This window comes from Actinomycetota bacterium, from assembly GCA_030684515.1.
GTDB lineage: Bacteria > Actinomycetota > Actinomycetes > S36-B12 > S36-B12 > UBA11398.
The window spans coordinates 115,344-230,686 of sequence record JAUXVJ010000009.1 but is presented as its reverse complement, the minus strand read 5'-3'; the positions used below and the strand labels follow the sequence as shown (position 1 = coordinate 230,686).

General features: G+C 60.7%; 98 protein-coding genes (2 of these 98 cut by a window edge). 49 read left to right on the top strand and 49 right to left on the bottom strand.

Features of this window, described 5'->3' with window-relative positions; genetic code table 11:
- Positions 1-242: the beginning of a DUF4446 family protein gene (locus Q8M73_02835; GenBank protein MDP2287487.1), read on the bottom strand. 250 nt of this gene lie to the left of the window's left edge; only the first 242 of its 492 coding nucleotides appear in the window; the start codon lies at positions 240-242; its stop codon lies beyond the left edge, outside the window.
- A gap of 72 nt (positions 243-314) precedes the next feature.
- On the opposite strand from Q8M73_02835, the gene Q8M73_02830 reads away from it, so the two are divergent.
- On the top strand, positions 315-1,616 hold the full coding sequence (locus Q8M73_02830; protein MDP2287486.1) for a hypothetical protein: 1,302 nt from the start codon (positions 315-317) through the stop codon (positions 1,614-1,616).
- Here Q8M73_02830 and Q8M73_02825 read toward each other — a convergent pair whose 3' ends face one another.
- The 3 genes from Q8M73_02825 to Q8M73_02815 are packed head-to-tail and all read right to left on the bottom strand — an operon-like array spanning position 1,617 to position 4,777.
- Complete coding sequence (locus Q8M73_02825) at positions 1,617-2,561, bottom strand: DUF5926 family protein (GenBank protein ID MDP2287485.1); 945 nt, start codon at positions 2,559-2,561, stop codon at positions 1,617-1,619. It abuts the gene before it with no gap.
- A 10-nt stretch (positions 2,562-2,571) separates the two neighbouring features.
- Positions 2,572-3,381 (bottom strand): glycerophosphodiester phosphodiesterase family protein, encoded by an 810-nt coding sequence (locus tag Q8M73_02820; protein ID MDP2287484.1) that lies wholly within the window; start codon positions 3,379-3,381, stop codon positions 2,572-2,574.
- Between the two features lie 16 nt (positions 3,382-3,397).
- On the bottom strand, positions 3,398-4,777 hold the full coding sequence (locus tag Q8M73_02815; protein MDP2287483.1) for an FAD-binding oxidoreductase: 1,380 nt from the start codon (positions 4,775-4,777) through the stop codon (positions 3,398-3,400).
- A gap of 18 nt (positions 4,778-4,795) precedes the next feature.
- Between Q8M73_02815 and Q8M73_02810 the strand changes: the two genes are divergently transcribed.
- Genes Q8M73_02810 through Q8M73_02800 form a run of 3 tightly spaced genes read left to right on the top strand, consistent with a single transcriptional unit; the run spans position 4,796 to position 8,877 of the window.
- Positions 4,796-5,395 (top strand): hypothetical protein, encoded by a 600-nt coding sequence (locus Q8M73_02810; protein MDP2287482.1) that lies wholly within the window; start codon positions 4,796-4,798, stop codon positions 5,393-5,395.
- A gap of 12 nt (positions 5,396-5,407) precedes the next feature.
- A complete protein-coding gene (locus Q8M73_02805) occupies positions 5,408-7,102 on the top strand; it encodes a hypothetical protein (GenBank protein ID MDP2287481.1) in 1,695 nt (564 codons plus the stop codon).
- Positions 7,099-8,877, top strand: a complete 1,779-nt coding sequence (locus tag Q8M73_02800; protein ID MDP2287480.1) for a hypothetical protein — start codon at positions 7,099-7,101, stop codon at positions 8,875-8,877. The genes Q8M73_02805 and Q8M73_02800 overlap by 4 nt, the downstream gene beginning before the upstream one ends.
- Here Q8M73_02800 and Q8M73_02795 read toward each other — a convergent pair.
- On the bottom strand, positions 8,862-10,100 hold the full coding sequence (locus Q8M73_02795) for a glycosyltransferase (GenBank protein MDP2287479.1): 1,239 nt from the start codon (positions 10,098-10,100) through the stop codon (positions 8,862-8,864). The genes Q8M73_02800 and Q8M73_02795 overlap by 16 nt on opposite strands.
- Positions 10,101-10,141: 41 nt before the next feature.
- Here Q8M73_02795 and Q8M73_02790 point away from each other — a divergent pair, with 41 nt between their 5' ends.
- Positions 10,142-11,923, top strand: a complete 1,782-nt coding sequence (locus tag Q8M73_02790; protein ID MDP2287478.1) for a hypothetical protein — start codon at positions 10,142-10,144, stop codon at positions 11,921-11,923.
- Here Q8M73_02790 and Q8M73_02785 read toward each other — a convergent pair.
- Positions 11,910-13,370 carry a hypothetical protein gene (locus Q8M73_02785; protein MDP2287477.1) on the bottom strand — a complete coding sequence of 487 codons (1,461 nt, stop codon included), beginning with the start codon at positions 13,368-13,370 and terminating at the stop codon, positions 11,910-11,912. The genes Q8M73_02790 and Q8M73_02785 overlap by 14 nt on opposite strands.
- A 19-nt stretch (positions 13,371-13,389) precedes the next feature.
- Between Q8M73_02785 and Q8M73_02780 the strand changes: the two genes are divergently transcribed.
- From Q8M73_02780 to Q8M73_02770, 3 genes are read left to right on the top strand one after another with little or no spacing between them, the layout of a single operon-like run.
- Entirely contained in the window at positions 13,390-14,232 is an 843-nt protein-coding gene (locus Q8M73_02780; protein MDP2287476.1) for a glycosyltransferase, read from the top strand.
- 47 nt (positions 14,233-14,279) lie between these two features.
- Entirely contained in the window at positions 14,280-15,302 is a 1,023-nt protein-coding gene (locus Q8M73_02775) for a glycosyltransferase (GenBank protein ID MDP2287475.1), read from the top strand.
- A complete protein-coding gene (locus Q8M73_02770) occupies positions 15,299-16,222 on the top strand; it encodes an NAD-dependent epimerase/dehydratase family protein (protein ID MDP2287474.1) in 924 nt (307 codons plus the stop codon). Before Q8M73_02775 ends, Q8M73_02770 begins: the two co-directional genes overlap by 4 nt.
- 34 nt (positions 16,223-16,256) lie before the next feature.
- On the opposite strand, the gene Q8M73_02765 is transcribed toward Q8M73_02770, so the two are convergent.
- Positions 16,257-18,209, bottom strand: a complete 1,953-nt coding sequence (locus Q8M73_02765; GenBank protein ID MDP2287473.1) for a hypothetical protein — start codon at positions 18,207-18,209, stop codon at positions 16,257-16,259.
- A 59-nt stretch (positions 18,210-18,268) separates the two neighbouring features.
- On the opposite strand from Q8M73_02765, the gene Q8M73_02760 reads away from it, so the two are divergent.
- Positions 18,269-19,504, top strand: coding sequence for a glycosyltransferase (locus Q8M73_02760; GenBank protein MDP2287472.1), 1,236 nt, complete (start codon positions 18,269-18,271; stop codon positions 19,502-19,504).
- Here Q8M73_02760 and Q8M73_02755 read toward each other — a convergent pair.
- Positions 19,483-20,595 (bottom strand): glycosyltransferase family 4 protein, encoded by a 1,113-nt coding sequence (locus tag Q8M73_02755; protein ID MDP2287471.1) that lies wholly within the window; start codon positions 20,593-20,595, stop codon positions 19,483-19,485. The genes Q8M73_02760 and Q8M73_02755 overlap by 22 nt on opposite strands.
- A 107-nt stretch (positions 20,596-20,702) precedes the next feature.
- Between Q8M73_02755 and Q8M73_02750 the strand changes: the two genes are divergently transcribed.
- Genes Q8M73_02750 through Q8M73_02730 form a run of 5 tightly spaced genes read left to right on the top strand, consistent with a single transcriptional unit; the run spans position 20,703 to position 25,615 of the window.
- A complete protein-coding gene (locus Q8M73_02750; GenBank protein ID MDP2287470.1) occupies positions 20,703-21,833 on the top strand; it encodes an aminotransferase class I/II-fold pyridoxal phosphate-dependent enzyme in 1,131 nt (376 codons plus the stop codon).
- Positions 21,830-22,450, top strand: a complete 621-nt coding sequence (locus Q8M73_02745; GenBank protein MDP2287469.1) for a sugar transferase — start codon at positions 21,830-21,832, stop codon at positions 22,448-22,450. The genes Q8M73_02750 and Q8M73_02745 overlap by 4 nt, the downstream gene beginning before the upstream one ends.
- 27 nt (positions 22,451-22,477) lie before the next feature.
- Positions 22,478-23,098, top strand: coding sequence for a hypothetical protein (locus Q8M73_02740; protein ID MDP2287468.1), 621 nt, complete (start codon positions 22,478-22,480; stop codon positions 23,096-23,098).
- Between the two features lie 19 nt (positions 23,099-23,117).
- Positions 23,118-23,786 carry an acetyltransferase gene (locus tag Q8M73_02735; GenBank protein MDP2287467.1) on the top strand — a complete coding sequence of 223 codons (669 nt, stop codon included), beginning with the start codon at positions 23,118-23,120 and terminating at the stop codon, positions 23,784-23,786.
- A gap of 44 nt (positions 23,787-23,830) precedes the next feature.
- A complete protein-coding gene (locus Q8M73_02730; GenBank protein ID MDP2287466.1) occupies positions 23,831-25,615 on the top strand; it encodes a nucleoside-diphosphate sugar epimerase/dehydratase in 1,785 nt (594 codons plus the stop codon).
- Here Q8M73_02730 and Q8M73_02725 read toward each other — a convergent pair.
- Positions 25,612-26,385 (bottom strand): FkbM family methyltransferase, encoded by a 774-nt coding sequence (locus tag Q8M73_02725; protein ID MDP2287465.1) that lies wholly within the window; start codon positions 26,383-26,385, stop codon positions 25,612-25,614. The two genes, Q8M73_02730 and Q8M73_02725, sit on opposite strands and share 4 nt — an antisense overlap.
- 95 nt (positions 26,386-26,480) lie before the next feature.
- Here Q8M73_02725 and Q8M73_02720 point away from each other — a divergent pair, with 95 nt between their 5' ends.
- From Q8M73_02720 to Q8M73_02705, 4 genes are all read left to right on the top strand, one after another.
- Positions 26,481-27,314, top strand: coding sequence for a hypothetical protein (locus Q8M73_02720; GenBank protein MDP2287464.1), 834 nt, complete (start codon positions 26,481-26,483; stop codon positions 27,312-27,314).
- Positions 27,298-28,215, top strand: coding sequence for an alpha-1,2-fucosyltransferase (locus Q8M73_02715; GenBank protein MDP2287463.1), 918 nt, complete (start codon positions 27,298-27,300; stop codon positions 28,213-28,215). Before Q8M73_02720 ends, Q8M73_02715 begins: the two co-directional genes overlap by 17 nt.
- A 79-nt stretch (positions 28,216-28,294) precedes the next feature.
- A complete protein-coding gene (gene rffA, locus Q8M73_02710; protein MDP2287462.1) occupies positions 28,295-29,422 on the top strand; it encodes a dTDP-4-amino-4,6-dideoxygalactose transaminase in 1,128 nt (375 codons plus the stop codon).
- Complete coding sequence (locus tag Q8M73_02705; GenBank protein MDP2287461.1) at positions 29,419-30,228, top strand: glycosyltransferase; 810 nt, start codon at positions 29,419-29,421, stop codon at positions 30,226-30,228. Before rffA ends, Q8M73_02705 begins: the two co-directional genes overlap by 4 nt.
- Positions 30,229-30,238: 10 nt before the next feature.
- On the opposite strand, the gene Q8M73_02700 is transcribed toward Q8M73_02705, so the two are convergent.
- The 3 genes from Q8M73_02700 to Q8M73_02690 are packed head-to-tail and all read right to left on the bottom strand — an operon-like array spanning position 30,239 to position 34,006.
- A complete protein-coding gene (locus Q8M73_02700) occupies positions 30,239-31,123 on the bottom strand; it encodes a glycosyltransferase family A protein (protein ID MDP2287460.1) in 885 nt (294 codons plus the stop codon).
- A gap of 27 nt (positions 31,124-31,150) precedes the next feature.
- A complete protein-coding gene (locus Q8M73_02695; GenBank protein ID MDP2287459.1) occupies positions 31,151-33,007 on the bottom strand; it encodes an ABC transporter ATP-binding protein in 1,857 nt (618 codons plus the stop codon).
- A 42-nt stretch (positions 33,008-33,049) separates the two neighbouring features.
- Positions 33,050-34,006 (bottom strand): glycosyltransferase, encoded by a 957-nt coding sequence (locus Q8M73_02690; GenBank protein MDP2287458.1) that lies wholly within the window; start codon positions 34,004-34,006, stop codon positions 33,050-33,052.
- Between the two features lie 84 nt (positions 34,007-34,090).
- Here Q8M73_02690 and Q8M73_02685 point away from each other — a divergent pair, with 84 nt between their 5' ends.
- From Q8M73_02685 to Q8M73_02665, 5 genes are read left to right on the top strand one after another with little or no spacing between them, the layout of a single operon-like run.
- Positions 34,091-35,998 carry a hypothetical protein gene (locus tag Q8M73_02685; protein ID MDP2287457.1) on the top strand — a complete coding sequence of 636 codons (1,908 nt, stop codon included), beginning with the start codon at positions 34,091-34,093 and terminating at the stop codon, positions 35,996-35,998.
- Positions 35,991-36,893: a class I SAM-dependent methyltransferase gene (locus tag Q8M73_02680; protein ID MDP2287456.1), complete on the top strand. Its 903-nt coding sequence runs from the start codon at positions 35,991-35,993 to the stop codon at positions 36,891-36,893. Before Q8M73_02685 ends, Q8M73_02680 begins: the two co-directional genes overlap by 8 nt.
- On the top strand, positions 36,894-37,865 hold the full coding sequence (locus tag Q8M73_02675; protein MDP2287455.1) for a glycosyltransferase family 2 protein: 972 nt from the start codon (positions 36,894-36,896) through the stop codon (positions 37,863-37,865).
- Positions 37,862-39,049: an ATP-grasp domain-containing protein gene (locus tag Q8M73_02670; GenBank protein MDP2287454.1), complete on the top strand. Its 1,188-nt coding sequence runs from the start codon at positions 37,862-37,864 to the stop codon at positions 39,047-39,049. Before Q8M73_02675 ends, Q8M73_02670 begins: the two co-directional genes overlap by 4 nt.
- 3 nt (positions 39,050-39,052) lie before the next feature.
- Positions 39,053-39,841 (top strand): amidohydrolase family protein, encoded by a 789-nt coding sequence (locus Q8M73_02665; GenBank protein ID MDP2287453.1) that lies wholly within the window; start codon positions 39,053-39,055, stop codon positions 39,839-39,841.
- Here Q8M73_02665 and Q8M73_02660 read toward each other — a convergent pair.
- Positions 39,838-40,908: a 4-hydroxy-2-oxovalerate aldolase gene (locus Q8M73_02660; GenBank protein MDP2287452.1), complete on the bottom strand. Its 1,071-nt coding sequence runs from the start codon at positions 40,906-40,908 to the stop codon at positions 39,838-39,840. The genes Q8M73_02665 and Q8M73_02660 overlap by 4 nt on opposite strands.
- Positions 40,909-41,137: 229 nt before the next feature.
- Between Q8M73_02660 and Q8M73_02655 the strand changes: the two genes are divergently transcribed.
- From Q8M73_02655 to Q8M73_02645, 3 genes are read left to right on the top strand one after another with little or no spacing between them, the layout of a single operon-like run.
- Entirely contained in the window at positions 41,138-42,544 is a 1,407-nt protein-coding gene (locus Q8M73_02655) for a glycosyltransferase (GenBank protein ID MDP2287451.1), read from the top strand.
- Between the two features lie 2 nt (positions 42,545-42,546).
- A complete protein-coding gene (locus Q8M73_02650; GenBank protein MDP2287450.1) occupies positions 42,547-43,236 on the top strand; it encodes a class I SAM-dependent methyltransferase in 690 nt (229 codons plus the stop codon).
- Positions 43,233-43,994 carry a class I SAM-dependent methyltransferase gene (locus Q8M73_02645; protein MDP2287449.1) on the top strand — a complete coding sequence of 254 codons (762 nt, stop codon included), beginning with the start codon at positions 43,233-43,235 and terminating at the stop codon, positions 43,992-43,994. Before Q8M73_02650 ends, Q8M73_02645 begins: the two co-directional genes overlap by 4 nt.
- A gap of 1 nt (position 43,995) precedes the next feature.
- On the opposite strand, the gene Q8M73_02640 is transcribed toward Q8M73_02645, so the two are convergent.
- Complete coding sequence (locus Q8M73_02640; protein ID MDP2287448.1) at positions 43,996-45,903, bottom strand: hypothetical protein; 1,908 nt, start codon at positions 45,901-45,903, stop codon at positions 43,996-43,998.
- Positions 45,900-47,474, bottom strand: coding sequence for a hypothetical protein (locus Q8M73_02635; GenBank protein MDP2287447.1), 1,575 nt, complete (start codon positions 47,472-47,474; stop codon positions 45,900-45,902). The genes Q8M73_02640 and Q8M73_02635 overlap by 4 nt, the downstream gene beginning before the upstream one ends.
- 164 nt (positions 47,475-47,638) lie before the next feature.
- Here Q8M73_02635 and Q8M73_02630 point away from each other — a divergent pair, with 164 nt between their 5' ends.
- The 3 genes from Q8M73_02630 to Q8M73_02620 are packed head-to-tail and all read left to right on the top strand — an operon-like array spanning position 47,639 to position 50,732.
- Entirely contained in the window at positions 47,639-48,469 is an 831-nt protein-coding gene (locus tag Q8M73_02630; GenBank protein ID MDP2287446.1) for a methyltransferase domain-containing protein, read from the top strand.
- A gap of 21 nt (positions 48,470-48,490) precedes the next feature.
- Entirely contained in the window at positions 48,491-49,477 is a 987-nt protein-coding gene (pseB, locus tag Q8M73_02625) for a UDP-N-acetylglucosamine 4,6-dehydratase (inverting) (GenBank protein ID MDP2287445.1), read from the top strand.
- Positions 49,478-49,499: 22 nt separating this feature from the next.
- A complete protein-coding gene (locus tag Q8M73_02620) occupies positions 49,500-50,732 on the top strand; it encodes a hypothetical protein (protein ID MDP2287444.1) in 1,233 nt (410 codons plus the stop codon).
- On the opposite strand, the gene Q8M73_02615 is transcribed toward Q8M73_02620, so the two are convergent.
- From Q8M73_02615 to Q8M73_02605, 3 genes are read right to left on the bottom strand one after another with little or no spacing between them, the layout of a single operon-like run.
- Positions 50,716-52,014, bottom strand: a complete 1,299-nt coding sequence (locus Q8M73_02615) for an aminotransferase class III-fold pyridoxal phosphate-dependent enzyme (protein MDP2287443.1) — start codon at positions 52,012-52,014, stop codon at positions 50,716-50,718. The two genes, Q8M73_02620 and Q8M73_02615, sit on opposite strands and share 17 nt — an antisense overlap.
- A complete protein-coding gene (locus Q8M73_02610; GenBank protein ID MDP2287442.1) occupies positions 52,007-52,765 on the bottom strand; it encodes a glycosyltransferase family protein in 759 nt (252 codons plus the stop codon). The genes Q8M73_02615 and Q8M73_02610 overlap by 8 nt, the downstream gene beginning before the upstream one ends.
- 19 nt (positions 52,766-52,784) lie before the next feature.
- Positions 52,785-53,648, bottom strand: a complete 864-nt coding sequence (locus tag Q8M73_02605) for an aldo/keto reductase (protein ID MDP2287441.1) — start codon at positions 53,646-53,648, stop codon at positions 52,785-52,787.
- A 65-nt stretch (positions 53,649-53,713) separates the two neighbouring features.
- Between Q8M73_02605 and Q8M73_02600 the strand changes: the two genes are divergently transcribed.
- Positions 53,714-54,619 carry an SDR family oxidoreductase gene (locus Q8M73_02600; GenBank protein ID MDP2287440.1) on the top strand — a complete coding sequence of 302 codons (906 nt, stop codon included), beginning with the start codon at positions 53,714-53,716 and terminating at the stop codon, positions 54,617-54,619.
- A gap of 18 nt (positions 54,620-54,637) precedes the next feature.
- On the opposite strand, the gene Q8M73_02595 is transcribed toward Q8M73_02600, so the two are convergent.
- On the bottom strand, positions 54,638-55,312 hold the full coding sequence (locus Q8M73_02595) for a TetR/AcrR family transcriptional regulator (protein MDP2287439.1): 675 nt from the start codon (positions 55,310-55,312) through the stop codon (positions 54,638-54,640).
- 175 nt (positions 55,313-55,487) lie between these two features.
- Here Q8M73_02595 and Q8M73_02590 point away from each other — a divergent pair, with 175 nt between their 5' ends.
- The gene (locus Q8M73_02590; protein ID MDP2287438.1) at positions 55,488-56,456 is read left to right on the top strand and encodes an NAD(P)-dependent alcohol dehydrogenase; all 969 of its coding nucleotides are present in this window, start codon (positions 55,488-55,490) and stop codon (positions 56,454-56,456) included.
- A 96-nt stretch (positions 56,457-56,552) separates the two neighbouring features.
- The gene (locus tag Q8M73_02585; GenBank protein ID MDP2287437.1) at positions 56,553-57,011 is read left to right on the top strand and encodes a DUF6326 family protein; all 459 of its coding nucleotides are present in this window, start codon (positions 56,553-56,555) and stop codon (positions 57,009-57,011) included.
- On the opposite strand, the gene Q8M73_02580 is transcribed toward Q8M73_02585, so the two are convergent.
- Positions 56,998-57,840, bottom strand: coding sequence for a glycosyltransferase family 2 protein (locus Q8M73_02580; GenBank protein MDP2287436.1), 843 nt, complete (start codon positions 57,838-57,840; stop codon positions 56,998-57,000). The genes Q8M73_02585 and Q8M73_02580 overlap by 14 nt on opposite strands.
- Before the next feature lie 2 nt (positions 57,841-57,842).
- Positions 57,843-59,768, bottom strand: a complete 1,926-nt coding sequence (locus tag Q8M73_02575) for an ABC transporter ATP-binding protein (protein MDP2287435.1) — start codon at positions 59,766-59,768, stop codon at positions 57,843-57,845.
- A 50-nt stretch (positions 59,769-59,818) separates the two neighbouring features.
- On the opposite strand from Q8M73_02575, the gene Q8M73_02570 reads away from it, so the two are divergent.
- Genes Q8M73_02570 through Q8M73_02555 form a run of 4 tightly spaced genes read left to right on the top strand, consistent with a single transcriptional unit; the run spans position 59,819 to position 64,422 of the window.
- On the top strand, positions 59,819-60,700 hold the full coding sequence (locus tag Q8M73_02570; protein MDP2287434.1) for a hypothetical protein: 882 nt from the start codon (positions 59,819-59,821) through the stop codon (positions 60,698-60,700).
- 7 nt (positions 60,701-60,707) lie between these two features.
- Positions 60,708-61,478, top strand: coding sequence for a TylF/MycF/NovP-related O-methyltransferase (locus Q8M73_02565; protein MDP2287433.1), 771 nt, complete (start codon positions 60,708-60,710; stop codon positions 61,476-61,478).
- Between the two features lie 3 nt (positions 61,479-61,481).
- A complete protein-coding gene (locus Q8M73_02560) occupies positions 61,482-62,267 on the top strand; it encodes a glycosyltransferase (protein MDP2287432.1) in 786 nt (261 codons plus the stop codon).
- Positions 62,257-64,422, top strand: coding sequence for a hypothetical protein (locus Q8M73_02555; protein MDP2287431.1), 2,166 nt, complete (start codon positions 62,257-62,259; stop codon positions 64,420-64,422). The genes Q8M73_02560 and Q8M73_02555 overlap by 11 nt, the downstream gene beginning before the upstream one ends.
- On the opposite strand, the gene Q8M73_02550 is transcribed toward Q8M73_02555, so the two are convergent.
- Positions 64,411-65,193: a glycosyltransferase gene (locus Q8M73_02550; GenBank protein MDP2287430.1), complete on the bottom strand. Its 783-nt coding sequence runs from the start codon at positions 65,191-65,193 to the stop codon at positions 64,411-64,413. The genes Q8M73_02555 and Q8M73_02550 overlap by 12 nt on opposite strands.
- A gap of 46 nt (positions 65,194-65,239) precedes the next feature.
- Between Q8M73_02550 and Q8M73_02545 the strand changes: the two genes are divergently transcribed.
- From Q8M73_02545 to Q8M73_02530, 4 genes are read left to right on the top strand one after another with little or no spacing between them, the layout of a single operon-like run.
- A complete protein-coding gene (locus Q8M73_02545) occupies positions 65,240-66,550 on the top strand; it encodes a DUF4910 domain-containing protein (protein MDP2287429.1) in 1,311 nt (436 codons plus the stop codon).
- Positions 66,550-67,434: a methyltransferase domain-containing protein gene (locus tag Q8M73_02540; GenBank protein ID MDP2287428.1), complete on the top strand. Its 885-nt coding sequence runs from the start codon at positions 66,550-66,552 to the stop codon at positions 67,432-67,434. Before Q8M73_02545 ends, Q8M73_02540 begins: the two co-directional genes overlap by 1 nt.
- Positions 67,431-68,363 (top strand): DUF6492 family protein, encoded by a 933-nt coding sequence (locus Q8M73_02535; GenBank protein ID MDP2287427.1) that lies wholly within the window; start codon positions 67,431-67,433, stop codon positions 68,361-68,363. The genes Q8M73_02540 and Q8M73_02535 overlap by 4 nt, the downstream gene beginning before the upstream one ends.
- 33 nt (positions 68,364-68,396) lie before the next feature.
- Positions 68,397-69,419: a phytanoyl-CoA dioxygenase family protein gene (locus Q8M73_02530; GenBank protein MDP2287426.1), complete on the top strand. Its 1,023-nt coding sequence runs from the start codon at positions 68,397-68,399 to the stop codon at positions 69,417-69,419.
- Here the strand turns inward: Q8M73_02530 and Q8M73_02525 are convergent.
- Positions 69,416-70,939 (bottom strand): hypothetical protein, encoded by a 1,524-nt coding sequence (locus Q8M73_02525; protein MDP2287425.1) that lies wholly within the window; start codon positions 70,937-70,939, stop codon positions 69,416-69,418. The two genes, Q8M73_02530 and Q8M73_02525, sit on opposite strands and share 4 nt — an antisense overlap.
- 7 nt (positions 70,940-70,946) lie before the next feature.
- A complete protein-coding gene (locus tag Q8M73_02520) occupies positions 70,947-72,044 on the bottom strand; it encodes a glycosyltransferase family 1 protein (GenBank protein MDP2287424.1) in 1,098 nt (365 codons plus the stop codon).
- Between the two features lie 106 nt (positions 72,045-72,150).
- On the opposite strand from Q8M73_02520, the gene Q8M73_02515 reads away from it, so the two are divergent.
- Positions 72,151-73,113, top strand: a complete 963-nt coding sequence (locus Q8M73_02515; GenBank protein MDP2287423.1) for a hypothetical protein — start codon at positions 72,151-72,153, stop codon at positions 73,111-73,113.
- On the opposite strand, the gene Q8M73_02510 is transcribed toward Q8M73_02515, so the two are convergent.
- From Q8M73_02510 to Q8M73_02485, 6 genes are read right to left on the bottom strand one after another with little or no spacing between them, the layout of a single operon-like run.
- Positions 73,110-73,931 carry an alpha-1,2-fucosyltransferase gene (locus tag Q8M73_02510; GenBank protein ID MDP2287422.1) on the bottom strand — a complete coding sequence of 274 codons (822 nt, stop codon included), beginning with the start codon at positions 73,929-73,931 and terminating at the stop codon, positions 73,110-73,112. The two genes, Q8M73_02515 and Q8M73_02510, sit on opposite strands and share 4 nt — an antisense overlap.
- A gap of 29 nt (positions 73,932-73,960) precedes the next feature.
- On the bottom strand, positions 73,961-74,908 hold the full coding sequence (locus tag Q8M73_02505; GenBank protein ID MDP2287421.1) for an SDR family oxidoreductase: 948 nt from the start codon (positions 74,906-74,908) through the stop codon (positions 73,961-73,963).
- Positions 74,905-75,828, bottom strand: a complete 924-nt coding sequence (locus Q8M73_02500) for a hypothetical protein (protein MDP2287420.1) — start codon at positions 75,826-75,828, stop codon at positions 74,905-74,907. The genes Q8M73_02505 and Q8M73_02500 overlap by 4 nt, the downstream gene beginning before the upstream one ends.
- On the bottom strand, positions 75,818-76,171 hold the full coding sequence (locus Q8M73_02495; GenBank protein MDP2287419.1) for a DUF2304 domain-containing protein: 354 nt from the start codon (positions 76,169-76,171) through the stop codon (positions 75,818-75,820). Before Q8M73_02495 ends, Q8M73_02500 begins: the two co-directional genes overlap by 11 nt.
- Positions 76,168-76,893 (bottom strand): glycosyltransferase family 2 protein, encoded by a 726-nt coding sequence (locus Q8M73_02490; protein ID MDP2287418.1) that lies wholly within the window; start codon positions 76,891-76,893, stop codon positions 76,168-76,170. The genes Q8M73_02495 and Q8M73_02490 overlap by 4 nt, the downstream gene beginning before the upstream one ends.
- Positions 76,894-76,953: 60 nt before the next feature.
- Entirely contained in the window at positions 76,954-78,465 is a 1,512-nt protein-coding gene (locus Q8M73_02485; protein MDP2287417.1) for a DUF2142 domain-containing protein, read from the bottom strand.
- Between the two features lie 103 nt (positions 78,466-78,568).
- Between Q8M73_02485 and Q8M73_02480 the strand changes: the two genes are divergently transcribed.
- Both Q8M73_02480 and Q8M73_02475 read left to right on the top strand, forming a co-directional pair.
- The gene (locus tag Q8M73_02480) at positions 78,569-79,639 is read left to right on the top strand and encodes an N-acetylneuraminate synthase family protein (GenBank protein ID MDP2287416.1); all 1,071 of its coding nucleotides are present in this window, start codon (positions 78,569-78,571) and stop codon (positions 79,637-79,639) included.
- 13 nt (positions 79,640-79,652) lie between these two features.
- Positions 79,653-80,645 carry a glycosyltransferase gene (locus tag Q8M73_02475; GenBank protein ID MDP2287415.1) on the top strand — a complete coding sequence of 331 codons (993 nt, stop codon included), beginning with the start codon at positions 79,653-79,655 and terminating at the stop codon, positions 80,643-80,645.
- 9 nt (positions 80,646-80,654) lie between these two features.
- On the opposite strand, the gene Q8M73_02470 is transcribed toward Q8M73_02475, so the two are convergent.
- From Q8M73_02470 to gmd, 4 genes are read right to left on the bottom strand one after another with little or no spacing between them, the layout of a single operon-like run.
- A complete protein-coding gene (locus tag Q8M73_02470) occupies positions 80,655-81,818 on the bottom strand; it encodes a glycosyltransferase (GenBank protein ID MDP2287414.1) in 1,164 nt (387 codons plus the stop codon).
- A complete protein-coding gene (locus tag Q8M73_02465; GenBank protein ID MDP2287413.1) occupies positions 81,815-85,399 on the bottom strand; it encodes an FkbM family methyltransferase in 3,585 nt (1,194 codons plus the stop codon). The genes Q8M73_02470 and Q8M73_02465 overlap by 4 nt, the downstream gene beginning before the upstream one ends.
- A gap of 29 nt (positions 85,400-85,428) precedes the next feature.
- Positions 85,429-86,412 carry a GDP-mannose 4,6-dehydratase gene (locus Q8M73_02460; GenBank protein MDP2287412.1) on the bottom strand — a complete coding sequence of 328 codons (984 nt, stop codon included), beginning with the start codon at positions 86,410-86,412 and terminating at the stop codon, positions 85,429-85,431.
- A gap of 32 nt (positions 86,413-86,444) precedes the next feature.
- On the bottom strand, positions 86,445-87,476 hold the full coding sequence (gmd, locus tag Q8M73_02455; protein ID MDP2287411.1) for a GDP-mannose 4,6-dehydratase: 1,032 nt from the start codon (positions 87,474-87,476) through the stop codon (positions 86,445-86,447).
- 65 nt (positions 87,477-87,541) lie between these two features.
- Here gmd and Q8M73_02450 point away from each other — a divergent pair, with 65 nt between their 5' ends.
- Genes Q8M73_02450 through Q8M73_02440 form a run of 3 tightly spaced genes read left to right on the top strand, consistent with a single transcriptional unit; the run spans position 87,542 to position 89,980 of the window.
- Positions 87,542-88,375, top strand: coding sequence for a glycosyltransferase (locus Q8M73_02450; GenBank protein ID MDP2287410.1), 834 nt, complete (start codon positions 87,542-87,544; stop codon positions 88,373-88,375).
- Between the two features lie 28 nt (positions 88,376-88,403).
- Positions 88,404-89,273, top strand: coding sequence for a glucose-1-phosphate thymidylyltransferase RfbA (gene rfbA / locus Q8M73_02445; protein ID MDP2287409.1), 870 nt, complete (start codon positions 88,404-88,406; stop codon positions 89,271-89,273).
- Between the two features lie 8 nt (positions 89,274-89,281).
- Entirely contained in the window at positions 89,282-89,980 is a 699-nt protein-coding gene (locus tag Q8M73_02440; GenBank protein ID MDP2287408.1) for a class I SAM-dependent methyltransferase, read from the top strand.
- Here Q8M73_02440 and Q8M73_02435 read toward each other — a convergent pair.
- The 4 genes from Q8M73_02435 to Q8M73_02420 all read right to left on the bottom strand — a co-directional run bounded on the left by Q8M73_02435 (position 89,977) and on the right by Q8M73_02420 (position 95,412).
- Positions 89,977-91,581, bottom strand: a complete 1,605-nt coding sequence (locus Q8M73_02435; protein ID MDP2287407.1) for a glycosyltransferase — start codon at positions 91,579-91,581, stop codon at positions 89,977-89,979. The two genes, Q8M73_02440 and Q8M73_02435, sit on opposite strands and share 4 nt — an antisense overlap.
- A gap of 80 nt (positions 91,582-91,661) precedes the next feature.
- A complete protein-coding gene (locus Q8M73_02430; protein MDP2287406.1) occupies positions 91,662-93,404 on the bottom strand; it encodes a glycosyltransferase in 1,743 nt (580 codons plus the stop codon).
- 2 nt (positions 93,405-93,406) lie between these two features.
- A complete protein-coding gene (locus tag Q8M73_02425) occupies positions 93,407-94,621 on the bottom strand; it encodes an ABC transporter ATP-binding protein (GenBank protein MDP2287405.1) in 1,215 nt (404 codons plus the stop codon).
- The gene (locus Q8M73_02420; GenBank protein ID MDP2287404.1) at positions 94,618-95,412 is read right to left on the bottom strand and encodes an ABC transporter permease; all 795 of its coding nucleotides are present in this window, start codon (positions 95,410-95,412) and stop codon (positions 94,618-94,620) included. The genes Q8M73_02425 and Q8M73_02420 overlap by 4 nt, the downstream gene beginning before the upstream one ends.
- Positions 95,413-95,583: 171 nt before the next feature.
- Here Q8M73_02420 and Q8M73_02415 point away from each other — a divergent pair, with 171 nt between their 5' ends.
- Entirely contained in the window at positions 95,584-96,837 is a 1,254-nt protein-coding gene (locus Q8M73_02415) for a hypothetical protein (GenBank protein MDP2287403.1), read from the top strand.
- On the opposite strand, the gene Q8M73_02410 is transcribed toward Q8M73_02415, so the two are convergent.
- Complete coding sequence (locus tag Q8M73_02410) at positions 96,815-98,668, bottom strand: glycosyltransferase (protein ID MDP2287402.1); 1,854 nt, start codon at positions 98,666-98,668, stop codon at positions 96,815-96,817. The genes Q8M73_02415 and Q8M73_02410 overlap by 23 nt on opposite strands.
- A 77-nt stretch (positions 98,669-98,745) precedes the next feature.
- Between Q8M73_02410 and Q8M73_02405 the strand changes: the two genes are divergently transcribed.
- The gene (locus tag Q8M73_02405) at positions 98,746-100,476 is read left to right on the top strand and encodes a hypothetical protein (GenBank protein ID MDP2287401.1); all 1,731 of its coding nucleotides are present in this window, start codon (positions 98,746-98,748) and stop codon (positions 100,474-100,476) included.
- A 4-nt stretch (positions 100,477-100,480) separates the two neighbouring features.
- Here the strand turns inward: Q8M73_02405 and Q8M73_02400 are convergent, their stop codons facing one another.
- Both Q8M73_02400 and Q8M73_02395 read right to left on the bottom strand, forming a co-directional pair.
- Positions 100,481-101,263: a glycosyltransferase gene (locus tag Q8M73_02400; GenBank protein ID MDP2287400.1), complete on the bottom strand. Its 783-nt coding sequence runs from the start codon at positions 101,261-101,263 to the stop codon at positions 100,481-100,483.
- A complete protein-coding gene (locus tag Q8M73_02395; protein MDP2287399.1) occupies positions 101,260-102,366 on the bottom strand; it encodes a DUF1972 domain-containing protein in 1,107 nt (368 codons plus the stop codon). The genes Q8M73_02400 and Q8M73_02395 overlap by 4 nt, the downstream gene beginning before the upstream one ends.
- Positions 102,367-102,437: 71 nt before the next feature.
- On the opposite strand from Q8M73_02395, the gene Q8M73_02390 reads away from it, so the two are divergent.
- Complete coding sequence (locus Q8M73_02390; GenBank protein MDP2287398.1) at positions 102,438-103,034, top strand: dTDP-4-dehydrorhamnose 3,5-epimerase family protein; 597 nt, start codon at positions 102,438-102,440, stop codon at positions 103,032-103,034.
- A gap of 8 nt (positions 103,035-103,042) precedes the next feature.
- Here the strand turns inward: Q8M73_02390 and Q8M73_02385 are convergent, their stop codons facing one another.
- From Q8M73_02385 to Q8M73_02350, 8 genes are all read right to left on the bottom strand, one after another.
- Positions 103,043-105,328 carry a hypothetical protein gene (locus Q8M73_02385; GenBank protein ID MDP2287397.1) on the bottom strand — a complete coding sequence of 762 codons (2,286 nt, stop codon included), beginning with the start codon at positions 105,326-105,328 and terminating at the stop codon, positions 103,043-103,045.
- Positions 105,325-107,295: a hypothetical protein gene (locus tag Q8M73_02380; GenBank protein MDP2287396.1), complete on the bottom strand. Its 1,971-nt coding sequence runs from the start codon at positions 107,293-107,295 to the stop codon at positions 105,325-105,327. Before Q8M73_02380 ends, Q8M73_02385 begins: the two co-directional genes overlap by 4 nt.
- The gene (locus Q8M73_02375) at positions 107,295-109,226 is read right to left on the bottom strand and encodes a DUF4012 domain-containing protein (protein MDP2287395.1); all 1,932 of its coding nucleotides are present in this window, start codon (positions 109,224-109,226) and stop codon (positions 107,295-107,297) included. The genes Q8M73_02380 and Q8M73_02375 overlap by 1 nt, the downstream gene beginning before the upstream one ends.
- Before the next feature lie 273 nt (positions 109,227-109,499).
- Positions 109,500-111,008 carry a sugar transferase gene (locus tag Q8M73_02370; protein MDP2287394.1) on the bottom strand — a complete coding sequence of 503 codons (1,509 nt, stop codon included), beginning with the start codon at positions 111,006-111,008 and terminating at the stop codon, positions 109,500-109,502.
- Between the two features lie 62 nt (positions 111,009-111,070).
- Entirely contained in the window at positions 111,071-112,369 is a 1,299-nt protein-coding gene (locus tag Q8M73_02365) for an endo-1,4-beta-xylanase (GenBank protein MDP2287393.1), read from the bottom strand.
- On the bottom strand, positions 112,315-113,574 hold the full coding sequence (locus Q8M73_02360) for an endo-1,4-beta-xylanase (protein ID MDP2287392.1): 1,260 nt from the start codon (positions 113,572-113,574) through the stop codon (positions 112,315-112,317). The genes Q8M73_02365 and Q8M73_02360 overlap by 55 nt, the downstream gene beginning before the upstream one ends.
- Before the next feature lie 66 nt (positions 113,575-113,640).
- On the bottom strand, positions 113,641-114,333 hold the full coding sequence (locus Q8M73_02355) for a class I SAM-dependent methyltransferase (protein ID MDP2287391.1): 693 nt from the start codon (positions 114,331-114,333) through the stop codon (positions 113,641-113,643).
- A 16-nt stretch (positions 114,334-114,349) separates the two neighbouring features.
- On the bottom strand, positions 114,350-115,343 hold the 3' portion of the coding sequence (locus Q8M73_02350; protein MDP2287390.1) for an acetyl-CoA hydrolase/transferase C-terminal domain-containing protein. It continues 233 nt past the right edge of the window; only the last 994 of its 1,227 coding nucleotides appear in the window; its start codon lies off the right edge, out of view; its stop codon occupies positions 114,350-114,352.

The following is a 115,343-nucleotide window of genomic DNA, read 5'->3' as shown; positions in this document are numbered from 1 at the left end:
CGGGTCTGCGCCAGACTCAGATCCAGATCGCCGACCTCGTCCCGCAGCACGTGAAATTCCTCGATGGTGCGCGCGACAACGTCGACAAAATTCTCACGGCCTTCCGCAGCTTCCAACAGCGCATATGACCGATGCAGGTGCGAGAGGCGCACCATGGCAAAGACGCCGACAGCGACCCCGCTCATGCCGATTAACAGGGAAACAATCACGAGAACGCTGAGCGCACTCGTGTCGATGATCACCGCAAGAGCCTACGGCCTGAACAAGCCTCGTAGACCGGCAGTATCGCAGCGCTTCGCCCTAGACTCGCATTCGTGCTCACCGTGCTGGCCAACGAGCCACTGCCGTTCTCTGACCTGGCCTCACGCACCGGAATCTTCATCCTCGGGCTGTTCGTCGTGGTCATCACAATGGTCAGCCTGTTGCGCACGGTCATCGTGCCTCGACCCTTGCGCTCATCTCTCAGCGGCTTCGTGATGTGGGTGGTCTGGTGGACCACTCGGGGTATTTCAGCGTTGCGACGTACCTATCGGGGCCGTGATCAAGTGCTGGCGTGGACAGGGCCGGTCATGATTCTGATGATGCTGCTGACCTGGCTGATCGGATTCCTCTTCGGTTACGCGATGCTCATATACGGCGTCAGCGGCATGGATTTCTCCCAAGCCATACGCCAATCCGGCTCCAGTCTGCTCACCCTTGGTTTTGCCGGCGGAACAACAGAAGACCAGACGATCATCGACTTCGTCGCGGCAACAACTGGCCCGGTCATCATTGCGATGCTGATCGGCTATCTCCCCACAATCTTTCAGACCTACCTTGAGCGCGAAGTACTCGTCACCACCATCAGCACCATTGGGGGCGAGCCAACGTGGGGTCCGGAGTTCCTGGCCCGGACAGCTCTGGCCGGTACGGCCGACGAGTCCTCCCGACATTTCTCCGAATGGGCGGAGTGGGCAGCGCGCCTGCGACTCACCCATATGACCTACCCAACCCTGATGTACGTGCGTGGCTCGCGAGCCAATCGGCACTACGTCGTGGCACTGCTTGCGATGCTCGATGCAGCTGCATTGAAGGTCTCACTGACGAAGTCCGATGCTCGGCACGATGCCTATCGCCTGCTATTGCAAGGCTCTCAGGCATTCGAGACTCTTTACCTCGTGCTCGGCGCACCGAAAAAGGGCCGCCACCGCATCCCGATCGTCGGCAACTACATCGCTCCCAAGAATCCGATGCCGCGCATACACTCACATCTACCGGCATGGAACGACAACTTGCGTGCGGTGCACGCGGCTTCTGCTGCGGACAGCAGTTTTGCCATCTCTCGTGTGCATGCTTTGCAGCTTGGGCTGGATCGGCAACGCAGTTCAACGTTGACTCGCGATCAGTTCGACAAGGCCGTGGCGATGATGCGCGAGGCGGGCATGCAGATTGATCGCGACATGGATGAGGCCTGGGCGATGTTTCGCGATATTCGCAAGGAGTACGAGTTCCCGGCGTACGGCATGGCGCGCAAACTCGATGTCGCGCCCGCCCCATGGAGCGGGCCACGGTGGCGCAGAACCGAGATCATCTATCCGGCCTCAGCAGTTGAGATGCGCTCGCGACTGTCTGACTGACTAATCCCGCAGTGTGACCTGCTTGGTGATCAACAAGGCGCGTGCCCGGCGCTCAGTGTCCGTCAGCGGCGCATTGGAGTCCAGGGCAGAGTTCAGCCGCGCCAGGAATGCTGCCGCTGGCGCCTCAGTTGCCGCAGCGCCAAACCCCAGCGGCAGATCCCAGACCGGAATGATGATCCCCTGAGCTCGAAACATGCCCACCAGCGTTGTTCCCTCGCCAAGTGAGCTCTCACCAGCGGCCTGGAGCCGAGCAAGGGCATTGAGCAGGGGCTCTTCTGCGACGAGCATGCCCCAGCGCAAGTGCTCCTTCTCGCCCATCTGCGTCCAGTATGCAGATTCGACAGAGGTCAGGCGTTGCGTGGGATTGGCATGCGCACTTGCCGCCTCCAATGACGCCTTGACCTCATCAGTGATTTCCTCGGCGTCGACCCAGTAGTCGAAATTCGAGTGGACGTCGATTTCAAGCGCTTGGTCTGTCTCCACGAGTTGCTGCAAGCGAAGCGGGCTGGCGGCATCACGTGATGGACCCACCGTCGAGCTGGGCTCGGCATCCAGCGCAGTGTGCAGGGCCAGGGCCAAGTCACGGCTGGCATTGCCGGTGCTCGTATTGACCTGCAAGCCCAGCAGGATCTCGCCATCGGCTCGCACCAGGCCCGGATGTGCCATCGGCAGCACCGTTGCAAGAGTGACCTTGCGGTCCGAATCGCGAAGTGTCAGCGCAACGGTGGCCGAGGGCACGAGTTCGCGCAGCACCACGATGTCGGCCTCTGAGGCGAATCCTTCAAATGGTCGAGTCGAATCAACCGAGGCAACAGTACGACCATGGCAGGCCTTGTAGCGCCTGCCGGAACCACACGGGCAGGGCTCACGCATTCCGACTACCGGAATTGCTCCGTCTTCATCGAGTGTCGCTGAGGTAGGGACCGGAGCCTTCTTCTTTGCCATGGTGCGAACCTTAGGGATGCTGGCCCATCTGCTCACGCACCATCCCAGGTCGATCGCTGATGATCGCGTCGACTCCGAGTTCCAGACACTGCACTACTTGCTCGGGGTCGTTGACTGTCCAGACGTGCACTTGTCCATGCGATGCATGCACCGCAGACACGAATTCAGGCCGTTTCAGGAGGGCATCCACCGAGATGCCAGCAATGCGAGCGGACCCGGCCAAGGCACCAGCCCGGCGCCAGGGAGGAATGCTGCGCATCAAATGGACCGTGGGAACGCTCGGCTCCAGTGCGGCCACTCTCTGGATCGCCGAGGCGCTGAAGGACATCACCCGCACTCGCGCGTCTTTCTCCGCTGATCGAATCAGGCCGAAGTAGCGGAGCTCTTCGACCAACTCTAGTTCAACGTATCTGCCAAACCTTGTCGGATGCTTGGTCTCAATCGAGAAGCTCATGGTCGAAGACGAATCCAGCATCGCGGCAAGCAGAACGCGAAGTGTGAGCACAGTTCGGCGCTCATCAAGAGCCGGCGTGACCGATGCCAAATCCAGTCCGGGCTCGCTGAAGTCGTACTTCAATAGATCATGCAGGCGCATCGCAGAAACTGTTCCGTCACCATTGCTCGTGCGATCGATTCGGCGGTCGTGCATACAGACCAATGTGCCGTCGGTGGTGAGGCGAACATCGCATTCAATGCCATCGGCCTTCTCATCGACGGCACGCAAATAGGCGGCAAGGCTGTGCTCAGGTTCGAATTCATGCGAGCCACGATGGGCGATGACAAGGGGCCGATTCCGCGATTGCGAATCCGAGCCCACCATCTCAGCCTTTCATGAGTCAGGCGGGATCGCTGAACAGGACACCGGGGTTGAGCAGTCCCTGAGGATCCCACGCATCCTTGATCGCCCTCATCACGTGGATCTCCGGCGCCGATCTCGACAGGTGCAGGTACTGCGTCTTCAGACGCCCAATGCCGTGCTCCGCGGAGATTGATCCTCCGTAGGCAGCCACTCGTTCGAGGATGGAATCCTGCAGACTCAGATCTGCATTGCCGGGCCCGATGAATTCAACGTGAACATTGCCATCGGCAAGGTGGCCAAAGAAACCAAAACAGGTCACCTTCGGCTCGGCCGCCATGAGATCACCGAGTTCGGCCAGCACTGTCTGCATGAGACCCAGTGGCACCGAGATGTCGAGTTTGTGCACCAAACCCAAGCTCGCGTAGGCCTCGGCCTGCCGCTCTCGATAGGCCCACAGTCGTGCCTGGTCGGCGGGGTTCATAGCAATGGCCGCATCATGATCAGCGGTGAGCGGGAGCCCCGATGCGTCACCGCCATCTGCCACCTCAATCACGGCCACAACTGGCCACTGCCGGGCCAAGGGCGAAGCCAGTCCCAGTGCGCTAGCTGCGAGGTCCATCCCCGTCGAATCAATCGACTCCGCAGCGATGAGCTCGCTGGACTGTCGAGCCTTCGACATCAATGCCAGGGCAGAGTCGTACGAACTGCACCCCACCATTGCCAACGAGGTACGCCGATGCGGTCGGTGCAGACGCAGTCGCACAGCCGTGATGACCGCCAAGGTGCCTTCTGATCCACACAGCAGCGCGCCCAGATCAAAGCCGGTATTGTCCTTCAGAAGTCCGGTCAGGTGGGTGATCACCGTGCCATCGGCGAGCACCGCCTGGATACCCAGAATCTGTGATCGAGTCATCCCATAGGCCACAACCTGGGTACCACCTGCATTCGTAGCTATCGTCCCACCGATAGTTGCAGAGTCGCGGGCCGCCAAGTCCACGCCATACATCCATCCGGCTGCCCGAGCCGCTTGCTGCACCGAACTCAACAGGGCACCGGACTGGGCCGTCAGCTGCCCCGTGAGCTGATCGACTGGATCGACCTGACGCAAGCGCAGGGTCGACAAGATGACCGGTGGCTTGGCTTGGGACTCCCCTGGGACAGCCCCACCCACCAGACTGGTATTGCCGCCCTGCACGAGCACCGGCTGTTGGAATTCGTGCAACAGCGACAGCAAAGAGGAGACCTCACTGACGGAAGCCGGGCGCACCACGGCCAAGCATTCGCCCGAATAGAGCCTGGTCCAGTCGGTGCAGTACGAAGCGCGCTGATCAGACTCAACGAGCAGGTGCTCAGCGCCCACGATCGCGCGCATCCCCGTGAGCAGCCCAGCAGCGACAGGACGTGAAGTTTGGTTCACAGGGTTATCCTTGCCGACATGGGAATCAAAGCAATCTTCAGCACGGCCGTCGCACTGTCGGCTGTGCTGGGAACCGCCCTGATCCTGCCCCCTGCTTTCGCTGCTGACACCACGAGCTCTGCCTCACCTGCCACTGGCGCCTTCACCTTCACCACGGGTCCAGGCATCCTGACCACGTGGGCGTACAACAACATCAAGGTCTCAGGGGCCGCACCCGCTACCTACGTCACCAAGATCAATGGGACTCAGGCAATAGCAGACTTCCCAGTCGTTGCGCGTGAGAAAACGGCCATCTTCACTGGTGGCTCGATTCGGATCACGAACACCAAGACCGGTGACTTCATCAACTGCCTGAACCCAGCCGTCGACACGCTTGTACGTGTGGTGGATTGCGTCATGCCCGACAAGACAAACAAGCGGCTCTTTACAATCTCCAACATTGCAAGCGTGCGATCCCTGCCCACGATCTACAGCGTCAATTCAAGTTTCACTGGGATGGATCTGAAGATCGCAAGCCAAGAGGTAGCCGACTACATGAACCTCAAACTTCACACGAACACCTTCAGTCCGTCTGTGGTGTTCGCTACCGGTGAGCTCACTGTCAGTTACGCCCGCTAAGCAGCATTCGGCGTGCTGCTTGCTTCTGGCCGAAGATGGCTGGTCGCGTACTGGGCTGACCTCGCCTGCGCCGGGGCCATCTGGCTGACTCTCGTCCTCACCGCCCAACGTTGGGCCGGGCTGGACACGCCCGACTCCTCCTTCTACGCATCACTGGGAATCTTCGGCAGTGAGGTCAGCGACCGGGCCTACGACAACTCCTACTTCTGGACTCGCCTAGGCCAGATTGCGCCCACTCATGCGCTGACAACAGTGTTCGGGATCTGGCCGGGCATGGCCTTGTGGCATTGGTTCCTGCTCGCCATATTCGTCGCGGGCGCCTACGTCGCCGTCAGAAAGTTCACCAGCACGCTGACCGCGACAGTCTTGACCGCCGCTATCAGCCTGAGCACGGTCCCGCTGAGCTATCTCGCCAATCCATACGTGACTGGGGCCGTACTGGCCGGCACGAGCGCACTGATTGCCGCTGCGATGTTTGACAGCAGAAGGTCCGCAATTCTCGCCGGAGCGCTCATGGGTTGGCTCGTGATGGTGAACCCCCCTGGAGTACTCCTCGCCGGGGTGGTGTGGCTGGTCATTCGCATTCAACGTCGCGCGGTGCGCATGCGCGATCTGCTCTTCACCGCCATCGCGACCCTCGTGACCTTTGTCTTCTTCCTCGGTATCGGAAAAGTCCTGTATCCCGAGCTGAACTGGTTCTCGGCCTACCTGGACGCCCAGGGAATCAAACTCAGCGACTTTGCCAGCAAGGAACCCATCTGGCTTCAAGACATCTCCATGCTCGTTCCGTTTGCGATTGTGATCCTCACTTTCGCCATCTGGTTGATGAGGCGTCAATCTCCCGCTGCGCAACTTGGATTTGCGATCAGCGCCAGCAGCGCGGCCTTCATGTTTGTCTTCTCGCCGCTCATGGGCGGGATAGCACTGGAAGCTCCGCTCTACCAAGCCATGCTCTGGCCCCCGGCCCTCATCGCACTTGCGCTGGGCATCGCGGCTGTCACAACCCCAGCTGCCAGCCAGGAGCCAGCCCGATGGTCAATCTCGGCGATGGTGCTTGCCGGCATTTCGGTTGCTGCGATATTCGCCGTCGGCCACTGGCCCGGAGCCATCGGCCTCCACAAGGGACAACTGCTGGCTGTGCTGCTGGTGGCCGCAGCCATTGCCCTCATCGCGCTGAGCCCGCAGAGATTCGCCGTGCACTCGGCTGTGCTTGCACTTGCCATTGTGCTGATCGGCGGTCAGATCCTGCAGAATTCACGCCCCTCACTCGGCCTGTACTACCTCAGCCCTTATAGCTGGGCTTTCAATGACAATTCGATCGCAGACAAGATGCACAACGCCGTTCACGCACAGGAGTGGGTGCTAGCCAGCACAAGCCGCGATGACACCATCCTCACGTGGGTAGATGGCGATTGGGTCAATGGCGATCGCGAGCTCTATGTTGTCGCAGGTATGCAACTGTGGGGCCCCAATCGCATCGGATTGTTCGCTGAGCTCAATGCAGATGATCTGGCCCGACTCAACTCAATTCGACCAAGCGTGATCGCAATGTACGGAAACTCAATGGACGGGATTTCAACTTTCATGCGGGGAATACCCACAGATGCACAGGCGTCATCGCCCACCTGCAGCCAATTCTCCTGGCCGGTTGAGCAGATCGCGTACTTCAATGTCTGTCTGACTCGACTCAACTGGACACAAGCATGAATCGACTCACCAGTGTGAGTTCCCGCGCTCAGACGACCATCGAAGTCACCGCGACGGCAGTGATCAGCTTCCTGTGCTCGCTGATCGTCTTCGGGCCAAACCTGAAGGACATCAACGTTCCTTGGAGCGGTGGCGATATGACCGCTACCTACATCAATGCCGAGACCTGGAACTGGTGGCATTACGCAGTAGACACTCACTACGGCTTCCCCTACGGCATGAACTTGAACTACTTCCCCGGCCTGGACATCACCCAGAACACCTTCGCGCAGATCGTCACCATGATCACTGGCCAGCCGTTCATTGGCATCAACCTGCTGCTGATTCTGACTTTCCCGATCGTGGCAGTCATGGCGTACTGCGCGATTCGTCTCATGGGCTTGCGTGGCCCGCTGGCCATCGCACTCGGCGTCGCTTTCACCTTCATCCCCTGGCACTGGGGACGCGCCCTTGGCCACCTGTACCTGGCCACTTTGTATGGTGCCGTCGCTGGCGTGATCCTGGCGCTGCTCGTTGGATCTGGGCGCTTGCAATTGTGGCTCACCTGCGAGGACAAACGACGACGCCGCTGGTATTTCGCACTCATCGCACTGCTTGTCGTACTCGCCGCGTGGAGCGCGGTCTACTTCTCCTTCTTCACCGGAATGATGCTGGTCGCAGCACTTCTGTGGCGGGTGGCCCAGGGCGATCGAATGAAGAAACTGGTGCTGGGTGCGGTGCCACTCATCTCGCTGGTATTAGTCGCGATCATCGGGCTGTTGCCGTCGATCTTGGCCCGTGCATCCAATCCCGAAGTCGTCAATCTGGGGCAGCGCGATCCGATGGACACGGTGAAGTACGGCGGCGATCTGGCGATCAGCGTTCTGCCGGCTCCGTACAACCCACTCCTTGGTGGGTACAACAACCTCATCGGAACGATGTTCGCCGAGGCTCCAACCGAAGAACAGAACCTCCTGACGAACTACGGGACCTGGATCACCAGTGCCTGTCTGCTCGTGTTCATCTTTGGACTCGTGAGGTACTTCCGTCGCCGAGCATTGAACACTTGGACGCCTGTCGATGACGCTGTGCGCCCGAGCATTTCCTTCGTTGGCTACCTGTTGATGCTGATGGTGCTGGTCTTTGGACCTTGGAGTCTGAACTTTCTCATCGCAAACTTCCTGATCACCCAGATTCGGGATTGGAACCGGCTGCTCCCGCTGATGCTGCTGTTGTTCATCCTGGGTGCAGCGGCTGCGATCGCCGGTGCCAATTGGACCCGCAAGTCCCTGGTGACATTCAGCATTGCGGCCGTGATCGTCATGATCACGATTGTTGACAGCATCGTTCCCTGGAAGGGCCTCTACGACGATGTCGCACGCGGCGGGCGCTCCATCGTTGACCACGGGGTCAAGTACGCCGCGGCCGTGAACAAGGCAATTCCTGAACGTTGCGGCGTCTTCCAATTGCCGATCATGATCTATCCAGAGAACGGGATAGCCGAGCCAAATCTGAATGACTACGACCACTTCCTCGTCGGACTCACCAACAAGGACAAGGACTTCTCATACGGCGCGATGCGCGATACCTCAGCGAGCAATTGGCAACTGGACTTCACGGCCGGCGTCAGTGGCTTCCAGGTTCAAGAGCTCAAGGAGAAGGGCTTCTGCGCAGTGCACGTGGACACCCGGGGCTTCAACCAGCCTGAAGTGATCACAGACGAACTGAAGACCTTGTTCGGCAAACCGGTGGCAACCGGCCTCGACGAGCGATGGCAGCTCTACCGCATCAAGTAGTGCGCCCGCTCTAGAGGTGGCAGGCCGCGCGCTGCCAGGCCGGCCTGAATTCCTCCCCAGAAGCTGGAGTCGTTGATCTCACGTGCTCGAGCCTTGCTCCTGGACGCTGCTGCTTCAAGAGCTGGACGATCATTGAGGAGGGCGGCAATCAGAGCCGGCAGTTCCTGGGCATTCTTGAAGTAGCCGTAGTCAGTGGTTTCCCAGAAGCGCGCTGTGCGATCGACATCGTCAGTCAGCACGAAGCAGCCCATCGCGGTTGCCTCCAAGATCCGGGTTTTCAACTGCTGCGCGTCGCCTGCACTTGATTCGGAGAAGTTGATCGTCATTCGGCTTTGCGCCAATGCCTGCATGTAGTCGGCATATGTCGGTTGATTGCTTCGGCTCGCGGCGAAGTCTGCAGCCTGGTCGGATCGGTGCGGATTGACTGCAATATTCACGCCGAACTCTCGAATCCGCTCGATCAACGCCACCCGATTGGGATACAGCGCTCCTATGAAGGAGACGTCGTAGATCTTCGGCAGGGCAGCCGTGCGCTCATCGATCACCGCCAGCGATTCATTTGAGACGGGCATGTTCACGGGTCCGACCTCAACGCGCCCACGCTGCAGCACGCCGTCCATCGGCATGCAGATATCGACAAGAAGGAAGCGGGAGGAGATCCGCGCAAGCTCCCTGCTCTGCAGGGTGATCATCCGGAAGGCTGAGTCAAAGACCAGTCCGAGCAGGACCCCGTCCCAATGAGCGGACAGATCCGCCCACAGCACATCCCATGTCCACGCACTGGCTCGTTCAGGATCCGCCTCGACCTGGGCGATCAGGTGCGTTGCATCAACTTCCACGAGGAACTTGGCCAGCCGCGGGTGCCATGAGGATGCCGGCTCGCCGACCTCGATGGCAAAGATCGTGACTGGGGTCTCCGGCAGGAATTCGCGAGCGGCCTGCTGAATCTCATAGAAGAAGTTGCCACCTGCAGGACGCCAGGTTTCACGTGACGGCCCATCATTTGGCACCACGACCAGATGTGGTGGCAATGCGGCCGCAGGGCGCTGAACAGAGTCCAGTTCCCGCCATAGCGCTTCGGGAATGCCAGCCCCGGCACTGCGAAGCTGCGCCACTTGCTGGCGACGGGCGCGACGCCAAGCCCGCTCATCAAGGTTCGGCAACACGTGCGAGGCAAGCGAACCCAGCCGCCCCCGAAGGGTGGTCGGGCCCACAGAATTCATGGTGCAACGCTAGCGAGAGCTGAACTTAGAATTGCCGCAGCATGAGCACTGAGGCGACCACACAACACCCGCTGCAACGCAGGCCAGCCTTCATCATCTCTCTCGTCGCTGCCGAACTCCTGACTCTGGCCATGGCAATTGGGCCCTTGATCGGCTCTCAGTGGTGGTCTGGGATGCGAAACTACTTCGCGACTGACCAACTCTCCTACGCCGCCATCGCCACAAATGTCTCGCAAGGAGACCTTTCCTTCGTCGAGCCATTGACCCAGACGGGCGTCTCGCACTACCCAAGCCTTTGGTACTACGTCATCGGCCTGGCGTCCTGGGCAACTCATCTGCCCGTGTGGTTGGTGTGGACTGTGCTGGGTCTGGCAATACTCAGCGGGGCAGTCCTCACCGTGGGCATCGTTGCTGCGCGCATCAGCCAGCGAGCCTGGGTGCCGATCCTCCCGGCTCTTGCGTTGCTCACGGGCACGCTGGCAATCCAGACAACCGACTACTGGTACACCGCGCTGCAACACCACGCAGTTCTGTGGGCCCCCTACGCCTCGATCTTCACACTCAACGGTGAGGTCGCCGGGATCTGCATCGGTGCCATCACATTGGCGCTACTCGTCGATGCTTTGTACAAGCAGGATCAATCGCATCCGCACAGGACACCACGGGCGGAGATACTGACTGCAGCACTCCTTGTAGGGCTGCTCGCGAATATCCAGACGTACACGTTCTTTTCGATCACCTTGGTGATTGCCATTTTCGTGACCGCGCGGGATCTGACTCGACACCCTTCGCACGCGCGCGCCTACCTGACGATCGCTCTCGGTATGACCGTCCTTGTCTTCGGCAAGGCGATCGCAAGCATTACTGGACCACTGCCACTGCTCGTACTGCTGCTCCTTGCAATGTCACCCGTGCTGATCCCGGCAGCACTGCGAGCCAAAGCCGTCGCGATTCCGGCGCTCGTCATCATGGCTCTGGCTGCCAGCCCCGAAGTCGTTCACACCGCACTGGGAGTGCTCAACAAGGATCCCTTCCTGTCCTATCGGGAGGCATCCAGCCAGGGGCTTGGCATAGTTGAGCCAGCCACGCTTGTTGCCTCAACTGCCTGGATCCTGCTGTTCATCACCGTCTCGCTTGGCCTATGGCGCAGTCGCCAGGCCACCTTGAGCGCCATGACCATCGCACTGGGTCTGGGCTTTGTGATCATGCCTGCCAATGACCTCTGGGGCTTCAATCAGGAGCCGTACAGGTCGTGGGTGCAGTTCGCCATCCTCAGCTCCCTAATCCTGATGATCCCGCTCGCATGGAGCCTGACCCAACTACGCAGATGGAACAAGGAGCATCGCGTCGTGTTCGCTGTCGCTGCCACCTTGACGATCCTTGTCTGGGCGATCGGCCTGCAGGACTTTCGTGGCTTCTGGAAGTTCGCGCATGACCAGGGAATCACCGAACTCGATGGTGCCCGCGCACAGGCCTTGGCCGCACTCACCAGCACAACCGACGGCATCATGCTGAGCAGTCGATGCATTGATCCACAGATCTTCAAACTGGTCACCAAGAAGCCAGTGGCCTACTACAACCTCGGCTTGGCCTGGCCAGCAAACGAGAAGCTGTACATCACCTTCCGTGATCTCGCCGGTCGACACCAAGAGGATCCGGAAGCCTTGCGTGATGCCAAGGTGCGCTGGGCCGTCACAGATTCGGCATGCGAGGAAGACTGGAACTTCCCCAAGGACAATCGGATCACCCTCGCCGGTGCACGCAATTACGAATCAGCTTCGGGCCCGCAGAACTTGCTGCTGTGGCAGGTCAATCCGCGGTAGTCGCGCCAAGCGGCACTGGAGTCATTGGCCGCAGATCGGTGTCATCGCTGGACCGCCACAACATGAGCAAGAGGCTCAGCCCCAGCGCAAAGGACGCCGCGGTGATGCCGGCAAGGCTGGCCAGCAGCGTGTTCCATACGACGATTGAACACACGCCAACGAGCGCGAGCATCGCGATTCCAGCAAAGACGTACTGGCGCCCAAGCTTGTTGACCAGGCTCGCAAGGAGCGGGACGCACAACAACAAGAAGGCGGCTTTGTAGGCATAGCCAAAACCTGCGACAAGCACACTTGCCAGGAACACTGCACTGCCTGCCGCAGCGAGCATTGGCAGGTGGACACCCACGCTGCCGGATCGGCGTACCAGGCCCAGGCCGATCACCGCCCCCCAAGCCAGCGCTGCGAGCGCCAACAGCACGATCAATACATCCCCCGTTTGCGCGCCGTGGGTGGGAAATTCCGCATGCAGCATGCGCGCCACGACAGGCACCCGACCTAGGACGACGAAGTCGCCGACATCAGTCATGTTGGCATTGGACTGGGTGCTGAATCTGAAATTCGTCCACGTGAGCAGCACGAATCCACCTGCCGCGATCACCCAGGCAGCCAAGACAATCCAGCCCCGCCGAATCCAGAGCAGCGGCACCAGCATCAGACCCATGGCGAAGGGGTAGTACTTCCAAGTTCCCATGAGCCAGATCAGCGCGGCCAGCACCGACCAGCTGATCAAGGAAGGCCATCGCCGCACGATGATCACGCCCAGCACTGCGACCCAGATGAGCACGACATCGACATTGCCGCGCTCAAGCAGCAACAGCCAAGGCGCCCCCAAGGCTGCAAGCAGCAACACCACCTGTCCGATGCCACCCGAATGGCGAGCCAGCCAGAGCAAGGCCGCCGAGGAGATGACCATCATCAGAACGCCGAGCACCAGAACGTGACTGAAGGAGAAGATGCCGAACGGCACATGCTGCAGCCACAGCATTCCCGGGCCGTAGATTGCCGGATCCTGCAGACAGCCGTTGTTCTCAGCGAAGACGTCGACCCCGACCGCACTGCAGTCAATGCTGCGCATTACCAAGGCCAGATCCCAGAACCGTTCTGTTCCCTGCGGGATGCGCAAGCCGCGATACAAGAGCCCAGCTGTGTCGGGGTTGCCGAAGGTCAGGAAAAGCCACGGAACCAAGGCAAATCCGAGTGACACCGCGCCCACCAGCCATGCCAATGCCTTGCTGACCTCGAGATCAAATCTCTTGATGAGCGCTGCGCTGCCGAAGATCGCAATGAATACCGCTAAGGCAGTCAGAGCAGTAGGCACATAGTTCGGTGCAGAAGTGTTCGAGGGATCAGAAGCTGTACGGAGGACTTGGACAATTGCCAGCACATTGAGTGCGAACACCAGGCCTGCCAGCCACCAGATCACCCTGATTGCCGATGTCCTGCTCATAGCCCGCGATACTAACCGCGTGCCTGCTCTTGTCTCGGTCGTCGTTCCCGTCTATAACGGAATGCCGCATCTGGCGGCACTGACCCAATCATTGCTCGCGCAGACCTACCCGAATCTGGAGTTCGTCTTCAGCGAGGGGGGCGGCAGCGATGGATCCTTGGACTTTCTTCGCTCGCTGACTGATCCACGCATACGCATCATCGAACAGCAGGGTCGTCCAAGCGCCGGCGACAATTGGACTCTGGCCACCCAAGCGGGCACCGGCGCATACATCAAACTGGTCTGCCAGGACGATCTCCTGGCTCCGGACGCTGTGGCCAAGCAGGTGACCGATCTTGACAACCATCCTTCAGCAGTCATGGCGATCGCGCAGCGTGACATCGTCGACGCGAAAGGCGCACTGCTGTATCCCAAACGCGGTTGTTCCGGGCTGCCTGCCGGGCTGCACCCCGGTGAGCACGTCATTCGCACCTGCTTTCGGCAGGGAACAAACGTGATTGGCGAGCCGCTCGCTGTGCTCTTTCGGCGTGAGGCAGTCCTTGCGGCCATGCCGTGGAGTGACGCGAACCCTCTTGTGCTCGACCTTGACTGCTATCAGCGGGTGGCTCCCCAGGGCGATGTCCTGGTGCGGCTGGAGTCAATCGGATCCTTCCGGGTCAGCACCAGCTCCTGGTCGACCCGATTGGCCAAGCAGCAACTTGCGCAATTCCACCAGTGGCAGTCGCAATACGCGGCCCAGGCTCACCCGAGTCCAAACCAGCGCGAGATGCGCAAAGCCCGTCGAAGCGCGCGCGCGCAGACCGCCCTGCGTCGGGCTGCCTATGGCTGGCTGCGCTTGAAGGGCGGCTTGAAATCAACGTGAGCATGCAGGTCAGGCTCGCTGGGCGTGTGTTCGCCTAGACTCACCGCGTGAGCCAAGGGATACAGGATGCGCAAGCCCTGCACCTAAACGTCAGCGTGGTCATTCCGGTCTACCGCGGCGAGGACACACTGCCGGCACTCATCGCCGAATTCGCTCCGCTCATGTCAGAGCAGCGCACCAAAGCCGGACGAAGCTTCCGCATCAGCGAGGTACTGCTCGTCTGGGACCGAGGCCCAGGTCGAAGCGATGCTGTCATCCGTGAACTGGCGAATACCTACGACTGGATCAAGCCCATCTGGCTGTCCCGCAACTTCGGACAACACGCGGCAACTCTTGCGGGCATGACCTCTTCTGGCGGCGACTGGATCGTCACCCTTGATGAAGATGGCCAGCACGATCCTGCATACATTGCCGACCTGCTGGATTCGGCTTACACCCATGGCGCGCAATTGGTCTATGGCTCCCCCATTAATCCGCCGCCACACAGTGCTCTGCGCAACCTGGGCTCCAAGACGGCCAAGCGGCTGTTCACCAATGTGCTCGCGGATTCCAAGTTCGCTGATTTCAGCAGCTACCGACTGGTGCTTGGCGAAATCGGTCGCTCCGTTGCCGCGTACACCGGCAATGGCGTCTATCTGGATGTCGCGCTGAGCTGGGTGGTCGCCGATGTCACCACCTGCCCGGTCACGGCCAGGCAAGAGGGTCGAACTGCCGAGAACTACAACTACCGGCGGCTGTTCTCACACTTCGGACGCCTCGTGATCTCCAGCGGCACCAAGCCTTTGGTCTTCGTCAGTTGGCTCGGGATCTTCTTTGTGCTGGTGGGCGGACTGGTGAGCGTGTACGTGCTCGTCCAGCGCTTCTCCGGCGCGGTCCCAGTCACGGGCTGGGCAAGCGTGTTCGTCGGGTTGATGGTGATTGGCGGTGCGATCCTGCTGAGCCTTGGCATCGTCGCGCAATACGTCGGCGCCGCCACGAACATGAGCCTGGGAAAGCCTCTGTATGTGGTCGTCCGCGATCCGGCCGAAACTTTTGATCCGGCCGTCGACAGGTCGCGCGACGCGACGTGATCACCTGGGTACTCGGTGCCGGCGGCCTGCTCGGCAGCGCCCTTGTGCGCACACTTGGCTCAAGCTACCGACCGGCATCTGTGCCATGGCAGGACCCTGCTGAAGCGATCACGACTCTTCAAGGACAGGTCAGTGACTTCGCCCGCGAGGTAGGCGACTCACCGTGGGCGATTGTGTGGGCGGCCGGGCAGGCCACGACATCGAGCTCCGCTGAGCAAACCGCGAGCGAACTGAGAGTCTTCACCGCATTCGTCCAGGCAGTGCAAGCCGAACTTCCAGCCGACCGCGGCACCTTCTTCCTCACCTCGTCAGCAGGCGGGGTCTACGGCGGCTCTGCTGCCCCGCCATTTGATGACCGCACCGATCCGATTCCCTTGGGCACCTACGGCACACTCAAACTCGATCAAGAACACACGGCCATCGACACTCTGGGCGACATGTGTCAGGTCATCATCGGTCGCGTCTCGAATCTCTATGGCCCAGGGCAGGACCTCACCAAACTGCAGGGACTGATCTCCCGCCTGGCATTGGCATCAGTCACCCGAGTTCCCATCACGATGTTCGTCTCACTGGACACCTTGCGTGACTACCTCTACGTCGATGATGCCGCGGCCATGATCTGCATGTGGTTGGCACGCTCCTCCGAAATGGATGGAACGCCAGTGAAGGTGGTGATCGCTGCCGGCCAGTCCGTCTCATTGGGGCACGTCATCTCAACGATGCAGGACGTCACTCGCACCCGCATTCCCGTTGCCTACGGCGCACATGCGAGTGCATCAGCACAATCACGCGATTTGCGACTCATTCCGACGGATGCCGCAAGCACTCGCGCACTCGTACGAACGCCACTGGTCGCAGGCGCGAAGCGAGTGCATCTGGACGTGCTCGAGCGACACCAGCGCGACGCCAGTTCGCTTTAGCCTTGGTAGCAGTTGTGGCCAGCAGGTACTGCGGCTACTGGCCCGTGTTGATCGAAGCAGTCCGCGGGTAACGCGCGAGCAGCGCACTCATGCTGTCCAGGCCGATCACGTTGGATCCCTCGTCAAGCAGGATCACCGGCTTGGCGAGCACAGACGCGGGCATGCCGGCGAGCGAGTCATAGACGTCACTCCATGCCTCAGTGTTCGTGAACCACTCCCGCCGAAGCCAGTCGACAATGGGCTGGGCGCCGGCATCGCTCGCTGCCAGACCAGCCAGCAGTCGCGAGCAGGAGTAGACGCGTTGCGGATCAGAGATGCGCGTGGGCGTGAGCGCAGAGGGCGCGCCTGCCCCCTGTGGCAGGTACACACAGGCGACTGGATTGGTGGCGATCGGCTGGGTACCGGTGCCGTTCACTTCGGCCGGGTACCAGTACGAGCTCGCGTTGTCGAATGGAATTGCTGGCGACCACGCCTGCGGACGGGCCTCGGCGAGCGCGCGCGGCAGCAAGGTGTCAATCGAGAGCAGGAAGAAGACGACGACCAGCGCAACCCATTGCAATGGCGCGATGCCGCGATAACCCTTTGGTGCCAATACAAGCAGCGCGACAGGAAGGCAAGTGGCAGCAACGACAAGTGACGCCATGAAGGTGAACTTCATTGCGCCGTAGTGCGGTCCACCTCCAGTTGCCCACGCATCCAGGAAGGTGATGGCAAGCGCCATGCCGATGAGGAGCGCAAGCGGAGCCAGACGCAGGTAGACCGAGCGGGCAGCATTGAGCGTCCATCCGCCGATGTATGCAACAGCGCCGATAAGAGCGGTGACAGCGACGATTGCGAGGATCGGACCAGTCTGGTCTGTGCCACCGCCGGCGGCGAAGAGAGTTGAGTCGGACAGTCCGGCAAACACCACTCCGGCAACCACGCCAAGCGCGCCACCGCCGGCCGGTCCTGATGCCGTGGGCGTTGAAGCAAGCACATATGAGATGGAGCTCCAGATCGGCTCCCACACGCAGATCGCGGTGACGACGACCAGAGCAATTGCTACCCAGTCGAACTCACGACGTCGCACAAGTCGGTCACCAACGACGCCAACACATGCGATCAGCACCAAGGCCGACAAGGCGTTGAGGGGGAACCACACGGTGACGGCAATGACGATTGCGATCGAGGTGAGCAAGCGAGCCCGGCGCAAGTCGATGTCTGCAAGGAAGGCTGCTGCCCACAGGACTGCCACGAGTACGACGAACTGGAATGTCAGGTGGCCATAGCCGATGGCAACGAGATTGCCTGCCGCGACGATGATTGCAGAGAGCCAGATGAATGGCGCCGGGATACGTCGATCATCACCCCTGCGACGCAAGCGGGCTTCGACCAAGGGCGCCAGGGCGAGCGGCGCGATGATCACGAGGAAGTACTGACCCATCACTACCGTGTTTGCCGCTACCGCAACTTCGTTGTATCCGCCCAGCAGAATCCACGACACGACACCCATGAGGGTGGCCACGAACACCATGACCAGCGCCAGCGGGCCACCCATCGGGATGGCCTGCACGATTTCATGGCCACTGGCCAGTTGCGATGTGAAGTCCAGCCATTTCGCGTTGTCCTCGGCGACGGAGTGACCGATGAGGAAACTGACTGGACGCTCGAAAGCCGCACCTGCTGTCCAGCGAGTCGTCAAGATGACGACAAAGACGAGCAGAACCGCCGTTGGAGCAAACACCGCAAGTGCCTGCCGCTTCAGGTCCCACGACGACGATCCGCGTCGAAGCCAAGCCAGGCCTGCGGGCACGGCCAGCGCCACGAGCAGCAGCAACTGCAGCGAGATTCGCGTCCAGTGGACGTCGAAGCTGATGACCAGATTCTCGATTCCCCCGGCCACCGAGATGCTCGCCACAATGGAGATGACCCACCACGCGGTGCTACGCCCCCAATAGAACGCGAGACCTGCGAGCAGCAGATATCCAAGGAGAAAGGCGAGGTCCACTGAACGATCCTCTCCTATGACGATGCTTGAGGCACGGATGCTCGGGGTACCTTGGCCCAATGTCGCCCAGCGTCCTCCATCTAAGCACGTATGACGCGAATGGCGGGGCGGGCAGAGCGGCCTTCGCGCTGCATTCGTCGATGATTGATCGCGGAGTTGACTCTCGACTCTGGGTGGGTCGCAATCAGCACAATGCGCCGGGCGAGACTCCTGTGCACCCATTGAGATTTCGCATCAGCAGCAGCCTGGATCAACGTCTGTGGCGCCTGCAGCGCTCACCCGCCCAGTCTTGGCGGTCACCTGCGTACTTCAGTTCGATCAGCGCCCGGGCGATCAACGCCAGCGACGCCGACATCGTGCACCTGCACTGGGTGACCGATGGGCTGCTCTCGATTCGCCAGATCGGGCTCATCACCAAGCCCATCGTCTGGTCGCTTGTCGACATGTGGCCCTTTTCGGGCACCGAGCACTACGGGAGCACTGCGCCGAACGCGCGCTGGGTTCAGGGCTACACGAGGGCCAATCGGCCAACAGATGACAGCGGCTTGGATTTGGACCGCAGGGCATGGGAGCGCAAGCGCCGTGATTGGCGACGACCGATCACATTTGCTGCTGCCAGTTCTTGGATGGCGGACTGCCTGCACCGCAGCGCGCTACTGCACCAAGCTCCGGTGATACACGTCCCACATGTACTTGGAAGCGCGTTCAAGCCGAATGCCGATCAGGCCGCCGCCCGCGCTCGCCTGCAACTCCCAGCAGACGTGCCCCTGATCCTGTTCATCAGCTCAGGTGGGATATCCGATGCCCGCAAGGGCTGGGATCTCCTTGAGTCCGCGCTGCCGGCAGTCCGCGCTGAATTCCCTGAACTCCAAGTCGTGGTGCTTGGACCAGCAAGTCCGGACCATCAATCGCCCTCTGGAGTTCCCCTGCATTGGGTCGGTTCTGTCGATAACGACGTGCGCCTGGCTGACTATTACGCCGCCACCGACATGACAGTTGTGCCCAGCAGAGAGGACAACATGCCGCTTTCTGCGATGGAGGCCCAGACGATGGGCCGCGCAGTTGCCGCTTTCGCTATCGGCGGCCTTCCGGACATCGTGGCCCACAACCGCACTGGCTACCTGGCCCAGCCATTCGACGTCGCCGACCTGGCTGCCGGCATCGTCGCCTGCTTGAACGATCGCCAACACGGTGGAGCCATGGGCAACGAAGCAGCCGCACGGGCGCAGCGCAGCTGGTCTGCAGATGTTGTGGTTCCGCAGTTGCTAGACGCCTACGCCGCACTTACGCCTTGATCACCGAGTAGATGCTGGACGAATGCTGCCTGCACGAGGCCAGCTTCAAATCGCTGGGCCATCAAGGCACGCGCGGCACGACCCTGCTCGGCCCGAAATTGCGGATCACTCATCAGTGCACAGATGCGATCGGCCAGCTGAGCGATGTCGCCAAGTGGCACCAGTGACCCGGTTTGCCCGTCGATGATCGCATCGCGAGTACCCGTGACGTCCCAGCCAACGACTGGCACTTCTGATGCCGAGGCTTCAATCACGGCGTTTGGCAAGCCTTCACGCCGACTCGGAAAGCACAGCACACTGAGGCTGCGCAGGAACTGCGGAACATCCGCGACGTGACCGATCAGCGTCACGCGCGGGTCAGTCTCCAGCCACTCTCGAGTGTGCACATCGATCGGATCAGCGCTGTCAAAATCCCCAGCGATGCGAAGCTGCACTTCCGGCAGGCGCTGGTGCACAAGAGCCATGACGGCACGCAGATCCTCAATGCCCTTATCCGCTGCGATGCGCCCAAGAAAACCAACACTGGACTCTGCGGGAACTTCAGCGACATGAAAGCGATGCAGATCCACTCCCTGAGTTGCGCCATAGCCAAGCACGATGGGCCGGTGCTTGCTCAGTCCGGCACTCACAACCAGATCCGCAAGAGAATCCGATACCGCGATGACCTCCGTGGCAGCCGCCATCGCCATCTTGTCGGTGATTCGCAGGAGCCAAGCACGGCTTCCCTGGAAGCCATCCCACCTGCCACCCCACACCTCCATGATCCGATTCGGAACCTTGGCGCCTCGGGCTGCAAGCATCGAAAGGAAAGCGGCCTTCGGTGTTGCACCAATCACATGGCTTGGACCAAGGCCTTTGAGGAATCTGCGCCAGGCCAGCAGGCTCTTGATGTCGGATACTGGTGAGATCGAGCGGGTCATCTCGATCACGTGCACCTGAACTCGTGCGTCCACAACGGAGTTCTCCGCCAACGGCTCACCAAGTACCACATGCACCTCACAGCCTGCGTCTGCGAGCATGGCGAAACGATTGCCCTGGAGAGTCAGACTCATCGGAACAGTGAGGCCAAAGACGATCACACGCGCAGCCATAGAGCGACACTAGTGCGCTTGCGGGAGCCCTTCCTCACGCTACGCACCGCGTAGTCTTGTGCCTGCGTCGGACCGCGGCGCACGACGCGAGGGATGACATGAGCAGCATGCGTGAGCGCATCTACCTCTCATCGCCGCAGGTCACCGAGACTGAGATCGAGTACGTCACCGCTGCCCTGCGCAGCGGCTGGGTCGCTCCGCTGGGCCCAGATGTTGACGCCTTTGAGGCGGAGATGTGTGCCTTCGCAAACATCGGCCACGCCGTCGCCCTGTCTTCAGGGACAGCAGCACTTCATCTGGGCCTGCTGGCCCTCGGTGTCAACCCCGGTGATGACGTCATCGTGCCGACCCTTACCTTCGCCGCCACGGCATTCGCGGTGCATCACGCCGGCGCACGTCCGGTCTTCCTGGACTCCGAGGAGCAGAGCTGGAATCTGGATCCGCAACTGCTGGATGAAGTCCTGAGTGCGCGGGCAGCTTCTGGGAATCTGCCGGCGGCAATCATCACCGTGGATCTGTTTGGGCGCACATGCGATTACGCCGCCATCACCCAGATCGCGGCAAAGTTTGAGGTACCCATTCTTGAAGATGCAGCCGAAGCCCTGGGCTCATCGTGCAATGGCGTCCATGCCGGTGCGTTCGGAAGGGCGGGGATCTTCTCCTTCAACGGCAACAAGGTGATGACCACCAGTGGTGGCGGAATGTTCGTGACGGACGACCCTGCACTGGCGAGCAGGGTGCGCTACTTGTCCACTCAGGCGCGCGAGCCGCTGCCTTGGTATGAGCACAAGGAGATTGGCTACAACTACCGACTCAGCAACGTGCTTGCCGCCCTTGGTCGCGGTCAGCTCTCCCGCCTGGACGAAATGATCACACGCCGCGTTGCCAACCGCGCGCAGTACGCCCTCTCCCTTGGCGGTATCGATGGCGTTGCAGTGGTCATGGATCCACCTTGGGGCCCAGGAAACGCCTGGCTGACCAATATTCGATTTGACTCGGCACTGCATCCGGGAGCTCCTGAGGCCATTCGATTGGCTCTGGAAACCCTGAACATCGAGTCGCGTCCGGTGTGGAAGCCGATGCACCAGCAGCCAGTCTTCGCAGCTGCGGAGTCACATCTCACTGGTGCGGCAGATCGGATCTTCGCTGATGGCCTGTGCCTGCCAAGTGGGCCCAATGTGACCCAGGCCGACATCGAGCTCGTCTGCGAAAGCATCATCGGAGTGCTGCACCCATGAAAGGCTGGTACTCAGCATTCGGCAAACGCCTCTTTGACCTGATCGCCGGGCTCATCCTGTTCGTGCTGACCCTCCCCCTTCTGGCCATCACGGGCTTGCTCGTGCGCCTGAAGCTGGGCCGTCCAGTGCTGTTCAGGCAGGAACGACCAGGCAAGGGCGGGCGCAGCTTCACCTTGGCGAAATTCCGCACCATGCTGCCTGCCACTTCCCACAGCGTCACAAGTCAGGACGATGCCGAACGCATGACCGGATTCGGCCGCGTCCTGCGCTCGACCAGCCTTGACGAACTTCCCGAGCTCTACTCGGTCATCAAGGGGGACATGAGTCTGGTGGGACCACGCCCGCTGCTCACTGAATACCTCCCCCGCTATTCACAAGAACAGGCCCGAAGGCATGACGTGCGTCCCGGACTCACCGGACTGGCCCAGGTCAGCGGCCGCAACGCGGTGAACTGGCCCGAACGGCTGGCGATGGACGTCTGGTACGTCGACAACCTCTCGCTCAAGCTTGATCTGTCAATCCTGTGGCGCACTGTGCGGGCGGTCGTGAGGCGCGAGGGCACCTCTGCTGAAGGGCAGGCCACTATGGCGCCCTTCCAAGGCAATGAGCAGGAGTAATCGCGCTGCCTCGTTAGTCTTAGTTCGATGACCACCGCAGCTCGTTTCCTTCCTTTGTCGCTGCGCGCAGGCGTGGGCCGAGTCAAGTCCAGAGCACTCTGGCCGATCTCCGGATTCGGCGTTCCCGCACCCCAACATGTCAAGCTCAATGTGCTGCGCCGCTATGGCTACGAGCACGGGACCTGGGTGGAGACCGGCACCTACCTGGGCGACACCACGCATGTGCTCGCCCGTCAGGCATCGCAGGTCTACACAATCGAGCCCAGCTCCTTCTTGGCCGCCCGCGCCCGCGAGCGCTTCAAGAACGCGGCCAATGTCGAGGTCTGCGAAGGACTGTCCGAACAGCTGCTCCCTGCCATCCTGGCCAAGCTCAGTGGCCCGGTCTCGTTCTGGTTGGACGGTCACGCCTCCGGTGGAGTGACGCATTCAGGTCCGCAGGTCACGCCCATCCGCGAAGAACTCACCAACATTGCCAAGCATCTGCCGACGATGCCTCAGGTTGCGGTGTTCGTGGACGACTTCCGCGGCTTCGGCGAACGCAACGAGCTCGACGGCGCCTATCCATCGCGCTCCTCTCTGGTGCACTGGGCTGATACCAATGGTCTGAACTGGACCGTGGAGCACGACATCTTCGTCGCATACCGCTAGCGGCTACCCTCTGGCGAGGATGGAAGGACTGAAGATGGGCTCCATGCATGCCGTGATCATCGGTGCCGGCGGACACGCTGTGAGCGTCGCCGAGACAGTCCGCTCTGCAGGCTATGAATTGCGTGGCTTCACCAGCACAGATGACTTCGGCTCTACTCTGCTTGGGCTGCCCGTCACGGCCGACCTTCCCGCTGATCACTTGGAGTCGGGTGGGTCAGTGATCATTGCCATTGGTGACAACGCCACGCGCGAAGCGGTATGGACGCGGCTGTCTTCCATTGTCTCGATTGATCAGCTGCCTGCCGTGTGCCACAAGTCGGCAGTCATCGCGCCAAGCGCGCAGCTGTCGCCAGGAGCCGTAGTCATGCAAGGCGTGATCGTGGCCAATCAGGCCCGCATTGGCGTGGGCGCCCTGCTGAACACCGGATCGATACTTGAGCACGAGTCCAGTCTGGGCGACTTTGCATCCCTTGCCCCTCGTGCCGTCACCGGCGGCCGCGTCATCGTCGGTGCCCGCTCGGCGATCTCAATCGGAGCAGTGCTCAAGCATGGCCTCACCATTGGAGAGGACACAGTGGTCGGTGGATCCAGCTATCTGGACCGCGATCTGCCTTCTGGTGTCGTCGCATATGGAGTTCCTGCGCGCGTGGTCCGGTCGCGCGAACGAGGGGATGCGTATCTTGGGTAGCCACGCACGCCGCACGCGCGCCAGGTATCGCCAAGGAGAGTTCCGTGAGAAGTAGCAAGTGGCTGCAGCATCGTCTGCTGCAAGCTGGTTGGGATGCCTTCTCCTGGATCATCGGTGTGCCAATCGCTCTGGTGCTTCGCTACGACTTCGAGCCGCCGCGCAATGCGATCATCATCGGCCTGATTGCTGGCGCCCTCGCTGCAATTCTTCATGTGGTGACGGGATCGATCTTCCATCTCTATCGCGGTCGCTATGTAGTCGGCTCGTTCGATGAAGTACTGGGCGTCACTCTCGTCACGATCTTTGTTGGTGTTGTCGGTAGCGCACTGGCCTTCATCCTGCCAGCGACGGAATTTCCGCGTTCAACATTCATCCTGGCCACCGGTATCGCGGGCGCAAGCATGCTGGGAGCGCGGTTCATCTGGCGAAGCGCAAGGCAGCAAACGGCCTTGCGGCGCGAGGGTTCTCGCACGCTGATCTATGGCGCGGGCGATGCCGGATCTCAGATTGCCACCTTGATGCTTGCTGACCGTGGCGGCGCGTTTCAACCAGTCGGCTTCCTGGATGATGACCCAAACAAGCAGCACCTGCGCAGAGCAGGCTTGCGCACCCTTGGCAGCATTGATGATCTCGAGAAGATCGTTGCAACACATGACATTGACGTAGTACTCGTTGCTATTGCGCAAGTGACTGCGCCTCGGCTTCAGGAACTTGACCGTAGATGCACCACTCTCGGCGTTCGAGTGCAGGTGATTCCGACAGCCTCCGAGATTGTCGGCGGCGCGGTGAAGCTCGGCGATATCTCCGATGTGACTGAGGAAGACCTCATGGGCAGACGGCCGATCCGCACCGATGAAGGTCAGATCACTGACTTCATTCGCGGACGCCGAGTGCTGGTCACCGGTGCCGGCGGATCGATCGGTTCAGAGCTTGCTCGCCAGTTAATGCGCTACTCACCCGGACGACTGCTGCTGCTGGATCGCGATGAATCCGGGCTGCACGCTCTGCAACTGACTCTTGATGGCAGCGGCACACTCACCTCGCCCGATCTGATCCTGGCCGACATCCGTGACGAGCAGCGCCTGCTGGAGATCTTCCAGGAGGTGCGACCTGAAATGGTCTTTCATGCCGCCGCTCTCAAGCACCTGCCACTGCTCGAACGCTTCCCGCATGAGGCCATTCAGACCAATGTGCTCGGCACGCGCAATGTGCTGGCAGCAGCTGTTGCTACCGGCGTGCAGGTATTCGCCAACATCTCCACGGACAAAGCGGCCGATCCGACCAGCGTGCTCGGCTACAGCAAGCTCATAACCGAACGGCTCACGTCAGGCATGCCAGCCAAACAGGACACGAAGTACGTCTCTGTCCGATTCGGAAATGTGCTCGGCTCACGCGGATCAGTCATCGAGACCTTCCGCTATCAGATTGAGCACGGGGGCCCAGTCACGGTCACCGATGAACGTGTCACGCGCTACTTCATGACCGTCAGCGAGGCAGTTCACTTGGTCCTGCAGGCATCGGTGCTCGGGGGGCACGGCGAGACACTCATCTTGGATATGGGAACACCAGTGCGCATCGCTGATGTTGCGCGACAGATGATCCATCGATCAGGTCGCGATGTCGGCATCAAATTCACTGGTTTGCGTCCGGGCGAGAAGCTGGACGAAGTGCTCGTTGCATCCCACGAGAGTGCCGAGCGACCATTGCATCCCCTCATTTCGCATACGACAGTGGCCGCAACCAGCTTCGCTGCGATCGCCCAGATCAGTGCGGCCTCCGATGCCTACACAATTCTCAAAGAGCTGGCCACTGACGCCAGTGATGGCTAGCTGAAGAGCTGACGCCAGATCTCTTCACGCACCAGAACCGTGTTGACGTGATCCTTGAACACGATGCGATAGCCCTTCGCGAGAAACATCTCGCCCAGTTGAGCGTCCTTTGCCGCGGTAAGTGACAGGTCCGGGTGCATGTCAGCCAGTTCCACGATCAGTAGCTTTGGCTTCCACGCGTCAAGATCCACACCGGAGAAGACCTCAGTCTCAAATCCTTCGACGTCGACAACCAATACGTCAAAGCCCACGGGAACATCGAATTCCACGAGGACCTCGTCCAAAGTGCTGCAGGGCACGACGATCTGCTCGGTCGTCAGTGAGCCTTGGGCCCAGTCGAGATCCTCGTACTCGTGCAGAGCCTCGGCATTGGCAGTGGTCAACGTGCCGGCGATGTGCAATCGGACTTCGTCCACTCCAGCAAGGCCGATGGCTCGCTCGACCACTTGCACACGGGGATGTCCCCCATGGTTGGCACGGCATTGCGCGGCCATCGCTGGGACTGGCTCAAGCATCAGCCCCTGCCATCCTCGAACTGCCAGACCCCAGGTGTTGCTGACGAAGACCCCGTCATAGGCACCGACCTCGACGAAATAGCCGGTCTCCCGACGACCAAGCAGTCGCTCGAGGATGAACCAGAGTTCTGGTATCTGGCAACTGGGCTGCTGAGGGTAATAGGCAGTCTCAGCGGGCGATGGCGGCGGCGCCGGCTGGAGCCAGCGCGCAGCGCGCACACGCAGTCCTCGCTGTATGCGCGTGAACGTGACCATCGCTCCTCCAGATTGTCGATCGAATGGTCAGACTATTGCGGAGTTGGCGCCGTCGCGAGATTGCCGGGCCCTGCCCCCATGCAACACTGTCCGTTGTGAGTGGGCGGCCCAATTTGGAGAGCAGGGCCTGCCAGATCAGATCAGTCGGCGTCGTCACAGTCGCGACGAACCGCTACCTGGAATACTGGCGCGAAATGGCGCTCAGCGCCGACCAACACCTGTTCACCGAACACGACGTCGTCATGCATGTCTTCACCGACCGTGCCGGTGAGGCAAAGGAGATGTCCGGAGATTTCCAGCGGATCACCGTGAACCCCATACCTATCGATGCCTTGGGGTGGCCCGGCGCCACCTTGCTCCGCTATTCACTCTTCGACCAGCATCAGGACGCCCTGCAACAGGATCTGCTCATGCATCTGGACGCCGACATGCAGGTGGTGGGAGAAGTCGGACCAGAACTCAGGCCGCAGGATTGGCCCAATGGCATTGCCCTTGTCCGGCATCCCGGGTACCGACGGCCGCGCTGGCCGCAGCGACTGCCCCTGTACGCAAAGCACCCGCGCATGGCCGCGCGCGACGCGACGTTGAAATTGCACTCAGGCGGGGTAGGCAGCTGGGAGTCTCGCGAGATCTCACGTGCCTATGTGCCAAGAGAGCGTCGCAAGACGTATGTGTGCGGCGGTACATGGATGGGCCTTCGTGAGCCATTTCAAGCGATGGTCCATAAGCTGGCCGAGCACACAGATGCTGACACCGACGAGGGCACGATGGCGATTTGGCACGATGAAAGCCACCTCAACTGGTACGCCTCTCATCACGACACAGCACTGCTCAGCAGCGAATACTGCTACGCCCTTGGCTTCGCCAATCTCGCTGATCTCCAGCCGCGAATCGTCGCGGTGGACAAGGGCAGTGCGCGCACCCGCTGATCCCACGACCATGGGCATCACGTCCCGGCTGGTCGGCGGATTGGGCAATCAGCTGTTTCAGTACGCAGCCGGTCGTGGAGTAGCCGCGCGGCTGGGCTGTCCGCTGTTTCTGGATCGATCGCCACTTGGACACATTGGTGAACAGGACACTGCCCGCGAGTTTGCACTTGATTGGCTGGTCGAGCCGAGTCAGCTCATCGACTCCGGAGCAGCACCAGAAGGCCGCCTTGTCTCAGCGCTGCGACGCAGAATTCCTTCACTTGCCAAGCGAAGAGTCTTTCAGCAACGGGGCTTCGCCTTCGACCCGAGCATTGGCCAAGTCTCAATAGGCGCGATCCTGTCGGGCTACTTTCAATCGTGGCGATATTTCGCCGAGATCGACAACGAACTGCGTCGGGACCTCCTCGATCACATTCCGCACTCGGCTTGGCAGGACGAGACAGCCGCACGGCTGAACTCACTTGGACCGTGGATCGCACTGCATGTTCGCCGGGGCGACTACCTGCTCGCGCGCAATTCCGCATTCCACGGACTCCTGGGTCGCGCGTACTACGAGCGGGCGCTGGCGCTGCTCAACAGCAAGGGGGTATCCGGGCCGCTCGTGCTGTTCTCCGACGACCCTCAATCTGCCAAGGCCATGCTCGGCGAGCTTGCCTCCGACGCGGTGCTCATCGAGCCGAGCCCCCACGTGCACGCAATGGAAAGCATCGGGCTCATTTCACAGGCGTCAGCGATCATCACAGCCAACAGCTCATTCAGCTGGTGGGGCGGATGGCTGGCAGATCCGCAGAACTCAACGGTCGTGTGCCCACGGCCGTGGCTGAATGAGGGAGCCATGGACGAGCGCGATCTTCGGCCACCCCAGTGGCTGACAGTCGATGCAGGCTTCGGCGAGGCATGAGCAGGCTCCTGATCGTTGACGGCGGGCTACTCGGATCTGCCTATGCTGTGAGGCTTCACCGAAGTGCATCGGAGAGCACGTGATTCCGTTCAACCGTCCCTCGTTCCATGGCAATGAACGCCTGTACATGGAACAGGCCATCACCAATGGGTCGATCTCTGGCAATGGCGAGTTCACCCGCAGGGCGGAGTCCGCGCTCTCGGAACTGCACGATGGTGCGGCCGTACTGCTGACCACCAGTTGCACCCACGCTCTGGAAATGAGCGCGCGCCTGCTCAATCTCCAGCCTGGCGACGAGGTGATCGTGCCTTCCTACACATTCGTCTCAAGCGCGAGCGCCTTCATGTGGAATGGCACGCGACCGGTGTTCGCCGACAGTCGCGCCGACACCCTCAACATCGACCCGGCAGATGTTGCGCGTCTGATCACACCTCGCACCAAGGCGATCTGCGTCGTTCACTACGCGGGAGTCGGGGCTGATCCTCGAGAGTTCGCTGAACTGGCGCAACGCCATGGCATCTCGCTCATCGAAGACAACGCACACGGTCTGGGCGGAACCTTCGATGGCCAGCGGCTTGGCACCTTCGGGGCAATGTCAACGCTCAGCTTCCATGAGACCAAGAACATCACGTGTGGTGAGGGTGGCGCGCTTGTCATCAACGACCCTGCACTCGTGGAAAGAGCTGAGATCCTGCGCGAGAAGGGCACCAACCGCGCACGCTTCCTGCGCGGCCAGGTGGACAAGTACACCTGGGTCGACAATGGATCCAGTTGGGTGATGTCCGACATGCTGGCCGCAATTCTCGCCGCCCAACTCGAGGGTTTCGACGAGATTCAGGAACGTCGCCTGCTGTTGTGGAACCGATACCAAGACGGACTTGCCAACTGGGCCAGTCGAGCAAATGTGTTGCTGCCCACCATTCCTGTGGAGTCCGCACACACTGCACACATGTTTCATCTGCGTTTGGAATCCTTGGAACGACGTGATGCTTTCATCCATCACATGCGTGAACGAGGCGTCCAGACTGTCTTCCACTACCAGGCGCTGCACGAATCGCCAGTCGGATTGAGCTTGCAAGAAGATCATGCCTGTCTCGTCGCGAGCCAAGCCTCCCAGACTCTTGTGCGCCTGCCGCTGTTCTATGACCTCAGCGAGGTTGATCAGACCATCGTCATTGATGCGGCGACTGCGTTCAAGCCATCATGACTGAGGATTCCCTGATCTCCGAAGCAGCGAGCGATGCTTGGGTCGATGTGCTGCTGCCGACAAGGGCACCCGCTCCCTGGTTGGGCGAAACACTCGATGGACTTCTCGTTCAGACTCATCACAACTGGCGCTTGGTAGCCGTGGTCCACGGCGATCCGAGCGAACTGACCCGATTGATTCTTGACCGTGTCCCCAATGCCGTCATCGTGCCGATGACCCAGGACGCCAAGCTGCAGGACCTGCTCAATGCCGGCCTGAAATCCTGCACTGCTGATTACGTTGCTCGCCAGGACCACGATGACGTTCCAGAGCCGACACGCCTTGCCGAGCAGGTGGCCTTCCTGCAGGAGCACCCCAAGGTCCTTGCCGTGGGAAGCGCAGCGACGGAGATCGATGAGCACGGAAACGAGATCGGTCTGCGCGAGATTCCCAGCGGACCAGGGGTGCTCAAGGGACTGCGTTGGCGGAGCATGCTGATCCATCCCAGTGTCATGTTCAGACGAGCCGCAGTGCTCGAGGTGGGCGGCTATGACGTTGGCGCAAGCAATGCCGAGGACTACGAACTCTGGCTGCGGTTGGCCGCCGTGGGTGAACTCGACAATGTGTCAGAGCCGCTGCTGCGCTATCGCGTGCACGCGCAGCAGATGTCGCAGGCCCGCGCGATCCCCCGTGCCACGCGAGCACTTGTTGGCAAGTCCCGCCGCGCGCTTGCTCACAGTCGGCGAGAGTCAGTGATCATGGCGCAACTACGACAGATCGCCTGGTCGGCACCGCAGATCGTGCGCAGCATCCGTCGACCGACCTAGACCGTTCCGGTTACGGGACTGGCCGGGCCGGAAGGCTCGCCGGGGGCCGAAGGGGCGCAGACACCATTGCCCAACGGCTGACAGCAAGGTTGCGATAGGCGCTACCGGCTTGAGGTCGTCGCAGGACAAAGCGCACTACAGCGTGTGCAGACGCCGAGGCCGACTCCAGTAGTGCCTTCAGACGAAATCCGAGAGTGCTCGTGCCTCGACGGGACATTGCAATGGTTGCCAGTCGGCCATTCCAACGGGCGAGCTCTCGCTGCTGCGCCTGCGTCAGGACCTGCACCCGGTCTTCTTCGATGACCACGGCATCCGCGAGCACCTGGACATAGCCTCGCGCCGCCAGGCGTGCGAGCAGATCCATATCCTCCGCGCCGGAGCGGTCGAAGTAAGGATCGAAGCGAAACTCCTCCACGGCCGAAGCCGGCAGAAGGAGACCACTGGTGCCGGCCGGGAGCAGGTCAGAAATGCGCACACTGTCGACCAGTTTCGTCAATGCCTCACTCGCGGTCGGCAACTGCGCGACGTGCAGGTATCTGGATCGAATGACTGCTGTCGGTTGCCGGAATTGCTCGTCACGCATCGACGCCACCCAACCTGGCGGCAGCATTGCATCGTCATCAACGAAGCAGACCGCGGTATTGGCACTCACGCGATCAAGTGCCGTATTGCGCACCGTGGCGTGACCTGGGATGTCTTGAGTGACGTAGTCCAATTCGACAGGGAATGCACCGGCAACTGCATCAACGACTGCTCGTGCAGAATGCGCGAAATCGTTATCGACCACCAGGACGCTGACTGCCGGCGGCCAACTCTGTGCAGCCAGACAGTCAAGAAGCCTGCCCAGACTCTCCGGTCGAGCACGGGTGCAAATCGCAATGACGAGTGAGTCCATCAGCAGTCGGCTCGCATCACAGACGATTTACGAGAGTCCGAGCAGGTGTGCCTGCTGAGCGAAATTCGGCACGGCCGCGATGACTTCATCAAAGCTGCCTCGCGCGACGACAGATCCCGACTCCAGATAGACGACGAGATCACAGTGCCGCACAGTTGCAAGTCGGTGGGCCACCGTCACGATCGTGACCTCGCCTTCGAGCTCCTGCAAGGTGTCGACAATTGCGCGCTCAGTTTCGGCATCGAGGGCACTTGTTGCTTCGTCCAGCACCATCAATCGAGGTCGGGTGTACAGGGCACGCGCAATCCCCAGGCGTTGACGCTGACCGCCGCTGAGCCGCACACCCGATTCGCCAACGACGGTGTCCAGACCTTCACGAGAATCCTTCAAGAAGGCATCGAGCCGAGCTGATTTCAACGCTTCCCAGACTCGATCGTCATCGATCGCATGCAGCGGCAATCCAAGCGCCACATTCTCGCGAATTGTTCCGGTGGCAATGGCCACCGTCTGCGGCACATAGGCAAGAGCGCCAGGCCAGCGCGTCACAGCCTCCAAGGGAGGCAGCCCTCCGATCAGGACCGTTCCGATCACTGGCTGTACGACACCGAGAATTGCATCGGCCAGTGTTGATTTGCCTGCCCCCGTAGGGCCAACAAGGGCAACAGAGGATCCCGGAACGACCTCAAGGCTGACTTCGCGCAGGGAAGGCTCAGCACCGGTTTCATAGGTGAAGGTGACGTCCTTGACGTGGATCGTGGCTTGGAAATCCGGGTAGCCCTCATTGATCCTTCGGGACAGCTCATCGACGCTGACCGCCTCGTCTGCGTCGAGGCTTGCCTGCAAGTTCGAGGTCTCGGCAAGTTCATTCGCCAACTCAATTGTCGGGCGCGCCATGCCACTGGTGACGCGGATGCCCAGGGTTGCGCCCTGCAGTCGAAGCATGGAGGGCACCACGCGAGACCCCGCGGCCAGGAAGATCGCGATGGTGCCCATGGCTGCCGATGCGTCCTTCATCAGGAACTGAGACCAGGCCAACAAGCCAGCGCCAACGATCAGCGCCACCTCGAACACATACTTGGGAACCAGCGACATCAAGTTGAGATCTGCTTGCACTTGAGCCGCGGTCCACCGAAGTGCCTGGAAGCGGTCGACATATACGTGCCGACGATTCGAGACGAGTACTTCGCGGTACGTCGAAACTGACTCCTGCACAAGTGCCGTACTCGCGACTTCGGCTGCGGAGTTCGTCTGCCCGAGTCGATGTGCCCTGCTGGACATGATGCGCTGCAAGATCAGCGCGATGCCTGCAAAGAAGGCCACGGCAAATATCGCGACTACGGGATCAAGTGCCAGCAGGCCAAGGGCCAACACAGCAAGCAGGCTCAGTTCAGCACAGACGGTGACTGCCTGGCCAAGTACACCCAACATCGCCGCATTCACGCCAGTGGTCAGAGCAAAGGCAGTCTCCTGACTCTGACGGCGCTGCACCTGAATCAACGGTCGAGCGAGCAGTGTTGCTGCGAGCTGGCCCGACACGACTGCCTGGCGATATGCAAGAAAGCGAAGAACGCGCCGGGTCAGGATGACATTGACCACGCTTTTCGCGATGAGCAGGACGCCAGCGATGACAGCGAGCTGAATCGCCCTGGTCATGAGTTCGTCTGCGCTGGCGTCGGTCGCGCCGAGCACTCCGGTCACCATGCTTGGCAACGGTGTTCCTGAGACAGATGAAGTCGCCATTGCAGCGACGATGCCGAACAGCGCCACGCCTGCGGCGTCAAGCAGAGACGACAGCATCTGGATGAGCGTGACGATGCCGAGCTTGCGGCGATCAGGCTTTGTCAGCAGCGCCAAGCTGTCAGAAACTGATGACCACTGACTCAACGACTCACATCCTCAGGGTTGCGCCGTCGCGAACAGGCGATTTCAGGCTGCATCGAGGCTACCCCACCTTGGATCAAGGGATCGGAGCATGATCTTGCTGGCCCAACGTGCCCGCACTGCGAGCAGATGGGGGCTCTTGTGCGGCGCCACCGCATTGCAGGCACGCAGAAAGATTCCCACGCGCTCCCATGCCAGCGCGGGTGAGGCAGTTTTCGTTGGCACGCTGTTCAGCACCTTTGCAAGCCCGAGCAGACGAGGATCGGTCATGGCGACTCCGCTCGCCGAGGCAAGATTCGCTGCGGCAATGCGGATCACGCCATCGCGAATGCGATCACGATGCGCCTGCGACATCCCGCCAGCAGTCTGCCGATAGGTCAACAGCTCCTCTGGAACGTTCGCAAGGTCGCCGTGCGCCGACATTCGCGACCACAAGTCGTAGTCCTCTGGCCAACTGAGTTCAGGATCGGTGCCGTATCCGCCGGCACGAATGAAAGCCTCGCGGCGAAACACAACTGAGCTGTGGACGAAAGGGTTGTTCCACAGCAGGCGCAGCCGCAATTCCTCGTCGCTCACTGGGTGCTTGTGACTTCCGGTGACCTGCCATGCGCCCTGCTCATTCATGGTGATGATCGCCGCGAAGCTGCCGATCAGCACAGTGCGTGGCTCGCGCTCCAAGAGCGCCAACTGGCGTTCCAGTCGGCGTGGATCAGAAACATCATCTTGGTCCTGACGGGCGATGATCGGGGCGAGCGCGTACTCGATACCTGCATTGAGTGCCGCCGCCAGGCCGACATTGTGATCCAGAGCCAGGATGCGGATTCTGGAATCCTCATAGCCCTGCGCGATCGCCAGACTGTCATCGCTTGAGCAGTCATCAACGATCACCAACTCGTAGTCGGTAAGCGTTTGGTGGAGGATCGAGTTGATCGATTCGCGCAGGTGCTCAGCGCCGTTATAGACCGGCAGCACCACAGAGACCCCAGGCCCGTCGCCGACCATCGCTGCAGCCTAGCCGCAGGAGTGCGATGACGCGGTTCGCGCGCCGTAAGGGACGTCATCGACTGCACTTGGCATGATTCGGCAGTGACCTCTGTGCCCGGACCGCCCCCGCCGGCGCGCAACAGCCGGCCCATATGGGTCCGCCGGACGGTGATCGCCAGTGCTGCGCTCATCGGTGTGATCGCACTCTGGTTGGTTCTGGGGCGCATTCTGGGCAGCTCTCGCGGCCTGGACCTCAGCGACGAGGGCCTCTACCTGCTCGCTGCGGACCCTCCGAACCTGCAGGCCGCATGGGGCTTCCCCTTCGGCTGGCATACCAAGCCGCTGTTCTGGCTGCTCGGCAACGACATCGCTGCCTTCCGCACCTTCGGCGCGGTGGTCCTTGTCGTGTGTACTGGGTGGCTGGGCTGGGTTGCCGCGCGCACGATTGTCCGCGGCACCTTGAAATCCTGGCGTGATACCTCATTGTGGTTCGCGGCTATTACGGCCGCAGTAGGCAGCATCGGCTCGCTTGTCTACTACTCGTCGATGCTGCGCACGCCCAGTTACAACTGGTTGAACATCGTGGGGATTGCCATCGCGTCCGCGACGACTCTGGCTCTCGTTGGTCGCGAACTCGATGCGCGAACCGGTCGCCTGGTGCCGTTCCTGCTTGCCGCGGTCTCCTCCCTTGCGCTTTTTGCGACCTTCCCGGCAAAGCCCACGACACTGCCGCTGATGCTCGCACTCAGCACATTGCTGCTGCTCTTGGTGATCGGCTGGCGCGCAGCTGCGCGCTGGGCAGTGTGGAACGTGGTGCTCATGCCGGTGTGGTTGGTGCTTGCCGTGGTGCTGCGCGTTTGGCCAACTGACTTCCTGCACGTGTTCAAGCTCGCACTGCAGATGCCCGCACCCGATCCATTGCAGACCAGCAGTTACGCAGTACGGGCCAGCCTCATGCTGCCAAAGGATGTGCTTGCTGGCTTCGGTGACATTGCCGAACGACCTGCGCTGCTGCTGATGCTCGCTTTGGCGCTGTTGGCCGTCCCAGCTTTCGCCCGGCGCAGGTTGCTGCCTGTTCGCCTGTTGGGCTTTGCTCTTGCAACACTCGCTGCGCTTGCTATTGCAGGCATCCCAATCCCAGTGCTGAGTCCAACTGGCCAGGCCATCGGTCTGGCTCATGCGCCGCTGACCACGGCGAGCATCGTCGTGCTTATCGCAGCCCTGATGATGTCGGCTCGGCTGGGAGAAGTCACTGAATACCGCGTTGATCGGCGGATGCGGTGGGCTGTGATCACCTTCCTTGTCTTGCTGACCTTCGTGTTCTCCTTCGGCTCGGGCAATGGCATCTATCCGCAGGCTGCTGTAGCCAGCGGCTTCATCCTGCTGGCGGCCGCCTTCTGCCTTGCGGCTCCTCGCATTGGGCGGGACCGACTCGTGCTGGTGACGGCCGTGCTGCTTGGGACGCTGCTGCTCGCAGGCGCGGCGATCGCCAGCGGCTGGCGCTATCCCTATCGCTCAGCACCACTTGCTGACCAGCAGGTGCCCACGCTCATCGGGACGCATGGTTCACAGTTGCAGCTGGATCCCAGACTTGCCGACACCATCAACGGACTGCGCGAACAGGGCCTGGCCGCAGGCTGGCGGGAAGGCACTCCGCTAGTCGATGTTTCCTACACCTGGAACCCATCAGTCGGCTACGCACTTGGCGCCAAGGTTCCCGACTTCCTGCAGTTGACGATCTTTGGCTACTCCGCGGCGCATGACATCACCGACTTTCATCTGAGTGAGCCGTATCGCGACTTCCCGTTCCATGACTCATGGTTGCTGACGACTCGCAATTCGGTGCTCGATCCTGGGGCGCAAAGCGCAGTGGCATTCACGATGGAGAAGATCTCTGCCGTGACCGAGCGATCCTTCCCCTCCTCCTATGCTTGCGTGGCTGCAGGGGACTTCGTGCTGTGGCGACCAGTTGAAACACCTGAACAGGCGAGGCAGGACTGCGATGGCTGATGCAGCATCCACCTCCCCGGGCACGCTCCTGGACCTGCCACTGACCTGCCCTGATTGCCGCACGCTGCTCGATGGCGGTGGCACGGATCACCGGCGCTGCAGCATTTGCGATCGCAACTGGGAACTGGTCGGATCCAAGTGGTGGTTCGGCGGCGAGAACGTCGTTGTCACGGGCGACGCGACCGATTCGCTCAAGTCCCGCCTCAAGGTGCACGACAAGCTCTACGGCGTGCTGATCGACATCTTCAGCCCGGTCTTCCCGCACTTCATTTCTGAACGACGTCGCCTTCGCAAGCAGATGACGCCTTCGATGCTCGCGATCGACGTGGGCTCTGGCAACACCAGGCTGATGGAGGGCGTGGTCAATGTCGACCTCATGCCCTACCCGAATGTCGACGTGGTGACATCAGCGGACGGACTGCCCTTCGCCGATGACAGCGTGGATCTCGTCTTCAGCATTGCGGTGCTGGAGCACGTGCCTGATCCGCATGCGGCCATCGCCGAGCTGGTCCGGGTGCTGAAGCCAGGTGGGCAGGCCTATGTGTTCGTGCCGTTCATCCAGGGCTTCCATGCCGCGCCCTACGACTTCCAGAGATTCACAAGGCCAGGGCTTGAACAAGCCCTGAGCGATCTGACCATTCAGCGCACTGAGAGCTTCGGCCCGACCAGTGGTCTGGTCTGGGTACTGGGCGAATGGCTCTCGATTCCCTTCAGCCTTGGCATTGCTCCATTGCAGCGCTGGCTGGCACTGATCTTCATGACTCTGCTCTCGCCATTGAAGTTCCTGGACGTGCTGTTGCGCCGCATGCCCGGCGGGGAGAACATCTCAACTGGCTTCCTCGTCGTCGCGACCAAGAGTCCGGCCACCTTGACAGCGCAGCCTGAGGCCGTCTAGATGAGCACCGTGAACCAGAACCCAGGCGCCGCTTCGGTGCCAGAGATCGGCGTGGTCATTCCGCTGTATTGGTCAGCGGCCACGATCGGCACCCTTGTTGATCGCATCGATGCAGTGCTTCAGGAGCAGCAACTGACCTACGAGATCGTCGTCGTTGATGACGGCAGTGGAGATGACACGTGGGCAGTCGTGGAGTCATTGCTGCCTCGTTTTCCCGGATTGCGCGGCCTTCGCCTGACGCGGAACTTCGGACAACAGGCAGCGCTCGCGGTCGGCTTGGAAGCAAGCACGGCCAACTGGGTGTTCACGATGGATGCTGACCTACAAGACGATCCCGTGCACTTTCCTCGCATGCTTGACGCTGCCCACGCCGGCGCCGACGTTGTGCTTGCGCAATGGACCGATGCAGTTGGCTTGCGCAGTGCTCGATGGTCGTCAAAGCTGTTCTACCGAGTCTTCAATCGACTGACCGGAGTCGGCCTGCCACCTGGTACCGGCACCTATCGCGTGATGTCGCGACGCGTAGTCGATCACTTTCTCGCGCTGCCGGATCGCACCGAATTCTTTGGCGGCATGATCGCCTGGTTCGGATTTCCGATGACGACGGTGCCGGTGGTGCGTCATGAGCGCACTCACGGCAAGACTGGCTACTCACTGCGCCGGAGATACGCACTGGCCACCAGCGCCCTCGTCTCCTTCTCGACCATTCCCTTGAAGATCGCGGCCTACTTCGGACTCATCGTGTGCGCGGGCTCTGCACTGCTTGGCCTGGCGATTGTCGTCCTTCGATTCGCCGGAGTCATTGAGCAGGCCGGCTTCGCTGGAATCATGGTGGCGGTGCTGTTCATGTCCGGAACGATCATGCTCAGTACCGGCATCCTGGGCTTCTACCTGGGCTCACTGATCAAAACCACGAGTCAGCGGCCAGTCGGCGTCATCGGGCAGGACACCGGCAACCGGCGCGAGCAGTGACCGCACGTCCTCGCGTGCTCGTGCTCGGTGGCGCCGAAGGCCAACTCGCATGTATTGCCGCCTGCCGCCGGATTGATGCAGACGTAGTGCTCGTGGATCCGCGTGCAGGCGTGCCCGGCATTGCACTGGCAGATCAGTGGATCGCACTCGATGTGATGCAGACCGAGGAAATCGTGCAAGAGCTCGTGGGCCAAGCGGTGGACGCAGTGCTCACAGATCAATCCGACTACGCAGCACGAGCGGCCGCCGCCCTCGCCGTTGCACTCGGACTTCCCGGTCAGGACCTCGACGTGGTGGAAGCCTGCTCCAACAAGTTGGTGATGCGCCAGCGCCTCACCGACACCGTGCCAGATCTCGTCCCATGGTTCAGGCACGAGAGCGATATTGAAGCGGCACGCGAGTTCATCGCCGAGCAGAATGCGCCTGTCATCGTCAAACCCCTGCAGTCACAGGGAAGTCGCGGTGTCAGTTTCGTCAACACGACAGCAGACCTGCCCCTTGTGGACGAAGCGTTTGCCGAGTCAGATGGCAAGGGCGTACTCATCGAACAGGCCGTTTCTGGAACGGAGTACTCCGTTGATGGCTTCGTACGCAGTGGCGTGCTCACTCCCTTGGCCATCTCTGCCAAAACCCACTATGACGCCAACCCCTGTCTTGATGAGCGTTGCGATTTCCTGCCTTCGATGTTTGCCGATGTCGAGGATTCACTGCTGCATGCGATGCATCGCATCGTCGCAGCGCTCCGCATCGACACCGGCATCGTGCATGCCGAACTCATCGCCGGCGATCACGGAGTCACCCTCGTGGAGATCGCGCTGCGCGGTGGCGGCGGAGGTATCAGCGGATTGATCGTTCCTTTCCTCACCGGCTTCGAACCGGCCGAGGCGCTTCTGCGGTACTGGCTTCAACTGCCCGACCTTCCCGATCCACGCGACTTCCACGACCGGGCAGCCAGTCTTCGCTTCCTGCCGCACACCCCACCCGCAGACATCACAGAACCGGCCACCGACATTCCCGGCTGGCTCTCACTCGTGCGATCCGAGCAGTTCTTCGCGCCCGGACACGCTCCCCGATCAGGTGCGCAGCGTGCGGGAGCGATCATTGTCGTCGGCGATACTGAAGCTGAGGTACGAGCAGCTGAGGACGAAGCGATGCGGCGACTTGGCTACACCTTGGGAGCGTGAGTGATGCTGCTGGACTCCTGTGCGCACCCCACGTGTGATGGCCAATGGACTCAGGGCCGCACTGGCGTCACACATGCTGAGTTGGCTGCCGATCTGGAGGCCCACAACTGGCAAGGTGCTCTTGCCATTGGTCTTCCTGAAGTGGGTGGCTACGACCACCGCGTCTTCATGGATCTCTGTGCCCCGCACCGCTCGCTCATCCCGGTGGCAGCCTTGACCACCCACCACTTTGGCCCAGCGCTGGACGCGGATCTCGATGAGATCCAGGAGCGCGGCTACCGCATCGTGAAGATCCACCCACGACTGCTGGGCTACGAGCACACCCTCGCTGCGCTGCCGATGCTCATTGGTGAATGCGTTGCACGCGGACTTGCCGTCGCACTGTGCACCTATCCGGAGTACAAGTCCGAGATCGATCCCGATGAAGCGCGCGGACAAATGGCAGCAGCCATTGCCGCGCATCCTGAAGGCCACTTCATCACGATGCACTCAGGCATGCTGGACCCCGCACCCTTTGCTGCTCTTGCAGTCGACAACCCACGGATCCTGCTGGACTTCAGCATGTCGTTGACCAAATACCCCGATGAGATGCGAGCAAGGCTCATCGAGATCGCCGGCCAGACCCCAAGCGCGATCAGCCTCGGCTCAGACGGACCCGAGTGGACCTATGCGCAGGTCCGAACAGCACTCGATGATGTTGCCAGCCAACTGGAACCCACTGCTGCTGAAGGCTTTGCGGGCGAGAACCTGCGGGCTTGGCTTGCGCGCATCGATGCAGGCCTGCTGCCCTAGGGACTGCCGGTCTCCGGCACGCCGAAGTAACGCTCAGCAGAGTACAGCTCACCGAGTTCGCGTTCCTGCCCACCCAGTGCCACCGCTGCTTGATCAAGTGACACCTCAGGAGTGGTCTGGCGCATTTCGTAATGCCCTTGCATGAGCAAGTGCGGATCAACGCCATAGCGCTCGCCGACTTCAACCAATTGCGGCAGGAAACTGGTGTGGAAGAAGTAGACGCCCGACAAGGTGTCCAGTCCGGAATAGCCAGCCTGCGGAATCTGCGGACGCACCAGTTCCTGCCCCGCTTTGAGCACCGAGATCAGGTCGTAGTCGTGCTGCCAGCCCAGGCGCGTCATGAGGCCGATGAAGCGCTCACTGCTGGTATTGCCCGCGCTGCGTCCCAAGCCCTGCAGGGTTGCATCGATGATGTCGAAGCCACAGTCAGCGACGCTGAGCGCATGGGCGGTCGCCAAGCCGAGATTGTCATGGCCGTGAAAGCCCAGCAGGAAATCAGAGGCCGACCTCATGGCATCCGCGCGATCACGGATCTCAATTGGCAGCATGCCGCCACTGCTGTCCACCAGATAGGCACCATCGACACCCGCAGCCTCGAGCAGCCGAACGCGGGCACCCATCTCATCTGGGCTGAGCGCATGCGACTTCATGAAGTTCACGAAGACCTTCGTGTCGCCCCAGTTGACCTTCTCTATGAATCGCAGGCCCTCGTCAAAACGATCGGGATCCAGGCCAACCCGCATGAATCCGGCGCCCTCGGCGAGAACCGCCTCGACCTCGTGGACGTCGGCCATGCCCGGAATGGCAAACATCCCCCATAGTTGCTCGCCCGCATTCGAGGCAGCTGCGCGGGCGTATTCAAGGTCACTTGCGGCCGCTTCGATGCCCCGGGTATGGGCACCGATGCCCACGCCGTGCCCGACCTCGATGTAGGGGAAGCCCAGCTCAGCCAGAGCTTTGACCACAGTGGCGGTGTACTCGGCAGTGAAGGCGAAATCGACCGCGTAGGAGCCATCCCGCAGCGTGCATTCGAAGATCTGAGGGGCAGATTCACCAGTACTGATCACTTGTCGATCCCAAAGATCTGACACCCGTAGGTGCGTTGCTTTGGGGCACGTGGCATGGCATCAACACTACCGTTCGAGACCTTCACACCAGCCTGCCAACACCAGCGCAGCGGCAGCCATCTTGACCCTGTAACAAGTAGGGTGTCGCCGTGCGTTCATGCTTCGTTCCCAACTCCCAGACCCGAGCGGCCCTGTGACCACTCAAGGCTCTGAGCACCTGTCTCGCCGCATGAGTTGGGCCGGTGCCAATGGCTCCGCAGTAGCCACCCGACGCAGTCGCAGTCGCTTCTTCCACAAGCTGGTCGACCGGCTGGTCGCCTCTCAGGTGGTCACCGGCTCACGCGTCGTTGACCTGGGCTGCGCAGACGGATCGACCCTGCGAGCTGTGAAGCCCAAGGTCGGCGTCGGCGTCGATCTGGACTCAATCGCCCTTGAATCCGCACGAGCAGCCAGCCCTGAATTGTCGTTCCTGGAGATCCCGATTGAGGAGCTCGAGTCATCGCCTATCGACTCACCTGACTACGTACTGATGAGCATGCTCCTTGACGAGGTCTATGACATTCAGCCGATCCTGGCCACTGTGCACGATTGGTGTGGACGACAGTCACGCGTGGTGATCGTGTCATACAACCGGCTGTGGCGCCCCATCATCAAGTTGGCCGAGATCGCCCACTTGAAGACCAAGGCCGAGGGTGAGAACTACATTCCCTGGGTCGAAGTAGAGAACATGCTCGCGATCGAGGGCTTTGAGGTCATCAAGCGCCTGGACGGCATCCTGTTCCCCGTCCATATCCCTTTGGTTGCAACGGTGTTCAATCGCTGGTTGGCCCCGCTGCCGGTGCTGCGCTGGTTCTCGCTCACCCGCGTCACTGTTGCTCGACCTTTACAGGAGAAGAAGGACGAACTCAATTCCGTCAGTGTCATCGTGGCCGCCCGCAATGAGTCCGGCCACATTCACGAGTTGATTGATCGAGTACCGATCATGGCTGACCGGCAAGAACTGATCTTTGTCGAAGGCAACTCCACGGATGACACGTGGGAGGTCATCCAGCAGGCAGTCGCTGAATACTCCGGTGACCCCCGCATGACCGTGATTGCACTGCAGCAGACTGGTAAGGGCAAGGGCGATGCGGTGCGAGCCGGCTTCGACGCGGCCACCGGCGACATCCTGATGATTCTGGATGCCGACATCTCAGTTCCGCCCGAAGAGCTCCCTCGCTTCGTGGAGGCACTGCGTGAGGACACGTGCGAATTCGCCAATGGATCGCGGTTGGTCTACCCAATGGACGCCAAGGCCATGCGCTTCCTGAACCTGCTCGGCAACAAGTTCTTCGGCTATCTGTTCAGCTATCTGTTGAGCCAGCCGGTGCGCGACACCCTGTGCGGCACAAAGGTGCTGCGGCGCCAGGATTACGAGCGCATTGCTGCCAATCGCGAAGTCTTCGGCGACTTCGACCCCTTCGGTGACTTTGATCTGCTCTTCGGTGCTTCCTACCTTGGTCTGCGGATCCGCGATATTCCTGTGCACTACAAGGAGCGTCGCTATGGCGAAACGAACATCTCCCGCTTCAGCCACGGTGCTGTGCTGCTTCGCATGTCGGCCTTCGCGGCCTCCAAACTGAAGTTCGTGGGCTAGTCGTGGAGTCCGAGAACGACCTCGTCGGGCGCTTCTACCGTGACTACTACAAGCAGGTCTTCAACACCGAGGGCTTCGTGGGCTGGTCCTACCGCAAGACTCATCGCGCAGTTGAGTCCGGGCATCCAGGTCGCCCAGGTATGCAGATACTTGAGATCGGCGCAGGCACCGGAGAGCACCTGAGCTTCGTCGATCCCAGTTTTGCGCGCTACGTGATGGCAGATCTCTTCCCCGAGCCAGCAGATGTGCCGTGGCAGGGCGACTCGCGCATCGAGTGGCTCGTCGGCGATGTCTGTTCACCGATACTGGAAGGTCAAGAATTCGATCGCGTGGTCTCGATGTGCGTGCTGCACCATCTCAATGACCCATCAGCGGCGATGGACAACATCAAGCGATGGCTGAAGCCCGGCGGCACCTTCACTGTGTTCCTGCCTTCTGACCCTGGCCTGCTCAATCGGGTGAACCGCGCGATGTTCGTGACGCCACGGGCACGCAAACTCGGCTTCGATGACTACGAGGTCGTCAATGCCCGCGAGCATCACAATCACTACTGGGGCCTGCGACGCGAGATGCTCTTTCAGTTCCAGGGCTATCGCATTAAGCGTCGATACTTTCCCTTTGGCCTGCCATTTGCCGACGCCAGCGTCTACTCCGTCTGGAACATCACCAAGCCCCTCAACGGCTCTGCATGAGACTGCTCGAGCATCCGCTCACTCGCGGGATCGACATCGACGATCCGCGCAATACCCTGCTGCGTCGCGAGATCATCCGCGACAAGCGCTTCCTGCGGCTGCTCTACACCGAGTGGTACGAGCGCATCTGCTCGCGAATCCCGTCCAATTCGCAGTCACTGCTCGAAATCGGCTCAGGTGCTGGCTTCCTACGTGAGTTCTTGCCGCAGCTCACCACCAGTGAGGTCTTTCCACTGGAAGGCATCGATCGCGTAGTCGATGCAACAGCACTGGACTTCGCGGATGAGTCGCTCGACGCAATCATTATGACCAACGTCATGCATCACATCCCTGATCTCGATGCCTTCTTCGCCGAGGCCAAGCGCACACTGCGTGATGACGGGCGAATCGTGATGATCGAGCCCTGGCGCACTCGATGGTCAGATTTCGTCTACAAGCATCTGCATCACGAGCCATTCGAGCCCAACGCAACGGAGTGGCGGCTGCCACCTGGCGGACCTTTGAGTTCGGCAAATGACGCGCTGCCTTGGATTGTATTTGCGCGTGACCGGGCGCGTTTCGAGCAGCGCTATCCAGATCTTCAGATCGTGTCCATCGAGCCGATGATGCCTGTCTCCTACTTGGCATCCGGCGGTGTCTCAATGCGTGCACTGCTCCCAGGCATCACCTACCGGACGTTCCGCGCTGTTGAGCGCAAGTTGCTGCGCGAGCGCGGTGCGATGTTCGCGCTTATCGAAGTGCATCGCCGCAAGCGCTGAGCTAACTCAGGGGCACGAGATCGTGCACCAGCATCACGTCGTACTGCGATGGCGTGCGTGTGCACCAGCCCTTGTCGCTCCCAAGCGGATGGACACTCAGCACCTCGTCAGCGACGAAAACTGGGATGACTTCACCGGTGGCCTGGGAGCGAAGATCAAGCACGATGCCCGGCGGAAGGCGATTGAGGTTCTGCTGCACGTAATAGGACTGTCCACTGAACAGCAGCGAGATCTGCGGGCTGCCGATCTTGCGCCAGTCGTCTGGACTGCCGACTGCGAGTTCGGAGCCGACGGAAGCCGTGCCGACCACGTCATAGCCCTGAAGCACCGGGACATCGCACGAACGCGCCACCTGGATGCTTGGAGACGGCAATCGACCTTCAACGCCGGCTCCGATCACCAACGCAGCCACCACACAGGCAATCGCGATCACTGCCCACTTTGGTGCCCGGCGCCAAGGAGCCGAGACCGGCATTTGTGTCGCCTCTCGGCGCCATGGCACGCAGGCAAGGGCGGCGATTGCCGCAAGGATGAACGGCACGTTCTGAACCAGATGGCGCTGCGGTTCGGTGTGACCGACCAGCGCGAACGTTGCGGCAGCGCCGAGGATGGTGACCAGGCCGAGCCCGAGCACAAAGGCGACGGTCCGTGACTCCTCGTTCTCGTTGCCGCCATCAGTGAGACCCACGCCTGGAGGCGCGCGCAGGCGCCTCATGCGAAAGAGTCCGATGCACAGCATCGCGAGCAGCACCCAGGAAGCGGCCCAGACCAAGGTGGCGCCGGCGGCTAGGAGTCCGGTCGAACCGTTGAACAGGGCGGCCCGTGAGTCGGCGTTCCAGATCTGCCACGCGGGCGCAATTGGGGTGGCCCACATCTGATTGAGATAGCCGTCGCTTGCAAGGACGCGGGAATTCACCAGCAGTTGGCGCACCGCAGCCTTGGGATTGGCCTTCATCAACTCAACGGCCTGATCGCGCATCAGCTGGCCGAACTCCTCGGACTCCAGCGCAAGACAGGGATCCGCCGTCCACTGCGCTGGCACGGGACAGTCAACTTCGGGCGCAAAGAGCTCGTAGGCAACCTCCCAGCTGTCATCCTCAGGCGTGGCCGCGGAGTAGGCCGCGGACCAGAAGTTGGCCGCATGCCCGGCTTGCGCCCAGCCGCCAGTCAAAGCCAGCAGGCGCGGCGGCAGCAGCCACATGCCAAGGAACACAACGGCGATAGCAAGGGCGGCGAGCACTCGTCGGTCGCGACGCCACGTCAGCAGGATCACTCCGATGGCGAGCGCGGCAGTGAGCACGGCATTGCCCGGCCTGATCTGAAAGGCCAGGATCGCCGCGCAGCCACTCAGGATTCCCCAGCCGATCGCGCGCGTACGCAGATAGGTCACGATCGCTGCGGCGGAGATGAAGGAGAGCCAAAGGGTCTGCACTTCAGGGCCTACGTACGTCCCATACGAAAGCACCGGCCACAGGCTCAGCGCATAGACGATGAGCAGACCAATGCGCCCGACCGGCATGGCGCGAGCCAGGGCGACGAGAAACCACCACAGCGCAAGACACACCACGAGCAACTGGACAAGCACGACAGCAGCCATACTCCTCGGTGCAAGCAGGAACAGCGGGGACTGCGCAACGATGGTCAGTGGCCGTCGCAGACACCAGGCCAGGTTGTATGACTCATCGCCCGCGGCCAATGCACTCGCACATGAGGCCCAGATATTGCTGTCTGACAATGGCACTGTGCTGCCAAGGGTCATCGAATAGCCGAGCCCGACTGCCTGGGCAATGATCACCAGGAACACCGGCGCCAGACACAGCCAGCCAAGAGTGACGGCACTGAAACTCGCGCGAAGCTTGCGCTTAATCACCGGTGCGTGTCCTGCAACTGGCTCACTGGTAGTGCTCACTTGTTGAACACCAGTGCCTGAGGTGGGCATGAGAACAGTTGATATGCACCAATGGTTTTGGCTGGCAGTCGCTTGCATTCAGCCTTCACATGCGCAAGGGATTCAATCGCCCATGGATCTGTGCCGTCGGTCTTGGTCGCCACGATCAGATCGGGACCTGCGAGCTCGGCCGATGTCAGTGGGAATCGGTTGTAGCGGTTGGTGATCGTGCGCAAGCGCATCCCAGACGCGTATCCCACGGGGATGACGTCGTAATAGGAGCCAAAGACATAGCCAACGCCCGCCTCCACCATCGCATCTGCCAGTTGCTGCTGGGCAGTCATCGCATCGACCTTCGCCTGGAAGCGCTCAGGGATGTTCGAGTAGAAGCTCAGGTTGTGCGTGATGGTCGAAAAGGCCATCACTGCAATCGCAGCAGCGGCCAAGGCGTTTCCGATCCACCTCTTGCCGAACATTGCCGGCAGTGCGCCCACTGACAGCCACAGCAGGATGCCAAGACCCGAACTGTAGATCCACACCGGATCGATGAAGGTGATGAAGCCGAACATCGTGATGATGGCCACCGTCCAGGCCATCGCAACTGCAACTGCGATGCTCGGTCTTGTCCGCGACCGCACTGCCCGCACAAGTCCGGCAATCGTCGTGATCACGATTGCCAGCACCAGCACCCACATGAGCACTGACTGCCAGTGCCCAACGTCTGCATCAGTCGAAGGGGGAAGCCCAAGGCCGTATGGCAGCAGAGCGGTCATGTAGTCCGGGATGCCATCGAGCCCCAGGATCGAAGCACCCATCGATCGGTAGTAGCTCGTGGAGATGAAGGCCCCATGCGATGGATCCCAGGTATTGATCCCGGCATTGACGACATAGCTGATCGCGGCCGGCAATACCCCGACCACTCCGCCGACAGCAGTCAGCAGCAAGGTCGAAAGTGACCAGCGAGCGCGCAGCAGGACCAGAGCAACGATCGGCACCAGCAGCAGGATGATCGCCGGGTGGGCGTAGAAGCCCAGCCCGAGCAGGAGCCCGGCGAGCAGCGGCCATCCAAACCAGCGACTCTTCGCGGCCTGGCTCCCGGGTGCTTGGAGCACGGATGCCAGCACCAGCGCCCCAGCTGTGACCAGGAGCCAAGCCATGTCCCAGTTCGGCTGCAGCCACCACACGCCGACGGTGTTCCCATCTGCGCCAAGTAGGCCATGCAGGATGGTGGGGCCCACGGCCACTGCAGTCAGGAAGGCCCAGCGAGCAGCTTTGGGGAACAAGGCCAGAAAGAGCCTGGCAACGAGAAAGCCTGTGATGAATGCCAGTACTGGGCGAATTGCGGCATTGGCGAAGTAGTTGCCGGGCGAGAGCCATTCGGCCAGCAAAGTCGCCGGATACTCCAGGGGCCCGCCGTGCTTCTGGCCTGGGAAGGCGAGCACGACTCTTGGGTCGGCCAGCACTGATTGGGCTTGAATTCCGTCAGCGAGGATGTCCTGGTTCGGGATGACCGTGAGCCAGCCAAGCAGGGCCCAGGCAAAGCAGAACAGACCTGCGGTGAGTTCGAACCACTGCCGGCGGATCCAGCTCACGTGGGATCCTGAATCTGCACCGACGCAGTCTCACAGACCAAAGCGCCGATATCGCCATGCACGCCCAAGAATCCTTGCCATTGCCCGACCAACGTTAGGGCGCCATCCCCCTCGTTCCGGCGATATGCTCCGCTGCCAATTCACTCTCCAGATCGGGATCCGTCATGACAGCTGCGGACACGGAAACAGAAGCGCAAGCGGTGCTCCACCAGGCACTCGAATGCCTGATCAAGGGCTCGGCCAACCCGATCGTGGGACCGCACACAGCCACGTGGTCAGAGCGCTGCGTGGAGGTTCCCTGGGTTGCTGGGCATCTGACAGATGCCCAGCGGCTGCTGGATGTGGGCTACGCGATGGCCCCACCAGAGTGGATGGGTGTGCTGCTGGCGACCCAAGACCGCGGAACAGCGCTGACGGGCATCGACATCGTGGATCCCCAGCGAGTGCGCAGCCGCTATCCGGCCGAGCTGGTCGATCAGGTGCTCACCACACCAGTTCGCGTGGAGAGCATCCTTGATGCGCAGCCAATCGAAGGCACGTACGACACCATCACCTGCGTGTCCACGCTGGAGCACATCGGTTTCGACATTGCCACCCCACCGGAGACAACTGACACGGCATATGTACGAGCCGAGCGCGCCGAAGATGCACAGGCAACACGTGACCCGCAGACCGATCGCAACTTTCTGGACGCCGTCGCTCGACTGCTGGAGCCCGGAGGTTCGCTGCTGCTGTCGGTGCCTGCCGGTCGCGGCGGCGCGATCTTGCATCAGGATTCGCTTGGCCTGTTCACCTACCAATTCGAGTACGGACCGGCGGATTGGAATGCGGTGACTTCGGATTCCCGCTTCGATCTGGTCCAGGAGGCCTTCTTCCGGCATGACGAGGCAGCGGGCTGGCAAGAGGTCGGCTCCTTCGATCAGATGACGGGCCAATCCAGCGCCATGAGACCCTTTGCCACGGCCTGCGCCATGGCGCGCATGACCCTCCGCTAGTCGCCTAATCAGGGAGCACGCATGTCCAGCAGTCTCGAGAATGCCTCGATCCTCATCACTGGGGGAACTGGCTCCTTCGGGCGTGCCTTCCTGGACACCGTGCTCAGTGAGCACTCGCCACGCAGAGTGGCCATCTTCTCTCGCGACGAGCTCAAGCAGTATGAGATGCGCCAGATCTGGGGCGATGACCCGCGCGTGCGGTTCTTCATCGGCGATATTCGCGATCGGGAGCGCCTCACTGTGGCGCTGCACGGGGTGGACATCGTCATCCACGCGGCCGCGCTCAAGCAGGTCGACACCGCCGAATACAACCCGATGGAATACGTCAAGACCAACATCCTGGGGTCTGAGAATGTGATTCAGGCGTCGATGGCCGCGGGCGTGAAGAAGGTCGTGGCACTGTCCACCGACAAGGCCTCATCGCCGGTCAATCTCTATGGAGCCACCAAGCTCACTGCCGACAAGCTCTTCATCTCCAGCAACCACTACGCCGCCGCATGGGGCACGGTCTGCTCAGTTGTCAGATACGGCAATGTCATGGGCAGCCGCGGTTCAGTGATCCCGCTGTTTCGCAGATTGGCCGCCGCCGGCATGCCCTTGCCGGTCACCGACACCCGCATGACTCGTTTCTGGATCACCCTTCCGCAGGCCGTGCAGTTCGTGCTCGACTGCCTGGATGACATGCAAGGCGGTGAGCTGTACGTGCCGCGCATCCCCAGCATGCATGTGGTGGACCTCGCCGAGGCGATTGCACCCGGCACTGACCTGGTTGAGGTCGGCATCCGTCCCGGCGAGAAGCTGCACGAGGAGATGATCTCCACCGAGGACTCCCGCCGAACACTTCTGCAGGATGGCCGCTACGTCGTGCTGCCGACTCTGGCCGGCTGGGGATTCACCGCACCTGAGGGACAGCCGGTAGCGGACGGTTTCAGTTATACGTCGGAGTCCAACGACCTGTGGTTGAGTGCGGCTCAGCTTCGCGAACTCATCGGGGAACTCCACGACTGAGACCGCAGATATGGTGCATGGCATGCCGGGCATCTTTCGCTTCATACAGCAAAGAGCCGTCTATGCGTGGCTGGCATTCGTCATTGCGCCCGCCGCACTATTCGGCCACGCGCTGGCGCCCGGGACCGCAGTCTTCAAGGGGCAGGATCTTGGCGTCGTTCTGGCACTCGGGCTGACGCTGGTCTGCTTTGTGGCCTGGCTGCCATACCGGGCACAGGGTCGCCTGCCCCGAATTGTGCTGTGGACGATGCTCGCGATCATCGCGGCCTGGCTCATTGAGATCCTGCGGACTCAAGCAGATGGGGCACTGTTCAACATCAGCAGTTTCGCTCTGCCCACGCTGCTGATCCTGCTGTTGCTCAAACCACCGTCGTCAGCAGACATCCGGCTCGCGGGCATGGGCTTGTTCTATGCGGTGGCGATCATCGCGCTGGTGAGCCTGCCATTGGGCTTCTTCGGACTCATGCCCAGTGGCTTTGAGGGAGCCGATAACGGGGTCTGTCGACTCTCGGTGCTGTGCGACCTCGTGAACAACCTGAATCGCTGGTCTGGTCCATTCGGCAGCGTGAACTACGCAGCGCCCATGGGAGCAGTCCTCATCGTCTACGGGGCTGTCCAACGACGCCACCATGCCTGGTTTCTGATCAGCACAGGCGTGCTCGTGATGGTCCTGAGCCAAGGGCGCACGGCGCTGTTCGCCGCTGTTGCCGGCCTGGCTGTGGTCTTCCTTTTCAGCGCCCGTGTTTCACAGTCGCCCAATCGACGCGTGATTCGGGTCGGCAGCGTGCTTGCGCTGCTGTTCGCCGGAATGCTCTACCTGCTCCTGTTTGACCCCTCACTGAACGGACGAGTGGGGATCTGGGAAAACCTCCTGAGGCTGTGGCGCACAGATCCGTGGACCGGCTTGGGGACTTCGGGCATCACGGCAAACGTTGAACGGGCTGACGGGGTCGGCATGGCCCTGCATGGCCACAGCGTCATCCTGGATCAGTTGATTCGATGGGGCCCAGGTCAGGCATTGCTGACAATCGCCATCTTCGTGCTGATTCTGATCGCTGCAGCACGGGCACTGCCTGCCGCTGGGCGCGGGCCATTGGCCGTAGCGGTGACCGTGGTCGTCTCAGGGCTCGTGGAGACGATGCACGACTGGACCTACTGGTCGATCATCATGGCAATGCTGGTGTGGTCACTTGTGTCGTACATGCACGAGCGAACGCGAACAGCCCAAGCTGAAGTGGTCAGCTCCGCAGCTTGAACAACGGCACGAGAGGTTCGCATTCAAGACGCGAAGCCACATCACCATCAACCAGCGCAGTCTCGATCAGGTCAATGGCATCGGCATAGGCGCGTGCAACGTGCGCAATGTCATCATCAGTGAAGGCCGTTGTCACATCGTGGGTGTTCAGCACTAACACTCCGCGACGCAGCACCTCCTGCATGAACAGGGTCTTGACCTCGTTCAAGGTGTTGGCGTCATCGATGGACCATTGCATGAATGTCCATGCCGGATGGCCGCTGAACTGCAGAAACTCGTGCGACTGAGGTGAGCGCTCATGATCAATCGCCGCAACCAGCCGCTCACCGATATCAGCCATCTGCTTGGTGGGTTCACCGGTGGCCATGCGCTTGAGCACCACGCTTGCAGCAGTCAACGACAGCGTCTCTCCACCGTAGGTCCCTGAGAAGAAGATGTCCTCCATCAGCATCATCAAGTCGCGCCGACCGGTCACAGCTGACAGCGGAAAGCCATTGGCTATGCCCTTGCCGAAGGCGGCAAGGTCTGGAGTCACGCCGAAGTACTCCTGCGCTCCGCCTGGTGCGAAACGAAATCCCGTGAGCATCTCGTCGAAGACCAGCACGATGCCGTGTCGACGCGTGAGCTCGCGCACGCCTTCCAGGTAGCCGAGGTCGGGGAAGGTGGAGGTCATCGGCTCCATGATGAGCGCCGCGATCGCATCAGGATGCTCGGCGATGATGCGTTCCAGCGCTTCGATGTCGTTGTAGGGCACCGCATGCGTGAGTGCGATCGTTGCCTGCGGAACTCCCAGGTTGCGCGTGGTGCTGCCGATGTACCAGTCCTGCCAGCCGTGATATCCGCAGGCAATGACATGGTCGCGACCGGTGGCCGCTCGCGCCAGGCGAATGGCAGCGGACGTGGCATCGGTGCCGTTCTTGGCGAAGCGCACCATCTCTGCACAGGGCACGATGTCGACCAACTGCGAGGCCACCTGCTCCTCGATCGGATGCGACAAGGACAACGTCACACCTGACTCCAGTTGACGCACCACGGCCTCAGTGATCTCGGCGTCGCCATAGCCGAGCACGACAGCACCCAGGGAACTGACGAGGTCGACGTACTCATGTCCGTCAACGTCCCAGGTATGACTGCCGTGGGATCGCACGGCGAACAGTGGTGCTGCCCCTACTGGATACTGAGTTCGAGATTTGCTGAAGGTCTGCGCACCCAGCGGGATCACCTGCTCGGCACGGGCCAACTGCTCAAGGGATCGTGCATATCGCTGTACGAGATCACGCATGCATTGCTCCAGTGTCCAGGCCGATCAGCGCCGCGTTGCGGACTTCGTCAGCGCTCGTGCGCACGAGGGCGGGGCGCGCCTCGAGCAGTTGCAGAACGTCGTTCATGTCAAAGTGTGCATCCGAGGGGTACAAAGCTGCGTAGATCTCCTCGACAAATGCGAAATCTTCAGCAGTGTCAACAGTCCAGCGCAGATGCGAAAGGTCCATATTGCCTTTCACGTTCGCCAAGGAGAACTCATTGGGTCGGCGATAGATGCCAAGTGTCACGTGCTCATGCTCAGCTGCATCAGCACTGCTTGACGCCACCGCCAGCAGGGCAGCGGGACGAACAACCTCAACATCGAGTCCATCGGGAAAGGTCGCCTGCAAGGTGTTGGAGCAGTAGTCGACGTCGGACTCAAGGAAGCGCTCTATCACCAGATCAATGACCGTCGGTGAAGTCAGCGGGCAGTCAGCAGTCAGTCGCACGATGGCGTCGGGTTGAAACTGCTCAATGACGGATGTGAATCGAGCAAGCACGTCGTCAAGTGGCCCGCGAACAACGGGCACGCCCAATGTGGCTGCGTATTCCACGAGCACATCGTCCGCTGGATCAGTGGAGGTGGCGATGACAAGTGAATCGATGAGCTGCGCTCGACGGATCCGCTGGATCTGTCGGCCGATCATCGGCTCGCCGAGCAGCGGACGCATCACCTTTCCGGGCAGGCGCGTGGACGACATCCGCGCCTGGAGCACTGCAAGGGTTGGCACCCAATGATTCTGGCAGCAATCACCGATTCCAGCGACGCGGGTCAATGAGGTCGGTGTCGTCTGATGCCAGATCTCCCCAATGGCCAGGGTCCACTTCGCCTTCCCAGGCCTGTCCGATGTCAGCGAGTTCAGCTGCACTGGTCACGCCCACGATGACCTCATCAGCCCATGGGATCTGCCGAATGAAGGCCAAGGCCGCCTGCAATGGCGCAAGTCCAGCTCCTTCACACCAGCGATGGAAGCTCTGCACATCGGGATGCCGAGCCAGCGGCGAATCCAGATCAGGTGCGAGCAGCAATCCCTGCAGAAAGACACTGCGTACGTGCACCTGCGTGCCGGCAAAGTGCAGGTCTCGAATGAGATTCAGGCGCAGGAAGCGCTGATCCAGCACGCTGATCGGCACCTGCACCACATCAAGGGAGTCAAAATGCAGTTGTGCGCGAAGCACATCCTCTGCGTCATAGGCAGAGATCCCGATACGGCGGATCAAGCCTGCTTCCTTGAGCGCATGGAGTTCACGCGCGGCTGATGCGGCGTGCGATTCGTCAATGGCTGCCCAGTCATGAACCAAGACCGCTGCGACCGAATCCAAGCCCAATTCCGCAAGCGAGGCCTCTACCTGCCCGCGGATCGGCAGGTCAGCACTCGGACCGGCGATGATCTTGGTGGTGACGGCGAAGTCACGGGCCCACGGCTGCAATCGACTCTGCGCGGCGCCATAGCCCTGAGCCGGGTTGCTGGTGCGGTGGGTGTCAACCGACCTGATCCCTAGGGCGAGCGCTACATCCACAATTTCAGCGACAACCCGATCATCAAGGAAGCCCACTGCGTTGGTCACGCCATAGCCAGCACCCCACTGCGCCGTCCCCAGCGAGAGCCCCATTCCGGCACTCTAGGACGAAGCGGGTTCAACATCGATCAATGCCTTCTTCTCTACACTCGCTGACCATGCAGACCTGGCTTGTCACGGGAGCCCATGGCTTCCTTGGCAGAAATGCCGGCGCGTTTCTGCGCACACGTGTGCATGCCCTGGGACAGGTACGCAGCCCCGCGACTTCCAGCCTCTACGAGCAACTCCTGCCCGGGGACCTTCGCGACACCGAAGCCACCGGAGCACTTATCCGCTCGACCGCACCCGACGTGGTCCTGCATGCCGCCGCAATCTCTGGCCACGAGCAAGCCGACGCTGATCGTGATCAAGCCGAGGCCGTCAATGTGCACGCCACTGCCGAGATCGCCCGGGCCTGTGCTGACATTGGTGCGCGCCTTGTCTACATCTCAACTGACTCGGTCTTCAGCGGATCAACAGGCAACTACAGCGAGGGGGACGAGCCAGAGCCCTTCTCCTGGTATGGGGAATCCAAGTTGCTCGGCGAGGCCCATGCGCGCAATCTCGTCGCCGATCACCTGATCGTGCGCACCAACTTCTTCGGCTGGAGCGAGACCGGCCGCAAGTCGGTCTTGGAGTTCTTCGTGAACTCGCTTCGCGCGCAGCAGCACGTGCGCGGCTATCCAGATTTCGTGGTGACCTCGATCTACGCGCAACAGCTCATCGATGCGATCTGGCGGCTCAGTGAACTTGGCGCAACAGGCACCTTCCATGTTGCATCGAGCGATGCACTCTCCAAATACGAGTTCGGCATGTCCGTGGCCGAACAGTTTGGCCTTGACAGTTCCCTCATCGCTCGCGAAGGTCCACCAGCCGACGCTCATACAACGTCGCGCGCCCGCAATCTGTCACTCAACACGTCAAAGGCAGCAGCAGTGCTCGGCTCCCCACTGGCGACTCAAGCTGAGGGCATCAGGCAGGCAGGGTCTGACGAGCCGGTACTCGCCCCACTCATCCGCGCTTGAGTTCGGCAGCGAGCGTCGCTATGCGGACGCTCTCAGGGGCTCGAGGGCGGCTAGGACGAGGTCGAGGCCGAAGATGAACTCCTGCGCCGGGTCATAGCCGATAGCCACGAGTGCCGCGGCGGACTCGTTGAGGTAGGGGAACTCGTCAGGAGGAATCTGGGGCAGGAAGACGTCCTTGGCCATGTCTGCGAGCTCATCGGCGGTGTCGAAGGGCAGGCTGGCCTCCTGCAGGGCGAAACCGTAGACATAGCTGTCGAGCAACCAGTTGGCGTGCGTCGCCATCAAGACCGAGAAGCCAGCCCTGCGCAGGCAGGCGGTGACCGCTTCGCGGTGACGCAGGTTCGCAGGTCCCGGCGATGTCCGCGACTCCATCAGGCTGATCGCCCACGGGTGGCGTGCGAGAACCTGTCGGGCCGATACCGAACGCCGGCGCATCGCCGACTGCCAGTCAGTTCCTTCGGGCGCAAGCTCGATCTCCTCGAACACGATGTCGATCATGGCGTCCAGCAACTCCTCCTTGCTGGCCACGTAGTGATAGAGCGACATTGCACCCGCGCCGAGCGCGCCAGCCAGCCGGCGCATGCTCAGCCCGTGGACCCCCTCGCGGTCGGCTAGCCGGATCGCCTCGACCACCACCCGCTGCTTGCTCAGCCCCGCGTCTGACGCGACCTGGCCTTGTTCCCTCGCAGACACCGGTCTCCTCGCTCGCTCGAACGGCTTGACAATCGTACAGCGTACGCGGATAGTACGTTGCGTCATCTTAGTACAGTGTACGAAGTACGGTGTACTAAGCCAGCGAATGTCGCAGCTCGGACGTGAGGAGTATCCGGTGGGAATCGAACAGCGATCCAGTTCCGGGGCGGCCACGATGCGGGCCGTCGTCCAGCACCGCTATGGCCCGCCCTCAGTGCTCGAGTCGTCCGAGGTCGAGCTACCGCTACCGGGCCCAGGCGATGTGCTCGTCCAAGTGGGCGCGGCCTCGATACATCCAGGTGACTACTTCGTCATGACCGGTGAGCCATACGTGGTGCGCCTGGCGTTCGGGCTCCGCCGGCCGCGCCACGGCATCCCTGGCCGGGACCTCGCTGGCGTGGTGGCGGCCGTCGGGAAGGATGTCACCGCTCTTCGCCCCGGCGACAAGGTGTTCGGCTGGAGCACCGCTGGAACGCTCGCGGAGTATGCCTGCGTGCCGGCGGGCAACCTGATGTCCGTGCCTGCCAACCTGTCGATCGTGGACGCGGCAGCCGTGCCCACGTCGGGCATGACGGCGTTGCAGGCATTGCGAAAGATTGCCAACGTTCAACCGGGCCAGACCGTGCTGGTCACAGGCGCGTCGGGCGGCGTGGGCTCCTTCGCCGTGCAGATCGCCAAGGCGTCTGGCGCCGAGGTGACAGGCGTGTGCAGCACCGGCAACGTCGACTTGGTCCGGTCGCTGGGAGCCGACCACGTCGTTGACTACACAGTGACCGACTTCACCCGCACCGGGAAGCGCTACGACGTCATCCTGGACAACGTGGAAGCCCAGCCCCTGGCGGCTGTGCGCAGAGCGCTGACGCCGACCGGCACCCTCATCCCCAACAGCGGACGCGGCGGACGCTGGCTGGGCCCCCTCGGTCGCATTACCAAAGCCCGCGTGCTGTCCGGGTTCACCCGTCAGCAACTGAGGCCCTTCCTGTCGGTCGAGAAGCGCCAGGACCTGCTCACCCTGGCCGAGCTGCTCACGACCGGGCAGGTCAGGACCGTCATCGACCGCACCTACCCCCTGGAGGAAGCAGCCGACGCCCTCCGATACATCGCGGCCGGCCACACCCGAGGCAAAGTCGTCGTCACCGTCTGACGACGAGAACCAAGAGCACGACTCAAGCCGTGCGTATGCCCGCCCAGACCTGCCGCCACTTCGGCGGACGGACCGCTCCTGTCGAAAGAAGAACCGATGACCATCCGAACGAAAACCCCGGACCTGCTCGACAACCCGCCAATCCCCGTGCAGGCCAAACTCGCCGCCGCCTGGACCAGCTTCATGTTCCTCTACATCTACGTCGACTACTACCACCTGTACAAGCCCGGCATCATCGACAACATCCAGGCCGGCGTCGTCTTCGAGTTCGACATCAGCCCGATGCTGTTGACCGCTTTCCTCGCGCTGATAGCGATCCCGGCCCTGATGGTGATGCTCTCCATGACGCTGCCCGCCCGGGTGAACCGCGCCACCAACCTCGTCGTGGCATCGCTGTACATCCCAGTCACGGTGTTCAACGCTGCAGGGGAGTCCTGGGACTGGGCCTGGTTCTACGGCCTGTCCATCGGACTGGAGGTACTGCTCCTGGCTTTCGTCCTGCGCTCCGCCTGGACATGGCCTCGCACCCACACTGCCGAACTCATCCCCGCTTGAGCGCCTCCTTTGCCCAGGCGAAGTAGCGCATCCCAGTAAAGGAAGCCAGGAACGGCGCCGCGTAGAGCGCCTCGGCCGGACTCAATCGCGTCAGCGGCTCCACGAGATCAACCTTCAGCGGATGCGCGGCCGATTGCAGCCTGCGGGTCAGTGGCCAGCCACCTTGGACTCCTCGCGAATACACCTCGTGATCGGAGATGCCGTACATGCGACAGCGCACAGCGATCTCCTCCCAGGAAGTCTTACCGAGCTCCTGCACGCAAGCCGAGGAGATCGCGAAGCGGGCGCCGAACTGTGCAGCCCAACGCTCACACAACTCTGAGTCATCCGAGAATCGCGCTGTGCCGTCGTAGGGATTGGCGCGCAGGAGGTCGCCGAGAAACAGCGTGGGAGTGCCGATGATCAATGCTGGACCAGGGACGAAACGACCCTTGCGCCAAGCGTTGAGTCCGCGTGCTGAATAGCTCTCGCCAGCAATCTCAGTGCGAGCGCTGACTCCCTGAACGTCGAACTTCACGAGGTCTTCGATCATCAAGTGAAGCTGGTCGACCGCGATGACGTTGTCTGAACCCATATTGAGCACCAGGGCTCGAGTGGATATTGCGATGCCGACATTGCGCGCATTGCCAAGCCCGGTTCCGGGATCGCTCAACACCACATCTGCAAGCGACTCAGCGATCTCGCGGGTGCCGTCTGTGGAATCCGCATCAACGACGATGAGCTCGCCTACTCCAGCAGCACGAAGGGATTGCAGGCACTCAGTGATCGAGCTGATGGAGTTCATCGTGCACACGACCGCCGAGACATCGCCCGGAGCGAAGACCGACATGGCTACAGGCCCAGAAGTCGCGCTTGACGATCAAAGTCGGAGATGCTCGCGCGCACCTCATCGAAAGTGCCGCGGGCCACGATGCGTCCGCTTTCGAGATAGATCACCTGATCGGCGTGCCGCACTGTTGCCAGACGATGCGCCACCGTGATTGTGGTGACTTCACCCTCAAGCTCCTCCATCGTCTGCATGATCGACTGCTCAGTCTCAGCGTCCAGGGCACTGGTGGCTTCATCCAGCACCAGCAACTTCGGTCTCGTGTAGAGGGCGCGCGCAATGCCCAGCCTCTGACGTTGGCCTCCGCTGAGTCGAAAGCCGCGCTCACCGATCATGGTGTCCAGGCCTTCGCGATTGTGCACAAGAAAGGCGTCCAAATGGGCGCGTTTCAAGGCCTCCCAGACCAGCTCGTCATCAATGGCCTCAGAGGGCAGGCCCAGCGCCACGTTCTCGCGAACCGAGCCGGCGACAAGAGCAACGGCCTGCGGGACATATGAGATTGCCCCCGGCCAACGATCAATGGCCTGGCGCGGTGTCAGTCCGCTGATCGTGACTTTGCCGGAGTTGGGCTGCATGACTCCGAGTACGACGTCAGCAAGTGTCGACTTGCCTGCTCCTGTGGAGCCGACGAATGCCACCGAAGTGCCCGACGGCACCTCGCAGCTCACCTCGACAAGTGCCGGCTCCAGTGAGTCGTTGTAGGTCAAAGTGGCGGAGTCGACGACAACATGACCATCGAAGTCTGGATAGCCACCCCGCACATGCTCGTGAATTTCAACAGCGGAGATGCGCGCACCCGAACCCGCATTCACCTTGGGAGTTCGTTTCAGGAAGTCGACCATGAAGAACGTGGGCTGAGCCTGAACCGCCGCATTGCGAATCGTGATGCCGGCACCTTGCACTCGCAGCAGCGAGGGCACGATGCGTGAGCCCGCTGCCAGGAAAAGCGCGACGGTGGCAGCAGCAGCGCTCCAATCCTTGGTGACAAACTGCACGACGGCGAGAATCAGCACGCCGATGTACAGCGATGCTTCAAGCACGTACTTGGGAATCTCAAGAATGAACGAGGACGTGGAACTGGCCATCGCGTACCGACCAACGAGCGACTCATACCGATCGACATAGAACTCACGACGATTGAGCACTGTGGATTCGCGGTAGGTAGCCAATGCCTCGGACACAGCAGTCAAGGTGTCGATCGATGCATCGGTCATGATCTGCGCATTGCGCGATGTCCACTTGCCAAGGAGGCGATGCATCAGCAGTACCACGCCTCCGAACATGCCGACGCTGATGAGCGTGAGCACTGGGTCATAGAACAGCAAGGTGATACCAACGATGGAGAAGAGGAAGACCTCTGACGCAATCATGATTGCCGAGCCGAGCAGGGAGACGGTGGCGGCTCCCACCCCACTTCCGAGGCCGTACATCGCCTCCGGCGTCGTCCAACGCTGCACATCTGCCAATGGTCGGCTGAGAAAGTCACGGGCCAGGCGAGCGGAGACTTCAGCTTGTTGATGGGCAAGGAAGCGAATGATCCGACGGGACAGCAAGGCAGACAGCACCGTCTTCAGGACCAGGATGAACACCGCGCTCAGGGCAATGAACACCGAGACCTGAGAGACCGTCGGGTTCTCCACGCCAAACAAGCCAAGGAAATCAGCAAGCCAGTCCGGAATGTTCGCGACGGTGATGCCGGACACGGCTACTGCCGCAAGCAGTCCGATGAGTGCGATGCCAAGCAGATCCAGCAGTCCAAGTGAGATCTGGATCGCTGCGGCCACATAGAGCAGGCGGCGCTTGCCCGGTGGCAGCAGCCGCACGGCTCGCCTGACGGAGGGAACCACCCCTGGGCTTTTGAAGTCCACTACATTCAGGCCTTTGTGGGGGACATCCGGCGCCTGCGTCGACAAGGCATCCGGATCACTCACGACCGCTAACCTACCTTCACAAGCCTCAATCACCCGTTTGGAGTGGACGCATGACGGCCCTGTTCATCGGCGTGGTGAGCCATCCGGCGTCGAGCTTTGCCGTGAGCAAAGGGCCCAAGGGACTCGGACGCTCACTGGCGTCTCGCCTGACCTCACAGGGCGTTCAGACCAAAGTTGAAGTGAACACTCGCAATGCCTACGAGCCCTCGATGCTGAAGCTGGATGGCCCGGCTGTGGCGCGTTCGCTGCATGCCCAGCTGCGGGTGGAGCGTTACTGGCACGCCTTCCTGCGTGATGGTCCAGATCTTGGCCAACGCGTACGGGCAACCGGAGCACGCGCACAACGTCGAGTGCAGGAGTCGATCCGCTTCCTTCGCCCCTGGCACGGCCCGAACAAGGACTCTCCCGGAGCAAAGCGAATCCGTCGGCTGATCAACATCGAGCTGTCACATTTCGCCCTCATGCGGGCTTCAGTTGCCAGCGGATCTGAATGGACATTGATCATTGAGGATGATGCTTCAGCCGCGGATCTTGACGACTGCGTGAGCGGCCTCATCGGTCTCATGAAACAGGGCCCGCGTCAGCCTGCCTACGTCAATGTCTCCCAGTCCTTCAGTGCCTCGGATCTGAACATCGGCCATCTGCTGTCTCCGGTGGACGGTGTCGATTGGCAAGGCGACACCGCTCGGCAGTTGCTTGCATCCAGCAAGCCGGTCACCAACACGGTCTGCGCGATCTTGTACCGCACCTCCTTTGTCAAGGAGCTGCTCAAGTTCAACGATGCGATGCCACTGGATCCGGTGATCCCGATCGACTGGAAGCTCAATCTGGCACTCATGGTCATGTTCGAGCAGGGACTGCTCGATGCTGGCGATTGCTGGACTGTGGTGCCCGCCCCCATAGACCAGCTTTCGATGAGCCCTCAGCGATAATGACCAGGTGAAGCGGTACGAGCAGGTCGTCAATGGGCTCGCCCGCAAGGTAGGGCTACAGATCTCAAGAGTCGGCAGTGAGCACAACCGACTGCCAGTTGAGGCAACAGCTGCCGACACAGCGCTCATTGCTCAAGTCCGCCCCTACTCGATGACCAGCGCAGAACGGCTGTGGAGCCTGATCAACGCTGTGCGATACGTGACTGATCAGGAAATCGCCGGCGACTTCGTCGAATGCGGAGTCTGGCGCGGCGGCAGCGTGATGGCGATGGCCCTGGAACTCAACAACCTCCGCGTGAGCGATCGAAAGTTCTGGCTCTATGACACCTTCGCCGGCATGACGCCACCCACAGCGGCTGACGTCGAAGCAGGCACAGGTGTGTCGGCTGCCGACATGCTGGCCACAACGCCGATCGATGACGGCAACAATGTGTGGTGCGTTGCTAATCGCGTGGACGTCGAAGCCAATCTGCGCACCACTGGCTACCCGATGCAGCAGTTCACACTGTGCGAAGGCGATGTACGCGACACTCTGCAGGATCAGATTCCTGATCAGATTGCTCTCTTGCGGCTGGACACCGATTGGTATGAATCCACCAAGCTCGGACTCGAAGTGCTCTATCCCAAACTCGCCGTCGGTGGTGTCTGCATTCTTGACGACTACGGCCATTGGCAAGGTGCACGGACAGCGGTTGACGAATACTTCACCGCACTCGGGCATCGGCCGTTCATGCACCCAATCGACTACTCAGGTCGTGTCTTCATCAAGAGCAGCTGACACGTGACTGACCAACCATGGCTCAGCATCGTCACTGTCGTGAAGGATGCTCCAGCCGAGTTGGCTCGCAGTCTTCATTCCCTGTCGAATCAGGATCTCAGCAATGTCGAGTACATCGTCATTGACAGTTCCGAGGACGCCGACCAGGTGCCCACGCTGCTGGCTCAGACCGAACCAAGAGTTGACTTTCAGTGGACTCCACCCGCTGGCATCTACTCAGCCATGAATCTGGGGCTGGAGAAAGCTCATGGTCGATACATCTACTTTCTCAACGCCGGCGATGAATTGCTTCCCGAAGTCCTCGGCAGAGTTCGGGCCATCGCCGAGTCAACTGATGCCAGCTGGCTGATCGGAACTGTCGAAGTCATCGCGGCAAACGGCTCTTCGGTCACCACACCCGTATGGGATTTCCAGGCCGAACAGCGAGCACTGTTTGCCCGCGGCCATTTCGCCCCGCATCAGGGAACCTTCGCTTCAGTCCACGACTTGCGCTCCGCTGGTGGGTTCGATCCCAGCTTTCACATTGCTGCTGACTACGCCGCATTTCTGCAACTGAGCAAACTGAGCACTCCTGTGATGGTGCACTTCCCCATTGCCCGATTCCATGAAGGAGGCCTTTCAACACAGCGCTGGCAGGCATCCTTTCGAGAATTCCACCGGGCCCGACGCACGATCTTGCGGCCTCGCGGATCGGCAGCTGCACGCGAACTCCTTTCAAGCGGCAGACACTTTCTTGCGGTAGGCATCTACCGAGGCATCTGGTCAAAGGTGGTGCGCCATGGTCAGTGAGTTCTTCTTCGCACTTGCCGTCGTACTGCTGCAGACCCTTACAGGTGCCTACTTCTGGCAGCTGGTGCGTCGCGGACGCGCACACATTGTTGAAGTCCTGGGCATTGGTCTGGCACTTGGCACCGCCGCCGCCGCACTGAGCGGGGTACTGCTGTGGCAATGGCTTCCGCTGTGGGGCTGGGCGCTGCCCAGCGTCATTGCATTCGTGCTTGCCTTCATCCTGCAATGGCGATTCGACAGCATTCTGGGCAGATCGGGCTCCTCTTCTTCGACTCCGACAGGCCGGCGATGGTTCGCCATCGATCGACCATCATTAGTCGCGCTGCTCATCGCCCTGGCTCTGGGGGCGATCGCACTTGCCTCGAGCATTGGGTCCTATCCACTCACCTGGTCCGGAACGCTTTCGAGCTATCACCCGGACATGCTCTTCTTCGAAGCACTGTCCACTTCGCTCGCACATTTCGGCCCGTCAGACAGCATCTTCTCGAACAACATCTTCGCGGGCGGAAACGAGCTTCGCTATCACTGGCTGACCTACGCCTGGTCGGGGCAGATCTCTCAAGTTGTCGATGCGCAGCCATTCCTGGTGCTCACACGAGTACTCCCGGTGACGGCGCTTGTCGGCTCGGTGTTGATTGCCGTGGCCTGGACTCGTCGACTCACCGCAATGCGCTGGGCTCCCACTATCGCCGCTGTCCTGATCGTTACTGGCGGATATGTCGGGGCGACCTACGGAACCATCCTCAATTTCGATTCCCCCTCACAGCAACTTGCGACGGTCTGGGTGCTGGCCCTATGCCTGGCCCTGTGGCAGGTGGTCGCACACAGTCAGGCAACGCGCCTGCTCCCCCTGCTTGCGGTGATTGTGCTGCTCTCAGCAGCGGCCACTTTGGGCAAGGTGAGCACTGGGATCGTGGCGCTGGCTGCTTGGGGATTCGTCAGTGTTGTGGCATTGCTCCGCCGGGAGCTATGGGCCGCTCGAGCCTGGGCGGCGCTGACCTGTGCCGGCATTGGCGCTGCCACGGTGTACTTCGCCTACCTCTCCGGTTCAGCCGAGGGTGGCGGACTTGGGCTCGGGAGTCTGCTGAACAAGGCTTCCTCCGTACAGGGTCTCAATCCCACTGACGCCCGATGGGGGATCCTGCTGGGCACCGGCTTCCTGCTGCTGGCGATGGCAGCACGCTGGATCGGGCTTGTCTGGCTGGTCGGCAGTCGATCAACTCGTTGGCAGCCGGTCACCATCTTCGGGCTGGGTCTGGTCGTTGCCAGCGTGGCATCGGTGCTTTTGATCAGCGGTGGACTCAACGACACCTGGTTTGCGCTGGCGGCTTCGGCACCACTGTCGATCATCTCGGCAGTCGGTATCGCTCATGCTCTGCAAGCCATTGCCCCGCGCATGCGCTGGGCGCCGACCGGGCCAGTTGTCGCAGCCGTCGTGGTGGGAATCTTCGCGTCAGTGCTGATCGCCGTGATCTGGACCTTTGGTCCCGGGCATTCGCCATTCCTGCGTTGGGCAGGCCCGATGCTTGCCTACGTGCTGGCATTCGTTGGCGCCCTGGCAATCGCCGCAATCTGGCGTTCGCAGGCCGGCAGTCACTTCCTTCGCTTTGCCCTGGCCCTCACCTTGGTCGCGCTCACCGTGATGGCTGCTGGCGCAAGGGTTCTAGGCGTTTCCTCGTCATCATTTGGACTCCAGGCCGAAGGTGGTATCAAGACCTCTGAGTTTGTACCGATCACGCCCTTCATCATCGCCAAGGATCTGGTTCCGGTGAACTCATGGACCGACAACGAGCGCGAGGCGGGGCGGTACCTCGCCGAGCATGCGCACGATGACGACATCATCGCAAGCAACAGCACGTACAGCCCCTTGGTCGCGGCCTTGGGCCGCCAGCGGACGTTGATCTCCGGCATTCAGTACCAAGCTCCGTATGGTCGTCCGTCAGCACTGCAGAGCATCATGGACCGAGAGACGATCTCACTCGAGTTCGCCAATAACCCCGGCGTGCAGACCGCCGCAAATCTCTGCAATTCCGGAGTCACCTGGGTATGGATTGATCCGCGCAGAACCACCACGCGCGATTGGTCACCCTTTGCCTCGATCCAATACAGGTCCCCTGACGCGATCCTGGTGAAATTCGATCTGTCAGCCTGCTGACATCCGCGCTGCTCTTCGCTGCACCTCGCGTGCAGCCATGCGCGTGGCCAGCCGAACCGGGGGCTCCCATATCCACGCGAGGCGACGCACCCCAGGTGACAGTGCAGCGCGCTTGGCGCGCTCTGACTCCCGAATATTGGTGGCTCGATCGTCAACAGTGAGCGACTCCGGATGCCAGCGAAATGCCGACACGACAGACGGCACCTGTGCGAATGGGCCGATCTTCTTCAACTTCAGCAGCAGATCAAGGTCAAAGGCCAGCGAAAAGCTCTCATCAAGGCCACCGACCTGCTTCCAGCTTGAGCTGCGCACGAGCATGCCGGGCTGCGGAATGAGATCAGGTCCCCACGACAGCACCCGTGGCGCCCACTTGCCGGCCTTGCTGATCCACAGTTCGCGACCATGCGGATCGATGTAACGGCAGGAGCCAAAGGCAACCACGGCCTGCGGGTTGTGATCCAGGGCGCTCACCGTTGCCTGCAGTGAACCAGGCTCCAGCAGGTCATCGTCGTTGAGCCAGTTGAAGTACTCATGATGGGCTTTGAGCTCGCCCGCACCGAGGTTGATTGCCCCCGGCAGGGATCCGGGGTCAGCCAACACCTCAATTCCGTACGCCCGAGATGCTTCCTGCACGGTGACTGAATCCAACGGAGCAACCATCACCACATCACTTGCAACGGCTTGGGAACGAATCGAATCAAGAGTCTGAGTCAGGAACTCCGGGCGCTGACCAAGGGTGGCGACAACGATCAGCACTCGTGGCTCGCTCATGATCCCGGTAGTCTAGGCAGCCCCATCTTGTCGTCTTGGAGCTTGTGTGCAGCCGGAATCGGATCTCGCCGAAGGTCGGTTCGCGCACGCCCTCGCCGAGCGACTCTGGGACTTTCCGCGCAGCCTCACCGGCGATGGAGTACGCGCCACATTCGAAGTCCTGCAGGAAGTGCTCCCCAACCTGACGGTGCACGAGGTTCCCAGCGGCAGCGAGGCATTCGACTGGGTGGTGCCCGATGAGTGGAATATTCGCGAGGCCTACCTCATTGATCCCCAGGGTCATCGGGTGATCGATTTCGCCTTCAGCAATCTGCATGTCGTCGGCTACTCAGACCCCGTCGATGCCGTGCTGACTCTGGAGGAACTCCAGCCGCATCTGCACTCAGATCCTGAGCATCCCGATGTCATTCCCTATGTCACCAACTACTACAGCCCAGGCTGGGGCCTGTGTCTGCCACATGCACTGCGCACGACTCTGGAGCCAGGTGACTACCGAGTTGTCATCGACAGCACCCTTGCCCCGGGTTCGCTGACCTACGGCGAGCTGCTCATCCCTGGTGAAACTGATGATGAGGTCTTCATCTCCACCTACATCTGTCATCCCTCACTGGCCAACAATGAACTCTCTGGCCCAGTGGTGAGCGTTGCCCTTGCGCGTTGGCTGATGGAGCGTCCTGCACGCAGATTCAGCTACCGCTTCGTATTCGTGCCAGAGACCATCGGCGCCATCACCTACCTCTCGCGCAACCTTGCGCACCTCCAGGCCAGCGTGGTGGCCGGCTACAACCTCACCTGCATCGGCGACGAAGGCGACTACTCCTACCTGCAGTCCCGCCGCGGTGGGCTGCCGATCGACCGCATTGCACGTCGAGCGGTGCTGGCCACGCCGCAGCCCAAGATCTACTCATTCCTGGATCGCGGCAGTGACGAACGGCAATACGGAGCACCCGGAGTGGATCTGCCCCTGATCTCGCTGATGCGAACCAAGTACGGCTCATACCCGCAGTACCACTCCTCAGCCGATGACCTCTCCTTCGTGACTCCCGCTGGCCTGCAGGGCGGCTTCGATCTGGTGCGCACGTGCATTGAGGAGTTTGAGGACTCGATCTACTACCGATCTCTGGTACTGGGCGAACCCCAACTCGGTAAGCGCGGGCTGTATCACCAGATGCATGGCCGCACCGTTGAAGACATCGTCCTGCTGCGCACTCATGTCCTGGCATACGCCGACGGTCAGCATTCCGTGAAAGACATGGCTGAGCTTTTCGAGCGTCCGATCGGCGATGTCCAGGCTGTTGTCGCAGAATTGCTCACGCACGGCTTGCTCGAAGAGGTTCCACCAATGAAGGGGCACTGATGTCAGTCGCATCGCACTACGACGGCAGTGCTTCGTCGTACGGTGAGCAGTACGACGAGTCAAAGATCTGGACGAACGATGAGTACCCCGCCAACTACTTCCGACTGCAGTTGGTACGCGAGCTTCTGAAGGCATCACGTGCTACGTCGCTGTATGAGCTCGGCGTCGGTGACGCGACTCCTCTGGTCACCATCGCTGGTGACGGCATTCGTGTTGCGGGCAATGATATCTCTCCCGAGATGGTCCGATTCGCGCGCGACAACATGACGGCACACGGACTGGATCCGCTGGCAATCGATCTCCTTGATGTGCAGGACTCATCGTCGCTTGCCCAGACGCAGGCTCGGGTTGGCACCTTTGATGCTGTCATGGCGCTCGGCGTCATCCCACATGTGCAAGACGATGCGCAGTTCGTCGGATCGATGGATTCCTTCCTGCGACCAGGCGGACAATTGATTCTCCAATTCCGCAACTCCATGTTCTCGATGTTCACCTTCAACCGACTCTCAAAGGAATTCATCATCGAAGAGCTCCTTGCACCAGTATCGAAGGAGATCAAGAAGGTCGTAGCCGATGACCTGGATCAGCGTTTGGCCGTGAACAAGCCACCTGTGCGCACGAGACCAACTGGCGATGGCTACGACGAGATTCTTGCTCGTTTCCACAATCCATTCGAACTAGCTGAAGTTGTCCGCGCACACGGATATTCAGATGTCCGCTTCCACTGGTACAACTACCACCCGGCGTATCCGATGCTGGCGGAGCAGATCGATCCGCACGCCTATCGCGAAGCTCAGATTGCCTTGGAGCATGAAGGCACGTGGCGCGGCATGTTCCTTTGTTCAGCGGGAGTCATCGAAGCCGTGAAGCACGACTCACCATGAGTCAATCGTTTGCGATGCTGCTGAAGTCATATGCAGATGACTTCAACTACGCCGAACGGATGATCGCCTCATTCCACCGCTTCAATCGCGACAGCGTGACCTTGTACGCAGTGGTCCCCAATGTCGACCTTGCGCTCTTTGCTCCGCTGAAATCAGACACGGTCATCCTGATAGCCGAAGAGGAGTTCAGCAGCCATCTCGTTTCATCTGCCGTGCATGGGATGCGTGCTGGCTACGTCAATCAGGAGATCGTCAAGCTTGCATTCTGGGAGATGGGCCTGGCTGAGAACTACCTCTGCGTGGATTCCGATGCCGAGTTCATACGCGATTTCTGGATTCGGGACTTCATGCATGACGACCAGACGCCCTATTCAGTCCTGGTCGAAGACAAGGAACTTGAAGTAGAGCCCGCCTACTTCAACCAGTACTGGCAGTCCAGGGAGGCCGAGATCCGCCATATTGCCGATCTCATCGGCTGGACCTCACCAGTGATCCGCACCTGTCACGGTCACACCGTCTTCTCGGCCAAGGTCCTGCGCTCATTCGTCAATGACTTTCTGACCCCACGCGAATGGGACTACAAGGATGCACTCGCTGAATCGCCATACGAATTCAGTTGGTACAACATCTGGATGCAGTTCGCCAGGCCCATCGATATCCATCAACGCGAGCCGTGGTTCAAGGTCTTCCACCACGAGGGCCATCACCTTGAATACCTGATGCGCGGTATCACCACCCAGGACATCGCTCGTGGCTATCTGGGCATCGTCATCAACTCCAACTACTCACGCGACCTCGGCGTCATGAGCGCCGACGCCAGCAAGCCTGAATCGCTTGCTCGCTATCTGTCCTATGGTGAGTTGGTTGGCGTACTCACAGCGAAACTGCGCGACACAGCAAAGCGCAGACTTCGCCGATCCGCAGACTAAAGTTCAAGCGGTCCTGCCAATCTTGAGGAGAACATGAGCGAGCTCGTCGAGTCAACCCTGCGGCTGCCGCGGCTGGCGCGCACGGTCATCGCCGCTCGCAGCTTCACCCGCGCCGCGCAGGCGCCGCCGGCAACTGCGGGACAGCAGCAGTTCAACATGCGCTCGTCAATGGACATCCATCCGCGCATCGGCAAGTTGATCTCGCGCAGCGTCGTGCGCGGCACGCCGGCTGATGCCTGGCAGATCGCCAATCCGCACTCAAGTCGATTCCTTGACGCAGCCGAGGTCGAATCCGCTGTCCAAGGCATCCGCCGTGATGGCTTCTATGTGTTCGGCCGCATCGTGCCCACCGAGATCACCACCGCCATCCGTGAGTACGCCGAGCAGGCGCCGGCAATCGCACGCGGCGCCGACCAGCCAGCTGGCATCTACCCCCGAAAGCAGCCACTCGTGGGCAGGTACGACATCGAGGAGACCGTGGCACTGCAGTGTGCCGAGGTGCAGGAGTTTGTGACGGACCCGGTTGCAGCCCTCATCTCCCAGCGCTACCTCAACCAGCCGGTGCTCATGGACGAAGTCGCCTTCTGGTGGACGACGACACAGGGCACCGCGGACACCAACATCAACGCGCAGATGTTCCACCAGGACCGTGATCGCCTGTCCTTCCTGAAGTTCTTCATCTACCTCACCGATGTCAGGCCCGATACCGGTCCGCACGTCTATCTTCGTGGCTCGCATCGCCATATCCCCCGCTCTCTTCGGGCCGATGGCCGCATCAGTGATGAGTCGGTGCGGACGGCGGGCTTGTGGGATGCCGTCACCGAACTCACCGGGCCAGCCGGCACCGTGATGGCGGTGGACACCATCGGACTGCACAAGGGCAAGACGCCCACAGGCGGGGATCGCCTGGCGCTGGAGAGCGAGTTCTGCACAACGCTGTTCGGCAACGACTACGAGCGACCGGATTTCCCGGCATCGGAGTTGACCCAGCACCGCTTCCAGGCCATGCCATGGGTACTGCAGCGCTACGCGCAGTCAGCAGCGGTCGAGCGCTAGCGCGAAAGGCGCCATTTCTGGAATCGCTTGTAGGCGTGTCCCGCGTGCTGCACGAGGATCGGTGCGTCGTCGAGGCGTTGCTCGCCCAGGCTGAAGCCGGTCACCGGGTCACGCGTGACGAACTCGTGCATCAGCCCACGGCGGCGCATCATCAGCCCATAGGAGATCGCGGCTGGCTTGGAGCCGACTGGGGTATCCAACAGGGCAGATGCCAGGTCTTGGGGAGTTGCCACGAAGCGGGCGCAGCCGAGCTGGTCATAGGCCGATGGACCCATGACGATGACAGGCAGGCCCGCGTAGGCCGCCTCGACGCCTGTAGTCGAGCCATAGGTCACGACCAAGTCCGCCTGTCGCATGAGCGCATAGGAATCCACTGTCGAGTACGGATCAAGGTGGATGTCAGGTGCTGCTCGCTGGACTGCGGCCATCCACTCCAGAAGGTCCTGCTGCGGCTTCATCCGCATGTGTGGATGCGAGCGCACGACCAGCATCGTGCCCGGGAGTCGACGGCACTCTTCGGCGAGCAGCTGCAAAGTCTCCTCCTGGGTGCCGATGAAGGTGCTCCAGTCGAGTTCCAGCTCGGCGATCTCGTCGCCAGAAGAGCTGAAGTAGACGATCACCCGCTCGGCACCCGGCAGATCGATGGTTTCGCCCAGTGTTTGCGCCTCCACGAAGAGCGCATTGTTCGGGGCGACATGCTGGCGTCGCTCCTCAAACCAACTGCTGCCGATCTCATCTCGCTGCGGCGAAGGCCACTGCTCATACATCGCCAGCATCCGTCGCTGAAGGTCGCTCCAGTCATGGGTGACGGCATCGGTCACGTCGAAATCGGTATCAATACCGCCAGCGTCGTAATAGAGCACCGGAATTCCGGCGAACTCCGCAGCAGCTGATGCGGCCCGATCGTGCAGGAATCGACCGTTGTACACCACGACTGCCGTGATCTGCCCGCGATGAATCGCCTCCAGAGTCTGGTCGAAGACGAAGGCGTACGAGCGAGCAGCGGCCTGCAGCCAACGCTTGCTCCAATAGAAGGAGTCGGTGATCGGCGTCTCAGTGTCGGGGTTGACCTGCAGGATCGCCCGCCCCATGGGCGAACCGTGATACGTCAGAGCGCGGATCTGCGTGCGATTCATTGGTGCGGTGATCAAGATGGGCGCCGTCGGCCGCCAATTGGGCAGTGGAGGCGCGATGAAACTCTCGTCGCCAAGCCCTGCCGCCTTCAAGGCGGCAATCGCGTACTGATCACGGCTGGCCTTGCCCAGCAACCTGGCCAGCCGGCCACTGGAGGACCAGCCTGGATCGCGCAGGGGCGTATGGGCAGTCCAGAAGGCCATAGTCAGCACTGAGCCCTGCTTGCGCAGCGCGACGGCAATCTCCGCCAGAGCGCCAAGGGCGAAGTCCCACTGGGTGAAGCTGACGAATAACACCCGGCTGCGCTGCTCTGGTGCCAGCGCCTGTGCCAGAAGCTCCTCCACCGAGTCATGTTCGGCGCGGACAGGCTGGTGGGGCTGGGTCACAGTGCGTTCAGGCTACTGCAGCAGAGGAGACTGCCCGGTAGACCTCAGCGGTCTGCTGCGCGGTTCGCTCCCAGGTGAAGAAGGCCGCTCGCTTCAGGCCGCGGGCCACCAACTCGCTTCTGGCCTGGTCGTCGGACAACAGGTCCGCCAGGATGCCGGTGAGCGCCTCGGCGTTGCCGGGCTCGAAGTAGATGGCGGCATCCGAACCGACCTCCGGCAGGGAGGTAGCCCGCGCCAGCACGACTGGAACACCGCAGGCCATCGCCTCCAGCGCCGGCAGCCCGAAGCCCTCGAAGTGAGAAGGGAAGATGAACACGAGGGCGTTGGCATAGGCCGAGACGATGCCGTCATCGGAGAGCTGCATCTGCAGCACCCTTCCGGCGATCCCCAGCTGTTGCAGTTGCTGCAGTTCACTTCGCGTGAAGGCTCCACCGCCGATACACACCAGGCGCACATCAGACTGCCCGCGGAGTGCGGCAAAGGCCCGAAAGAGCACACCGGCGTCCTTGTACTGACCCCGGTTGCCGACGAAGAGCAGGTAGCGCTCAGGCAGTGCGGCCAGCCGCGGAAGATCAGGGGTGAAGCTGGCATCAACCCCGTGATGCACCACGGTGATCGGGGCCTGGATAGGTCCATAGACCTTCAACAGGTCGCTCTTGGTCGCCTCTGAGACGCAGATGATGTGATCGGCCTTGGCGACGTAGCGCCGCTTGAGCGTGACGAAGTCCAGCCGGCGACGAGTGTCTGGCCGAAGTTCGGGAATCATGTCGTGAATGGTGACCACCCGCTTCGCACCGCCGGTGGGGGCCAGTCCATGCGGAAGATAGAAGGTGTTGTGCAGGACATCGCACGAGGTCTTGGTGGAGATGCGCGACAGATACCTCACCAGCGCAGTCCACTCGTTGCGGGCACGTGAGGCGTCCAATGCCTTGGCCAGACCAGGATCATCGAGGATGTATCGATTGATGATGGGTGCGTGGATTGGGAGCAGTTCGACATCTGGAACCTCGCCCTTGGCGAACTGACCGGCCAGTTCGGCGAACAGGCGACTGATGCCCCCATATGACTGGATGGCGAATATCTGCTCATCCATCGCCACGCGCACCCGGTCATCGTAGTGTCGCGCACAAGCGCAGCCGGGGTTCTCCGATACCCCATCAGTGCCATCACCCGGCAGCACTGACAGGGCCCTGCTGCAGCACAATGGCTCAGTGCCCATTGATGGACTGCAGCGCATCATCGTCGTCCCTCGAAACGGCTACGCCAACCGTTTGCAGGCGTGGGCAAGCGCCTCGGCAATGGGGCGGCAGCTTGAAGTGCCGGTGGAAATGCTGTGGGCACCACAGCCCGTCGCGCCGGCCTCGGCGCAATTGCTGTTCGACGCTGACGTAGTGCAGAAGATCTCAGTGACCGTCGAGGAAGTCACCCAGACCCTCATCAAGGACGAATTGGACGCGCCGTCGTATCTCAATCGAGTTCTCGAGTCCGACACGCTCATCTTGTCCGGTGACGACCGAGGCGAGCAGGTCTTCATGGAGCAGCTGGTACAGGAACTGGCGACCCCGCCACTGCCGCGAGTGCTGGTCATCATCGCTGGCGGGCATTTCCATCTGCCCGGCACCGCAGATCCGCAAGGTCAGCGGCGGGCCTTCTACCGCGAACTGGCCTGGAGTGGGCCGGTGCTTGAAGCCGTGAACACCGCCTTGGCCAAGCACCCCGAGCCGTACATCGGCCTGCATCTGCGTGGCACGGACCGTTCGGTGACGGCACCCCGTAGCGCAGCAGTGCGCAAGGCAATGCACACACTCTCTGATCGCACTGGCATTTCCAGTGTGTTCATCGCAGCGGACACCGCCGACGCGCGTAACGCCTGGAAAGATGCCGAGTCCTCGCGAGCCACCCGTCCTTGGTGGGTGGAACACAGCAACTTCGATCGTTCGCTGGATCAGGCCGCTGTGAGCGCAGTTGTGGACTGGATCCTGCTGGGCCAAGCGAGCGGACTGGTCTACCCCAGCGCCTCCTCCTTCGGACATGAAGCAGCCGTCGCGATGGGCAATCGAGGTCCGGCCATCGGCCTAGTCGCACCAAAGCTCACACAGCACGGTCGCGAACTTCGTACCCTGGCCACGCACGGCTGGCGGCGAGTGCGCCGATCAGGCGGACCGCTGGCCTAGAAGGTCGGCCGGTAGTCCAGAAACGGTGATTCAATCCCAGGCGGAAACCACGCCTGCGATGCATGGCCAGCCCAGTACTGCGGAGCGATGAAGTGGCCTCCCGCACGTCGGTGTGCGAAGTACGCCCCCCAGTACGCGAAGGTGCTCGCGGACAGGACGCCCGCACGACATTGGGTGAGGAGCGCGAACTCGACTCGTTCATCCGTGCGGATGACCGTGGAGTCAGGCAGTACTGCAGCGATCTCGTCGACATACTCCGGCTCGTCACCGACGACGAATGCATGGAGCCGACCAGCGCGGCGGAGCTCATCCAGCTGGGTCCGATACCACTGGGGCGACAGGATCGCCGGGGCGTCCGGAGAAGGCCATGTGCGGTAGTCACCAGCGCGGACGTGGATGAATGCGCAGTCGGTGCGACCGCTGATCGCCGACCTCGCCTGATCAAGCAACTCCGGCTTCAGGCTCATCTGCGCCAGTGCCGGGCTGTTCAGGGCCGTAGGCGACTGGAACCACGCCGGGGTACAGACTCGCATGCGAGCGTTCGGTGCAAGCGCCTTGCCATCGGTGGTTTCCTCGACGAGGTCAAACCCAGGGATCAACGAACTGACCCGGCGAAGGCGGGCGTAGTCAATGGAACGAAGGTGCCGCAAGACGCTGCCATCGATAGCGGTGAATCGGGCGTCCAGACCATCGAAGGTCGCACGAAGCTGGTCGAAACCCATCAAACGGACCTTCTCGTGCGGGCGGGCGACAGAACGCAGAGCCAGGTACTGAAAGATCTGATTACCGAGCCTGCCCTGCTCAACCATCACGATCATCCGCGCCGCCATCCGTCAGAGTGCAAGCACTAGCCCAGAGTCAGTCGGAAGTAGTCGATGGTGCGGGCCAGTCCGTCCGAAAGCGCAATGGTCGGGCTCCAGCCAAGCACCTCACCAGCACGCGTGATGTCGGGCTGGCGTCGCACAGGATCGTCCTGCGGCAGCGGCAGATAGGCCAACTCCGATGCGGATCCGGTCTGCTCGATGACAAGTTCGGCAAGTTGCGCGATGGTGAACTCACCGGGGTTGCCGAGGTTGATCGGGCCAACGACGTCGTCAGCCGACTGCATCATTGCGACGAGCCCGTCGACAAGATCATCGATGTAGCAGAAGGAACGAGTCTGCTGGCCTTCGCCGTAGATGGTGATGGGCTCACCACTGAGCGCGCTTACGACGAAGTTGGACACCACCCGACCATCATGCGGATGCATGCGTGGCCCGTAGGTGTTGAACAGTCGCACCACCTTGATGCGCAGATTGTGCTGGCGGTGATAGTCGAAGAAGAGGGTCTCAGCAGCTCGCTTGCCTTCGTCATAACAGGCGCGCGGGCCAATCGGGTTCACATTGCCCCAGTAGTCCTCGGTCTGTGGGTGCACGAGTGGGTCCCCATAGACCTCCGATGTCGAAGTCAGCAGGATCTTGGCACCGGTGCGCTTGGCCAAGCCCAGCATGTTGATCGAACCGTGCACTGCAGTCTTCGTGGTTTGCACCGGGTCACGCTGATAGTGGATCGGCGAGGCTGGGCACGCGAGATGGTAGATCTCGTCCACTTCGACATACAGCGGAAAAGTCACGTCATGGCGCATCACTTCGAAGCGCGGGTTGTCCAGCAGGTGCGCGATGTTGTCCTTGGTGGATGAGTAGTAGTTGTCGACGCAGAGCACTTCATAGCCATCGTCGAGCAGACGCTCACACAGGTGCGAGCCAATGAAACCCGCGCCTCCGGTCACCAGGGCACGCCCTCGGCTGATCGTCACGATCTCCTCCTCTTGCGCTGCTTGCGGTAACCATCGAGCTGATCCAACATCCCTCGCCAAGTCGCGTTGAAGTGGTGAATCCGCGTCCACTCATCTGCCTTGCGATCCACTACAACAGATACCGGCACTGTCGGCAACTGCATTGCACACACTGCGGTGAGTTCCTGACGGTCCTCAACTGTATGCGTTGCCGTCTCACCGAATCCGATGTTCTCAATCAGATTGACGTTGCTGGTCGCTGTCAATTGCTGCGAGACCATGCTGGATAACACCAATTGGCCGTCCCACGTATCGACTTGCTTACGGGCGAGCAGTTCGAAGATCCCTGTCCAATAGACAGTTGCCGGAACTGAATGTCCGACCCGAGACCACAACGTGCGAATAGGCAGGCGCGACCGCCACCCGGCGATATCGAGCTGATGCTGCTGCCAGGATCTGCGCCAGGTAGCCCAGCCCCAAATATGCGGGATCTGCGAAAAACGGTAGGCATGCTCTGGATGCTCCTGCGCGTCTGCCGGCACGAAATTGCAGCCGGAGATTGCGAACACGCGCTGATCAAGCTCATAGCGATCAAGCAGTTCTGTGCAGTAGGGAAAGAAACTCGGGTCCGGAATGATGTCGTCCTCAAGGATGATGCCGCGCTCGACATGCTCAAAGAACCAGCTGATGGCGGTTGAGACACCCAGGCCGCAGCCCAGATTCTCGTCCTGGAACTTTGTGGTGACTTCGCACGGCCAATCGATGCTCGCCACCAAGTCGCGACATTCCTGCACGCGTCCTGCTTCGCCTTCGCGAGTGGCTCGCGGGCCATCAATGGCCACAAATACCTTCTGAGGCTCCACCAGCCGAAGGCGATCCAGAAGGACGCGCAACAGATCCGGTCGGTTGAAGGCAATGATCAGAACTGCCTCAGTTGTCACGCTGCTCCCGGAGTTGCTCGATTTCTTCCTGCAGCAAAGCCACCTCTTCAGCCAGCCGGCGAATACGCATCTCATGGCGACTCAACTCGTAGCTCAACTGAACGCTGACGAGCACGAGCAGGACGACGGTGACGAAGAAGAGCAAGTTCACCGGTGTTGCGACGCCTACCAGATCTGCGAACCAATCAAGTGCACCAGGCACCACTGCAAAGAAGAGCGAAGCACCAGAGAAGAAGAGCCAGAGCACGGCGTACTTCTCGCGCAGCGCTCCACGACGCAGCAGGCTGAAGACGAAGATGAAGGTGACGATTGCCGTGATGCCGGCCAGCACATTGGCGGTCACGCAGCATCTGCCTTCGGAGTGCGTCGGGCTCGGGTAGTGGTGGCGATGATGGCAAGGGTGGCCCGGCCCAGGTACAGCGCCGACCAGATCGCGTTCTTGCTGGGACGGCCCGCTTGGCGGAAGTACATGGTCACTGGAGTCTCATGGATCACAAGACCATTGCGAATCGCGATGGACAAGGAGCCCACGGTGTCGCCGAGATAGTCAGCCGGGTACTCCACGGCAAACAGGTCAATCGCTCTTGGACCCGCACTGCGAAAGCCAGAGGTGGGATCAGAGATCGTGCCGCGATTCATCCGACTCAGGGAGCGTGACAGCAGCACCATCGCCCAGCGGCGCGGACCACCGACGAAGTACATCGAATTCGGATGGAAGCGGGTGCCCACAACAACATCAGCCTCGGATAGCCCATCGATGACGCGATCCAGATCGGCTGGATCGTGCTGGCCATCGGCATCCACCTGCACCATCGCGCCATAGCCCTCGCGCTTGGCATACAGAAAGGCCGTGCGCATCGCACCGCCCACGCCAACATTGAATGGCAGGGTGACAACGGTGGCCCCGGCAGCCTTGGCCAGTGCAGCAGTGTCATCCGTGGAGCCATCACTGACCACCAGAATGTCAGCGTCCGGACGGTGCTCGCGAACCTTGGTAATGACCCCCACGATCGACCCAGACTCATTCCAAGCCGGGATCGCAACCAAAGTACGCAGGGATGTCACGAGCCACAACGGTAGTCCACAGGATGCTCCGCCCGATGCGGGACGGGCGCACTGTCAGCGCTAGAAGTGTTCGCGATCCTTGCTCGTTCTGGCCCAAAGGAAGATACCCATCACCCACGCGATCGTCGCCAAAGCGGTCACGATGCTCACTGGGATGAGTGGAGCGTGCAGCAGCGGACTCCACTTGATGGGCAGGGTTGCCTCGATCAAGGGATGGAACTGCCCGGCGATGTAGCGCTGGATGTTGACCCAATAGGCAACGCAGGCACTGATCGAGAGCAGTGCACCGATGGTGATGGCCGGCGCCTTGGGCAGATTCAGCCGGCGAAGCGGGTTGGAGCTCAGACAAGCCGTGGCGATCAAGATGGTGAGCAGGGGCAGGATGTAGCGCGGCTGCACCAGCTCACCCACATTGAGGCGCTGCGACTGCAGGTAGGCCAGCGGAATGAGTACCAGTGCACTCACCGCCATCGACATCGCAACGATCTGCCGAGTACTCGCCTGCGCCAGACCGCGATAGAGCAGGGCTCCAACAGCCATCACTCCGATGAACGTGACGATCGCTGGCATGTTGGTGTCGAACCACCCCAGCGAGCCACCAACGATGCCTTCAAAGAGCTGGGGCAACTGCGTGATGTTGGTGAGCAGCAATCCGAATCCAGAATCCTCATCGCCAGTGACACCTGCTCCACCGCCCGCGCCGAGCAGGGCTGCGGAAGAGACAGTGAAGTACAGCACCACAGCCAGCAGGCAGAGCAGGACCAGACTCACAAGCCGAACGGGCTGACGCCTGGCCTTGCGCCAGCCATGCATCGTGAGGACCACCAGGGTGGCCAGCACTACGTAGACGTTGGAATCCACCCGACTGCTCATGGCCAAGAAGGCGCAGATGAAGGTGCCGGCGCCCAACAGCGCGCCCCGGCGGTCGAATTTCTGGGGGTCCTCGGGGGCGTCAGCATCCGGGCCAAGCGGGTCCCCTCGATGGAGCCAAGCCAGCGCAAATGCCCAGTAGCCAGCGAGCCCGATGATGGTCCAGGCACTCGGATTGGTCGAGGCCGTCACAAAGATGCCAAGCGGAATGAAGCTCACCGGGATCGCGATCATTGCCGCCGAAGCGATCCCCTTGGGCGTCAGCCGCATGATCGCGGCCATCAGCAGCGCGGCCAGCAAGGCGTTGAACAGGCGCATCGCGACCACCGAGCGCTCAACATTGGGGCCGACAAACACTGACATGACCTTGTAGAAGCCTGGGGGATACAGGCCCTGGATGTCATTGACCCGTTCAGTCCACACCATCGTGGCGTCTTCCCGGGTGGCCCATTGGCAGCGAGCCGTCTGACCTGGGAGGAATCGGAAGCAGTCCGAGGCATCAACCACGTTTCTTGGCACCTTGAAGGTGTCCGGATAGGCCGGGTCCTGCTCGCAGACTCCCGTTTGAATTCCACGGCCACACCAGATCGAACTGAGGTGGTAGTCGTCGTCGGGGGCCGATCCAACCGGCGAAGTCACTGCCCAGCCGGAGCACATGATGAAAAAGGCGATGGGGAGTAGCCACCAAGCTCTGCTCCGCACGCACGCATCTTACGTAGGGCCCAGTTGGCTCGCAGACCACAGTTGATCGCGCATCCTTCTCCTTCTCCGTACGATTGCCTGCAACCTGAGTGCGGAGGCATGTGTGACCACGTTCCAATTGGGCGACCGACTCATCGGTCCCGATCAACCGACCTACTTCATTGCCGATATCGCGGCCAATCACGACGGCGATCTTGATCGTGCCCTGGCGCTGATGACCCTGGCTCGCGATGCCGGGGCTGACTGCGCCAAGTTCCAGCACTTCCGAGCTGCCCACATCGTCTCTGACTACGGCTTCCGCTCCCTGGGCGGACAGCAGTCTCATCAGTCGAGCTGGAAGAAGTCCGTCTTCGAGGTCTACGAGGACGCTGCAGTCTCCTGGGACTGGACGCAGAAGTTGGCCGCGCATGCTCAGGATCTCGGGATCGAATTCATGTCAGCGCCCTATGACCTCGAAGCCGTCGCGCACCTGAACCCATATGTGCGCGCATTCAAGGTGGGCTCCGGTGACATCAACTGGCTCGAAGAGCTCGAGGCAATCGCCAAGCTCGGAAAGCCGGTGCTGATTGCTGCCGGTGCTGCAGATCTCGACGATGTCGAGCGTGCGATGGAACTGCTGCAGGCGCTGAGCGTGCCGGTCGTGCTGATGCAATGCAACACCAACTACACCGGGTCAATTGAGAACATCCAGTATGTGAATCTGCGGGTGCTGACGCAGTTCGCCGCCATGTACCCAGATGTCACCCTCGGCCTCTCTGACCACACACCAGGTCACGTGACAGTGCTGGGCGCAGTGAGCCTGGGCGCTCGGGCAGTCGAAAAGCACTTCACGGATGACACCACCCGTAGCGGACCCGATCACGGATTCTCACTGGATCCGATCGGCTGGCGCGCAATGGTCGATGACACCCGAATGCTGGAAGCTGCGCTCGGAACGGGCAGCAAGCAGGTCGAGCCCAATGAGCAGGAAACCGTTGTGCTGCAGCGACGTTGCGTGCGCGCTGCTCGCCCCCTGCTCGCTGGCACCGTCCTGAGTCCCAGCGATGTCGAGGTCCTGCGCCCAGCTCCACGAGATGCAATTCCGGCCCACGAATTCGAAGCCGTCATTGGCCGAGCTCTGACGCGAGATCTGGAATTTGGTCAGGAACTGCACTGGTCCGATCTCTCCGCGTGATCAATCGTGACCAATGACTGCTGACTGCGTCTATGCAAGCGCGAGTTGGGGCTTGCATGATCTGCGCTGGACGAATGCCCTGCGTGAGCTCGGACACGAACCGGCAATCGTCGTGCTGGGACGCGATGTTGAGCTCAACGACTTCCGCAATGCAGTAGTTCGCGCGTCTGCCGGCTCGCTCCCGGTGCTCGCTGGGCCACTGACAAGCGTCACTCGCCATTTGACCGTGCAACACGACCTGCCCAGGGTCGTGGGACTCTCCTGGGGCTTTGATCTGCATGAGCTGCAGACCCAGGACGATCTGGCCTGGCTTCCACAGCTCAGCGGACTCATCGTGGACTCCGACCCCACGATGCACATCGCCTTGCAATGCGGGATGAGCCAGTCGCAGCTGACCTTCCTGCCGTGGGGTGTTGATCTGGAGCGCTTCACACCCCAAGGACCGCTCTTTGACCTGAGTGCACTGCCGATCAAAGTCACCAGCCGGGTACTGCTCTCACTGCGAGCCCATGAGCCCATCTACCGCATTGACGAGATCATCAACGCCTTCGGCCAAGTGCACGGGGATCACGCGGACCTGGTGCTGCTCATCGGACATTCAGGTTCACTCACTCCACAATTGCGGGCTCAGGTGACTGAACTCGGTCTTGATGAGCAGGTGTTCTTCATTGCATCCGTTGACGAGGGCCAGGTGGCTGAATTGATGCGCGCCAGCGTCGGCTACGTCAGTGCTTCGGAGGTTGATGGCACCTCCGTGACCCTGCTGCAGGCGATGGCCTGCGGCACACCAGTGATCGTCTCTGACTCTCCTGGCAACTTGAGCTGGGTGAGCCCGAACACCGGCTTCCTGTTTCACGTGGGCTCGGTGACGCAATTGGCGGCGGCTGTGTCGCAGGCTTTGACAATGGATGTCACGAGGCGCACGGACGCAGCTCTTGCTCTTGTGCGCAGCCGAGCTGACTGGCATGCCAACCTGAGTCGGCTCGATACAGCGCTGTTCAGCTAGCTCTTTGCATTAGTACGTCGTTGCGGCGGCTACCTGCAATGCGAACTGCGTCCACGTCGGCACAGCAACGGAATCCAGTTCTTCAGCCAGTTCTTCGCGCGCAGCCTGCGAACCAAAACGCAGGAACGCCTCTTGCAGCTGGCTTCGCGTCGCTGCATCAATGCGCCGCGCCCCATGTCCTTGCATCAGCTCCCCAGCGGGCTGCACTCCAGCAAAGATCACAGGCACGCCCAGGCGAATAGCTTCCAGGACCGGTATGCCATAGCCCTCGATGCCGATGGACAGGAACAGGTCGCTTCCATTGACGAGTTCGTAGACCTCTTCATCGGAGGCACCCTGCACCCAGGTAACCGGGTAACCCGCATCAATTGCGGCAAGCAGTGCCTGGTTGATGGCTTCATCGGACGAGGATTTCTTCCCGATGAACAGCAACTCAGCATCAAGGCCGGCATCGGCAGCATCCTTGAATCCGCCGAGGATCTCCAGGGGTTGCTTGCGCGCCTCAAGAGTGCCCAGTCGCACGAATCTCGTTCTGCGGCTTGGCTTCTTGCCCCGCACATCCAGATGGTCTCCACCCGGATGCGCGACGAATATCGGCAGAGCTCGATCGCGCCGCAATCGATCGAGAATCGAATCACGTGCGTAGTCGCTGATACACACGACGGCATCAGCCACTGCCAGCATCCTGAAATACTCGCTGACCCAAGCGGCATTGCCGGGCTTGAATCGATAGTTCGCTGGTTCGGTCATCGGCAAGGTGTCGTAGCCGATCATGACGGTGTGCATGCAGCGACGGAAGATCTCGAAGCGCTCGAGCACGCTAGGGAGGTAGGACACCTCAGGGAGCAGCCAGGAGTCATAAAGGCTGACAAGATCACCAAGCTTGACAGTTGTGACTTCACGTTCTTCAACGAAAGCAGCCAACTTCTCGCGGACCAAGCCCTGCACATCACTGTCGGGCTCACGGTGCTCAAAGGCAATGGCAATCAGCGCAACAGCCTGGTCCGGTGAGAGCAGCAGAAACTCACCCGAACGAGCGGGGTTGGGCACGACAAAGTCCGCCTGCACTTGGCTTGCCGGCCAGCATCGCGCCAGATACTGCAAGACCCTCTGGATCCCCGTGCCGTAGGGATCATGTGTGAACTGCTCGATATCAATGCCGACGTAGGTCATCGCTGACCCTGCGCGACTTCTTCAAGCAAGGCAAGCAAGTTCCTGGCGTATCGCGCGGGTGACATGGCTTCCAGATACTCGCGACGCTGACTCTCGCGCAGCTCAGCATCGATGGGGTGCATCAATCGAAATTCAATCGCCTCAGCAACCATGAGTGAACTCACATCATCTGGCAGCCGATCAACGTAGGCCGGAGTGCCGACATCTATGGCCAGGCCAGAACTGGCAATGCTCGTTGTGCCAAAGGCGGCCAAATCGCTCAGCGGTCCACTGACTCCCAAGAGTGGGCTGACCCGCAACTGCACGCCGAGATCAACCGCAAGCAGGTAATCACGGAACTGCGATTCGCTGGCGAAGCCAGTGATCTCGAATTCAGCAATGCCCGCCTCCTCAGCTCGCTTGGTGAGCATCCGGACCTCCTCGTCGGAGGCCGCCCCAACGAGGTGGACGCTGACCCGATGCCCCCATTGGCTCAGCCAGGCAGCAGCTTCAACGACGACGTCTGTGAGCTTGGTTCGAAGATCGACGTAGCCGAAACTGCCGATGTGCACGAGTTCAGGGTCAAAGCCAAGTCGCGCTCGGGCAGCTGCCCGCACTTCTTCAGTGATGTGTGCGATGTCCGGCACTCGTTGATTGGCAAATGGCAGCACGCGCGCTGCAATGCCGGTCTCCTGCTCAATGCGCGGCGCAGCACTTGGCGAATGCAGCACCAGCATCTGCGCCTGATGCGCGATCTCCCAGAAGCCGGCATTCTGCAGCAATCTCATGTCGTCGATCTGATCGTCAAGAGATGGGTCCAGACCGGACTGCTGGGAACCGCGCGTCATGACCTGCTCGACCCCGCCCTGACCGCGCATCGCCATGTAGTACTCGACCATGCGCGTGTCATGGGCCACAGCAACAGCATCAATAGTGCGCAGGGCTTCGATGTAGGGCACATGGAAATGCGAGTTGCCGACGACACAGACGAAGACATCGTGGTCATGTCCATCGGCGAGCACTGCATCGATGTTTGCGTGCTTGAGCCCGTCAACCTTGGCGTCTGTTGTCGTGTACACCGTCACGTCGGCCAACTTCGCCAGCTCCACAGTCACCGCGGCGGAGAAATCCGCGACGCCTGACTTCTGGGGCAGCCAAGGCGTGCCAATGCCGATGCTGAGCTGCTGCCTGTGTTCCGGCACAGTGTTGGCAACGGTGACGCCATCGGTACGGGTACTTCGCGATCGAATGCGGTTGGAGATCGTCTCTTCAAGCTCATCGTGCGCATGCCGCTTGAGAATCTGGATCTCCCGGCGCGCAGTTGCGCCCTTGCCGCGATGGCGGCGGATAGCCCGTGCCAGCGCTGCAATGTCAGCCGGTGGCGCGAGGTAGGAGTCAGATCCAATGAGTTCACGGTGCGCCGGAATATCCGAGGCAACGACAGGTGCCCCCGCTCTCAGGGCCTCAATGATCGGCAGCGACAGTCCTTCGTCGAAGGAGGCCACGACAACGAGCTCAGTTGCCTGCAGGAGGGCATGCATCTGCTCATCGGAGACTCGATCCAAGGTGATCGCCTCGCCAGGTCGAAATGCTGCCGCAATCGACCAGTGATGCACCCGTGTCTGCTGACCAGCCATGCCAAGGACGACAACTTCTCGAGTCTCACTGCCACCTGCGGTAGCCGCACCGATGGCCGCCAGTGCGCCATAGGTGTTCTTGCGTGGCTCATCGCCGGTCATCACCACGATTGGCCCGTTGCGGACCTGGGCACCCGAGGACTGCTCTGCAGCTTGGAATACATCGCGCGGCCAAGCAACGCTTGTCAGGATCGACGAGGCGCGGGAAGGACTGATCCACGATCGCAACTCCTGCTCTGCCAGCAGCGAGATGCACACGAACTCGTCGTACTTGCGCAGCGCATCCAGCCCTGCGGCGTACTCCGCACGAGCTGCCAGATTGTTGAGATAGATCGTCGGGTAGTGCATAGGGATGAAGTCAAAGACCAGAGCCAACTTATGCGCATTGCTGAGCAACAGGGCCACCAGTGGCTCGGCGCTGGCGGTCATCGGGGAGGGTTGGATCAGCAGACTGAATTCAGCAGCTTGGTCTGCGCGCACTCGTACGATCTGACGGCAATTGCCTGCCAGCTCAGGTGGCAGTTGCTCAAGGGCGGGGTCGATCAGCAGCACCAGTTCGGCTTCGGTCGTCGACTCTCGCGCACTGCGAAGTGCTGCGAGCGCAAAGCGGCCAATGCCACGCGCTCCGAATGCTGACGTCTGCAGACTGCGAGCGTCGAACAGGATTCGATTGCCCGCCACTGTCGTACCGGCGTCCAACTGTTCAAGTTTCAGACGCAAGCGCAAGGCCGCTGCGAGCCTGCCGATCTCATCTCCATGATTGTCAGTACGCGAGTTCAGCATGACATCGGAGTCATAGGGCCCGGCGTCCAGCCACGCCTTCGCTGCGTCCGCAGACTCAACGGTCAATGACTCCAGCTCAAACCCGCCCGCAGGCTTGGCCGGCTTGTTCTCACCATTGATCCAACGAACATCGTCAACGGGAGGCTTGCCGAGGTAGGCCGGATCAGTGAGGTGACCTTGATTGATGATTACATGCTTGAGGTGTCGGCTGCGCACGAGTGAAGTGCGGACCGGGCCAGGCAGATGTGCAAGCCCCTGGCGCAGTTTGAACTGCCCAATACGGGCGCCCTTGCTCGCCTTTCGCGCCATCTTCCACGTGCGTGAGCCTTCGACCTGGGTCAACGCACCGCGCAACTCACCGATCTGCTTCTCGTATTCAGACACCGGTACTTCGTTGTCGATGTCATGCAGCAGCAGCTCACGCTGCCAGGCGCGGCGAATATCTGCTCGATTAGCGCGCTCCATGTGTTGCGCATCTTCGATCTGAATCCAACCGTCGGCCCCTGCGTCAATGGCATTGAAGGGAATGGCCAGCGCTACGGCGAGCTGTGCGTGCTCAGTGGCGACGTACCACGAGTTCACTCCATCAAAACAGACGAATGCGTAGTCGGCTTCGAGCAGCTGGGGCTCCCACTGCTCATGGGAACGAACGCTCGTACCGGGCAGCACTGATTCAATGCACAGCACCCACGGGCGGTGTCGGTGCAGATCAAGGCCGGCCAGCACGCTGGCTTCGGCGCCTTCCACGTCGATGGACATGAAGTGCATCTGCGCATATTGCGCATCGTCAAGTATTGCGCTGAGTCTGCGCGCTGGGACCTGAATGGTGCTGGTTTCAAAGCCTCGGGCTACTGCTTCCTGCGCTTCAGCACTGTCCAGGCTCCCAAGTCCGGTACCCGGCACTCGGTGGAACACCAACTCCCCGTCTTGGTCAGCCGCCGCGCACTCCGCGACGACGTCTGCAGGTCGATGAATGCGCAGTTGCGCTGCATGCTCTGGATCCGCCTCAATCAACAGGCCGCGCCAACCCAAGTCATACAGGCTCGCAGTGATGCTCAGATGGCGAGGCTCATTGGCGCCCACATCAACGTAGGTCAGACCGCTGCTCGGCAATTCACGGAAGGCGCGCCACACACGGATGTCCTCGCCGTTTTGGGCATAGGAGATCTTCCGGGCTGTCACGAGAGTTGAGCGTAGGGCTTCACGCCGATTTAGGCCTCGTGCCAGAGGGCTGTCGGGTCGTCAAGCAGCAACTGGTCGTACTTCACCATGCTGCGTGCCATCTCTTCAAAGCTCTTGGTGTGCTGCCAGCCCAGTTCGGCGTAGGCCCGAGCGCTGTCCCCTCGAAGCAGGGCGGGATCGGTATGGCGACGACGATCATCATTTGATCGCACCACTGACTGCCAGTCACTGATGCCGGCTGCCTTGAAGGCCAAGGCAATGAAGTCGGTGAGTTCACGGCTCTCGCCGGTGCCAAGGACGTAGTCGTGGGGGGAATCTGCCGCCAGCATCAGGCGCATCGCGCGGACATAGTCCGGGGCCCAGCCCCAATCGCGTGAGACGTCCAGGTTGCCCAGTTCCAGGAACTCCTGCTGCCCCGCTGCAATGCGGGCAACAGCCTGAGTGATGCGTCGCGTGACGAAGCCCTCGCCACGCAGAGGGGATTCGTGGTTGTACAAGATCGCCGCCGTCGCGAACAGGCCATCAGCGCGTGCCACGTCGATGAGTTCAAGAGTCTGGGCCTTGCCCACCGCATAAGGAGTCAACGGGCAACGTGGAGTGTGCTCGTTCTGCGGGGAGATCTCGGTGCCTTCAAAGACCGTGCCTGAGGCGGCCTGCACAAAACGAAGCGGCATGTTCTGCTGCGCTAGCTGCTTGGCGGCCGACAGGATCGACTCAACAGCCCCGACATTGATGCGCTGCGTGATGTCGGGGTGCTCGGCCGCCTCCAGGAGGGAACTGATCCCGCCGAGGTTGTAGATCTGCTTGGGCTGCTGATCAAGGATGAGCTGCTCCAGAGCCACCGGATCGCCCAGATCGCAGGCAAGCACCGTCAGGTCAGGTGCGTATCGAAGCAAGGTGGAGGTGTCGTGACCCGGCTTCACCAGACCGACGACCTCATAGCCGTCGGCCAACAGCATCTGCGAGAGCAGGGTGCCGTCTTGCCCAGCAACCCCAGTGATCAGCGCTTTCATTTCAGTCCTCGCTGTTGATGATGGTCAGCGAGCTAGAACTTGCCCTCGGGGGCGCCATCAAGACGAGCGATGTCAGCGTCAACCATGATCTTGGCCAGTTCTGGCGGCAGGACCTTGGCCTGCCAACCGAGCTTGCTCTTGGCCTTGGATGCATCGCCGATCAACTGGTCGACCTCTGTCGGGCGCAGGAACTTGGGATCGAACTTCACGTAGTCCTGCCAGTTCAAGCCGACGTGGGCAAAGGAGAACTCCAGGAAGTCCTTGATCGTGTAGGCCGAGCCGGTGGCCAGTACGAAATCCTCGGGCTCATTGGCCTGCAGCATCCGCCACATGCCATCGGTGTACTCAGGTGCATAGCCCCAGTCGCGAATGGAATCCAGATTGCCCATCCACAGTTCACTCATGTTGCCCTTGACGATGTTGGCCACAGCCAAGGTGATCTTGCGGGTGACGAAGGTTTCACCGCGACGCGGTGACTCATGATTGAAGAGTTGGCCATTGACCGCGAACATGTCATAGGCCTCGCGATAGTTGCGCGTGATCCAGTAGCTGTAGACCTTGGCCGCCCCGTAGGGACTGCGCGGATAGAACGGCGTGTCCTCATTCTGCGGCGGCGGGCTGGCACCGAACATCTCACTGGTGCTGGCCTGATAGAAGCGAATGCTGGTGTCGTGGCTGCGGATGGCCTCCAGCAGGTTCAGTGTGCTGATGCCGCTGGCCATCGCGGTGTGCAGTGGTTCATCGAAGCTGACGCGCACATGCGACTGCGCTGCCAGGTTGTAGATCTCGTGCGGGCTGATCATGCGCACGAGTTCATGCATGCGGGCAGCATCGGTGACATCGCCGTAGTGCAGGTGCAGGTTCTGTCCTGGAATGTGCTCGTCATGGTGCAGGTGATCAATACGACCGCGGTTGAAGGAACTCGACCGACGAACAACGCCGTGGACTTCATACCCCTTGGCGAGCAATTGCCCTGCCATGTAGGAGCCATCCTGGCCCGTCACACCAGTGATGAGCGCGCGCTTGGCGTCCGTCAAGACTTCCTCCGACCGGATAGCGGACAAGTCAAGAGCCTGTCCCGCAAGACTGAATATCCAAAGCCTAGCGGCTGCGCCCATAGACTCACTGCGTGACCGTGGCCGTCGTCGTGCCGACTTTCAGGCCAGACTCCGCCTCGCTTATGGCTCTGATTGCGGGCTTGCAGGCCGCTGGTCTGCCAGTACTGGTCTCCGATGATGCCTCCCCAGTCACCTTTGATCCAGTGCTGCGCGAGGTCGGGCAACTGGGCGTGGATGTCGTGCGGCATCAGCGCAACGAGGGCATCGCCCGGGGGCTCAACGACGGCTTGGCGTTCGCCGAGGAGCAGGGAGCTACCTGGCTCCTGACCGTTGACCAGGACACCGCACTTCCCGCCGGCTACGTGGAATCGGTTCTGCCCTGGGCCAGGGACGGCGTCGGGGTGGTGGCCGCGGAGCATATCGACGACGCCAGCGGCCGGCTCTCGTATCCCACCCAACACAGCGATGGCTTCATGACCACTCACGAGGTCATTCAGACCGGATCTCTGTGGTCAATCACCGACATGCGCGCTGTCGGCGGCTTTGATGAATCACTTGGCATCGATGCGGTAGACGCCGCCGCCTGCTTGCGCTTGCGTGAACGTGGTCTGCGCGTGGTACTGGCCCCCGGCGTCTGCCTTTCGCATCATCTTGGCTCGGCTCGTCAGATTCGCATTCTGGGGCGCACGGTGCTGGCGACCGGCCACAGCCCTGGTCGCCGAACCACCATGGTCCGCAATCGACTCAAACTTGCTCCGGCCGAATTCCGGCAATCGCCTATTCACGCCTTGCGCACCCTTCGACGGGTGGCGGTCAACCTCACCCTTGGGCTGATCGTCGAAGACGATCGCTGGGCCAAGGCCAAGGCCGGACTGCAGGGGCTGCGCCCTGGCACAAGGCAATAGCCTTGCGCGACTTACAAGGGGGTCTGGCGTGAAGGGCATCATCCTGGCTGGCGGCACAGGCAGTCGACTGTGGCCAATTACCAAGGGCGTCAGCAAGCAATTGCTGCCGGTCTATGACAAGCCGATGATCCATTACCCCCTGGACACCCTGATGGGCGCGGGGCTGCGCGAGATCCTGGTGATCACCACCCCAGATGACGCCGAAAGCTTCTCGCGCCTGCTCGGCGATGGTGCTGATCTGGGGATGAGCATTCAATACGCGGTGCAGCCAAGACCTGATGGTCTGGCTCAGGCATTCCTGATCGGCGCTGACTTTCTCGCGGGTGACCAAGCCGCGCTCGTACTCGGCGACAATCTGTTCTACGGCCCAAGCCTTGGCAACAAGCTCGCTGCCCTCACGCATCAAGTCGGCGCCAATGTCTTCGCATATGAGGTGGCTAATCCATCCGAGTACGGCGTGGTGGAGTTCAACGCCGACGGTGTGGCGATCTCAATTGAGGAAAAGCCTGTTTCGCCCAAGAGTCACTTCGCAGTTCCGGGGCTCTATTTCTACGACGAGACCGTCGTCGATGTCGTCAAGACCATCAAGCCGAGCGCGCGCGGAGAACTTGAGATCACTTCAGTGAACGACCACTACTTGCAGGCCGGCACTTTGACGGTCACCGTGCTTGAGCGAGGCACCGCCTGGCTGGACACCGGAACGTTCAGAAGCCTGCAGGATGCCGGTGAATTCGTTCGCGTGATTGAGGATCGCACCGGCCACAAGATCGGCTGCATCGAGGAGACCGCCTGGCGAAACGGCTGGATCACTGATGAGCAACTCATGCGTCATGCCGAATCTCTGGTCAAGTCCGGCTACGGCACCTACCTGATGCAGTGCATCACCAGCGGGCGCTAGGAGGAGCATTGACGTCACCGCTGGATGGCCTGCACGAGGCACTGACCAGCGATTCGGAGTCGTACTTCGAACGAAACGGCAGCGCCTTGGAACGGGCTGAGGATCCGGTACTCAAGGCTTTGCGCACCATTCAACGAGTCCAGCCCAGCGCCACCATCCTTGAGATCGGCTGTGCCAACGGCTGGCGACTGGAGGCGGCCCGCCGGGAGTTCGGATCCCGTGGCTACGGGATGGATGCCAGCGCCGAGGCTGTCATCGACGGCAGGCAGCAGTTCCCAGAACTGTGGCTGAGCTCGGGCCTTGCCCCCTCAGATCTTGATCGACTGCCGGACGGCGTCAGCTTCGACTGCATCGTGCTCGGCTACTTCATGTACCTGCTGCCGCGCGCTGACCTCTTCCCACTTGCAGCTGCGGTTGATCAGTTGCTGGTCGAAGGCGGGCATCTCATCGTCTTCGACTTCATCTATCCGACGAGCGTGCGCTCGGAATACCGCCATGACCCGGCGCTGACCACATTCAAGATGGACCCGTCATCGCCGTGGAGTTGGAGTCCCAACTACAGCCTGGTCGAGCGGCGGATCTATCACACTGACGTCCCTGAAGATGTCCTGCGCGATGCCGGCAACTGGGGAACAGTCGATGTCCTGCGCAAACTGCCAGACTCGATCGCCTACACACCAATTGCCACCCGCGAGGTCCAGCGCTAGCGAGTGATGCCTCTTTTCACTCTCATCAGTAGCTGAGTGGCCCGATAGGACTTGCTCGACAAGATGGCCGCAAGGGCCGCGTCTGCAGAAGCCGTGCTCGATACTGTGCTCGTCAACACTGTCGGCAGACCGATGATGTGTTGGAAGAAGTCGACCAACTGTTCGGCGAATCCACTCCAGGTGTGAATCTGGATTGCGCTTCGCAATTGCGCCAGCCGCAGTTCGGCTGCCTTTGGGTCGCCAAGCAGTTGCGAAAGGTCGGCTGCGAACTCCTCAATCGTCCAAAAACTTGGCACTGACGTCACTCCGGACACTTCGGCCAAGGGACCAAAACCCGCGAAAGTACTGGGCGTTCCAAGGGCGGCAGCCTCATAAGGCACAAAGCCAAAGCCTTCAGCACTGGAGGGATACAGCACCGCATCAGCATTGGCCAGCAGCCAGGTTCGCGAATTCGCGCTCACATGACCGACTGTGTGCACCCGACCGCGAAGATCCACATGCTTCGATGTCAATGCATCCTCGGCGGATTTGGAACTGCTGCTCTTCACATGCAAACCAGCGAGCACCAAGTCACATGATTGGCCCGACGCCAGCACTTCCTGCCACACAGCGATAGCAAGATCGCGGTTCTTGTGCACGAAGTCATTGCCAAGAACCAGCACGAAGCGGCGCTCTCCGATAGCAGCGAGCAAGTCGTGGAGATCCCCATCGGGCTGCTCCGGCGCGCTGGTGGCGGTGATGTGATCCAAACCCAACACGATCGGTGTAATGCGCTCGGTCTCCAAGCGCGGAGCCTCTTGTTGAAGTCGATGAGCGACATCAGCACTGATGGTTGTCACTCCGTCAACGCTCAGAGCGATGCGGCGTTGAAGGCTGCGATACGCAGCCCAGGCTTCCGGCGAGCTGTGGTACCGCGGGATGTCATAGGCGATGAGATCCAAGTAGGTGGTGACGACCCGGCGACCAAGGCTGCGAGCCTGTTCAATATTGCTGCGACCATCAATCTGGTTCGGATACCAGACGATGTCTGCCTGTTCAACAGCTTCGAGTTCAACGCTGACCTTGTCGAGATCTGCAAGATGCACGGCGTAATCAGGCAAACTCGCAATGCCTGACAGATGAATGCTGGCTACTCGATCATCGTTGGCCAATGCCTCCACTGCAGCAGTGGTGAGCACCTGCGCGCCCGTCTGATGAGGTCCAAGCCACGTTGCGTCGACAGCAATGGTCAGGTTGCGGGATTTCAGTGGCTGCGTGTGTCGAAGGAGGAAATGCGAACCGCTGGGGTCATCGGCTTCTTGGTCATCCAGAGCATCTGCCTCGAGCAGCAGCGGCGCCGCCGCAACATCGCGGTGATTCGAGAGCAGCCAGTCGTGCCACAGTCCGCGCTCGGAAGCCGAAAGGCACCAAGTGCGCAGAGCCGGCACGGATGGCTCGACAGGGAGAATCCCCACCAGATCCACTGCATCCTGAGCCAAGGCAAGCAGCGGCCCATAGGGCGCAGCAGCTCGCAACCAGCGATCAGTGATCGCCGGACTCGGTGCAAGCGACAGCGACACCAACCGGGCATCTGAGTCGATACGTCGGCCGAACTCGGCCATCCGCTCCATCGTCAGAAGAGCCGCGTCTCCGTACACAACGAGTGTCCTGCCTCCAGGAGATCGGAAGCTTGGCAGTTCCACTACAAGGCCTCGTAGATGCGCTGCAGTTCAGGATTCAGCGCAGGCGAGTAGTACGGATCTTCATGAAGCAACGCACTCCAGCGCTGTTCAAAAAGCGCATGCTCAGCCGGATCTGCCTTCTTGCGAGCCATGGTGGCACCTTCATAGTGAGTGAAGTGGGCGTACGGCGTCCACGCTACGCGATAACCCGCTTGTCTCACGCGCAGACAGAAGTCGACATCGTTGTAGTCGTGCGCGAATGCAGAGTCAAAACCGCCGACCTCATCGAACACTGAAGTGCGTACAAGGAGTGCTGCCGCTGTTACAGCCAGGTAATTACGCGGCGTCAGCGTCGATCCGAAGTATCCCGGTGTCTTGGCCGACTTGCTGATCCACGGATGCGTGGGCCCACTCGGCAGCAGGACCATCCCAACGTGTTGCAAGCGCGTGTCTGGGTAACTCAGTTTCGCGCCGGTGATGCCGACCTCCGTGATCTGGCCGAGCTCAAGCAGACGGGCAACTGGGTTGAGCTCTTCGACCGTCGTATCGTCGTTCAGGAGCAGCAGGTACTCACCTGTTGCGGCCAGACGACCAGTGTTGATGGCATCGGCAAAATTGAACTTGGCGGAGTCGTAGACCACATGGGTCAGCGAATGACGCCCCAGATCCATGACGTGCACATCAGGTATCTCTCCCGTTGTCACGATGATGATGTCAAGATCAACGAGTTGCTCCGAGCGGGCGAGAGACTCCACGGCATTGTCGACAAAGCGCGCAGCCCCTGACAAATCGCGGGTGCCAATCGAGGGGATGATGACCGAAACCCTTGGACTGCCAATGACTTTCGGGTGCACCTCATTCAAACCCTGAGTCGAGCTCGGCTCAACCTGCCCACCGCCGAAGGTCCGATCCAGGTGCTCTTGCTGAGCTCGAGCTGCTGCCAGCTGCGCCCATGGCTTGGCATCAATAGTCAGAGCCGTCGATTCACTCCACGCGCGCCAGTGATAGAGCGGGCGAGGGATCCGCACGACAGAACCGAGTCTTGGAAGCAGGCGAAGCGCCAGATCGAAATCCTGCGCTCCATCCATGGAGGTGCGAAGGCCACCGACCTCGTTGATGTGCTCGCGTTTGAAGACCGTGAAGTGACACAGATACATCTGTGTCAGCAGGAGCTCCGGCGAGAACGAAGGCTTGCAGTACAGCTCGAAATGCTCACCGTTCGGACTGATCTTGTCCTCGTCTGAGTAGACAGCATCGGGAAATGCATGAGCCTCGATTTCGGTGCTGAAGCTTTCGATGCACCGTGGATCCAGCACATCGTCGTGATCGAGCATGCCCACGTACGCACCAGTTGCCAGACTCAGTGCAAGGTTGAGTGCCGACGAGATTCCACCGTTGTCCTTGGCCGTGACCTGGATCCGAGAGTCAGCGTTGTGCAATTGCGCAAAGTCCGCGAGGTAGGCGTTTACCTCTGGCTTGGTTGACCCATCGTTGGCAACGACCAACTGCCAATTGCCCGCCTGCTGCCTGACGACCGAATCAAGACACTCGCGCAGGAAATCAAGAGGTGGGTTGTAGACCGGCACGATGATGGAGATCGTGAAGTCATGGTGCGTAGAACCTGCCTGAACCTCAACAGCTTCAGCCAGCCACGCCTTGTACTGCTTGCCGATGTTTCGCTCATAGATCTTGCGCTTCATCCAGCGTTTGACTCGTCCAGCTCTGCGCTTGGCTCGAATGACAGGGTTGCGTTCACTTGGCATGGCTACGTCAATCGGTACTCGGCCGGGAGTTGCACAAATCCCTGACCGATCTCTCCCGTTGCGCTGCGCACCGGAAATTCAGCCGCATCATTCCAGGAGTCAAGAAGCTTGGACCCCGTGTGGTCAAAGACATCCACATGCACGCGGTACCGACCAGGCAGGAGCGGATTCTTCAACAGGTCGATCTCTACCACATGCTCGCCATCGACATAGCTGAAGTCGAAGCCCAGTCGGTGGTTGCTGATCATCGCGACCAAGGGTCCGGTTTCATGCTGCAATGCAATGCGCACATTGGGTCCCAGCACCGGCTCCGACGTTGCGATCCCGACCTTCAATGTGAATGTAGTTCCGGTCTCCGCATGATTCAGCGGGACGCCCTCGGTGTTGGTGACCTGGACACTGGTCACTCGAAGTGCCGATTTCACCCCACCCTCGTGATCCAGCGGACGCACAGCCGTTGCGAGAGGCGATCGCGCTGATTCCTCAGCGTTGACTTTCTTCAGGTAGCTGGCCACTACATCAGTTGGTTCGCCGACTTCTTGCAATGTGCCACGTTCAAGCCACGCGACTTCATCGCACAAGGCTTCCAACTGACCCAGCCCATGGCTAACGACGATGATCGTCTTGCCGGCGCGGCGCAGCGCATAGAGGTGGTCAAAGCACTTCCGCTGGAATTCCTCGTCTCCCACGGCCAGTACCTCGTCAACGAGCAGCACATCTGGCTTCATGTGCACCGCAACCGCAAAGCCAAGGCGCACGTACATGCCGCTGGAGTAGTGCTTCACCGGATCGTCGATGAACTCCCGCAACCCCGAGAACTCGATGATCTCGTCAGTGACGGCAGCGATCTCCTTGCGCGGCATGCCAAGAATCGATCCGTTCAGCCCAATGTTCTCGCGGCCCGTCATCTCAGGATGAAAGCCCGCACCAAGTTCAATGAGGGAGGCGATCCGACCTTGGCTCACGATCGAACCCTCAGTCGGACGGTAGATGCCGCCGATCATCTTCAGCAGGGTGGACTTGCCGGACCCGTTGTGGCCGATAAGGCCGTAGACGCTGCCCTTGGGAATATCAAGGCTGAGATTGCGAACTGCCCAGAAGTCCTCTGCCCGGCGCGCGCGCCCGCGAACGATGCGCTCCTTGATCGAGTTGCGACGCTCAGCACTGCGCATGAAGCGCTTGCCGACATCGTTGATGCCCACTGCAATCTCGCTCACAGGAGTTCTCCGATGTCCTCACTGAAACGATTGAAGATCGCAAACCCTGCCCAGAAGGTGAGGAAGCCGCCGACGAGCAGCGCGCCAATCACAAGAAATGACGGAGCCGTGAGCCCGTACATCGCGTCGTGCATCGCCTGGACGTACCAGGACATTGGATTGCACTTGACGATCCACGCCAAGGCCTCGCTGCTGGATTCGACCAGACTCATCGGGTAGAGCACAGGAGTCAGGAAGTACAGGGCCCCCAAGGCAACGGCGACGATGTACATCACGTCACCAAAGCGCGCGTTCATGATTGAAAGCACCAGTCCAACACCTTGGGCAAACAGCGCGGTACCGATCAGGATGGGAATGGCCAGCAACCAGGTGAAGCCGACATTGCCCAAGATCAGGAACATCACGATCAGCACAACGAGTTCAAGGGCTACCTGAATCAACTGCACGATGCTCGCGCCCAGCACGGGAGTCCAGGCCGGGAACTGCACCTTCTTCAACAGCTCGCCATTGCTCTTCAGCTGTGTCATCGACAAGGTCAGCAGGCTGGAGAAGAGGTTCCAGGTGACCATGCCAGTGAACAGGAACGCCGCGTACGAAGTCTCGCCATTGCCCATTGTCGGGGCCTGGACTCGAAACACAAGGCTGAACACGGCTGCGTAGATGAGCAGGATGGCCAGCGGTTGCACAAGGGACCAGGACCAGCCAAGGACGCTGGAGCGGTAGCGAGTGGCGAAGTCACGGTTGGCGAAGGCCCAGATGAGCGCGTGCTGCCGCTTGAGAGCGGTCAGCACGCGTGTCTGGCCCCGCGCTCTGGCTCAATTCCGCCTGCATCCTGTACGGACGCGCGTTGCCACATAAGCCCCATGCTAACCAAGCGATCCCTGCGACAGGCGCCCCCACGATGAGCCGAGATATCGGTCACTGGGCAAGTAGCCTTCTTTCAGCCCATCAAGGAGGTTGGCATGTTGACATCTGCGCGCCATTCGCGCACGACCCGCAGAGTTGCCACGGCGACTCTGGCAATAGGACTTGCGCTCGGCTCAACTGCAGCGTTCGGTGCAGCCGCAGATGCAGCACCAAGCGGGGCGATCTACGCGCCCAACGGCATGGTCGGCGTGGCTGAGAACATTTCGGTGCAAGTGCCTGGCATTCCAGGTCAGACCATCACTCTTGGTCTGACATCTGGCCCGATTGCCACCACGATCCAGGCGGTTGTGAACGCTCAGGGCTGGGCATCAGCAAGTTGGACGCCAACCAGCGCCGGCGCCTGGACCATTGCCGGACTTGGCATCGCACTGGCTGCCGGATCCACAACCATCACCGTTGCACCGATGCCGACGTACACCGTGCTGCTGGCACAGCAGTCAGTGCAATCCGGCGTCACCAACAACCTCTCAGGTGGCGTGGTCGCACCCATCGGCTCCTTGGCGCCAACTGGCAGCGTCTACCTGTCGAACGTGACAGGCAATGCCATCACCACGCAGCCACTGTCCGGAAGCATTGGAGCCAACACTTCAACGGTGACCTTGCCCTGGAATCCATCTGGTGCTGGAGCCTCCCCGGTTCAAGCCAGTTTCCAGCCGAACAACGGCAACTTCACGGCCTCAACCAGCCCGATCTCCCAGCCATTTGTCACCACAGCTCGCACCACCGTTGCACTGCGCTGGCCGGCCACTTTGTACGCCGGGACCACCACCGTGATCAGTGCGATTTTGGGCCAGGGCTTCCCTGACGGCTCGGTCGCCTTCTCGATGGATGGCACCGGCATCAGCGGGTCGATCCCGACCATCAATGGAGTGGCCAATTACCAGTGGACTCCACCGGTATCTGGTATTCACACAATCTCGGTGAACTACACCGGCAACCCACAGCCGGGCCAAGCCGGACAGCTCAGCGGTACAAATTCGCAGATCGTCAATATCCAAGGGCCGCGCGTTGCTGACAACATCACCGTTGATCCACCGACACAGCCGGTGTGGACCATCGCCTCACCAATCGCGATGCCACAAGGATCAAAGGTGACCCTGGCCGCCACCACCACCTCGAACACCACAGTGCTGTTCAGCGAGCAAGGCCCGTGCGTGATCAACGGCTCGGTGCTCACCGCACTGAGCCCAGGCCAGTGCCAGGTCACGGCATTCACTGCCGGCAATGCGAGCCTGACCCCAGGCTCGGAGACCTACACGATCACTGTCACCGCACCAGCCAGGCGCTAGTCAAAGCGAGGGGCGCAGTCACCTTCCAGGAGCGGGTGTTCTGAAGAAAGTCCAGTTCGGCACGAAGTGCATCAGCAGCCGACTTGTGTGCCAAGACCTCGGCCTTGAGATCATCAGCCTTCAGCACAACAAAGGATCGGATGCCAAGAAAGCCTTCAATTGAGTTCTGGGCGTCGACCACGGTCAGGCTCACATAGGCGGGTTCGCCGACACGTCCATCGCCTAGCGGAATCTGAATGACTGATCCGAGATAGATCTCCTGATGCACTGGCCCGCCTGGCCCGCTGGCCTCCACAGTCACCACGCCGGGCATCGAGCGTGACGCCAGCAGCAAGGTCAGTGGTCCTGGAACAGGACGCTGGACACGAAACTCAACCCGACGACCGGGTCGAATCTCATTGCCCCAGGTCTGGGGAGAGCCAAGATTGCCGATCAAGGCAGCATCAACAATCTCAAAGTCGCGTTCACCGCGCGGCTGCCGGAGCATCGGCGTGAGTCCTTCACTCTGCAAGTGCTCCAGCACTTGATCGGCGTAGCCATCATCTGGAGTAGGCGAACCCACAGCCAGCATGTATTCGCGGCCAAGTTCAATCAACGGAACCATCGATGGCCTCGCTCCCGCGGCCTGGGCGGCCACAATCTCGTCATTGATGACTGCAGCGACCTGCTGCCAGGTGATCGGTGGGGTGGAGTCATCGCGAATCCGCTGCTCCCCAGCTGCTCGGCTGTTGGCATCCAGTACCGATTCGACTGCGTCGATGAATGCCTGCTGGTCACCCGAGGTGAAGTAGCAGGCTAAATCTCGACCCGCTTCGCGCAGCGATGAGTTGTCTGCGACAACAGGGATCCTTCCAAAGGCAATGCTCTCCGAAACGGGCAAGCCCCACCCTTCATAGTTCGAGGGGTAGACCGTGAATTCCGAGTGCGCGTAGAAGCGCGCGAGCTCCTCGTCAGTGACACTCGCACTCAACACACTGATCTTTCCGTCCAGCCCATTGCTCTTGATATAGGCATTCAGAAACTCGCTCGCATGCCACCCGAGTCGGCCAATGCACACCAGATCAGGCACGGCATCTGCCCCATGTTCGGCAATCAGTGCTCTCCAGGCATTCAGCGCAAGCATGTGATTCTTGCGAGATTCGACAGTGCCAACAAACAGTGCGAAGGGTCGGGGCCAAGGACTGTCATGGAGTGCTGAATCGCCGAGTTTTTCTGGTGTGAGCCCACAAGGCAATCCGGTTGCTGCGCCCGCGATGACTTGATATCCATGAGCCTGTGAGTAGTGCTCGAAATCATTTCGACTCGAAGCCGAGATCGCCGGAACTCGAGATGCTGTCTGCGCGATCAGTGCCAAGTAGCGTTCGAACAGCCGATTGACCGCCGCGGTATGGCCGGTCTGCAAGACAGGCGTGAGGTCATAGAGCAGATCAACAATGATCGCACCAGCAGCGTGCGCGGCACGGGCAGCAAGCATCAGCGCATCGTTGATCCACAGTGCTCCCAGGAACAGCAGAACATCGCCGTCCTTGATGTCAACGGCTCCGGCTTGGGCGGCTCGTTGCAGGGTTGCCGTGGCAGTTGCAGCCAGGAACTCGCGTGACTCATTGCCACTGACGCGAGCCCCGCGGGTCAGCAGTGCGTCGAATTCAGGACCGGTCAATGCGACAAACACTCCCCGCCCTCGATCGAGCACAACTGCGAGCGAAGGCGATGCACATTGGTCCTTCAGAAGCGGGGCGACCTCAGCAATGACGCGCTGCACACCCGAAACCGACTCCTGTCGCTGAAGAAATTCGACGAGATCAGTCACGTCGATCAGCAGGGCGGACACCCTGTGGAGCCTATCTCCAAGCGGCTGTCACACCTCGGTTGAACCGACATCAAACAGCTGCTGACTACAGTTTCAATGTGACCATGGCGCGGCAGATGGGCGCGCGCATCCACAGTCATGCGCTGGACACTCTCCTCGCGCTTGCCCTGTGGCTGCTGATCCTCTTCGGCGTTGGCGCGCAGTGGTGGACAGGAATGAATGCACCTGATTCACAGTTCTCCGCTTCCCTTGCCATCTTCGGTGATCAGATCAATGAGCGCGCATTGGACTCCGGCTACTACTGGACACGACTCGGATATCTCGGTCCGGTCAACTGGCTCATCGACGTCCTTGGCATCTGGAACGGCTTTGCCAGCTGGCGCGCCTTGATCCTGTTGCTCATCGTGATCAGCGTCTATTGGGTGGCCCGGCAATTCACGTATCGAGCAACAGCGGCCCTGCTGACGATGTTTGTCGCACTGAACACCATGGTGTTGGCCTACGCGGGCAATACCTACGCAACAGGCACAGCTATGGCGGCAAGCCTGTGCCTGTTTGCCTTGGCAGTCGCACACTTCAAGCCGAGCCCACGTGCAAGCAGGCGGCGACTTTGGATCTTGGGCGTATCCACTGGTGCCGTTCTGGCCTGGCTGTTGATGCTCAATCCCTACAACGCGTTCCTTGCCGGCACGACCTGGCTGGGTATCCGCGCTGTGGGCATCTGGTTGGCACGTCCAAGCGTGCGCGGCCTGCTGACTGAGCTGCTGGCCATCGTTTCGGGATTTGTGGTCGTCTTCCTTGGATTCCTGCTGTGGGGGCGGCTGCTGTTCCCCGATCTCAATTGGTTCCAGACCTATCGATCGTGGAACTCGCGACTGGACTATGCGTCATTTATCAGCGACCCCCACATCTGGCTGCGCGATGCGGCTGCCCTTGTCGTGCTGCTGGGCCTGCTCGTCTCCCTTGTCGCAATTGTGTTCGTGCGCAACAGATGGAGTGCAGCAGCGGTCATCATCAGCGCGATCACCATCGTCTTCACTCTTGCCTACATACAGCTGATCCCTGGGCCTTGGATCGAGGCGCCGCACTACGCAGCGATGTGCTGGCCGGGAGCCTTGCTGTCAATAGTGCTCGCCATCGGTGCGATCGTCGAAGAACGCAATGCTCATGTCTTGCTCTGGCTGGGTCTGCCGGTGCTGATCGTGGCCATGGTGTGGTCAGGCCATTCATCGGCTCAACTGTCAATGTCACAGGGTCTGCTGCTCGTGCTCGCCGGCGTTGCGCTGATGCTGGCCTCCACAGTGATGAGAGCCTGGAGTCATCAATTGCTGTCATGGGCGCTGGTCATCGCAACAGTCATCGCTCTCGGTGTTTGTGCACAGTGGCTGCAGAACGGACGAGGCAATCTGGGCATCTACGGCCAGTACCCGATGAATGCTGCCTTCGTTGACTATCAAGCCGAGGAACTCATGCGATCCAATGTGCGGGCGCAGGAGTTCTTGCTGGCACGCACATCTGCGGACGATCGCATTGCCATCTGGACTGACCCCTTGCGCCTGACGGCCACAGTTGCTGCGATGCAACTTTGGGGGGCGTACAACAATGCCCCGGGTGAAGCAGAACTGGAACCTGCAGATCAGAACGCGCTGCGTGACCTGAATCCCACCGTCATGGCGCTTTATGCGCCAACGCGTGAGGAGATCGACCGGTATTTCGCTTCGATTCCTGCGTGGTTCGTCCCGACACCTTTGGAGTGCACGTCAGTGCCCTACCTCGGCATAGGAAGTTCCGACGCTCACCTGTGTCTGACACATATTCAGGTGCAGTAAGCCGTCAACGGCTCGCAAGGAACAACGGGGCCAGATCTATGGCCCTCCTGGCCGACCGCAGCGCCTGACCAGCGTGATGAAGAAACCACGTGGGAGCGCCTGCGCCTTGCGCAGCAGTGGCCAGTCCCACCTGCTGAGATTCAGAAACGCGATAGTCGATCACGATCGTCGGATCTATCACCAGCTTGCTGTGCGCAGCCGCCCACAGACTCCACCAACGATCATGCAACCAGCCCGCCGGGACCTCCAGTTGGTGGAACGCGGCCGGACGAATCGCGCACGCTCCGCCAGTGGCAACCGAGTGTCGAACGACAAACCCGAACTGCTTGCTGGTGCGCCAGCCTCCAAACTCGGCCGGCACCGCAAACACATCACGGATGGTCTTGCCTGTAGCACCTGCTCCTTCTTCGAACACGCGACCATCTGAGGCGATCAGCGCAGCCGACGGTGAATTCTTCAATGCCTGCAATTGGTGCGTCACTCGGTCGGGGCGCCAGAGGTCATCGTGATCACCAAGAAAGACAAGCTCCGCACCTGAGGTCTGGACTCCCTGCACAACGTTGCCTGCGATGCGGGTATGCACATCCTTCGCAGTACTTGCACTCGTGACGAGCTCGATCGGCGGCCCAAATGCGTGCTCGCCAATGATGCTTAACGTGCTGTCAGTGGAGTGGTCATCAACAATGATGATGCGATCCACTGGAGTGTCCTGACTGCACACACTCACCAGAGTCTCTGCGATCCATTTCGCCGAGTTGTGCGTCACCAGAACGGCCGCTGTGCTCATGTTCGACTCGCAGCCAATCGACTGATCAGAGCTTCGTATTTGTCGACCACTTCATCCCATTGGTACGCATCAGCGATCCGCTGCTGGCTGCTTGCCCGCAATTGCGAGAGGTACTGATCCTGTGATCCCGAAGCTATGCGATCCAGGTGTGCGGTGAGCTCCGCTGCATCAGCCCAGAACATGGCCTGATTGTTCGTAACTTCTCGATTGAACTCCACGTCGTAGGCGAGCACCGCAGCACCTGCCCCCATGGCCCGGAGCAGGCTCGGATTGGTACCGCCGACGCTGTGCCCGTGAATGTAGCTGCATGCATTGCCGTAGAGCTGGTCCAGCAATTCCTGGTCGTAGATGGCACCAGCGATCCTGATACGCACATCGCCGGCAGCGGCCTGAGCGACTTGCTCCACATACCACTGCGAGTACGGCGCGCTTCCCACAACAAGCAGTGGCTTGGTCTCATTACTCGCGAGATAGGCATGCACAGCGTCCAGCACATGGTTCTCGGGCTCGAGGCGGGCGACGACGAGATGGTACTGACCAGCCTGCACGCCAAGCTCACTCAAGCGCGAGTCACTCGGATGAATGACCGGGGCCCCGTAGGCGATGACCGTGCACTCGCGTCCGTACTTCTGCTGCACATGATCGGCGATCGCCTGTGCATCGGCAATGACTTCCTGTCCCCATCGGACCGAAGCGTCCTCGGCCCAGCGGTAGTAGCGCGCACCGGCCCCGCGCCATTTCTCGCGTTTGGACTCAAGGCCGTCCAGATGAATCGCTGTTGGAATGCCCGCAAGTTTCAGCGGCTTGAGCATCGGAGCGTTTCCGGCATTCAGCAGCAGCGCAACCTCGGGATGGTCCTTGATGACTGCATGGCTCGCACTCAGTGCGGTGTGCGAGAGGGTCTCAGTGAATCGATGCCGAATCGCCGGCAAGTTGACCAGATGCATACCGAGGTATTCGGTCTGCTTCTGCCCCGGATTGCGGCAATAGACCGTGACATCATGGCCGCGCTGCACCAGCCGCTTGCCGATCTCCTCCACTGCGGTTTCAAAACCGCCATACCTTGCAGGCACCCCTCGGGTGCCAAGGATGGCGATTCGCATTGGGCCAATGTACTTGTCAGCCATGCTCCCAAGCGGTCCGCGAATGGACGCCGGTCCGATAACCTCACTGCGTGCAGGCCAACCCACTCCGCATTGAAGGCGCTTGGTCGTTCACGCCGCTGGTACGCCCCGATGATCGAGGCGTGTTCCTTGAGTCCTTCAAGCAGAATCTTGTGACCCAGACCATTGGTCACGCACTGGATCTGCAGCAGATGAACATCTCAGTCTCCAAGCGAGGCACCGTGCGTGGCGTGCACTTCGCCGACGTTCCGCCCGGTCAGGCCAAGTACGTCCAGTGCTTCTCCGGTCGCATTCTCGATGTTGTGGTCGACATTCGGCTCGGCTCGCCAACCTTTGGGCAATGGGATGCGGTTGAACTCGACGACCAGACGCGCACTGGCCTCTATATCGCTGAAGGTCTCGGCCATGCCTTCTGCGCGCTGAGCGATGCAGTGACTGTCGGCTATCTGTGCTCAGAGCCGTACGCGCCAGGACGCGAACATGGCATCAACCCACTTGACCCTGCTTTGGGGCTGCCATGGCCCAGCGGCCAGGAGTCGGTGCTGTCACCTAAGGATGCATCTGCTCCAAGCCTGGCTGAAGCCGCCGCATCAGGGCTGCTGCCCAGCTATGACGACTGCCAGGCATTCATCGCCAGTCTGCGCTAGTTCGGTTCCTAGGCGATCGCGCCGGTCGGATTCAAGTTCACTCCGCTGATCGTGCTCCTGTCCAATTTGAATCCCGGTCCGCTTGGCACCGCACCTGCCCACCATGCCAGTGCGGTCTGCATGAGGGCGTACTCCTCCTTGCCCAAGGCATAGGAGTCTTCAGCATTCCCCGGGGCGTAGATGCGCCCTGAGTTGTAGCGCTGCTGCATGCCGCGGGTATCGCGTGCGTGATCGGCAAGGTATTTCGCTGCACGGGTATCTGGCGCTGAGTAGATGGCGGCAAAGGAATCCACTCCGGTGAAGGTTGCTGGCCGTCGAGTACCCCAAGAGACACCTTGTGGGTAGTAGATCTGCCCCCCCGGCTTGTAGACGATGCCTCCGGGTGCGGCGTAGGGCGGCGATGGGAAGTTCACGACGGCAAGCGAGCGGTACACAATGTCGGAGTTCAGAAACACAGCTTCGGGAACACTTAACCGGGCGACCCGAAGCATGCTGGCGCTCCACCAGAGGTTCTGGACGTTCTGCTGATAGTCCGGATTGATGATGTTGTGGTTGGTGATGGTGCCGTCTTCATTGGCGTTGGTGCCAGGCAGGTCCTGCGAGATGTTGATTCCATTCACCTTGATGTTGCTGGTGAGATCACTTGGCCGTGCAAAGGCCGCTATTGAGAATCCCACGAGAGTGCGTCGCCACTTCTTGGCCTTCTTGGCTTTCGGTGACATCGCCAGGGCCAGAGCAGGAGCAGTCAGATCCCAGGAGACCTCATCGGACTTGGAATTGCCGGGCGACAGTTCTTTGCCGGCACGATCGCGGTAGTAGTACGGTCCGCGAGCCGCAACTGCATCTGCCTCGGCCGCTACCATCGCAGCGACGTAGGCCCGCTCCTGTTTGCTCAAGTAGGGCCACAGCATCCACCCTGCTTGGCCCGCCGTGGTAGCCCAGAGCGCGGACTGCCAGGTCGTGCCCCAGCCGCCCGGCGTGATCGAGCCGTGCTGGCAGGCGATTGAACGAATCTGCCACTTCGCATAGGACAGCAACTGCGCGCGCGAGATATTCTGCACGGTCTTCCAGTTCGTGGTCGTCAGCATGATGGCTGCAGCGAGCGCCACATTTGCCGAACGCCGCACAGATTCTTCAATGGTCCGGTGAGTGTCGATGACGTCGTAGTAAGCGTACGAGGTCTGTGCACTGAGTCGCCTGGTGAGGTCATTGGTAATCGAATAGCGCAGGCCGTCCTGCACGGTCGCAAGGATTTCGGGCATACCCGGCTTCCTTGCATTGCCGCGCAGATTGGCGGGGGCTCGCACTCGAGAGGCCAATTCCAAAGCGCGTCGCTCTGAGGACGGCGTTGCTGTGGGACAGGACTGGGGACCTGTCGCGCGCGAGCCCACTAGTGCAGTGAAACCGCTGGGCACCGGGAATGCCACAGTGACTGTTGAACTGAGCCTGCGCAGAGACTTGCTCAACAGCCAGTTCATGCCATCGCGAACAACACCCGGCGTATCTGCGCCATCGGAGTTCCAGTCACCCACCACGGGAATGTCGGTAGGCAACCCGAAGGGAAAACTCACGATTGCCAATTTGCCTTCAGGCTGCAGCTCGAGACTGGCGCCTGGATCCAGCTTCAGATCCTTCTTCTTTGCAACACCCGGTATTCGAAGGAGCCACGTGCCACTGCGCACCACCCCGAGATCATCGATGCCGTCCGCGTTCCAATCACCCACTACTGGGATGTCTCCGGCTTGACCAAAGGTCACGTTCTGGGTCTGGTCACCGCTGAGCTGCCAGATCCACTGGCCGCTTCGGAAGAATCCAACATCTGGCACACGATCCTTGTTCAGACTGCCAACCACAGGGATATCACCTGCCTGACCCTGGAAACTGGCAACTGCCCTCCATTGAGGTGTCTTGCCGATCACTACGTCAGTTGCGTACCAAACCCCGGCGTCATAGCGACCTGGCGTCGCAATCCCATCGCCGTTCCAGTCCGCCATCAACGGTGTTCCACTGCCAGTGGACGAAGTCGAATGAATCGAGGCTGACTGCATGCGAGGACCTGATCCGACAATGAACTGTCCAGTAGCTAGATCGCCGGCCACCGGAACGGAGGCTGGGTTTGCACGCGTTGCGTAGTTGCCGACCGCAGGCACCGCAGGCAGGCCAGGAGCCGGAAGGATCTTGACCGTTGACACAGCCTGACTTGGCAGCGTTGTCGCTATAAGCGCCACGAGGATCAGGCCGACCCCAACAATGCCAGGGCCGCGCCGGCCGGCGCGAGTACTGCTGAGCTTCATGGCAGCGAGCACTCCTGGCACAGCAGCGAGGAACGCATTAGCACCTGCACCAGCGCGACCTGGCCTGGCAAGGAAGTCTTGAGTGCCGCAAGGGACTGACCAGAAACAGTGCGAAACCAATAGATCGCTATGTGCATATCCGGATTCGCGGCGAGCGCATCGAAGACATAGCTCTGGGCAGCGGATTCATAGGGGAATGGCGGCAGACTCAGGTAGAAGGTCTGCTGGTCCTTGCTCATCACGCCAGTGAGGCTGGCCAGCCACAGATTGGGCAGGGTGCCAGAGCCGTCCCAAAGCAGCGGAATGTCATTCGGATACGGCTTGGCCGCGATCGCCGCGCTGACTATCGCTTCACCCACCAGCGAGTTGTCCACGCTCCCACTGCGTTTGGCACCGGCGGCAATGCCGGGTGCCGAACTGAAGCCGCTGGCAAACTCTTTGGGCGCAGGACCGACATAACCGAAAGCCACGAGCGCAAACAGCGCAGCAATCAGCGCCATGACTACGGCTTCAAAGCGCGATCGCGCGAAATGCGCAACAGCAATGACCACCGTGACGGCTGCGATAGCTGCGTAGGCGGGAGCCGCGAACAACAAGATCGCGTTCAGTGTCTTCAACACGTAGTAACTGTTGAGCCAAGCCAACTCTGCTGAATGCGCGCCGAGCACAGCAACGGCAAGGAAGGGCAGGACAGCTATCGCCGGTCCGGCGACTGCAACGCCCAAGGGGATCATTCGCCTTCGGAACAGCAGCCAGGCGATCAGTGCAAGCAGCAGCGGTGACATCAAAGCCAAGCCGATGTTGAAGGGCACCATGCCAGTGCCGACCGCGCCAAGATCCTGGGTGAATGTGCCAACGTCGGCGCCCGAGACATTGACGATCGCCTTGGTCTGGATGTAGCTCGTGCCAGCCACAATGAGCACCGTGGCAATCGCCCAGGCAATGCCAAGCCAGCGCTTGCGCTGCCACAACGCGATCAACACCACGACTCCGGCTGGCGCGATGCCCAGTACCAGTGGAGTCCACAGTCCTATGACAGCGAGGGAACCAAGCGGGACAAGCAGCCAGCCGATCTGTCGAGCACTGTTGAGGCTGCGCGTTGCGAAGTAGGCCGTGGCTGCCGTGATCGTCACTGCCATCACGAAGTTGGTGAAGCCTGCATTGAACAATGCAGTGGGACTGCCAAGCAGGGCGAACGCGGCAAAGGCTGCAACTGCTACTGCTGGAGCCAGCCGCTTGAGCCACACATGCTCTGGCGCCAGCGCTTCAGTGATCCTCTTGGCGAGGTCACTGGCAATCCACGACAAAGCACCCAGGCAGAGGGCAAAGCTGATGGCCGTCCACTGCACGTATGGCCACAGTAAGCCGAGGCGATCAATACCTTCCCCGCTGGCGGCCAGGGTCAGGAGGGACCAGATCGTTGTGTGCAGTGATGGGTACCACTGATTCCAGGCCACTGCGCCATCCATCGTTGGCCAGTGTGTTGCACCCACCTCATAGGTGTTCACGAACGGCACGAAGTGCCCTTGGTTGTCCCAGCCAGTGAAGAACAGTCCACTGACGATCTGCTCAGCACTGGCTCCGACATATGCGCTCATCAACCACAGGCCGCTGACAATGACAAGTAAGGCCACGCACCAATCCGCCAACTTGGGCTTGGGCAGGGTTGCAAACGCCTTCAGCTTCGGAATGAAGCGCAGGGCCACTGCAATCGCTACAACAAGAGAAAGTCCCAGGCGAGCGCTGGTCTGCGTGACTGGGACTTCGCTGCCACGGGGGATGGCCACGGCCACGATTCCAGCGATGACAATCGCCGAGATGATGGCTCGTTCAGTGAGGCTGCGACCCCACGGTGGCGCGATCATCAGCAGGACAGCGCAGGCAATGAAGCCGAACGGTGGGAAGATCCAGAGCAGGGCAATTGAGATGACCGCCTCCGCAGCCAACATCTGGTTGGCTCGGGACATCAACTGACCTTCTGCAGATCGATGACGACATTGACCGGCGCGTTCTGCACAGCGCTGACTTCAGCTGTGCGTCCGGTGACTGCCATGCCTTCAGTTTCAACTGGCGCCCAGCCCGAAGGAGCCGTGACACGCACAGTGATTGTTGACGGCTTGAAGAGCGATTGCGGGTCAGCCTGCAAGGTATAGGTCAATGAGCCATTTGCGCTGAAGGTGCCTGCTGGCAGGGTGTAACTCTGCGTCACTGTCGACGACTGCCCCGGCCCGGTCCACCCGACAACACGCACAAGCTTCTGATTGAAGCCATCGTTGGCATAGCCACGGCCGTATTGCTGGTGATTCTTGAACGGTCGTACAGCAAAGCCAGCGGGATAGGTCGCCTGCATATTCTCGGCTGCATTGGGTACATACATGATGTACGCCGCCTTCAGCCAACTTGTCTCATATCCAATGCGCTCAGGAGGTCCTTCAGGGCGATCGGCCGGCGTCGCATTCGTGAGAATGACATCCTGAGTGACTTGCGCCGAACCATCGGCGTTGATCACTGCGTTGACCACCACACTGCGTTTCTGGAAGACGTCCACCTTGCTCTGGTTGCCGTTTTGCGTGTACACCGCCGACCAGTCGCCCTTGGATGGGGCCACGACTGCGCCGCCAGCGCCACTCTTGACGATTATTGATTCGAAATCAGGGTTGAGCATCCACACCTGGAAGTGCCGGCCCGGCGCAGTTTGTGCCATCGCCTTGGCTGCGGTCACCAGCTCATCCCCCGAAAGCAGTTTCGTCAGCAGTTGATCAAGTAATTCCTGATTGGCCTTCTGTCTGGCAACAGCTTCTTCCTGCCCAAACTTGGCGTAGGCGTCGATCAGCAGGATCTGCCCAAGCTTGTCGCCTGTCACCTCGCCATAGGCCGGCGATTGAATCGGCCCCATCGCATTGAGTACCGAGCCAATTGCCGTGAGATCGACGGTGACGATGCCATCGACTGCTGGGTACTGACCACCCTGCCAAGCGCCATCCATTTCTCGGGCACTGGTCAACAGGGAGGGATGAGTATTGGTGACGACCATCGGAGCATTGCGCGGATTGACGTCGAAGAAGGGGTTCGCCGAAGGACCCCACCACTTCACTGGTGCATTCAGCGGCGGAAAGAGCTCGGTGCTCGTTTGACCCTTGATCGGGATCGTGATGCGACCTTGATCGAACTCCACCAGGATCAAGGTGAGGGGAGCTCCACCTGAAGCACGCATCTCGGCCTGATTGCCGATAGCAATCAGGTAGCGCTTGGGCCCATTCGCGCCGAGTGCATCAGGCAGTTGCGGAGCAAGATCAACCAGAGCCTTCATCGCTTCTTGGATTGGGGCGATCTGCTTCAGTGCCCTGCCTTGTATTGACGCCAGTGGGCCTGACAGAGGTCCATTGGCTTGAATTGATTCCAGATTTGCAAAAGTGATCGCAATGCCCTGATCGATGGACTTCACTCGAGGAGGCAGCTTGCGCAGAGCGTCGACGTCGATCGCGCCGTCATTGAAGATCTTCTCGGCACCGGATTTGCCTGACAGATCACCGAACAAGGTGAGCATGTCCCCGGTGCTGGTCGTGATCTGCTGACTCGCGGTGGCCAGTCGCTCCCAGTTCGCAACTGCTGAGCCAAGACCTGGGATCCAACTCAGCACCACCATATTGCGCCCATGCGCAGAGGCATCGACGCGATCCGCCGCTGACTGCACTTGAGCGAAATCGGCCTGGGCCGCCTCGTACTCACCATCGGAGATCTGGTTGGCCGCGCTCGTCAGGCTGGTCTGGAAACTGCGAAAGCCAGTTCCCAGTGAAACCAATGAGGTGAATGACGAAATCTGGAGCCACACAACAAAGGCTCCGACCACAATCCCGAGGCCAATGCCAAACGCTAGGCGTGGAGAGACCCGAGACACTTGGTGAGTATAGATAGAGGTCTGTCTCCAACACTTTTCCGTTGCAGAGCCGTTATAAACAGCCGTCAGAGCCGCTGCGGAAGGCCCCCTGAATGAGCATCAAGGAACGAAAGACGCCTCCTTATCAAAATGCCTTGAGAGGTTCAGTTCGCAGATCTCTTCTGGTGGGTCAAGATCGATATCCAGGCCCTTGAACAACGCATGGCCGACCGCTCTATCTCAGCCCGACTTGAGATCTTGGGCCTGCCGACGCGAGATGCACGCGTGTCGAAACTAGTAGGCCCCGTCACCGACAAGCACGGCCTTCACCGTCTTGGCCACGATCACCAGATCAAGAGCCGGCGACCAGTGCTCGACGTAGTCAAGATCCAGTCGCATACGCTCATCCCAGTCAACGTCCTTGCGACCTGAGACCTGCCACAAGCCAGTGAGTCCTGGCTTAGTCAGGTGACGACGGTGATCGGCATCACCGAGCAGGGGAAGCTCATCGACCAACACCGGACGTGGGCCGACCATTGACATGGTTCCACCAAGCACGTTGACGACCTGCGGAGTCTCATCGATCGACCAGCGTCGAAGGAAACGGCCAAATGGGGTTATGCGGGGATCACGCCGGTACCGCGCAGTGATGCTGGCATCGGGGGCGCCGATGACTTCCTCCCGCTGCTCATCAGCGCCGACATACATCGTCCGAAATTTTGCGACCTGGATGAGTTCGCCTCCACGGCCCACTCGCTCCTGGAAATAGAGCATGGGTCCGCGACTGGTCAGCTTCACACCGATGGCTGCAACAATCATGAACGGCAGGAAGAGGAAGAACAGGACGACCGCGAACAGTAAGTCGAAGGAACGCTTGATCGCGCGTTTAGGACCCGTGAGATGCGGCTCGTCAAGGTGCAGCAGCGGCAGATCGGCAGCCATACGCATCGTGACGCGCGGCCCAGCGACATCGCCAACAGCCGGTGCCACCAAGAGGTCCACCCGCGGACCTTCCAGGCGCCAAGCCAGTCGCTGCACGACCTTTGCACCAATTGCCGGTGAGCCGGCGATTGCCACGGTGTCTGCGTCCTCCAACGCGATCACTGCCATGACTTCATCGAGCCATTCATCAAGTTCATCTTCAGTAATGTCAGAGGCCGGTTCTTCAAGATCGTCAACAACGGTGAAACCGGCAACCGGGTCACGATCCAACATGTCGACGATCTCGGACTTCTGCGGCTCGGCACCAATGACAACCGTGCGGTGCAGGAAGTGTCCGTAGCGACGCTCATGACGCAACCACGAACGCAGGACCCAGCGCACGACCAGCAGGAGCAGCAGACCCGCAGTGAAGGTGATGAGGACGAAGCCGCGTGAGAGATCCAGCTTGAAGGCGAATACGACGATGGCTACCGCGCCAAACACTGTGGCCGTTGCTGAAACCACCCTTTTGAACTCTTCTGAGCCCACACCCAGCACGCGAGTGTCATATGCGCCACGCAGAACCATGACAGCCATCCAGGCGATGACAACGATCACAACCAGTGAGACGTAAGTGGGGTCGTTGATCTCGACATTGAACGGGATGGCCCAGCGAAGGGTGAAGCCGACGATGCCCGCAACGGTGATCGCGATGAAATCCCAGATCACAGCGCGGGTGGCATACACGCGCAGGGGATCTCGCCTCAGATGAGGGCGATCACGACGATTGTGAGCCGATGACCAGCCGATCCGAGCAGGGGTGCGCAGATGGCTGGTGGCGTCAGTGGGCGTAGAGCCGTCCTGCGTCACCTCATGCGTCATCTGACCTCCGCTGCCAAGGTTACCAGCGCAAGCACCAACGCCTCGGTCTGCGAAGCTGCAGATTACGCCTGCAGATAGATGCGAACGGGCACTTCAGTCAGCGTCAACTGCGAGCCGGTCGGCACCTGAGCGCACTTCGCAGCCGGATCGCAGACCAAAGTGCTGCCTTCAGGGGCCGTGTATTGCGCAGTGCCGGTATTGGCCCACGCCACGATCGACTTCTGCCCTGCTCGGGTGAAGTTGCACGTCACAACATCACCCGACTCGGTACAGCCCTCGAAACTGGAACCGATGACCCAGTTCTCCACTGCGAAGAAGCCTTGCTCAGCGGGCGAGCCCGGGTAGGCCTGGATGCCAAGCAGCGCGTACGGCTTCTGGGTCCAGATGTACCAGTAGGAGCGTTCGATTCCGTAGCGAAGATTGTCGATATAGGTACGCACCACCCAGCCAGCAGCCTTCAATCCGACAATCCTCTGCTTTGGCAGTGCACCAGGCCCGGCAAGTCCGTAGTTGAGCTCGGTATCCCAGATCGGCATATCAGCCGGCGCTCCCGATGCGGTGATGGCCTCCTTGGCCATATCGATCAGTTCGCCTCGGGCCACTGGATCGCCATTGGCCTTGGGATAGGTATGCATTGCAAGAACGTCCACTGGCCAATCACGCTTGGCCAGTTCACTCAGATATGCACCGAAAAAGCGATCGAAGGCCGACTGCAAGCGCAGTGCTGGCGAGGCTGAGACGATTGTCGCTTCGGGATCCTCGGCCTTGATGATGTCGTAGGCGCGCTTGGTCATCTCTGCCAGTTGGGCTGGAGTGCCGTTGAAGAACTGCTTGAGGTTGGCCTCATTCCAGATCTCATATGAGGTGATCTGGCCCTTGTACCGGGTGACCACTGCGCGTACCCAATTGTCCCAGTCGGCCATGTTCTTCGGCGCGCTATTGGCACCTGGATACGGCGGGTAGACCGGCTCGGTCACCTTGGAAGCTGCCCACGTGGGAGTGGTGCCAAGCACCATGAGGATATCGGTCATTCCCTTGGACTTGGCGTTGGACAAGGCGCCGTCAAGGTTCTTCCAACGGAACACACCCTTGGTCGGCTCTATCTGCGACCAAGCGGTGCCATTGTCCCAAAGGCGCAGTGAGCCAAAGGGTGCCGACGACCAAGCCTCGACTTCAACGCCCTCGATCTGCATCCCCACGAGTGAGGCCGGAACTACATTGGCATCTGCTGTGGGAGCAGCGCTCGCGCTGCCATCCTCAGAATCGCCACCACCGCACGCTGCCAGCACTAGGGCAGCCGTGAGTGCTACGGCACTGAAGGCAGCTGATTTTGTGCGTTTCTGTCTGCGGTTCCGAACCATAGAGGCATGCTCCCAATCGTGACTTTTGAACCCGGGACAACCGCAGCGCACTCATTGAGCGCATTGCATTGCACCGATGCCCCGGCGGGGACAGTGTAAGTACCGCTGCCTGTAGTGGCCCACACCACGACCTCAGGATTGACATTGTCGGCCAAATTGCAGACATTCACAGCGCCCGTCGTGCAGGCATAGAAAGCCCCGTTCAACCAGCGTTGCACCGTCTGGAACCCAATGGCGCCAGTAGTCCCGTCATTCATGACGATTCCCACGCGACCGTCAGCCTGATTCCAGAAGTACCAGTAGGAGCGCTCAACGCCCAGGCGGATGTTGTCCAGGTAGGTCTGCGCCACGTAGGCGGCTGCATCAGCGCCGCCAATGGAGCGGCCAGAGATTGAACCCGGGCCAACGATGCCGTAGTTGGCCTCGGTGTCCCAAAGCTGACGATCGGCCGGTACTCCAGCCTTGCGCATATCGTTTTGAGTCTTCTGGATGAACTGCACTCGAGCCGCCGGGCCTTCATTGCCTGCCGGGTAGGTGTGCACCGAAACCGCATCAATGGGCCAGCCTTGCTTCTTCAATGCCTTCAAGTAGGCAGGGAAGAACTTGTTGTAGCGAGCTGTCAAGCGCACAGTGCTCGAAGCAGAGACCACCGCAGCAGACGGATCGATCGCCTTGATGATCTTGTAGGCCTCCTTGGTGAGGGTGGCCATCTGCTTTGGGGTACCTGCCCAGAAGTTGGTCAGGTTGGCTTCATTCCAGATCTGATAGGCGCCAACGCTGCCCTTGTAGCGACTGACAACGGCGGTGACCCATGACTTCCAGTCATTGATGTTCTTGGGCATCGAAGCGGAGCCTTTATACGGGTAGGTGCCCTGCTTCTTGTTGGATGCTGCCCAAGTAGGGGTGGATCCGAGCACGATCAGTGAGTTGGCCCGGGCCAGGTTGCCATTGCCAACGGCCGCATCAAGGCCGTTCCACCAGTACTGCCCCTTGGACTGCTCAACTTGGCCCCACGCCACGCCCGAGTCCCACAGTCGCAGGGTTCCGTAGCTGACTGAGGGCTTCACGCCATTGGCAATGCCAGGCACATGGAGGCCGAACATGGTCGGTGGCACTGGATTGGCAGTTGCCTGAGCGGGCACGGTGGCGGCCAGCGATCCAAGGACGGTCAGGCTGGCTACGGCCGCAATAAGGGCACGACGCATGAGGAAACTCCCAAAACGAGAAGACGAATGTTCTTTGACTCTAACTGAGGCTGTCAAAAAACCCACTCAGCGACACCGCAGCACGTACAGGCTCTGACCATCTGTTTCCTGCCCGTATTCGAAGCGATCAACAGCCAGTTGGGCGGTATTGACGTGATCTTCAAAGTGGGATCTGGAGAAGCGCGTGCAGTGCAGGCGACCCTTCCAGTCCAGAGGCCCATAGCCCTCCGGGTTCTCCTCCCAGGGGGCGACATCCTCCTCCACGAAGCAGGTGACAAATGCCTTGCCGTTCGGGGTGAGCGCCTCACGGATGAGCTGCAGATAGCCCGCCGTGTCCTCGTCGTTCATATGTGAGAAGACGGAATAGGCGTAGAAGACATCAACGCTGCCCGGGTCGGCAGACAAATTGCGCTCTCGCGAACCATCTGGGTTGTAGCGCTCGTTGCTGAGATTCAGATAGGTGAACCGAAAACCGGGGCCTGAGAGATTCTCTTCAGCCCAGTCAATCAGCTCGGCTTGAATATCGACGCCGTGATAGTCGCGGATGCGCCCAAGGTGCTCGCGGACGCCGACGGCCAATCGACCAGCGCCACAACCCCAATCAAAAAGCGCAGAGGCCGTGTTGAGTCCGCAGTACTTCTCCAGACGCTGGACATCACCGACAGCCGTCTTGATGAAGGCCTTGTCGTTCTTGAAGTGCTTGCCACCCATGCGGTACTTGCCAGGCGGGAGCGGCGTCTTGCTCTTGCGTCCGATCATGGCTGAACCCTAATCCTCAAATGAGGTTGAACTCCTTGGCCGAGGCGGTCAAGGCCTCGCGAACGCTTGGGTGCGCAGCGTTCTTGATGATGTTGGTGGCCTGCTCACTTTGCGAACGTCCAAATACATCAGCAATGCCGTTTTCCGTGACGACGGCACTGTGTTGAAAACTCGTGACAGGCTCCGTGATTCTGGGCACGATGGTCGACACATCTGCCTTCGGGTGCCAAGACGGCAGCGCGATGAAGGAGCGCCCGCCGCGTGAGTGCAAGGCACCCACAACAAAGTCCGTTGATCCGCCAAAGCCCGAGAAGATGCGCCCACTGATTCGACTTGCATTTGCTTGATCGAACAGATCCACCTGCAATGCCGCGTTCACGCTTGTCATCTGCGCTTGCCGGGCAATGGCGCCCGGATCATTCACTCTCTCGGTGCGCATCATCCGAATGGAGCGATTCATATCTACCCAGTCATACAGCTCTCGCGAACCGAACAGAAAACTTGCAGTGAGGGGGATCTGCGCATCCAGCGCACCTGCCCTGTCCAGCGCCAGCACTCCGTCGCTGAACATCTCAGTCCACACGCGCAGTCCCTTGTGCCCAGTCAAACCAGACAGCACTGCATCTGGCACCGCGCCGATCCCCAATTGCATCGTCGAACCGTCCTTGACGACAGCAGCGATGCGGCTGCCAATCTCCATTGAGATGTCACTGATTGCTCCGGCCGGGTGGGCGGGCAATGACTCATCCACCTCGACCAAGTAGTCGATGTCATTCTCATAGATTTGGGCATCGCCATAGGTGTACGGCATTTGCGGATTGGCCTGCGCAATCACCAGGCCGCCATGTGCGCGCGCGGATTCGATCGCAGCAGGCAGCACATTGACTTCAGTTCCAAGGCTCACAGTGTCAAAGTGACGACGGGACGTGTGCAACAGCACCACGTCAGGACGGTAGTGATCGCGAAACAGCACCGGAACCAGACTCAAACGGCAGGGGATGTATTCAAGA

Coding starts and splice junctions, on each gene's coding strand:
- Q8M73_02825 (MDP2287485.1), bottom strand. CDS start 2,561: ATGGCAAAGAAGAAGGCTCCGGTCCCTACCTCAGCGACACTCGATGAA.
- Q8M73_02820 (MDP2287484.1), bottom strand. CDS start 3,381: ATGGTGGGCTCGGATTCGCAATCGCGGAATCGGCCCCTTGTCATCGCC.
- Q8M73_02810 (MDP2287482.1), top strand. CDS start 4,796: ATGGGAATCAAAGCAATCTTCAGCACGGCCGTCGCACTGTCGGCTGTG.
- Q8M73_02800 (MDP2287480.1), top strand. CDS start 7,099: ATGAATCGACTCACCAGTGTGAGTTCCCGCGCTCAGACGACCATCGAA.
- Q8M73_02795 (MDP2287479.1), bottom strand. CDS start 10,100: ATGAATTCTGTGGGCCCGACCACCCTTCGGGGGCGGCTGGGTTCGCTT.
- Q8M73_02790 (MDP2287478.1), top strand. CDS start 10,142: ATGAGCACTGAGGCGACCACACAACACCCGCTGCAACGCAGGCCAGCC.
- Q8M73_02785 (MDP2287477.1), bottom strand. CDS start 13,370: ATGAGCAGGACATCGGCAATCAGGGTGATCTGGTGGCTGGCAGGCCTG.
- Q8M73_02760 (MDP2287472.1), top strand. CDS start 18,269: ATGTCGCCCAGCGTCCTCCATCTAAGCACGTATGACGCGAATGGCGGG.
- Q8M73_02755 (MDP2287471.1), bottom strand. CDS start 20,595: ATGGCTGCGCGTGTGATCGTCTTTGGCCTCACTGTTCCGATGAGTCTG.
- Q8M73_02750 (MDP2287470.1), top strand. CDS start 20,703: ATGCGTGAGCGCATCTACCTCTCATCGCCGCAGGTCACCGAGACTGAG.
- Q8M73_02745 (MDP2287469.1), top strand. CDS start 21,830: ATGAAAGGCTGGTACTCAGCATTCGGCAAACGCCTCTTTGACCTGATC.
- Q8M73_02740 (MDP2287468.1), top strand. CDS start 22,478: ATGACCACCGCAGCTCGTTTCCTTCCTTTGTCGCTGCGCGCAGGCGTG.
- Q8M73_02735 (MDP2287467.1), top strand. CDS start 23,118: ATGGAAGGACTGAAGATGGGCTCCATGCATGCCGTGATCATCGGTGCC.
- Q8M73_02725 (MDP2287465.1), bottom strand. CDS start 26,385: ATGGTCACGTTCACGCGCATACAGCGAGGACTGCGTGTGCGCGCTGCG.
- Q8M73_02705 (MDP2287461.1), top strand. CDS start 29,419: ATGACTGAGGATTCCCTGATCTCCGAAGCAGCGAGCGATGCTTGGGTC.
- Q8M73_02700 (MDP2287460.1), bottom strand. CDS start 31,123: ATGGACTCACTCGTCATTGCGATTTGCACCCGTGCTCGACCGGAGAGT.
- Q8M73_02690 (MDP2287458.1), bottom strand. CDS start 34,006: ATGGTCGGCGACGGGCCTGGGGTCTCTGTGGTGCTGCCGGTCTATAAC.
- Q8M73_02680 (MDP2287456.1), top strand. CDS start 35,991: ATGGCTGATGCAGCATCCACCTCCCCGGGCACGCTCCTGGACCTGCCA.
- Q8M73_02675 (MDP2287455.1), top strand. CDS start 36,894: ATGAGCACCGTGAACCAGAACCCAGGCGCCGCTTCGGTGCCAGAGATC.
- Q8M73_02665 (MDP2287453.1), top strand. CDS start 39,053: ATGCTGCTGGACTCCTGTGCGCACCCCACGTGTGATGGCCAATGGACT.
- Q8M73_02655 (MDP2287451.1), top strand. CDS start 41,138: ATGAGTTGGGCCGGTGCCAATGGCTCCGCAGTAGCCACCCGACGCAGT.
- Q8M73_02645 (MDP2287449.1), top strand. CDS start 43,233: ATGAGACTGCTCGAGCATCCGCTCACTCGCGGGATCGACATCGACGAT.
- Q8M73_02630 (MDP2287446.1), top strand. CDS start 47,639: ATGACAGCTGCGGACACGGAAACAGAAGCGCAAGCGGTGCTCCACCAG.
- pseB (MDP2287445.1), top strand. CDS start 48,491: ATGTCCAGCAGTCTCGAGAATGCCTCGATCCTCATCACTGGGGGAACT.
- Q8M73_02620 (MDP2287444.1), top strand. CDS start 49,500: ATGCCGGGCATCTTTCGCTTCATACAGCAAAGAGCCGTCTATGCGTGG.
- Q8M73_02615 (MDP2287443.1), bottom strand. CDS start 52,014: ATGCGTGATCTCGTACAGCGATATGCACGATCCCTTGAGCAGTTGGCC.
- Q8M73_02605 (MDP2287441.1), bottom strand. CDS start 53,648: ATGGGGCTCTCGCTGGGGACGGCGCAGTGGGGTGCTGGCTATGGCGTG.
- Q8M73_02600 (MDP2287440.1), top strand. CDS start 53,714: ATGCAGACCTGGCTTGTCACGGGAGCCCATGGCTTCCTTGGCAGAAAT.
- Q8M73_02590 (MDP2287438.1), top strand. CDS start 55,488: ATGCGGGCCGTCGTCCAGCACCGCTATGGCCCGCCCTCAGTGCTCGAG.
- Q8M73_02585 (MDP2287437.1), top strand. CDS start 56,553: ATGACCATCCGAACGAAAACCCCGGACCTGCTCGACAACCCGCCAATC.
- Q8M73_02580 (MDP2287436.1), bottom strand. CDS start 57,840: ATGTCGGTCTTCGCTCCGGGCGATGTCTCGGCGGTCGTGTGCACGATG.
- Q8M73_02570 (MDP2287434.1), top strand. CDS start 59,819: ATGACGGCCCTGTTCATCGGCGTGGTGAGCCATCCGGCGTCGAGCTTT.
- Q8M73_02555 (MDP2287431.1), top strand. CDS start 62,257: ATGGTCAGTGAGTTCTTCTTCGCACTTGCCGTCGTACTGCTGCAGACC.
- Q8M73_02550 (MDP2287430.1), bottom strand. CDS start 65,193: ATGAGCGAGCCACGAGTGCTGATCGTTGTCGCCACCCTTGGTCAGCGC.
- Q8M73_02540 (MDP2287428.1), top strand. CDS start 66,550: ATGTCAGTCGCATCGCACTACGACGGCAGTGCTTCGTCGTACGGTGAG.
- Q8M73_02535 (MDP2287427.1), top strand. CDS start 67,431: ATGAGTCAATCGTTTGCGATGCTGCTGAAGTCATATGCAGATGACTTC.
- Q8M73_02530 (MDP2287426.1), top strand. CDS start 68,397: ATGAGCGAGCTCGTCGAGTCAACCCTGCGGCTGCCGCGGCTGGCGCGC.
- Q8M73_02510 (MDP2287422.1), bottom strand. CDS start 73,931: ATGATCGTGATGGTTGAGCAGGGCAGGCTCGGTAATCAGATCTTTCAG.
- Q8M73_02475 (MDP2287415.1), top strand. CDS start 79,653: ATGACTGCTGACTGCGTCTATGCAAGCGCGAGTTGGGGCTTGCATGAT.
- Q8M73_02470 (MDP2287414.1), bottom strand. CDS start 81,818: ATGACCTACGTCGGCATTGATATCGAGCAGTTCACACATGATCCCTAC.
- Q8M73_02460 (MDP2287412.1), bottom strand. CDS start 86,412: ATGAAAGCGCTGATCACTGGGGTTGCTGGGCAAGACGGCACCCTGCTC.
- Q8M73_02435 (MDP2287407.1), bottom strand. CDS start 91,581: ATGGCCGAGTTCGGCCGACGTATCGACTCAGATGCCCGGTTGGTGTCG.
- Q8M73_02430 (MDP2287406.1), bottom strand. CDS start 93,404: ATGCCAAGTGAACGCAACCCTGTCATTCGAGCCAAGCGCAGAGCTGGA.
- Q8M73_02415 (MDP2287403.1), top strand. CDS start 95,584: ATGTTGACATCTGCGCGCCATTCGCGCACGACCCGCAGAGTTGCCACG.
- Q8M73_02400 (MDP2287400.1), bottom strand. CDS start 101,263: ATGAGCACAGCGGCCGTTCTGGTGACGCACAACTCGGCGAAATGGATC.
- Q8M73_02395 (MDP2287399.1), bottom strand. CDS start 102,366: ATGCGAATCGCCATCCTTGGCACCCGAGGGGTGCCTGCAAGGTATGGC.
- Q8M73_02385 (MDP2287397.1), bottom strand. CDS start 105,328: ATGAAGCTCAGCAGTACTCGCGCCGGCCGGCGCGGCCCTGGCATTGTT.
- Q8M73_02380 (MDP2287396.1), bottom strand. CDS start 107,295: ATGTCCCGAGCCAACCAGATGTTGGCTGCGGAGGCGGTCATCTCAATT.
- Q8M73_02370 (MDP2287394.1), bottom strand. CDS start 111,008: ATGACGCATGAGGTGACGCAGGACGGCTCTACGCCCACTGACGCCACC.
- Q8M73_02365 (MDP2287393.1), bottom strand. CDS start 112,369: ATGGTTCGGAACCGCAGACAGAAACGCACAAAATCAGCTGCCTTCAGT.
- Q8M73_02360 (MDP2287392.1), bottom strand. CDS start 113,574: ATGCGTCGTGCCCTTATTGCGGCCGTAGCCAGCCTGACCGTCCTTGGA.
- Q8M73_02355 (MDP2287391.1), bottom strand. CDS start 114,333: ATGATCGGACGCAAGAGCAAGACGCCGCTCCCGCCTGGCAAGTACCGC.